The organism is Streptococcus sp. A22 (assembly GCF_043674215.1).
In the GTDB taxonomy this organism is placed as follows: Bacteria; Bacillota; Bacilli; order Lactobacillales; family Streptococcaceae; genus Streptococcus; species Streptococcus suis_V.
This window is the reverse complement of record NZ_JBIMJQ010000009.1, coordinates 1-93,865: the sequence shown is the minus strand read 5'-3', so window position 1 is coordinate 93,865 and position 93,865 is coordinate 1. Positions and strand designations below refer to the sequence as shown.

General features: G+C 41.2%; 93 protein-coding genes, 3 pseudogenes and 1 other annotated feature. Of the genes and pseudogenes, 24 read left to right on the top strand and 72 right to left on the bottom strand.

Translation table 11 applies throughout. The annotated features are described in order from the left end of the window. Positions 1 to 106: 106 nt before the first annotated feature. The 5 genes from ACHBHN_RS05590 to ACHBHN_RS05570 form a co-directional block, all read right to left on the bottom strand. Positions 107 to 1,855 carry an AAA family ATPase gene (locus tag ACHBHN_RS05590; protein WP_394733768.1) on the bottom strand — a complete coding sequence of 583 codons (1,749 nt, stop codon included), beginning with the start codon at positions 1,853 to 1,855 and terminating at the stop codon, positions 107 to 109. 5 nt (positions 1,856 to 1,860) lie between these two features. Continuing rightward, on the bottom strand, positions 1,861 to 2,967 hold the full coding sequence (locus ACHBHN_RS05585; protein WP_172051125.1) for a DNA cytosine methyltransferase: 1,107 nt from the start codon (positions 2,965 to 2,967) through the stop codon (positions 1,861 to 1,863). Next, positions 2,951 to 4,579 (bottom strand): Eco57I restriction-modification methylase domain-containing protein, encoded by a 1,629-nt coding sequence (locus tag ACHBHN_RS05580; RefSeq protein ID WP_238708488.1) that lies wholly within the window; start codon positions 4,577 to 4,579, stop codon positions 2,951 to 2,953. The genes ACHBHN_RS05585 and ACHBHN_RS05580 overlap by 17 nt, the downstream gene beginning before the upstream one ends. Before the next feature lie 29 nt (positions 4,580 to 4,608). Beyond that, entirely contained in the window at positions 4,609 to 4,794 is a 186-nt protein-coding gene (locus tag ACHBHN_RS05575) for a helix-turn-helix domain-containing protein (protein WP_172051123.1), read from the bottom strand. A gap of 197 nt (positions 4,795 to 4,991) precedes the next feature. Next, positions 4,992 to 5,630 (bottom strand): hypothetical protein, encoded by a 639-nt coding sequence (locus tag ACHBHN_RS05570; RefSeq protein WP_172051122.1) that lies wholly within the window; start codon positions 5,628 to 5,630, stop codon positions 4,992 to 4,994. A gap of 221 nt (positions 5,631 to 5,851) precedes the next feature. On the opposite strand from ACHBHN_RS05570, the gene ACHBHN_RS05565 reads away from it, so the two are divergent. From ACHBHN_RS05565 to ACHBHN_RS05540, 6 genes are read left to right on the top strand one after another with little or no spacing between them, the layout of a single operon-like run. Continuing rightward, positions 5,852 to 6,541: a helix-turn-helix transcriptional regulator gene (locus ACHBHN_RS05565; RefSeq protein WP_394733767.1), complete on the top strand. Its 690-nt coding sequence runs from the start codon at positions 5,852 to 5,854 to the stop codon at positions 6,539 to 6,541. 2 nt (positions 6,542 to 6,543) lie between these two features. Beyond that, a complete protein-coding gene (locus ACHBHN_RS05560) occupies positions 6,544 to 6,771 on the top strand; it encodes a hypothetical protein (RefSeq protein WP_024418919.1) in 228 nt (75 codons plus the stop codon). Continuing rightward, on the top strand, positions 6,761 to 6,889 hold the full coding sequence (locus ACHBHN_RS05555; RefSeq protein ID WP_014636309.1) for a hypothetical protein: 129 nt from the start codon (positions 6,761 to 6,763) through the stop codon (positions 6,887 to 6,889). Before ACHBHN_RS05560 ends, ACHBHN_RS05555 begins: the two co-directional genes overlap by 11 nt. Positions 6,890 to 6,893: 4 nt before the next feature. After that, positions 6,894 to 8,309: a Y-family DNA polymerase gene (locus ACHBHN_RS05550; protein WP_394733766.1), complete on the top strand. Its 1,416-nt coding sequence runs from the start codon at positions 6,894 to 6,896 to the stop codon at positions 8,307 to 8,309. Then, entirely contained in the window at positions 8,306 to 8,674 is a 369-nt protein-coding gene (locus ACHBHN_RS05545) for a hypothetical protein (protein ID WP_024052924.1), read from the top strand. The genes ACHBHN_RS05550 and ACHBHN_RS05545 overlap by 4 nt, the downstream gene beginning before the upstream one ends. Further along, positions 8,661 to 8,960, top strand: a complete 300-nt coding sequence (locus ACHBHN_RS05540) for a DUF5960 family protein (protein ID WP_105155500.1) — start codon at positions 8,661 to 8,663, stop codon at positions 8,958 to 8,960. Before ACHBHN_RS05545 ends, ACHBHN_RS05540 begins: the two co-directional genes overlap by 14 nt. A gap of 84 nt (positions 8,961 to 9,044) precedes the next feature. Here the strand turns inward: ACHBHN_RS05540 and lacD are convergent, their stop codons facing one another. The 4 genes from lacD to pfkB all read right to left on the bottom strand — a co-directional run bounded on the left by lacD (position 9,045) and on the right by pfkB (position 12,849). Continuing rightward, complete coding sequence (gene lacD, locus ACHBHN_RS05535) at positions 9,045 to 10,004, bottom strand: tagatose-bisphosphate aldolase (protein ID WP_105155501.1); 960 nt, start codon at positions 10,002 to 10,004, stop codon at positions 9,045 to 9,047. Positions 10,005 to 10,069: 65 nt separating this feature from the next. Further along, complete coding sequence (locus ACHBHN_RS05530; RefSeq protein WP_105155502.1) at positions 10,070 to 10,513, bottom strand: PTS sugar transporter subunit IIA; 444 nt, start codon at positions 10,511 to 10,513, stop codon at positions 10,070 to 10,072. 11 nt (positions 10,514 to 10,524) lie between these two features. Then, positions 10,525 to 11,913, bottom strand: coding sequence for a PTS fructose transporter subunit IIC (locus ACHBHN_RS05525; protein WP_172099402.1), 1,389 nt, complete (start codon positions 11,911 to 11,913; stop codon positions 10,525 to 10,527). After that, positions 11,914 to 12,849 carry a 1-phosphofructokinase gene (gene pfkB, locus ACHBHN_RS05520; RefSeq protein ID WP_238711301.1) on the bottom strand — a complete coding sequence of 312 codons (936 nt, stop codon included), beginning with the start codon at positions 12,847 to 12,849 and terminating at the stop codon, positions 11,914 to 11,916. It abuts the gene before it with no gap. Between the two features lie 282 nt (positions 12,850 to 13,131). Between pfkB and ACHBHN_RS05515 the strand changes: the two genes are divergently transcribed. Next, positions 13,132 to 13,881, top strand: a complete 750-nt coding sequence (locus tag ACHBHN_RS05515) for a MurR/RpiR family transcriptional regulator (RefSeq protein WP_222311037.1) — start codon at positions 13,132 to 13,134, stop codon at positions 13,879 to 13,881. Positions 13,882 to 13,985: 104 nt separating this feature from the next. On the opposite strand, the gene ACHBHN_RS05510 is transcribed toward ACHBHN_RS05515, so the two are convergent. The 17 genes and pseudogenes from ACHBHN_RS05510 to ybeY form a co-directional block, all read right to left on the bottom strand. Beyond that, positions 13,986 to 14,621, bottom strand: coding sequence for a CpXC domain-containing protein (locus tag ACHBHN_RS05510; RefSeq protein WP_105155506.1), 636 nt, complete (start codon positions 14,619 to 14,621; stop codon positions 13,986 to 13,988). A gap of 151 nt (positions 14,622 to 14,772) precedes the next feature. Continuing rightward, a pseudogene (locus ACHBHN_RS05505) lies at positions 14,773 to 16,443 on the bottom strand (ComEC/Rec2 family competence protein); the annotation flags it as partial. Further along, positions 16,430 to 17,098, bottom strand: coding sequence for a helix-hairpin-helix domain-containing protein (locus ACHBHN_RS05500; RefSeq protein WP_105161158.1), 669 nt, complete (start codon positions 17,096 to 17,098; stop codon positions 16,430 to 16,432). The gene ACHBHN_RS05500 and the pseudogene ACHBHN_RS05505, both read right to left, overlap by 14 nt. 73 nt (positions 17,099 to 17,171) lie before the next feature. Continuing rightward, positions 17,172 to 17,918 (bottom strand): lysophospholipid acyltransferase family protein, encoded by a 747-nt coding sequence (locus ACHBHN_RS05495; RefSeq protein WP_394733765.1) that lies wholly within the window; start codon positions 17,916 to 17,918, stop codon positions 17,172 to 17,174. Positions 17,919 to 18,010: 92 nt separating this feature from the next. Next, positions 18,011 to 18,871: an SAM-dependent methyltransferase TehB gene (gene tehB, locus ACHBHN_RS05490; RefSeq protein WP_105161156.1), complete on the bottom strand. Its 861-nt coding sequence runs from the start codon at positions 18,869 to 18,871 to the stop codon at positions 18,011 to 18,013. A gap of 326 nt (positions 18,872 to 19,197) precedes the next feature. Continuing rightward, complete coding sequence (locus ACHBHN_RS05485) at positions 19,198 to 20,829, bottom strand: ABC transporter ATP-binding protein (protein WP_105161155.1); 1,632 nt, start codon at positions 20,827 to 20,829, stop codon at positions 19,198 to 19,200. A 589-nt stretch (positions 20,830 to 21,418) separates the two neighbouring features. After that, positions 21,419 to 21,886, bottom strand: a complete 468-nt coding sequence (smpB, locus tag ACHBHN_RS05480; protein WP_105161154.1) for an SsrA-binding protein SmpB — start codon at positions 21,884 to 21,886, stop codon at positions 21,419 to 21,421. A gap of 2 nt (positions 21,887 to 21,888) precedes the next feature. After that, positions 21,889 to 24,258, bottom strand: a complete 2,370-nt coding sequence (rnr, locus tag ACHBHN_RS05475) for a ribonuclease R (protein WP_394733764.1) — start codon at positions 24,256 to 24,258, stop codon at positions 21,889 to 21,891. 279 nt (positions 24,259 to 24,537) lie between these two features. Then, complete coding sequence (secG, locus tag ACHBHN_RS05470) at positions 24,538 to 24,771, bottom strand: preprotein translocase subunit SecG (protein WP_105110659.1); 234 nt, start codon at positions 24,769 to 24,771, stop codon at positions 24,538 to 24,540. Between the two features lie 46 nt (positions 24,772 to 24,817). Further along, entirely contained in the window at positions 24,818 to 24,967 is a 150-nt protein-coding gene (rpmG, locus tag ACHBHN_RS05465; RefSeq protein ID WP_105122613.1) for a 50S ribosomal protein L33, read from the bottom strand. Next, complete coding sequence (locus tag ACHBHN_RS05460) at positions 24,967 to 26,172, bottom strand: multidrug efflux MFS transporter (protein ID WP_394733075.1); 1,206 nt, start codon at positions 26,170 to 26,172, stop codon at positions 24,967 to 24,969. The genes rpmG and ACHBHN_RS05460 overlap by 1 nt, the downstream gene beginning before the upstream one ends. Then, entirely contained in the window at positions 26,159 to 26,761 is a 603-nt protein-coding gene (gene coaE, locus ACHBHN_RS05455; protein ID WP_172059318.1) for a dephospho-CoA kinase, read from the bottom strand. The genes ACHBHN_RS05460 and coaE overlap by 14 nt, the downstream gene beginning before the upstream one ends. Next, on the bottom strand, positions 26,754 to 27,581 hold the full coding sequence (gene mutM, locus ACHBHN_RS05450; RefSeq protein WP_105110655.1) for a DNA-formamidopyrimidine glycosylase: 828 nt from the start codon (positions 27,579 to 27,581) through the stop codon (positions 26,754 to 26,756). The genes coaE and mutM overlap by 8 nt, the downstream gene beginning before the upstream one ends. A 1-nt stretch (position 27,582) precedes the next feature. Beyond that, positions 27,583 to 28,020 carry a GNAT family N-acetyltransferase gene (locus ACHBHN_RS05445; RefSeq protein WP_105110654.1) on the bottom strand — a complete coding sequence of 146 codons (438 nt, stop codon included), beginning with the start codon at positions 28,018 to 28,020 and terminating at the stop codon, positions 27,583 to 27,585. Positions 28,021 to 28,498: 478 nt separating this feature from the next. Then, on the bottom strand, positions 28,499 to 29,398 hold the full coding sequence (era, locus tag ACHBHN_RS05440) for a GTPase Era (protein WP_105110653.1): 900 nt from the start codon (positions 29,396 to 29,398) through the stop codon (positions 28,499 to 28,501). A 16-nt stretch (positions 29,399 to 29,414) separates the two neighbouring features. Beyond that, on the bottom strand, positions 29,415 to 29,816 hold the full coding sequence (locus ACHBHN_RS05435; RefSeq protein WP_394733077.1) for a diacylglycerol kinase family protein: 402 nt from the start codon (positions 29,814 to 29,816) through the stop codon (positions 29,415 to 29,417). Further along, positions 29,797 to 30,294: an rRNA maturation RNase YbeY gene (ybeY, locus tag ACHBHN_RS05430; RefSeq protein WP_105110662.1), complete on the bottom strand. Its 498-nt coding sequence runs from the start codon at positions 30,292 to 30,294 to the stop codon at positions 29,797 to 29,799. The genes ACHBHN_RS05435 and ybeY overlap by 20 nt, the downstream gene beginning before the upstream one ends. 102 nt (positions 30,295 to 30,396) lie before the next feature. Between ybeY and ACHBHN_RS05425 the strand changes: the two genes are divergently transcribed. Next, positions 30,397 to 31,206, top strand: coding sequence for a MurR/RpiR family transcriptional regulator (locus ACHBHN_RS05425; RefSeq protein WP_105161151.1), 810 nt, complete (start codon positions 30,397 to 30,399; stop codon positions 31,204 to 31,206). A gap of 60 nt (positions 31,207 to 31,266) precedes the next feature. Beyond that, positions 31,267 to 32,964 (top strand): M3 family oligoendopeptidase, encoded by a 1,698-nt coding sequence (locus ACHBHN_RS05420; protein ID WP_394733763.1) that lies wholly within the window; start codon positions 31,267 to 31,269, stop codon positions 32,962 to 32,964. 28 nt (positions 32,965 to 32,992) lie between these two features. Here ACHBHN_RS05420 and ACHBHN_RS05415 read toward each other — a convergent pair whose 3' ends face one another. Continuing rightward, positions 32,993 to 33,340 carry a helix-turn-helix domain-containing protein gene (locus tag ACHBHN_RS05415; RefSeq protein WP_044758877.1) on the bottom strand — a complete coding sequence of 116 codons (348 nt, stop codon included), beginning with the start codon at positions 33,338 to 33,340 and terminating at the stop codon, positions 32,993 to 32,995. Between the two features lie 155 nt (positions 33,341 to 33,495). Between ACHBHN_RS05415 and ACHBHN_RS05410 the strand changes: the two genes are divergently transcribed. The 4 genes from ACHBHN_RS05410 (at position 33,496) to ACHBHN_RS05395 (ending at position 36,175) form a co-directional block, all read left to right on the top strand. Next, on the top strand, positions 33,496 to 34,035 hold the full coding sequence (locus ACHBHN_RS05410; RefSeq protein WP_394733762.1) for an NADPH-dependent FMN reductase: 540 nt from the start codon (positions 33,496 to 33,498) through the stop codon (positions 34,033 to 34,035). A gap of 167 nt (positions 34,036 to 34,202) precedes the next feature. Beyond that, positions 34,203 to 34,823 carry a thioredoxin gene (locus ACHBHN_RS05405; protein ID WP_208562574.1) on the top strand — a complete coding sequence of 207 codons (621 nt, stop codon included), beginning with the start codon at positions 34,203 to 34,205 and terminating at the stop codon, positions 34,821 to 34,823. Between the two features lie 14 nt (positions 34,824 to 34,837). Then, entirely contained in the window at positions 34,838 to 35,239 is a 402-nt protein-coding gene (locus ACHBHN_RS05400; protein WP_394733761.1) for a nuclear transport factor 2 family protein, read from the top strand. Between the two features lie 87 nt (positions 35,240 to 35,326). Beyond that, positions 35,327 to 36,175 (top strand): VOC family protein, encoded by an 849-nt coding sequence (locus ACHBHN_RS05395; RefSeq protein WP_394733760.1) that lies wholly within the window; start codon positions 35,327 to 35,329, stop codon positions 36,173 to 36,175. 26 nt (positions 36,176 to 36,201) lie between these two features. On the opposite strand, the gene ACHBHN_RS05390 is transcribed toward ACHBHN_RS05395, so the two are convergent. Both ACHBHN_RS05390 and pflA read right to left on the bottom strand, forming a co-directional pair. After that, positions 36,202 to 37,269 carry a glycoside hydrolase family 3 N-terminal domain-containing protein gene (locus ACHBHN_RS05390; RefSeq protein WP_394733759.1) on the bottom strand — a complete coding sequence of 356 codons (1,068 nt, stop codon included), beginning with the start codon at positions 37,267 to 37,269 and terminating at the stop codon, positions 36,202 to 36,204. A 68-nt stretch (positions 37,270 to 37,337) separates the two neighbouring features. Further along, positions 37,338 to 38,126: a pyruvate formate-lyase-activating protein gene (pflA, locus tag ACHBHN_RS05385; RefSeq protein ID WP_105110643.1), complete on the bottom strand. Its 789-nt coding sequence runs from the start codon at positions 38,124 to 38,126 to the stop codon at positions 37,338 to 37,340. Positions 38,127 to 38,439: 313 nt separating this feature from the next. Here pflA and ACHBHN_RS05380 point away from each other — a divergent pair. Next, positions 38,440 to 39,087: pseudogene (locus ACHBHN_RS05380) on the top strand (ISL3 family transposase); the annotation flags it as partial. 4 nt (positions 39,088 to 39,091) lie between these two features. Here ACHBHN_RS05380 and ACHBHN_RS05375 read toward each other — a convergent pair. From ACHBHN_RS05375 to ACHBHN_RS05340, 8 genes and pseudogenes are all read right to left on the bottom strand, one after another. Then, positions 39,092 to 39,435: pseudogene (locus ACHBHN_RS05375) on the bottom strand (transposase); the annotation flags it as partial. A gap of 500 nt (positions 39,436 to 39,935) precedes the next feature. Next, positions 39,936 to 41,087 carry an A/G-specific adenine glycosylase gene (gene mutY, locus ACHBHN_RS05370; RefSeq protein WP_394733758.1) on the bottom strand — a complete coding sequence of 384 codons (1,152 nt, stop codon included), beginning with the start codon at positions 41,085 to 41,087 and terminating at the stop codon, positions 39,936 to 39,938. Positions 41,088 to 41,160: 73 nt separating this feature from the next. Continuing rightward, positions 41,161 to 42,909, bottom strand: a complete 1,749-nt coding sequence (locus ACHBHN_RS05365) for an ABC transporter ATP-binding protein (protein WP_394733757.1) — start codon at positions 42,907 to 42,909, stop codon at positions 41,161 to 41,163. Further along, positions 42,878 to 44,614 carry an ABC transporter ATP-binding protein gene (locus ACHBHN_RS05360; protein WP_394733756.1) on the bottom strand — a complete coding sequence of 579 codons (1,737 nt, stop codon included), beginning with the start codon at positions 44,612 to 44,614 and terminating at the stop codon, positions 42,878 to 42,880. Before ACHBHN_RS05360 ends, ACHBHN_RS05365 begins: the two co-directional genes overlap by 32 nt. Positions 44,615 to 44,618: 4 nt before the next feature. Then, complete coding sequence (gene pta, locus ACHBHN_RS05355; RefSeq protein ID WP_170238547.1) at positions 44,619 to 45,605, bottom strand: phosphate acetyltransferase; 987 nt, start codon at positions 45,603 to 45,605, stop codon at positions 44,619 to 44,621. A 20-nt stretch (positions 45,606 to 45,625) separates the two neighbouring features. Then, a complete protein-coding gene (locus tag ACHBHN_RS05350) occupies positions 45,626 to 46,519 on the bottom strand; it encodes an RluA family pseudouridine synthase (protein ID WP_105161141.1) in 894 nt (297 codons plus the stop codon). Further along, positions 46,519 to 47,337, bottom strand: coding sequence for an NAD kinase (locus tag ACHBHN_RS05345; RefSeq protein ID WP_105110661.1), 819 nt, complete (start codon positions 47,335 to 47,337; stop codon positions 46,519 to 46,521). The genes ACHBHN_RS05350 and ACHBHN_RS05345 overlap by 1 nt, the downstream gene beginning before the upstream one ends. Then, a complete protein-coding gene (locus ACHBHN_RS05340) occupies positions 47,321 to 47,992 on the bottom strand; it encodes a GTP pyrophosphokinase family protein (protein WP_105110636.1) in 672 nt (223 codons plus the stop codon). Before ACHBHN_RS05340 ends, ACHBHN_RS05345 begins: the two co-directional genes overlap by 17 nt. 81 nt (positions 47,993 to 48,073) lie before the next feature. On the opposite strand from ACHBHN_RS05340, the gene ACHBHN_RS05335 reads away from it, so the two are divergent. The 6 genes from ACHBHN_RS05335 (at position 48,074) to ACHBHN_RS05310 (ending at position 52,265) form a co-directional block, all read left to right on the top strand. Then, complete coding sequence (locus ACHBHN_RS05335; protein WP_394731506.1) at positions 48,074 to 48,649, top strand: CYTH domain-containing protein; 576 nt, start codon at positions 48,074 to 48,076, stop codon at positions 48,647 to 48,649. Positions 48,650 to 48,761: 112 nt separating this feature from the next. Beyond that, positions 48,762 to 49,733: a ribose-phosphate diphosphokinase gene (locus tag ACHBHN_RS05330; RefSeq protein WP_172059332.1), complete on the top strand. Its 972-nt coding sequence runs from the start codon at positions 48,762 to 48,764 to the stop codon at positions 49,731 to 49,733. Positions 49,734 to 49,748: 15 nt separating this feature from the next. Further along, positions 49,749 to 50,864 carry a cysteine desulfurase family protein gene (locus ACHBHN_RS05325; protein ID WP_394733755.1) on the top strand — a complete coding sequence of 372 codons (1,116 nt, stop codon included), beginning with the start codon at positions 49,749 to 49,751 and terminating at the stop codon, positions 50,862 to 50,864. A 1-nt stretch (position 50,865) separates the two neighbouring features. Then, positions 50,866 to 51,210: a DUF1831 domain-containing protein gene (locus ACHBHN_RS05320; RefSeq protein ID WP_105110632.1), complete on the top strand. Its 345-nt coding sequence runs from the start codon at positions 50,866 to 50,868 to the stop codon at positions 51,208 to 51,210. A 1-nt stretch (position 51,211) separates the two neighbouring features. Then, entirely contained in the window at positions 51,212 to 51,412 is a 201-nt protein-coding gene (locus tag ACHBHN_RS05315; RefSeq protein ID WP_105110631.1) for a DUF4649 family protein, read from the top strand. Positions 51,413 to 51,623: 211 nt separating this feature from the next. Next, on the top strand, positions 51,624 to 52,265 hold the full coding sequence (locus ACHBHN_RS05310) for a redox-sensing transcriptional repressor Rex (RefSeq protein WP_172009996.1): 642 nt from the start codon (positions 51,624 to 51,626) through the stop codon (positions 52,263 to 52,265). Positions 52,266 to 52,309: 44 nt separating this feature from the next. Here the strand turns inward: ACHBHN_RS05310 and radC are convergent, their stop codons facing one another. From radC to gyrA, 3 genes are all read right to left on the bottom strand, one after another. Further along, positions 52,310 to 52,990 carry a DNA repair protein RadC gene (gene radC, locus ACHBHN_RS05305; protein ID WP_172059334.1) on the bottom strand — a complete coding sequence of 227 codons (681 nt, stop codon included), beginning with the start codon at positions 52,988 to 52,990 and terminating at the stop codon, positions 52,310 to 52,312. 75 nt (positions 52,991 to 53,065) lie between these two features. Continuing rightward, positions 53,066 to 53,809, bottom strand: a complete 744-nt coding sequence (locus tag ACHBHN_RS05300) for a class A sortase (RefSeq protein WP_167785651.1) — start codon at positions 53,807 to 53,809, stop codon at positions 53,066 to 53,068. Further along, positions 53,809 to 56,265: a DNA gyrase subunit A gene (gene gyrA, locus ACHBHN_RS05295; protein WP_394733754.1), complete on the bottom strand. Its 2,457-nt coding sequence runs from the start codon at positions 56,263 to 56,265 to the stop codon at positions 53,809 to 53,811. The genes ACHBHN_RS05300 and gyrA overlap by 1 nt, the downstream gene beginning before the upstream one ends. A gap of 192 nt (positions 56,266 to 56,457) precedes the next feature. Between gyrA and ACHBHN_RS05290 the strand changes: the two genes are divergently transcribed. Further along, positions 56,458 to 57,441: an L-lactate dehydrogenase gene (locus ACHBHN_RS05290; protein ID WP_105110897.1), complete on the top strand. Its 984-nt coding sequence runs from the start codon at positions 56,458 to 56,460 to the stop codon at positions 57,439 to 57,441. Between the two features lie 32 nt (positions 57,442 to 57,473). Here the strand turns inward: ACHBHN_RS05290 and ACHBHN_RS05285 are convergent, their stop codons facing one another. From ACHBHN_RS05285 to ACHBHN_RS05245, 9 genes are all read right to left on the bottom strand, one after another. Next, positions 57,474 to 58,007 carry a dihydrofolate reductase family protein gene (locus ACHBHN_RS05285; protein WP_125265830.1) on the bottom strand — a complete coding sequence of 178 codons (534 nt, stop codon included), beginning with the start codon at positions 58,005 to 58,007 and terminating at the stop codon, positions 57,474 to 57,476. 57 nt (positions 58,008 to 58,064) lie between these two features. Then, positions 58,065 to 59,018, bottom strand: a complete 954-nt coding sequence (locus ACHBHN_RS05280) for an ABC transporter permease (RefSeq protein WP_105122587.1) — start codon at positions 59,016 to 59,018, stop codon at positions 58,065 to 58,067. 1 nt (position 59,019) lies between these two features. Continuing rightward, positions 59,020 to 60,081: an ABC transporter permease gene (locus ACHBHN_RS05275; protein WP_105110900.1), complete on the bottom strand. Its 1,062-nt coding sequence runs from the start codon at positions 60,079 to 60,081 to the stop codon at positions 59,020 to 59,022. Further along, on the bottom strand, positions 60,074 to 61,609 hold the full coding sequence (locus ACHBHN_RS05270) for an ABC transporter ATP-binding protein (protein ID WP_394733753.1): 1,536 nt from the start codon (positions 61,607 to 61,609) through the stop codon (positions 60,074 to 60,076). Before ACHBHN_RS05270 ends, ACHBHN_RS05275 begins: the two co-directional genes overlap by 8 nt. A gap of 173 nt (positions 61,610 to 61,782) precedes the next feature. Continuing rightward, entirely contained in the window at positions 61,783 to 62,853 is a 1,071-nt protein-coding gene (locus tag ACHBHN_RS05265; protein WP_105110902.1) for a BMP family protein, read from the bottom strand. A gap of 78 nt (positions 62,854 to 62,931) precedes the next feature. Next, a complete protein-coding gene (locus ACHBHN_RS05260) occupies positions 62,932 to 63,321 on the bottom strand; it encodes a cytidine deaminase (protein ID WP_105122586.1) in 390 nt (129 codons plus the stop codon). Then, a complete protein-coding gene (deoC, locus tag ACHBHN_RS05255; RefSeq protein ID WP_105110904.1) occupies positions 63,308 to 63,970 on the bottom strand; it encodes a deoxyribose-phosphate aldolase in 663 nt (220 codons plus the stop codon). Before deoC ends, ACHBHN_RS05260 begins: the two co-directional genes overlap by 14 nt. A 16-nt stretch (positions 63,971 to 63,986) precedes the next feature. Further along, positions 63,987 to 65,264: a pyrimidine-nucleoside phosphorylase gene (locus ACHBHN_RS05250; RefSeq protein ID WP_257117886.1), complete on the bottom strand. Its 1,278-nt coding sequence runs from the start codon at positions 65,262 to 65,264 to the stop codon at positions 63,987 to 63,989. Then, on the bottom strand, positions 65,261 to 65,851 hold the full coding sequence (locus ACHBHN_RS05245) for a class I SAM-dependent methyltransferase (RefSeq protein ID WP_394733752.1): 591 nt from the start codon (positions 65,849 to 65,851) through the stop codon (positions 65,261 to 65,263). Before ACHBHN_RS05245 ends, ACHBHN_RS05250 begins: the two co-directional genes overlap by 4 nt. Before the next feature lie 108 nt (positions 65,852 to 65,959). Here ACHBHN_RS05245 and coaA point away from each other — a divergent pair, with 108 nt between their 5' ends. Next, positions 65,960 to 66,880, top strand: coding sequence for a type I pantothenate kinase (coaA, locus tag ACHBHN_RS05240; protein ID WP_172063177.1), 921 nt, complete (start codon positions 65,960 to 65,962; stop codon positions 66,878 to 66,880). Positions 66,881 to 66,938: 58 nt separating this feature from the next. Continuing rightward, a complete protein-coding gene (gene rpsT / locus ACHBHN_RS05235) occupies positions 66,939 to 67,187 on the top strand; it encodes a 30S ribosomal protein S20 (protein ID WP_170239180.1) in 249 nt (82 codons plus the stop codon). 61 nt (positions 67,188 to 67,248) lie between these two features. On the opposite strand, the gene ACHBHN_RS05230 is transcribed toward rpsT, so the two are convergent. From ACHBHN_RS05230 to ACHBHN_RS05200, 7 genes are all read right to left on the bottom strand, one after another. Beyond that, positions 67,249 to 68,607: a sensor histidine kinase gene (locus tag ACHBHN_RS05230; RefSeq protein ID WP_394733751.1), complete on the bottom strand. Its 1,359-nt coding sequence runs from the start codon at positions 68,605 to 68,607 to the stop codon at positions 67,249 to 67,251. After that, positions 68,597 to 69,271 (bottom strand): response regulator transcription factor, encoded by a 675-nt coding sequence (locus ACHBHN_RS05225; RefSeq protein WP_105110909.1) that lies wholly within the window; start codon positions 69,269 to 69,271, stop codon positions 68,597 to 68,599. Before ACHBHN_RS05225 ends, ACHBHN_RS05230 begins: the two co-directional genes overlap by 11 nt. A 525-nt stretch (positions 69,272 to 69,796) precedes the next feature. Then, positions 69,797 to 70,156, bottom strand: coding sequence for a 50S ribosomal protein L20 (rplT, locus tag ACHBHN_RS05220; RefSeq protein WP_105110910.1), 360 nt, complete (start codon positions 70,154 to 70,156; stop codon positions 69,797 to 69,799). A gap of 52 nt (positions 70,157 to 70,208) precedes the next feature. Continuing rightward, positions 70,209 to 70,409, bottom strand: a complete 201-nt coding sequence (gene rpmI, locus ACHBHN_RS05215) for a 50S ribosomal protein L35 (protein WP_024375714.1) — start codon at positions 70,407 to 70,409, stop codon at positions 70,209 to 70,211. A 27-nt stretch (positions 70,410 to 70,436) separates the two neighbouring features. Then, positions 70,437 to 70,943 carry a translation initiation factor IF-3 gene (infC, locus tag ACHBHN_RS05210; RefSeq protein ID WP_105110911.1) on the bottom strand — a complete coding sequence of 169 codons (507 nt, stop codon included), beginning with the start codon at positions 70,941 to 70,943 and terminating at the stop codon, positions 70,437 to 70,439. A 40-nt stretch (positions 70,944 to 70,983) separates the two neighbouring features. Further along, positions 70,984 to 71,112, bottom strand: a sequence feature (ribosomal protein L20 leader region). 26 nt (positions 71,113 to 71,138) lie between these two features. Then, positions 71,139 to 71,816, bottom strand: a complete 678-nt coding sequence (gene cmk, locus ACHBHN_RS05205; protein WP_394733750.1) for a (d)CMP kinase — start codon at positions 71,814 to 71,816, stop codon at positions 71,139 to 71,141. Positions 71,817 to 71,824: 8 nt separating this feature from the next. Further along, positions 71,825 to 72,355, bottom strand: coding sequence for an SAG1386/EF1546 family surface-associated protein (locus tag ACHBHN_RS05200; protein WP_394733749.1), 531 nt, complete (start codon positions 72,353 to 72,355; stop codon positions 71,825 to 71,827). Between the two features lie 48 nt (positions 72,356 to 72,403). Between ACHBHN_RS05200 and ACHBHN_RS05195 the strand changes: the two genes are divergently transcribed. After that, positions 72,404 to 72,598, top strand: coding sequence for a ferredoxin (locus tag ACHBHN_RS05195; RefSeq protein ID WP_105110914.1), 195 nt, complete (start codon positions 72,404 to 72,406; stop codon positions 72,596 to 72,598). Here the strand turns inward: ACHBHN_RS05195 and ACHBHN_RS05190 are convergent. The 16 genes from ACHBHN_RS05190 to ACHBHN_RS05115 all read right to left on the bottom strand — a co-directional run bounded on the left by ACHBHN_RS05190 (position 72,566) and on the right by ACHBHN_RS05115 (position 93,492). Further along, on the bottom strand, positions 72,566 to 73,075 hold the full coding sequence (locus ACHBHN_RS05190) for an EbsA family protein (RefSeq protein WP_125265819.1): 510 nt from the start codon (positions 73,073 to 73,075) through the stop codon (positions 72,566 to 72,568). The genes ACHBHN_RS05195 and ACHBHN_RS05190 overlap by 33 nt on opposite strands. A 146-nt stretch (positions 73,076 to 73,221) precedes the next feature. Continuing rightward, the gene (locus tag ACHBHN_RS05185) at positions 73,222 to 73,476 is read right to left on the bottom strand and encodes a hypothetical protein (protein WP_394733748.1); all 255 of its coding nucleotides are present in this window, start codon (positions 73,474 to 73,476) and stop codon (positions 73,222 to 73,224) included. Positions 73,477 to 73,504: 28 nt separating this feature from the next. Beyond that, complete coding sequence (locus ACHBHN_RS05180) at positions 73,505 to 74,446, bottom strand: Rpn family recombination-promoting nuclease/putative transposase (protein ID WP_105161123.1); 942 nt, start codon at positions 74,444 to 74,446, stop codon at positions 73,505 to 73,507. Between the two features lie 186 nt (positions 74,447 to 74,632). Next, positions 74,633 to 75,562 (bottom strand): glycosyltransferase family 2 protein, encoded by a 930-nt coding sequence (locus ACHBHN_RS05175; protein WP_394733747.1) that lies wholly within the window; start codon positions 75,560 to 75,562, stop codon positions 74,633 to 74,635. 37 nt (positions 75,563 to 75,599) lie between these two features. Further along, positions 75,600 to 77,978, bottom strand: coding sequence for an alkaline phosphatase family protein (locus tag ACHBHN_RS05170; RefSeq protein ID WP_170242596.1), 2,379 nt, complete (start codon positions 77,976 to 77,978; stop codon positions 75,600 to 75,602). Further along, positions 77,950 to 79,464 (bottom strand): hypothetical protein, encoded by a 1,515-nt coding sequence (locus ACHBHN_RS05165; RefSeq protein WP_394733746.1) that lies wholly within the window; start codon positions 79,462 to 79,464, stop codon positions 77,950 to 77,952. The genes ACHBHN_RS05170 and ACHBHN_RS05165 overlap by 29 nt, the downstream gene beginning before the upstream one ends. Before the next feature lie 29 nt (positions 79,465 to 79,493). After that, the gene (locus ACHBHN_RS05160) at positions 79,494 to 80,741 is read right to left on the bottom strand and encodes a glycosyltransferase family 4 protein (protein ID WP_394733745.1); all 1,248 of its coding nucleotides are present in this window, start codon (positions 80,739 to 80,741) and stop codon (positions 79,494 to 79,496) included. A 17-nt stretch (positions 80,742 to 80,758) separates the two neighbouring features. Further along, a complete protein-coding gene (locus ACHBHN_RS05155; protein WP_170238843.1) occupies positions 80,759 to 82,750 on the bottom strand; it encodes a rhamnan synthesis F family protein in 1,992 nt (663 codons plus the stop codon). 19 nt (positions 82,751 to 82,769) lie between these two features. Beyond that, a complete protein-coding gene (locus tag ACHBHN_RS05150; protein WP_170238842.1) occupies positions 82,770 to 84,434 on the bottom strand; it encodes a rhamnan synthesis F family protein in 1,665 nt (554 codons plus the stop codon). Between the two features lie 2 nt (positions 84,435 to 84,436). Continuing rightward, entirely contained in the window at positions 84,437 to 85,516 is a 1,080-nt protein-coding gene (locus ACHBHN_RS05145; protein WP_170238841.1) for a glycosyltransferase family 2 protein, read from the bottom strand. Next, positions 85,491 to 86,702, bottom strand: coding sequence for an ABC transporter ATP-binding protein (locus ACHBHN_RS05140; protein ID WP_170238840.1), 1,212 nt, complete (start codon positions 86,700 to 86,702; stop codon positions 85,491 to 85,493). The genes ACHBHN_RS05145 and ACHBHN_RS05140 overlap by 26 nt, the downstream gene beginning before the upstream one ends. Continuing rightward, positions 86,702 to 87,508 carry an ABC transporter permease gene (locus ACHBHN_RS05135; RefSeq protein ID WP_105161116.1) on the bottom strand — a complete coding sequence of 269 codons (807 nt, stop codon included), beginning with the start codon at positions 87,506 to 87,508 and terminating at the stop codon, positions 86,702 to 86,704. Before ACHBHN_RS05135 ends, ACHBHN_RS05140 begins: the two co-directional genes overlap by 1 nt. Continuing rightward, on the bottom strand, positions 87,505 to 88,440 hold the full coding sequence (locus tag ACHBHN_RS05130; RefSeq protein ID WP_394733744.1) for a glycosyltransferase family 2 protein: 936 nt from the start codon (positions 88,438 to 88,440) through the stop codon (positions 87,505 to 87,507). The genes ACHBHN_RS05135 and ACHBHN_RS05130 overlap by 4 nt, the downstream gene beginning before the upstream one ends. Beyond that, positions 88,430 to 89,584, bottom strand: a complete 1,155-nt coding sequence (gene cps2T, locus ACHBHN_RS05125) for a beta 1-4 rhamnosyltransferase Cps2T (RefSeq protein WP_394733743.1) — start codon at positions 89,582 to 89,584, stop codon at positions 88,430 to 88,432. The genes ACHBHN_RS05130 and cps2T overlap by 11 nt, the downstream gene beginning before the upstream one ends. Positions 89,585 to 89,707: 123 nt before the next feature. Then, positions 89,708 to 90,253, bottom strand: a complete 546-nt coding sequence (locus ACHBHN_RS05120; protein WP_257104284.1) for a glycoside hydrolase family 73 protein — start codon at positions 90,251 to 90,253, stop codon at positions 89,708 to 89,710. After that, the gene (locus tag ACHBHN_RS05115) at positions 90,226 to 93,492 is read right to left on the bottom strand and encodes an N-acetylmuramoyl-L-alanine amidase (RefSeq protein WP_394733742.1); all 3,267 of its coding nucleotides are present in this window, start codon (positions 93,490 to 93,492) and stop codon (positions 90,226 to 90,228) included. Before ACHBHN_RS05115 ends, ACHBHN_RS05120 begins: the two co-directional genes overlap by 28 nt. Between the last annotated feature and the right edge of the window lie 373 nt (positions 93,493 to 93,865).

Here is a 93,865-nt window from a genome sequence, read left to right as displayed (position 1 = left end):
ATGAGTTTCTGGTAGAATGAGTGTTGGACATGTTCATCTGCTTTCTATACTGAGTTGGGGAATTCTAGTATATCAGACGAACATGTCTTTTTTGTTGCACTTCATTTTACAACGCGGGAAAAATAATAAATCGCTCATCAGCTTTCTTAGATAAAAATCCAACAATAATATCTTCCAGACTTTTATATGACGTTGTATTAAATAACTTGTCTCTTGAAAACTTAAATGCATCATCCCATAGATATTTTACCACCTTCTCAGAAAATCTCTTTTCTACATCGTCTCTACTTAAATCACTTGGTGAAATGAAATATGCACCTAATCTCTTGTCCTCAGATGAAAGCATACTTGTATTACTGCTAATGATTAATTCATTAATAACTTTATTAAATAGTCCCCAAGTAACAGATGTATCTGATATTTTTACATTTTTATGTTCCGCTTTATTGATATCATTTAATATCATTTTCATAGTCCATCGACGTTGAAAAGCAGTATCTAAAGTAAAAACATTCTGATCTGATGTGTTCATGGTAGCAAGGATTGTCAAATTGGACGGAATCTTTATTGGAATGTTTTCATTATCAAAAATAGCCTTAGATATATCGTAATTTACAACTGAGTATTTACTTTCACCACTATCAGTTCTATCAAGTAATTGAAAAATTTCTCCAAAAATAGCTGGAGCATTCCCTCGGTTAATTTCTTCAATGATAAGATAATACATATTCACTGAATCTTCGTAAGCCTTCCTCATTACCTTTGTGAATGGCCCAGGTTTAAATTCATATGAAATAGTTTCATCTTCTTTAATTGTTGGCAAGATTTGACCAATAAAATCCGTATTCATATAATCAGGATGGAAAACAACTCGATACATCCGCTCCTTTCCATACTTACTATCTATAGCATGACTTTTTCCAGAGCCGGGAACTCCATAGAATAGGATATTTTCCCCACCTACTTTTCGGTTGTTTGTTTTTGTTATTTCATCATTTTGATTCTCTGGATTGAATTCACTCTCAAGTAACGATTGTGTTGAAGCTAAAAAACCTAAATATTTCTCATCTGAAACAGATTCAACATTTAATTTTTCAAATTGGTAGACCTTATTTTTTACATTTTCAATTTGATATACAGGAATTGATATTTTTTCATTATCAATAACAAGTGTCTGAAGTTGTTTTAATGCTTGGATTAGACGATTATCGAATTTCATTCTATATTTTTCTAACACAGAATTCACAGTAATATCTTCACGCGAAAGCATTATCAAAATTAATGTGTTTAAATAGTCCTCATATTTTTTTGATGTGGCAACTAAATATCTATACTCGTTAATTGAAATAGAGTAATCACCTGTGGCTTTACCTAATTCAATCAAAATCTTATAAAGAAACATTACTGGAAATAGTCTAAAATCTTTACGAATTCCTTTATACTCTTCATCAATACTTGAACTAATGAACATTTTCTCGATTTGTCTTTGAACGATATCTTTATATAATCCTATTTTTTCAAAATTTCCATCACAAAGTTCCTTTATTTCGTAAAATGTTGGAGAAATTTGTGCAGTATTATAGCTATTTGATGTCATAGTAATCAAACCAAAAAATGCAGCCACTCTAAGTGCTCTATGAGTCTCAGAAATCGTAACGCCATTTTTTTCGCTCTTTATCTGAGATACTCTCTTCTTTATAAAACTTTCTAGGTTTAAGCCTTTAGAATCTTCTTGAAACTGACGTAAAAATTCTACTTGATAGCATAAACTTACAAACGAAGTATCTTGTTTCACGAGATACCAACATTCATAATTTTGAGCTGCCTCTAGTTCATTAATCTTTTGTTCTAACATTCTATTCATATATTCCCTTTCTTCAATATGTTTTCTACAAGTTTAGATAAGAAATAAGAAATTTTTGGTGGTACAGCATTACCTATTTGTTTGTTTATAGATGTTTTATTACCATAAAATACGAAATCATCAGGAAAACTTTGAATCCTTGCAGCTTCTCTAGGAGTTAGAGTACGATTTTCAATAGGATGAATAAAACGACCACCAGAAGGAGTATCAAATCGTGTCGTTATTGTCGGTGCTGGTTCATCCCAACTAAGCCTTCCATAAGAACCACTATGCACAGAATTTATTCTTTCATTCAGTACCGTAAAATTCTCACCTGATTTTACCTTTTTCATTCTCTCAACAGCAACAGTCGAGTGGTTTGTCTTTGAATGATTTGTTAATGTTGAGTTTCGTGATTCTAAATACATTTGATAATCCGTCATTGATCTTGTACTTGTGACTACGCCTGAATCTGTAGGTTCACACAAATTTGAAATGGCATCACGGACAGTTACTGAATCAAAAAAAGTTGGTATTTCTCTTCTAATTTGTATAATTGTATCTTCCCAAATATCCATATAATTAATATTAGGTACTGTGGTCCCAATAATTATCATCCTCTCTCGTTTTTGAGGGATTCCAAAGTCAGTTGCTTTTACTACTTTATAAAATAATTGATACGGTTCTCCACCAAGTAATTCAGCATCGGAAAATATACGAAGAATCTCAGCAAAAATTTCTCCATTCTGCATCGTTTGAATCCCTTTTACATTTTCCATAATGAATACTTTAGGTTTTACAGATTTTACAATATTAAAATAATGTTTAAATAGATAGTTACGAGGGTCATCCATGAAACCATTCCTAATTCTAGCTCCTGCCATTGAAAAGCCTTGACATGGTGGACCGCCAACTATCACGTCTGCATCACCTTCTTTAAAAATCCCTGCATTATCTATGTTTGCTATATCATCAATAATAACATCTACCCCGGGATGATTTAATATGTAGGAGTTTGCAATGGTTTTATCGTATTCAACTGCCTTTTTTACTTTATTTCCATTCTGAATGAATCCGAGTGAAAGACCTCCAACACCAGAAAATAAATCAATTATTTTTAACATTTCGTCCTCCACTTATCCGATATTTATAAGCAAAACTCTTTATATAGTCACTTTCAGCTTCGCTTAATCCAAAAAGCTGATTAATATAATCATCTATTTTATGGATTTCTTCTACACATAGTCTATGTTTATACTCAAACTCTGTCTGTTTTGTACCTACATAAAGTTTGGTTTCCTCTAATTTCATTTCCAAATTATTTGCTAATTCTTTAACTATTTTAGTATCGAAATTAATTGGAATTCTAAATCCATTTAACTCTTTTTGAGTTATGTGCCAACAATCAGATATACAAATCCAAAACCACCAAAATAAAGATGAATTAAACAGACACATAGCATAGTTAATATTATCGACATTACTTGAAGAAAATATCTTATACTCTGAACCTTTATGTTTATTCAAAAATGCTTTAATCCAAAATGCTGCACGCATATTTAGATATATTGATTTATCTCCTCCATCAAACAAAGAGTTTAGTGCATTCGCTTGAGATTTTATATTTTTGTAAATTGAAACATCGAAGTTATTTCCTAGTTTTGGAATAAATTTCTCTTCAATAAAATTATTTTCAATTACTTCTGAACTTTGAAAAAGAAAATCTCTTTCATTTTTATACCAATAAGTATAGTTCCCTGTAAAAATTGATACAGTAGAATTGGTATTCCTCCCAAAAATTATAGTCAATTTTTGATGCACAGATGTAAAAAGACAATCAGGCCGATCAGAAAAATTCAAAATTACCTGAGTTGGAATTAGTTTATAAAGTGTCTCCCTAATAGATTTCATACGTGGTGTTGACACATAAGAAAGTGGAATAATAAATCCTATTACACCATTTTGTTTCAATTGTGTTGAGGATTTCTCTAAAACATGAGCATAAATATTCCCATAATTTCTTTCTAGTTCTAAACCGCTTTTAGATTGTTCCACATATGGTGGATTGCCTAAAATAACATCAAATCTTCGTTCACAAAGAGATTCTTTACTTACAGTAAGTTGTTGTAAATAATCTTGTACTGTAAAGTTTTGACTTAATATTTTTGATATTCCGATAATTGAATCTATCCCATATCTTTCCAAAATATATAGAAAAATCCTCAATTTTGTAATATTGATAGAGTCAGGATTAATATCATTACCAAATATTGTTTGTAATACCGCATGTACTTCTGCAATACTGGGATTAGCGATACTTCTTTCTAGTAAATTATACTTATAATCCAAAGTCTCAATTAGAAACTCACCCGCCCCACAAGTTGGATCAAATACAGTTTTACTAAAGCAAATCTCCATAAAATTTACTTCAAAATTTATGGAGTTATCCAATTTGAAATAATCGACATTTTGTGACAAAATCTTGAAACTATTTGTAACTATAAAACTTACTACGTCATTTGGCGTATAATAAACACCTTTAGTTTTTCGTATCGATTCTCTCTCATTTAATGTTGATAATAAATCTTGTATTTCAAAAAAATTATCATAATATTCATCACTTTTATATTCAGAATAATATATTCTATTCAATTCGCTTCTCAAAACCAAAAGTTCTGAATGAGAATACTTTTGTGCTAAAAAGTTATTTACAATATTAAATGCTCTATTTAGCATATTTACGTACACCACACTCCTTTAAAAAATTAATCCATTGTGCTTTTTCCGCTTTTTACCCAATTATCAAGCTCAGAACACTTAAAAGCCCATTTTCTTCCTATTTTATGAGCTGGCATATCCATATTATGCTTTATCCAATTTCTAATAGTCACTGGTTTCACACTTAGATAAGTTGCTGCTTCTTCTATACTTATCCACTTCTCTTTCTCCATAATCTATACCTTTCACTGCTATTTTTTCTTTCCCTATAATAGCACTTTAATTAGTTATTAGCAATTTTTTGACAATAGACATCTTTATGTTATTTTTTTTGATATTTTTTGATATTTATTTATATTTAACAACATTAAATGATATTATAAAAATTTTTTAAAAAAAGCGGTGCTATTAGTAACACCGTAAATTCACACTATTTAAACCGACTAATTAACTTATCAATGCCTAAAAGTCTATTATAGGGGATAAATTTTGCATCTCCTTCACCAAAATTTTTTATATCACACTTTTCATTTAAAAAATCAAATTCAACAAAACCTAAAATATCCGCATGTGTCACACTGAACCAATCGACTAATTTTGTATCAATATTAGTATCAGTTGCATTCAATCTAACTGCGACATAAAAATTTTTAGGTTTACTGTTAAATTGCTCCAAATTAACTAAAAGTCGGCTATGATTGTATCGAAACCCCGTTTTCACATCAACACTTTCTGAAAAATCTGTAATAAAATCATAACTATCAGTTTTTCTTTGTCCTTCATATATAGTAAACATTCCGCTGGTATCAACCACTTTGTTTTTATCTTTCAGTAACTTCAAAAAAGCAATCTCACCAAGTTTTCCCATATATGTTCGCTGAATTTCAATTTTATTCTTAAGTTCAATATCATTACTTAGAAATACATCTTCAGGTAGTAATCTGGAATATTGATTATCAGACAGAATAATTTTTTTTGCAAAATCTAACGCTTTATCACGCATTTCATCAGTCAAATCATATCTGTAACATTTTACTTGATAACTTCCTCGTTTTTCGTAAAAATACATTACCTTGCTCTCCTACTAATTTTTTAGCCAATAAATTAGACAAATTCCTAACAGATTCGTATTAATTTCTGTACATAAAATTACTTCTTATATTGTATCACGATTGAAACAAAATTAACATACCACATTGACTTATTCCAAAAAGGGATACTACTTACTTATTGCTTTTCTATCCAAATTTGTTATAATTTTGTTAAGATATAATTTAACAAGGAGACATTATGTTTTCAAAAGAACGACTTAAGCATCGAAGAAATGAAAAAATGTTATCACAATCCGAAATTGCTTCAATAATAGGAGTTAATAGAACAGCTTTTCATAACTGGGAAAAGGGAAAAAGCATACCTAACCAAAAAAACCTCACTGCCCTCGCCAAAATCCTAGACGTCCCAGTCACTTATTTTGAATCTGAATACAATATTGTCAATAACTATCTTCAATTATCTCCTGATAATCAGATAAAGGCAGAAGACTTTGTAGAGGAGCTTCTTCTTTCCCAACAAACCTCTAAAGTAACTCCACTCTTCTCAGTCCAAGTGCTATCGGATATCCAACTCTCAGCTGGTCTCGGAGAAGGATTCTTTGACGAGTTTGAAACTGAAACAGTCTACTCAGATGAGGAACAATACGGTTACGACATTGCAGCTTGGATTGAGGGAGACTCTATGGAGCCCGTTTATAAGAGCGGTGAAGTCGCACTAATTCGTTCAAACGGATTCGACTATGATGGAGCTGTCTATGCATTATCATGGAATGACTTTATCTATATCAAAAAACTCTACCGTGATGAGGATGGATTTAGAATGGTTTCCCTGAATAAGGACTATCCAGAGAAGTTCATCCCTTATGAGGATGAACCAAGAATTGTCGGTCTAGTTGTGGGTCACTTTATGCCTGTAGAGGGGGTATAATCATGAAGCTAAAGGATATTTTAGAACTTGGAACATATGGTTTCAACCCTGATTGTAAAGTTGAAATATTCAATATGGACAACTTTGAAGAGCGACTAGAGAATGAAGGATTCGATGAAATTCTTATTCCTCAAAATGAGGATGCTAAAATCTATCCTTACGCTTTTTTGATAGAAGATTCTATTTTAATTGCTATGACCGAGGAGGATGACAATACCAATGAATGTTAAAGAAATGATTTACATCAAAGACGAACGTATTATCTTCACCCCTGACAAATTTGAATACGACATCACAGATTACATCGGTGAACTTATCGAAGAGCTAGAAAAACTTAAAAGGAGATAATCCTATGGGCTATATCGACTATTCTTTTGAACCTCAAAGTGACATAGCCTTCCTCGATATGAAGTCCTTCTACGCTTCGGTAGAATGTGTGGATAGAGGTTTGCATCCGCTCTACACATCACTGTGTGTCATGAGCCGTGCAGACAACTCGGCAGGATTGATTCTCGCTTCTTCTCCTATGTTTAAGAAAGTCTTCGGTAAAGCAAATGTAGGTCGTTCCTACGACTTGCCATTTGATATCAACACTCGAAAATTCAGCTATCAAAATGCATGGAAGCAGGGAATTGAGGTAACACCAAAGTATAAATCGTTTATTGAACACTGGGCAAAACGTACACTCATCGTTCCTCCTCGAATGGACAGATATATTGAGAAGAATCTAGAGATTCAGCATATCTTCCAAGACTATGCTGCTCCAGATGACATTCTCCCCTATTCAATCGATGAAGGATTTATTGACCTCACAAGCTCACTTTCTTACTTCATTCCTGATAAGTCAATGTCTAGAAAAGATATGTTAGATAATGTTTCTGCCATGATCCAACGAGATATTTACCGTAAAACAGGTATTATCTCAACTGTAGGCATGAGCAATTCCAACCCCCTGCTAGCTAAACTAGCTCTAGATAATGAAGCTAAGAAAACTGCTACAATGAGGGCTAACTGGTCATACCAAGATGTAGAAACCAAAGTATGGTCCATACCAAAATTATCAGACTTTTGGGGGATTGGCAGTAAAACAGAGATTCATTTACAAAAACTTGGTATTCATTCAATCAAAGAACTGGCCAATTTCAATCCCGATATTCTCAAAAAAGAATTCGGTAAAGTCGGAGTTCAGCTTTGGTTTCACGCAAATGGAGTTGACGAGAGCAACGTCCATGACCCCTATAAACCAAAATCACGAGGATTGGGTAATTCTCAAGTACTTCCTAGAGATTACAGAACCCAAAGAGAAATTGAAATCGTATTAGCTGAAATGGCTGACCAAGTTGCTAACCGTCTTCGCTCGGCACATAAAAAAGCTACTGTCGTTTCTATTCATATTGGCTATTCTAGAACTGAGATGAAAAAATCTATAAATGCACAGAAAAAAATTGAACCCACAAATCTTCCAAAAACAATGGTTGGTCATGTACTTGAATTATTCCGAAAGAAATACACCTCTGGTGCAGTGAGGCAAATCGGTGTGTCTTATGGTGGCTTTGTAGATGAAAACTTTACTCTACTGTCACTTTTTGATGATGTAGAACAAATTGAAAAAGAAAATAGACTTCAGACAGCAATTGATGTTGTCAGAGAACAGTTTGGCTTTTTAGCTATTCAAAAAGGAACCGTCCTAACCGAAGGTTCCAGAAATATTGAACGTAGTAAACTTATCGGCGGTCATTCCGCTGGTGGATTGGAGGGATTAAAATGATTGATCGTTCATACTTGCCATTTCAGTCAGCAAGGGAGTACCAGGATACTAAGATGCAAAAATGGATGGGATTTTTCCTATCTGAGCATACATCTGCTCTTTCTGATGATGCAAACAAAGTAACGTATATGTCTGATTTATCACTAGAGAAGAAATTATTACTCCTCAGTCAAGTGTACACTGGGCAATTGCACACACGCATTCATGTCGTTGAAAAAAACAAGCGAGTTTCCTACACTGGGACAATACCAAGTCTGAACAAAGATTTCATTTTGATAAAAACTACAACAGGTCACATCAATTTGAAATTGAACGACATAATTAGTATTGAACTTGTAGAGGAGGTGCTCTATGAATCAGCTTGAGTTTCAGCGTAATCACCTTCAAATGGACTATTACAGCGAGAGCTACCAAGATTTTGAACGTGACTTCTACCGCTACTCCAATATGAATATTCCATTGACCTTCCTGACTGATGATATCATCAAAACAATGGCGACTTCTCGTAAGAATTACTTTGTCCTAAATAAGGAAAAGGCAAGAGATAACCGTGATCACTTCTTCATATTTGAGGTAAGTACCGTAGATGAGAATCCGCTAATCTACCGCTATTCTTACAAGAGTACAACAACTTACTTATCACAAAAATAGGAGCTCATAAACTGCTCCTATTTTCTTTAGACATGGATTCTAGTTTTTTAAAATACTAAGAAATTTTTCCTAGAATAGTTCTATCTATCCCTCCGCACAAGAACTAGCAGTAAGAGATAATACTCTGTCTAAGCTCTCAATATTTTCACGACCAACAGTTCGTAACCATTCTCGTGCTGCTTCTTCACCTTGCTCAATATAAACAGGCACAACTCCAGCCCATGTTGCACGACCGCATAATACACCATTAAATTTAGCTCCTGAATCATGAGCAAACACTAGTGTATCTTGGAAGAGTTTTGCAGAAACACCTGCGCTTAGATAAATGTATGGCAAATGAGTTGATGCTTCTTGTTGACGGAAATATTCGGCTGCTTCTTCTTTTGTATAAACGACTTCCCCTGTTCCAAAGCCTTCTACAAAATTCATGTTCACAGGTACTTCTACCTTGAGAACATCTACTCCAAAGCGTTCGTCCGAAAATACTCTCATGGCTTCATTTACTTTTCTAGGTTTTGCTTTCGCAAACTCAACACTAGCATTGTCTTCAATCGTTTCATCATAGCTCAAAATCTCCAAGAAGAATGGCAAACCTTCTGCCTGACATTCTGAACCTAAACGTTCAATATAGGCATGTTTTTGAAGATTAACGTATGGATCACCATCAACGTCATAGTAGAGTAGAAACTTAATGGCATCTGCCCCCACTTCTTTTAGTCGTTTTACAGACCATTCTACTAGGCAATCTGGCAAACGATTGGTAGAGCTGGTGTCATAGCCAGTTTTTTCATAGGCCAAAAGTAAGCCACATTGTTCATCACGGGCGTGTGAAGCTGGTAAGCCAAATTCAGGATCTAAAAGAATAGAAGAAGAAAACTGTGTTAACTCTTCAGATACTAGAGTTTTCAACTTTTCCATTTGCTCTACGGTTGGAGTTTCTGTCTGATGTTTTGCGATCATCTTTTTCAAGGCGCCACGTTGGTCAAAAGCAAGAGCTGATATAATGCCATTCTTTGTCATTAACTTAGATAGATTTTTTACCATTTTTATTCCTTCCTTAATAAAGAAATCTCCTGACATCTACTCTATACGTCAGGAGATAATGATGATTACACTAAGTGTTTCTTCAATAGCTCAACAATTTCATCTACACTATTAGCATTTGTAAAAGATATTTTGAACTCTGTCTTCATGAGTAAACGAGCAATCTTTGATAAAAATTTTAAGTGAGTGGTACCTGCTTCCGTTTCCGGAATAAATAGTGCAATAACTGAAGTGATAGGTTGACCATCCATTGACTGCCATTCAACACCATTAGCCAATTTCAATACAGCTACGCCAGGTTTTGTGATTGCAGAAGATTTAGCATGTGGAATGGCAAAACCATCCATCATTCCGGTAGTACCTTCATCTTCCCTTGCAAGAAGTGCTTCTTTAACTAAGGCAATGTCTGTTGCATATCCATGTTCAAAAACCAGTTGTGATAAACAATCAAACACACTCTCCTTTGATGAAGCAGACACATCAACTTGTACTAATTTCTTATCTATCATTAATGTACCTCTTATACCTTTTCAATTTTAGTTTTTTGAATATATCCTAGAAGTAATCCTGAAATAATAGCTCCAATTGCAATTGCTAACACCCAAAGTCCAGCATTTGTTACTACAGGAAGGACTAAGAATCCACCATGTGGAGCAGGAACTTTTACACCCCAAAGATAAGTTAACACTGCACCAATTGATGACCCAAGCATCAATGTTGGTAGATTACGGAGTGGATCTTTCGCAGCGAAGGGGATAGCACCTTCAGTAATATGTGTAGAACCTAATATTAAATTTGCAAGACCTGCATTGCAATCTTCATCAGAGTAATATTTACGGAATACTGTTGTAGCAACAAAAGTTGTCAATGGTGGGACAATACATGCTGCAGAAACACCTGCCATAAAGCTAGTATTTCCTTGTGCTAGAAGGGCTGTACCTGTTACATACGCTGCTTTATTTACTGGACCACCCATATCAAAAGCAGACATGCAACCAATAATAATTCCAAGAATTATAGGATTGGCATTTTCAAATCCTGCGAGCCAAGCCATCATAGATTCATTTACCCATGTCATTGGAGAGTTCACTGCCACCATAAATAATCCAGTAACAAATACACCGAACAATGGATATAGGAAAATAGCTTTCAAACCATCTAGTGATTTTGGCAATCCCTTAAATAGTTTCATTAGAGCCAAAACAATATAACCAGCAGCGAAACCACCAACGATACCACCTAAGAATCCTGATCCTCCATTTGCGGCCATCAAACCAGCGACAAGACCTGATACAAATCCAGGACGCTTAGCAATAGATTCGGCAATATAAGCTGATAAAACAGGAACCATCATACCCATTGCTACACCACCAATGTCATTTTTCAACATAGCAGCAAAAGGATTATATTGTTCACTATTTGGGTCAAATGAAAAAATACCAAATAGGAATGAAATGGCAATCAAAACTCCTCCTGCAACTACAAATGGAAGCATGTGAGACACACCGTTCATTAGATGTTTATAGATTTGACGTCCAAAACTCTCATTACCTGCTGATGAAGATTCTTGCTTAATAGCTTCACCTGCTTTTACAACACCTTTACCAGATAGAGCATCATCAATCAATTTAGAAGCATTTTTAATACCTTCCCCAACTGAAGTCTCAATGACACGTTTCCCTGCAAAGCGTTCTGCGTTTACATCCTTGTCAGCTGCAATAATAACCGCATCTGCTGCAGCAATTTCTTCAGCTGTCAACTCGTTCTCAATACCAATTTGACCATGAGTTTCTACCTTGATAGAAACGTTACGCTCTTTTGCTGCTTGCTCAAGTGCTTCTTGAGCCATGAATGTATGTGCTATACCAGTTGGACAACCAGTAGCTGCAATCAATTTATAAGTAGCCATCTACTTTACCTCCATTTTTTTTAGTAATATTTGTTTACTTAATTCATCGACATCTGAAAAATCCGTTAGTCCACTTCTAAATGCTGTCGAAGAGCCTGCAGCAACCGCTTTGATTAAGGATTTCTCAGTTGATAGACCCAAGATTTTTGATCCTAAAAAAGTACCAAGAGTAGTATCTCCCGCACAAGCAGTATTTACCACTTCTCCTTTCGGAGCGTTGCAAGTAAATATTTCTCCACTGTCCGTAAACATTACTGCTCCCTTACCACCTAAAGATATCAGTACATTTCTTGCACCTTTGTCTTGAAGCGTTTTTCCATATACTAAAATGGCATCTTCTGAAATTTCGGTCACTCCAAACCACTGTGCAATCTCTTCATCATTTGGCTTAATCAGATATGGCTTATACTTTAGGCAAGTGAGAATAACTGGATCACTAATATCTAAAATTAAAGATACTTTATTTTCATCGGTTATCTCAGCTATCTTAACTAAATAACTGGAATCAATTCCTCTAGGAAGACTTCCTGAAATAACTAAATAATCATCTGAACCTAGCAATCGAATTTTTTCTAATAGAGTATCTTGAGCAGAAGGAGAAATTTCTGGGCCTTTATTTACCAATTTATACTCCTCTGATGTTTCTAGAACCTGTGTGAACACATTAATTCTAGTTATTCCTTCAACGTCAATAAACTCTTCGGTAATCCCTTTAGCAAGTAACTCATCCTTTATGAACTGTCCCGTAAAACCAGCACTAAACCCAAATGCTGTATTTGGAATATCTAGCATCTTTAGTATAAACGAGACATTAACACCTTTTCCGTTTGGTTGCAGTTCATCGTATAAAGTTCGATTAACGATGTTATTTTTTAGCTGGTTTGTTTTGATAAACATATCGATAGCCGGATTCATTGTTAAAGTATAGATACCCACACCTTATTCTCCTTTCATTCTTTTTTTGTTATAATAATAATAACATTTTTATAATGTAAGTGTTTTCTAATATTCTAATGTTTTTGTAACATTTTACTCTACAGGCCATCCGAAAATTCAAAAAAGGCAAACTGAAAATCATAGATAATAATGAGCATAAATTATCAGTTAAGATAGCTACATCATCTAATTTTGTGTGTTGCAGTTTCTTTAATGATGATTACATTTTAAAATACTCTTCCCTTTATAACACTAAAAATTCATAAAGCATAAGGAATTATTATGGCAATTAATAAACATTTGACTGAAACTGAAAAACACACTTGGACACATCTTAATAACAAATTTAAAGAGATTTCGACTCTTAGCATTTCGGAAGCTAGTGAATTATTAAATGTTTCAACTGCAACTATTACTAGAACACTACAAAAAAAAGGTTATACTGGATTTTCTGATTTTAAGCACGATGTAAAAGACAGAAAACAGGATAGCTTATCCATCCTCAAAGATAAAAAAATTACCGACGAAATCAAAGTTTCTGTACTAAAGAGTTATCAGGAAGTTACAAAAACACTTAATGATCTTGACCTAGAAACATTAGAAATGGCAATCTCAGAACTACAAAGTGCAAAGAAAATTACTATTTTTGCTAGAGGATTTTCTGAATTACTTGCTACAGAGATGCAAACAAAATTTCTCTTACTGGGATATTATACAGAACTTCATACAGACCCAAACATTATCCGTACTGTAAGTGCCAGATTGGATGCAAATGATTGTGTGGTATTTATATCCTTAAATGGAGAAACGATTGAATTACAAGATGCTGCAAAAATTTGTCAACAAAACGATACCACTACTATACTTCTAAGTGCTAACCCTTCAGGTAGCCTATCAAATTATACTCAGATTAAGCTTTTTGGATTTAAAACAGAGTTAACATACTTCCCAGATGTAGAAGTACATTCTCGACTTCCACTTTACATTATTGGACGTTTATTATTAGATACTTTAGCTGCTAATCAAAAATAGACCTCTAGCTAAACAAAATATTAAAACTACCATTTTTGCAATCTGTAAATGAAAAATGACCTGACTAACAATCAGGTCTTTTTCATGTAAATTATAAAAAGGTTTTAAGCCAAACTGGTACGACAGAATGATTCCGCCCATCTAGAATCTATGTAATATGTATTAGTTTCTAGGTCTTCAACATCAGCAAGGTAGTACTCATATTGTTCTTGAGAAAAGTCGAGAGATGCTACTGCAATCTGGTTATCAATAAACATAAATTGATAACTTTCCAGTCCAACCTCAGTGAAAACCATGTGCTCATAGTTAAACTGAATATCACCATCCTCCAGAGGACTATTCATGAACTTCATAAGCTCAATTGCTCTATCATCATACCCTGCTGAAACAATCTGTACCTTCTCAACAAAAGACTCTATATCCGAAACAACTCGTATTTTATACTCACTGATATTAACACCCTCAGTAATCAAAGAGCAAATTTGCATAGAAAGCACATCAACATTACCATCTGCACAATACTGAATAATTGTTTTTTGTTCTTCATCTACTACGACTGTTGGGTAATCAATTAGCACCATATGTTTACAGTTATGGCAGGTAAACTTAAAGAAATCCCAGTCTAAAATAGCAGAAATAATATCGGGTGTCTTCACCGTATAAACCCTATCAAATCGTTCAAATGTACTTTGTTTTCCACAATTAGTGCAGTTAGTTTTTGTTAAAAATATTGTTGTCATTCTACTTTTCCTCTTCATCATTAATAAGTAAGCAATTTGCTTTCACTTATTATATTCGCAAGAAAAAGTAAAATTTGCGAATTTTTTCAAAAAAATAATAAACTTCATTTAAAACCGTTACGTGTTATTGTATCAATTTCAGAACTCACACTTCGGTATGGGTCAAGACCAAACTGTCAATCCTGCCCACACCTCGACTATGAAGGTAAGGAATCAAGGTCTGCTCTGCATTGGCCTTGCGCGACCGCTCCTGCCAGGCCTCCTTGGCTGCAAAATCCACGCGCCCACCCACATCAATGAGCACCGTCCGCCCCCGCCAATCCCGCAGGAAAAGGCTATCTCCCTGCCCCACGTCCACCATGGTCACCTCATTTTCCAGGGGATGTTTTGTCATGAAAAATAGCAGAGCGAGGACCAGGCTGAGACCAATCAGCCATTTTTTCCGCCTGTGAAAATCATAGAGCAAGAAAAGACCGACCAGCAAAACCAGCAAGACCAGAGGTGATGGCTTGCCAAAAATCCACGGACGCAACCCCAAATCCGCCACCCAGACAATGATTTTCTCCAAGAGGACAAAAAATCCATTGACCCAAGTAATTTTGACCAAGGGCGATAGCAGGAAAATCGAGGACAGACCTGGTAGGAGCAAGACATCGAATACAAAGGAAAAAGTAAAGGTCAGCAGAATGGACAGGGGCTGGAAAGAATAAAAATAGCCGATTAGAATAGGTAAAATCCCAGCCGAAATAGCCAAACTTTCCACCACAATTTTCTTAAACCAGCCCAAGTCCTCGAAGTCAAAAACTGTCAGCAAGAAAGCGTAGGTAAAGGTCAGGACACCGCCTGCTGTCAGTAAAAAGCGTGGCATAATGAGCAGGCAGACAAAGACCGTCACCGCAAAGTTATCCAACTTCCGCAACCCCAGATTGCCCAGAATTTTCTGTACTAAAGACCGGACGACAGAAACCGACCAGCCTGTCAGACCAGCATAAACAAGTGAAAAGAGAATTTGAACCTTGTCCACCGTCTCCTTGGTCAGACCCAGCCGCAGGAGAATCCAACGAAATTTGTCCACAAAAAAGCCAACCTGCATACCAGACAGGGCAAAGAGGTGGATAATGCCCAGACTGGAGTAGAGCTCACTCATCTGGTCAAAATCGCTATCCAACTCCCCAAACAAAAGCCCCGTCATATAATGGCTCATGGGAGCAGGGAAATTGGTTTTCACATAGACCAGAGCCTTTCTTCGCAGGCTAGATAGCCAGTCCAGAGGATGCCAGCTCACAACCTTGTCAACCTTATAAATAGCCACAACCTTGACCGTCCGATAAATGCCCTGGGTCCGCAAATAGGCAGCATAATCAAAACCATTGAAATTACGCTGACCGGCTGGCCGGCTCACCTCAGCCTCTACCGTCAGCTCAACCAGGTCCGACAGATTTTGAAAAGCTTCCTGCTCCTCTTGACTTGTCAATTTGTAGAAGGCTTGGTAAACTCGCCCGTCAGCCCGACCGCGAAAGGACAGGCTGTCTCCGTTGATGTCAATGGTATCTGGAATGACCAGTAGGGTCGTCACTTGCTCAGGGGCTGACTGGTCTGCCCTGGTCCATTGATACAACTGAAATCCGAAGAAGAGACCACATAGGCCTAAAAGCGCCAGCAGTCTGACTAAAGCCTTCTGCCCCTGCTGCAAGCAGAAGACCACCAAGAGAAAACTGAGTAGGCCTATTGCCAAAAGCGAAAAGCGATGGACCACAAAATATAGGGATACGACTAAAAGGGCCAGGTGGATAGGCTGGCAGGGGAGCTTAAACCGTGACATAAGGCCGGATGTTCTCCAGGGTCTTGTCGCCGATACCCGACACATTATTGAGGTCGTCGACGCTCTTGAAGCCACCATTGGCCTCCCGATAGGCGATAATGTCCGCCGCCCGTTTGGCCCCGACGCCTGAAATAGTCTGCAGCTCCGCCTCGGTCGCCGTATTGAGATTAACTAGACCTTGCTTGTCGTCTTGGTTTTGGGACATAGCAGAGCTGGGATTGCTGCTTGCCACCACCGAGATATTTTCACCTTTACTAGCCACATAGACCACCGCTTCGTCGCTCAGCTTCTGAGCCAGATTGACTGACTTCTGATCTGCCTCCTGGGAAAATCCACCAGCAGCCAGCAGGGCATCGTTGACCCGGCTACCATGTTCAAGGGTATAGAGCCCCGGCTTTTTCACCGCTCCCTTGACATCGACCACCAACTGGCTGCTCACTTCAGTTGAGCTAGATGCTGTTTTCGTTTGGTCCTCAGATGATGCAGAGCTTGTCTGCTCTGTCCTGGTTAAGTCAGCTAGACCTGTTTGGTCAACGGATTTGGCGGGTTGGCTAAAGAGCAGAAAGCTGGTCAAAATGACCCCTGCCGCAGCCGGCAGACCAATCTGCCACTTATAGTTTTTCAATATTTCGATATAAGAATGGATATTGTTCATTTTACTACCTCCAACTAGTAAGTGCGTAAAAGAACAGAAAAAACTCACAAAATTTGCGAGTTTTTTTATCACCTTATTTCTTGTCCAATTCAACCGATGGATTCCAGACGAAACTAGCCAGGTAGCTAAATATATAGGTCAGTCCCAAAATCAAGGCCACCAGCAAAAGTATCGGAATACGGTAGATATAGGTCAAGACATTTGGTTTTTTCTTGGTTTGGAAGGAGCCAGCGTAGTCGTCCAGACGCTTGAACTCCTTTTCAATACGGCCTGTTACCTCAGCTGTTCCTGCATCGTCCATGCGCTTGATGTCTAAAATATCAATTGGATTGCCAAAAGCCACATCAATCCGCTCACCAGCCAACAAGCCCTTGAGGGTCAGAGGACCGACATAGGTAGCAGGCATAAGCTTGACCTTGGCAGACTTGGCAATGACCGCCACACCACCTTTGAGCTCAGATGAATGTCGGCTACCAGACGGGAACATGACCAGGGAGCGGTCGCTTTTTTTCAACATGTTAACTGGATACTTGATGGCTGCCATACCAGGATTTTCACGGTCAATAGGAAAGGCACCACACTTGCGAATCCACCAACCAAAGCCACGGTCCTTGAAGAGTTCCTTTTTGGCCATAAAGATAAATTGCTTTGGTGCCGCCGCATAGCCCATGAAAACAGGGTCCCAGAAGGTCTTGTGAGGAGCAATCAGAATATAATTCTCTTCCTTGGGCAGGATATTATCCTTGTCATGGTAGTGAATATTGCCATTGACAGCCCAGAGTAAAAATGATAGTAATGTTCGTAAATAAGCGTAAAACATAGATTCTCCTTTTTATCCCTTCTATTATAGCATAGTTTGAAAAATGGTGCTGCCTTTTCTCTGGTAAACTTGGTTCTAATCAAAATATGATATCAGCACTTTTTTCTTGCCAACATGGTCGCAAACCGCATTTTGAGGAAGTTACCATTTTCATCACGCTTGTGGAGCTGTCCAAAGTCTTCGTTGTACTTGACCAAGTCCCAGTCACGGTAGTATTCCTTCAATTCACCTGAACCAAAGGTAAAGGAGAAATTCATAGGACAGGGTGCATCTTCCGTATCCATGGCTGCTACAATCAAGTTGTAACCACCTGGTCTTGTTCGTTCCTGCATATTTTGGATAATGGCGGGTACACGGTCACGCTCCAAAAACATGAAGACCACTGTTGAGATAATCCAATCATAGTCCTGCTCCAAACTAGCTGAGTTAATATCATAAGTCCCAGCCTGTAAATCCAAATCCTCCGCTTCCTTAACCTGCAAGAGCGTCTGAATGCTCGGCACATGCTTATCAACTGCCGTCACCTCAAAACCCTGCTGGGCCAAATAAAGACTGTTCCTACCATGACCACAGCCCAGGTCCAAGACCTTACATGGCTCGATGATCTTCAATGCCTCCAAGACCTCCGAATGCGTCCGCGTGTAGTCGTACTTTTTAGCAAAATAATCCTCTGGCTGACAGAAAAATTCCAAGAAAAACTCCGTATCCTCTGTCAACAAGGTCACCCGATGCCAAGCCTGTGGCTCAACAAAAGGAATCTCATCTGTCGGACCATAGACAAAACTAGACAAAATCTCATTGTCATCTGAAATCGGCTCAAATTTGAGCTGACCCTTCAAAACCTTGATTTTAGCCCAAGTACCCACCTTGGTATTATGCTTAGTCAAAAAATGCTGGGGAACTGTCTTCTGATTCCAAATGGGCATGCGTTTGTAAGGAACTAAAACAGTCATCATCTCTCCTTTTCGTCTACAAATCTTTAAAGATGTTTCTAGTCTACCACAAAGAAATCTTTCCTTCAAATCTATATTTTTACTTGACTTGGAGTTGACTCCAAGGTGTATAATATTCCATATCATTTAGAAAGACTATTTACTGCGAAGTAAATATGGGATAAATATAAAAACAGCTAGAGTTCTATCTGCTCTTGGAGAAACAAAGACGTTCGCCTATCTCCAAAGTTTCGGGGAACCTTTGGAGGTAGGTGAATTCTGATTTTAATTAAGTAAAATACAAAAAGAAACCTCCAGAAATCCTAGTACTCCTGGAGGTTCTTATTTTATATACTACTCAACTGCCAACTCCCCCCACCAGTCAACTCTAATTGCTGATTACAAATCTCTAAAATTTTCTTTCGATGTGTAATAGCAATAAAAATAGCAGGGTTTTCATCTAGGTAGGATGCAATCGTGGCAACGACCGAGTCTTCAGTTGCTTGGTCCAAGGCTGAGGTCGGTTCATCGTAAATCAGTACATCAACTGATCGATTTAAACTTCTAGCGATTCCAATACGCTGTCTTTCTCCACCTGATAGAGAGTGTTTGCTGTCAACTTCTCGCCCCAACAAATCTTCCAGATGCAAGCCTGCAATGACTTGTTCTGAGAGTTCCCATCCGTGATCAAACTGGATATTCTCGCGTACCCCAGCCGCAAATAAAAAGACATCTTGAGGTAAATAGGATATACGAACCAATAAATCTTCTGTCTCAAAATCGAATAGATTTTGTCCATTCACTAAAATATGACCACTAGTTGGATGAAGAATTCCTAGCAACAATTTTGACAAGGTTGACTTACCACTTCCTGTCTGTCCAACAACTGCCAAACGACTACCGACTTCTAACCTCAAATCTAACTCTTGAATCATACTCTGATTGGACTCATAAGCAAAGCAAACTTTCTGAAGTTCCAAGGTCTGAATTCTGCTTAATTCCTGCTTCAATACAGGCCTTTCTACTGACTCCTCATGCTTAAAAAATTCCTGCAATCGTGGCAAAGCGACATCAGCTTGTTGTTTTAACCGATTCAGCGTTGCGATGCTAAAAACAGGATCTAAAATCCAATGTGTATAGGACTGCAAGGTAAATAAACTACCTAGAGTCAACTTCCCTTGTAATACTAGATAGACACCAACTCCTAGAATCGTGATGGGAATAATGGAATAAAAGAAATTCATAAATGCACTATCTAAGGACGACACTCGCAATACTTGTGTTTTTGAAACCAGATAGCGATTTAAAGAATCTTGAAAACGTCTCTTAAAAAATGTATCTTTCAGACCGAGTTTAATAGTTTCTCGACCTTGCAATAATTCGACTGTATCCTCCATTACCTTAGAATAAGATTCGCTTTCAGTCTGAATTCTGGGCTTAATACTCTTATTGAGAGCTAAATAGATACAAGTATAAGATACAAAAATACCAAAGATAATGACTGTCAGTTCAAAACTAGTTACAAAGAAAATACTATAGATGATCAGCAGGCGCGTCGTAAAAATAATGATCTCTGGAATCAAATAGACCAAGTATTTTGCATAAGTCTCACTATCATTCAGAATTTTATTGAGTTTATCACCATTTTCCTGATGACTGAAGGAAGATAGAGGCTCTCCCAAAGCAGCTGACATGACATGATAACGCATAAGCATAATCCCTTTTGCCAGAGTCTGTTGAAAGCAGAAATCTTTTATATAATAAATTAGTAAATCTAAGATAGAAACTAGTACTAGTAGAAAGATTGTATGATAGATGGCATCCATTCTCCCCCCTTGATTGATTTGACTAATTTGGTCAATCAAGTAGCCAATCAAGACAGGTTGGCTAAGGGAAAAGAGAATCGATAGTAATTGAAAGAAGAAGGTTACCAATCTCTGTATCCGAATCGGCTTTAATGTCTGTTTAAAAGTAGTCATCGCTTCCTCCTTTTGGCTCTCTAACTTAATATATCACAATTCACTCTACATTTCTACCCGATTACTCCATGAAAAAATACTGAGATTTCTCCCAGTCTTAGCGACTATTGATGGCGGCAGTTGGGCATGACTTAGCTCACTCTGTTTTGCGCTGGCGGAATCAACTCTGGGCTTTATCCCGCTCTATTTACCTATAGATTGCCCTTAACAAGAAAAATAGTTGTCCAAATAGATAAAAAATAAACAGGATCACCCCAATCCAAAAAATCCATAGCAAGACGACTAAATTGAACAAAAAAGGCTGGAGGATGAAGTTTAGAATGAGAACAAGTCCCCAGCGTTGCCCCCATGTTAGCTTTCTTTGAATAAACCATTCTAAAAAGTCTTATCTGGGATGACTTCTTGTTTCAACATAATCATTTTTTATACTTAGAAAGAATCCTTTCAAGAGTCCACTTCCTTTCCCTTTATATAGAAGTCCTCAATTTAAGTTCTATTCGTTTTTTACTACGATACCATACCAAACCTAAAATATCAAAGCGTTCTGTATTTTCTGAGAAATATCAAAAAGACCAGGATTTCTCCCAGTCTACCGACTATTGATAGCCTTCATGGTCCGTTTGATGTCACGGTCTTGCTCACGGCGTTTGATAGACTCTCGCTTGTCGTAATCGTGCTTCCCTTTGGCAAGCCCAATCAAGACCTTGGCAAAGCCGTCCTTGATATAGACCTTGAGCGGCACCAGGGTCATCCCTGTTCCCTTGACCTCATTACCCAAGGACTCGATTTGCTTCTTCCGCAAGAGGAGCTTGCGGGTCCGCGTTGGCTCCTGGTTCCAGATATTGCCCTCATCGTAGGGAGCGATATGAACATTAACCAACCAAGCCTCACCATTCTTTATTTGGGCAAAACCATCTTTAAGGTTGATCCGCCCCGCACGAATGGACTTAATCTCTGTCCCCGTCAGGACCATCCCCGCCTCCACTGTATCAACAATGGTATAGTCGTGGCGGGCTTTTTTATTCTGTGCAATCACATTGCCCTCACCCTTGGCCATGCCTATCTCCTTTTCTTCTTGTTCTTTTTAGCCACTTCTTTGTAAAATGGTTTCTTTTTCTTGTCTTTTTTGCCGCTTTTTGATTTGTGGTCTTTCCCAGACTTGTGACGTCCACTGTCGCGACCAGCAGCTTCTTGTTTGTGGTGCTTACCTCGTCCTCGCCCTGACCGATCATCACGATCTCGGTTGGAGTGACTAGCCGTTCTCCGCTTGGCTTTCAAGGCCTTTTCGACAATATCCAGCTCGGACGGCACGTGGGCAAAATCGATTTCCCCTGTCATCTTGTCCGCCCGCGTTAGTTTGATACGGATTGGCTGACCGACACGGAAGACCCGACCAGATTTCTCACCCTGCAAGGTCAGAGTCCGCTCGTGGAACTGGTAGTACTCGTTGAGATTGGTGATGTGGATCAGGCCTTCAACCGTGTTTGGTAACTCGACAAAGAGACCAAACTTGACCACGCTAGACACGACACCATCAAACTCTTGCCCAACAAATTCTTGCATGAACTCTGCCTTCTTCATGGCTTCGACTTCCCGCTCTGCCTCAATGGCACGGCGTTCTAAACTGGACGAAGACTTGGCAAGCTCAGGAATAACCTGCTCAAAATGCTCTGCTTTTTCCGCAGGATTGTGACCATATTCCCGCACCATACGGTGAACCAGCAGGTCGGGATAACGGCGGATGGGACTGGTGAAGTGGGTGTAGAACTCCGCACCCAGACCGTAGTGGCCGTGGTTGTGCTCCGAGTAGCGTGCTTGCTGCATGGAACGCAGCAACATCATGTTGAGGACATCCGCATAGGGTTCATCCTTGACCCGCTCCATGAGGTCCTGCAGGGCGTCCTGGCTGATAGAGCTAGCTGTTCCATAGACCGTCAGACCAAAGCTGGTCGCATAGTCAATGAACTTCTGCAGCTTGTCCGACTTGGGCTCCTCGTGGATCCGATAGATGAAAGGAAGATCCAACTTGGCAAAATGCTCGGCAACGCACTCATTGGCCGCCAACATGAAGGACTCAATCATCCGCTCGGCAATGCCTCGCTGGCGCAGTTGAATATCGACTGGCAGACCGTCCTTGTTGACGATGATTTTGGCTTCAGCTGTATCAAAGTTGAGGGCACCGCGTTTGTACCGCATAGCTTCAAGGGTTTCATGGAGTTTGACCATGAGCTCAACACTTGGCACGATTGCCTTGTATTTGTCCAGCTTTTCCTTGTTACCTGCAATCATGTCATTGACATCGGAATAGGTCATGCGGAAGGTGGTTTTGATAACCGTTTGCCCAATCCAGTGCTTGACAACCTTGCCCTTGCGGTCAATTTCCATAATAGCCGACTGGGTCAGGCGTTCCACGTTTGGATTAAGAGAGCAGATGCCGTTTGACAGGCGTTCTGGCAGCATTGGTACCACACGGTCGGTCACATAGACAGAGGTCCCACGCTTGACAGCTTCCTGGTCCAAGGCAGAGCCTTCCGTCACATAGTAGCTGACATCAGCGATATGAACACCCAGCTCCAGATTGCCATTCTTGAGTTGCTTGATATGGACCGCATCGTCCAAGTCCTTGGCATCTGCACCGTCGATAGTGAAGATGATTTCATCCCGCAGATCCAAGCGTCCTTCAAAGTCCTTCTCAGACAGACTTTCTGGTACTCGGTTGGCCTCCGCCAAAACTTCATCAGGGAATTCCGACACGATGTCCATGGATTCCAAGACTTCCAAGACATCGATTCCCACATCATCCTTGTGGCCCACCACATCCCGAATGGTCGCAACAAAGTGATCCCGTTTCTTGTTTGGATAAGCCTCGATATCAACTTTTAGGATTTCCGTTCCGGTCAATACCAAAGGTGACTTTTTGATGTAAATCTTCTGAGCGATTTTCTGGTTTTTAGACTTGATGTAGCCTGCATACTCTGGCTTATCTTCGTCAAAAACAATCAAGCCCACCGCTGTTTTCAGGCTATGTGCCAAAATATCAATGACTTCCGCTTCCGCAGCTGTCCCCTTGAGCCTGTCCGCTACTTTCTTGATAGCCACTTCGACTCGGTCGCCCTCGATAGCGAAGTTGACATCGTCACGGCTGACAAAGAGGTCATCTTCCTCTTCATCAATAGTCACAAAGCCAAAACCAGACTTGTGGGCACGAAAAATACCCTGTAAGGTTACCTTGTTTTTAGAAATTTTTGGAACTGGCATAGCAATCCGACCCGCATTGTCAAAGACAAGCTGACGGCTACCTTCCATGCTCGAAACCAGCTTGACCAAGTCAGTAAACGCCTTGGCTGAACTAGCCTGCAAGTGGTCCGCTAGTTGGTCCATGGTCACAGGACCTGCTTCTGTAATATAGTTTAAAATATCTTTTTTCATTTATCTTTACCAAAGTGCTAGGAATATCCCTAGCTCTACTTTTCTAAATTTGCGTCATCATTTCAGCGCAGTGGTTGATTGGAAATTTTGTTCGCATTTTATGCTCCAAAATTTCCTAATCAACTGTACAGGATGTGAGTAAAATGATCTGGGAATAGACCGTTTTAGCCTGAACCTAGAAACACGAGAGTTCAGTTGAACTTCTTTTGATTAGTTAAGTTCTGTCCCACTCCTAAAAAAATAGACCAAGAGCATTGCCCCAGTCTACATTTGATTCTATTAATTACTTGAAATGATAACCAGAACCAGCGCATTGAGCAACCAAAGGGCAACTAGAATGGCTGTAAAACGCTGCATCACTGCCTCAAACCCACGCGCCTTTGTCCGCTCAAAAAGAGCACCACTAGAAGCATCAAAGACATTACTTGATTGGTTTTTAGCTGGCTGAATAAAAATCACCGCCACAAGAATAACAGATAAAATCAACAGAATGGTTAATAATACTTGATACATACTTTTTTCACTTTCTTAAATAACTCCTGCTATTATACCACAGAATCTATTTCGTTTCAAGGTGGAGGGTTACTTTTCTCTCCTTGGGGCAGTATTTCAAGACCTGGATTTTATCCGGATGGGTCTTGGCATTCTTGCTAGTCAAATAATTCTTACTGCCACATTCAGAACATTGCAAATTGATTTTTACTCTCACTAGACTTCCCTTACTTTCAAGTAGTTTCTAAAATTCACCAAGGACCAAATCAGATTAAACAAAACCAGAGCGCTAGACACATAAAACACCCAATCATAGCCTAGATGAGCAGCAGTCGTTGACCCAATCATGGGTCCCACAACCGAACCTAGATTATTAAAAATCTGATTGTAGGAGAAAATGCGCGAAATCCCTTCTTTGGGCGTTAACTTGGTCAAGAGGGAATTAACCGACGGCAATAGAGCTCCCGTACCAAAACCATAGAGAAAGCGCAGTACACCTAGCTGGAAAGGACTTTGGGCAAAGACGCAGAGGACATTGATCAAGAGACTGTAGGCCAAGGCCATGAGCAGCAACCTGTGATTGCCAATTCGGTCCCCCAATTTCCCCAAAGGACCTGAAGTCACCAGCGAGGCCATGCCCGGCAGGGAAATAATAAATCCAGCTACAAAAAGCAGATTGTCCGTCTGACCCAGATGCCGCACATAAAGAGTCAAAATCGGCACGACAGCCTGAGCCGCCGCAATGATAATCATGGAAGTGATAAACAGCCCCACCATCATCTGCTTGTCCTTGATTTGATGAAAGAGCTCTGCAATCATCATCTGCTGCCCCTTTTCCATCGGCTTGAAATCTTCACGAATATATAAAACTGTCAAAACCGCCACCAAGAGATAGAGCAAACCGACCAGCAGAAAGACATTGTGAATCCCCACTATTTCCGCCAAAAAACCACCCAGAGTCGGGCCAATCAAGTTACCCGCCACAGCCCCTGTTGACAAGGTTCCCAGAGCATAGCCTGTCTTGTCCTTGGGCACCTGACTGGCCACTAGAGCCGTCGCATTGGGAATATAGCCGGTAAAAATCCCATTCAACACACGCAGGACAATCAGCCAAAAAACATTTGGCACAAAAGCCATCCCACCCATGGTGAAAATCATAGCAAAAGCCGCCCGCACCATCATGGGCTTGCGACCATAACGGTCCGCCAAACTCCCCCAAATCGGCGCCATAATAGCTGCTGCCAGGGCATTGGTCGACACAGCCAGACCAGCAAAATACTCCACCTGGCTGCCAGTCACTCCCAACTCCTCCACAAAGACCGAGATAAAAGGCATGACCAAGGTAAAACTAACCCCCGTCAAAAAATTCCCAATCCAGGCCACCTTCAAATTCGGCTTCCAGTAACTACTACCCTCGTCCATTTCCAATCTCCTCTACCAAAGACGCCACCTGCGCCAAGGTCGCCTCCCGCGACCCACTGTTATCAATCACCTTATCTGCCCGTTCTTTTTTCTTTTCTAAAGAAAGCTGCGCTGCCAAGCGATTCTCCGCCTCCTGCAGGCTATAGCCGTTGCGAGCCATGAGCCGTGCCAACTGCTGGCGCTCATCGACATAGACCAGCCAGACCTCATCGACCTCCCCGCTATAATCCAACTCGTAGAGCAGGGGAATATCCATGAAAACCACTTCTTCTGTCTGTGCTAGCAAATCCCGTCGTGCCAACAGTTCTTGCCGAATAATCTGGTCCTGCAGTTCGGATAAGCGGGCCCGCAACTGGCTATCCGCAAAAACCTGCTGGCCCAATTTTACTCGGTCCAATTGACCATCAGCTGCTAGAATTGCCGGACCAAACTCCTCCAGCAAGACCTGATAGAGCCGTCCGCCCTTTTTCTGCAAGTCATGAACCACCCCGTCTGCATCGATGACCTGATAGCCCTTCTCTCGTAAAAAAGCTGTCACTGTTGACTTACCCGACGCGATACCGCCTGTTAATCCGATTACCTTAGCCATTTTTCACCTGACACTTGGGACAGAAATGTGTACCCCGCCCGCTCAACTGGATTTTGATAATCTCTGTCTGGCAACGGGGACAGGCCTGTCCTGTCTTTCCATAAACTTGTAAATAATCCTGCATGGTCCCGTCCATGCCCAAGGCATTCTTATAGGTCCGAATGGTTGAGCCACCTTTTTCGATACCCAGTTGCAGGACTTCAATGGTGGCTTGACGGAGGTCTGCCACCTGCTCTGCCGACAGCAGATTACTTGTTTGAGCAGGATGAACTTGTGCCTTGAATAAAACCTCATCGACATAGATATTGCCCAAACCAGCCACCAAAGACTGGTCCAAAAGATGTGCCTTAATGGGCTTTCTCGACTTAGCTAACTTGAGTGCAAATTCTTCTAGGACAAAATCTTCCTCCGTCGGCTCAGGACCAATTTTTCGACTGATAAAATAGGCATCCACATCTGCCTTGCCCAGCAGTTCCATTGTCCCAAACTTGCGGACATCTTGATAGACCAAGGTTGAGCCGTCTGTGAAGGTAAAAAAGGCATGGAAATGCTTGTTTATAGGCACCACATCATGGAAGAGATTGTACTTGCCCTCCATACGCAGATGGGAAATCAGCACAAAATCTGTCAGATAGAGGAGCAAATATTTACCCCGACGGTCCACCTCCATGATGGTTTGACCAACCAACTGCTCACGAAAGCTGTCCGCACCAGTCACAATCATACGAGGATAGTCCACCCGGACACGTTCAATTTTCTTACCTTTGACAAGACGATTGAGCCCACGACGAACCGTCTCAACCTCTGGAAGTTCGGGCATACTATTCCACCTCAACCTTTCTGACATAATGTATATTTCTACTTACTTCTCTGAAACCATTCTTGGTATGAAAAGCCTGACTGTGGCTATTTTTAAAATCCGTATCAGATGCCAGTTCCCGTGCTCCATGAGATTTAGCCCACGAATCTGCAAAATCGAGTAATTCGGCAGCAATCCCTTGTCCACGATAATCAGGATGAACAAAAATTCCTTCTACATAGGCAACTGGACTAAACTGACAGCCTTCCACATAATCATGGCGGAGTGACAAACTTATCCATGCAACCGCTATACCTGACGAAGAATAATAAAGAAACTCAAATGGAAACTTACCCTCAGCAAATTCTTCCATCAAAACTTGTTTATCTGTCTGCCATACCGAACTTGCAAATGAACCCCAAACAGAAACTATTTCTTCCGTAACAGATTTTATTGACATACTTTCTCTCCTTTGCGACGTAAAACACCACTAACGTGGTGTCTAAATGTTTCTTTATATGTTTTTACCTAAAAGATGTAGCAACATGGCATTATTGCGGCACTTTCGGATTTCTGGGATCGGAATATTAGAGACTATCCATAGGCTCACAGCCGTCTTCTTACTTCAAGGCTAGCGGGCTATTGAGGTCACTCCCTGACTGCCTCGCTCTACAATTTTAAAGCTCGGGTTCAATTTGCCAAAGTTGAATGCATTAAAACGCTACTCAACTAATGGCAATTCTCTGCGGAATTGCCTAGGCGACCTACTAGTTTCTAAAATCATTAAAATCGAATGATTTTAGAAACGTCGATCATGTCCTCTGGACGTTCCTCGCTCTCCAATTTCTTGGCTCGGGTTTTCACATGGTCACTTTCGCATTTTTAGGTGACCAGCTGAAACAGTCTATTCCCAGACTGTTTCACTCCCCCGGACGTTTTTAATACTCTTTCTCATTATAACCAAAGTCTGCCAGATCGAGTTTTTTGTCACGCCAGTTTTTCTTGACTTTGACCCAGGTTTCCAGGAAGACCTTGTCCCCCAGCATGAGTTCAATATCGCGTCGGGCCATGGAGCCGATTTTCTTGAGCATGGCTCCTTGTTTGCCAATGATAATGCCTTTTTGGCTATCGCGTTCGACCATGATGGTCGCGCGGATATGAACCTTGTCTGTAAATTCATCCCGTTTCATGGACTCGATAACCACTGCCACCGAATGCGGAATTTCCTCGCGAGTTAGGTGCAAGACCTTCTCGCGAATCATCTCGGACACCAAGAAGCGCTCTGGATGATCGGTAATCTGGTCTGCTGGGAAATATTGGAAACCTTCATCCAGATTTTCCTTGAGAATTTCCATCAAGCGATTGACATTATTGCCTTGGGTTGCAGAAATAGGCACAATTTCCTTGAAATCCATCTGCTGGCGGAAATCATCAATCTGCTCCAATAGCTGGTCCGGATGGACCTTGTCAATCTTGTTGACCACCAAAATAACCGGTACCTTGGCCTGACGCAGACGCTCCATAATCATATCATCACCCTTGCCCCGTTTTTCATCGGCAGGCACCATGAAGATGACCGTATCCACCTCACGCAAGGTGCTGTAAGCAGACTCAACCATGAAGTCTCCCAAGGCCGTCTTTGGCTTGTGAATACCTGGCGTGTCGATAAAGACAATTTGTTCCTCGTCCGTTGTGTAAATCCCCATAATCTTGTTACGGGTTGTCTGAGCCTTGTCGCTCATGATGGCAATCTTTTGCCCCATTACATAGTTGAGAAAGGTTGATTTCCCAACGTTTGGACGACCTAAAATCGCCACAAATCCTGACTTAAATGTCATGTATTCTCCTTATATCTTAAAAAATCAAGGCCCAAATCTTCGGCACAAAAATAATCAATCCTGTCAAAAGGGCAAAGCCTGAGACAAAAAGGACCGCTCCTGCCGCCATATCCTTGGCATTCTTGGCCAAAATGTGAAAATGATAGTCCGAGGCCAAATCCACCACGCTTTCAATAGCCGAATTCAGGATTTCGAAGGCAATCACCAGGCTAATGCTGAGCAGGAGAAAGAGCCATTCTGTAGCCGATACCTGAAAAATCAAGCCAGCCAAGACCACCAAAAAGGCCGTTGCCGCATGCTTTTTCATATTGCGCTCTTCCTTAAAGGCCGTTATCAAGCCGGAAACCGCAAAATCCATACTGGCTACCAGGTTCTGATTCTTCCAGCGTTTCTTTGAATTATTCTCTCGTAAGTCCATAAGCCGTCAAAATCTCTTCTTGCAAACCAAACATCTCCGCCTCTTCCTCAGGCGTGTAGTGATCATAGCCGTTGATATGGAGGAAGCCGTGCACAGCCAAAAAGCCCATTTCGCGGTCAAAACTATGGCCGTAGTCCTCTGCCTGCTCACGCGCCTTGTCAATGGAAATAAAGAGCTCACCGATGTAGGCATCAAAATCTTCCATCATCTCAGCCAATTCAGGATTATCCAGCAAATCTTCCTCATCAAAGACAATCTCCTGCTCCGGCTTGTACTCTAGGCTGACTACATCCGTCGGACGGTCAATTCCCCGGTACTCTAAATTCACTTCATGGACACGCGCATTGTCCACAAAGGTCACAGCCATTTCCTTGTTTTGCTTACCGATTTTCTCCGCCGCAAATTGGAGCAAGTCTGTAATCTGCTCTTGCATCTGAGCAGAAACCTGCCCTGTTTCATCAATCATTTCAATATACATGGTCATACATTCCCTTTACTATTTAACATTATATCACAAATGGCAGAAAGATTCTTTTTTATGGTATAATAGAAATACACTATATTATTACAGGGAACTACTATGAAAGCTGAACAGAATATCATTGCCATCATCGACAGCAATCTGGAACAGATGACCAAGCTGGAAAGGGAAATTGCGGCCTACTTTACAAGCCTGGACTCCAAGACCATGGATTTGAGCTTGGAAATCGTCACCCAGGAACTGCATATTTCTCCTTCTGCCCTGACCCGCTTTGCTAAGAAATGCGGATTTTCAGGCTATCGGGAATTTGTCTTTGCCTTTCAAAACCAGCAACAACAGCTAGACAAACAATTTAAACATGTCCAAAACAACCTGACCAAGAAGGTCCTGGTGGATTACGACGAAATTCTAACTGCGACCAGCCAGCTGGTGGACGAGGAAAAACTGCAAGAAATCGCCCACCTGATTGACCAAAGCAAGCGGGTTTATTTCTACGGCACCGGCAGTTCAGGTCTTGTTGCCATGGAGATTAAGTCCCGTTTCATGCGCCTGGGAGTTGTCTGTGACGCCATTACCGACCGCAATAACCTGATCTGGACCACCAATATCCTGGATCCCAACTGCCTAGTGATTGGGCTCTCCCTGTCTGGCTATACTGAGGATATCATCGACCACCTGACTCTGGCAGCCGAGCGAGGTATTCAGACAGCCCTCTTGACAACCAGGGAATTTGATACAACTCCTATTGACACCCTTATCCCTGTTGCCTCTGTTCGTAATTTAAATTATGGCAATCGTATTTCACCACAGATCCCGCTATTGATCATGTTAGATATTCTCTACGCATACTTTCATGCTATAGACCAAGAGAAAAAAGAAAGCATATTTAAACAAACAATCGTTGACTAAATTTGCCAAACGTTTTCAAAAAGAGTAAGATAGAAGGTAGCAATACAAAAGGAGAAACATATGAAATTTTCAGACTATACCTATGTCCGTCCAGATTATGAAACTATCAAGGCTCAATTTTCTGACTTGACAGACCAGTTGGCTCAGGCAAGTGACCTGGAAACAACTCGTACACTTGTGGCAGCCGTTACCAAATTACTCAACTTGGTCGATACCCAGTACAACCTCTGGATGATTCGTCATACTATCGACATGAACGATGAGTTTTACAATGAAGAAACCAAGTTTTGGAATGAATATTCGCCACTTTTTGAAGAATTGACCACCAACTACTACCGTGTCATAGTCCAGACCCCTTACAAGGAAGAGTTGTCTGACATCTTGCCAGAAACTTTCTTCATGCAGGCCGAGAACAAGCTCAAGACCTTCTCATCAGACGTCATTCCATTACTGCAAAAAGAAAATGAATTATCTGATGAATACAGTAAACTGATCGCTGGTGCAGAGATTGATTTCCAAGGTCAGACCTACAACCTGGCACAAATGGGGCCATTCGGTCAATCAACCGACCGTGAAGTCCGCAAGGCTGCTTCTGCTGCTACAACTGCCTTCTTTGAAAGCAAGGAAGCCGACTTTGACCGTGTGTACGATGAATTAGTAAAGGTCCGCACGGAAATCGCCCACAAACTCGGCTTCAAGGACTATGTAGAATACGGCTACCTCAAGATGAACCGTTTCGATTACAATCGTGACATGGTCAAGGTGTACCGTGAAGAAATTCTCAAGCATATCGTACCGATTGTGCAAAATCTGCGTCAACGCCAAGCCAAACGCTTGCAAGTACCAAGCCTGAAACACTACGACCTCAATCTTGAGTTCTTAGACGGCAATGCGGTCCCACAAGGTGACCCCGACTTTATCGTCAGCCAAGCCCAAGACATGTACCGTGAATTGTCAGCAGAAACAGGCGAGTTCTTCGATTTCATGATTGAGCATGAACTCTTGGACTTGGTTGCAAAACCAGGCAAAAACAGCGGTGGTTACTGTACCTATATCCCTGACTTCAAGAGCCCATTCATCTTCTCCAACTTCAATGGAACCAGCGGTGATATTGATGTCTTGACCCACGAAGCAGGTCACGCCTTCCAAGTCTATCGTTCGCGTTGGATTCAAAGTCCAGAAGTTGTTTGGCCAACCTATGAAACCTGTGAAATCCACTCCATGTCTATGGAATTTATGACCTGGCCTTGGATGGACCGTTTCTTCAAGGAACAAGTCGATAAATATAAATTTACTCACTTGGCAAGTGCCCTTCTCTTCTTGCCTTACGGTGTCTTGGTGGATCACTTCCAGCACGAAGTCTATGAACACCCAGAGATGACTCCAGCTGAACGAAAGGCGACTTGGAAAAAACTCCAAGACCTCTACTTGCCAGACCGTGATTATTCTGAATCAGAAGCCCTCAACCGTGGTATCTTCTGGTACCGTCAGGGGCATATCTTTGCCAGCCCATTCTACTACATCGACTACACCTTGGCTCAAGTCTGTGCCCTCCAATTCTGGAAACGCACGCAGGTGGACCATGATGAAACTGCTTGGGAAGACTACATCCGCATCTGTGATTTGGGCGGCACCAAGTCCTTCTTGCAAGTGGTTGAAGCCGCAAACCTCCAATCACCATTCAAGGAAGGTGCCCTTGAAAGTACAGCCAAGGCTGCTGCTAGTTGGTTAGATGCTGTTAAGGATAGCGACTTATAACATACAAAAATCTGAATGAGATATGAACTCATTCAGATTTTTTTGCTTTGACAAAGTCGATGTACTTATCCCCAAAAACTTCAATTTGCTCCAAAACCAACTTAAATTCCTGACCAATCTCGCTCAGTTCATATTCCACTTTTGGCGGAACCTGTGCATAAACCTTCCGAGTGATTAAACCATCATCTTCCAGCTGACGTAACTGCTTGGTCAAGGTTGCTTGGGAAATCCCTGTCAATCGTCGATGCAATTCATTAAACCGAATGGGACCTTCTTCGATATGATGTAGTAATAAGATACTCCATTTGCCAGATAAGACACACTGAGTGGTCACATAAGGACACTCCGGAACTGTATGGTGTGTGAAAGTCGCCATAATTTCTCCTTTATTTTCTCTTGATACTATATATTACTTCACAAAAAGATAGTGACTATTCAAAAAAATCGTACTTGTTTTATTTTTAGTACCTGTTACAATAATACCATAAACTGCGAGAGCAGGGAAGAAAAAATTGTTAGAGGTATAACATCATGAAAAACATTCTATTTATCGTCGGTTCATTACGTGAAGGTTCATTCAACCACCAAATGGCAAAGCAAGCTGAAAGCATCTTAAAAGGTCAAGCAACTGTATCTTATCTTAACTATAAAGAAATCCCGCTTATGAACCAAGATCTTGAAACACCAGTCTTGCCAGCTGTCCAAGCTGCACGCAATGCGATTATGGCTGCAGATGCTATCTGGATTTTCTCACCGGTTTACAACTTTGCAATCCCTGGGACTGTGAAGAACTTGATTGACTGGCTCAGCCGTTCCCTAGACTTATCAGAAACACGTGGCCCATCTGCCCTACAAGACAAAATCGTTACTGTATCATCTGTTGCCAATGCTGGACACGACCAAATGTTTGCTAGCTACCATGCACTCCTACCGTTTGTTCGTATGCAAGTCGTTGGTGAGTTTACAGGTACAACTGTCAATCCAGAAGCATGGGGAACTGGACAGTTGGTATTGTCAGAGGAAGCCATCGCCGGTCTGCAAGCGCAAGCTCAAGCTTTGTTAGAAGCTTAGATTCTACAGATCAATAAACATCCTTCTATGACCTTTATCGAGTTGAAGTTGATAAAATTGCAGAACTCTGGGATCTTGTTGTGCCAATCGAAGAAGATTCCAAAACTTCCAATAGCAATGGTAAATTCTAATCAAAAACCAAGAAAATAAGATGAAAGAAAATTAAAATGAAACTATATTACATTATCGATGCTTATTGTGGTTGGACCTACGGCTTTAACCACATTTTCACAAAATTCATGCAAGACCATCCTGACATAGAAATAGAGGTCATTAACGGAGGCTTGTTTGTCGGAGATAACAAAAAGAAAATGGCTGATTTCCAGCAGGCACAGACCATCAACAAACAAATCGAAAGCTATTACCAAATGTCTTTTGGCGATAACTACAATCAATTGTTTAAGGATAAGGACTTTACCATGGACTCCCTCGGTCCGGCTAGAGCCTACTCAGTCTTGAAAAACTATGTTGAGACACCTAACCATGCTCAGCTAACATTAGACATTCAAGCCTTATTTTTTGAAGAAGGGTTAGATCTCAGTCAAGCAGACAGTTACACCAGCCTAATCGGTAGCTATCAGTTACCCACAAAGGCTATGGAAGAACTATCAAGCATCTTGAATCAACCAGAAAGTCTACACCCTGACTTTATCAAGGCTTATGAAATGGGGGTAACCTCTTTCCCAACCTTGTTACTTGAAAAAGACGGAAACTTCTTTAATCTTATCAATAAAGTTCGCACAGTAGACGATTTGGAAAAAAATTTCCAAGAGGCAGTTGCTCAATAGAAAAGAAAATACCTATGTCAAAAAATCAATTATATAAAAATATTTTAGAAGAGACTTATCTAGCTACTGCTCAAGGTCGAATAGAAGATTTCAAAAGCCATTTGGCTGCTGATGTCTCTTGGACAGAAGCTGCAGGCTTTCCCTATGCTGGTAACTATATCGGTCCAGATGCAGTGATTGAAAACGTCCATGCAAGACTAGGTTCTGAATGGACCAATTATAGTGCCACACCTGTTGATTACGCCTTTTCAGGAAACCGTGTCATGGTTTACGGCTACTACAAGGGGACCTACAACCTTACTGAGAAATCCTTTCAAGCAGATTTTGTCCATATTTACGATTTTAATGCTGAAAATAGAATTACACACTTTATCCAAATCGTAGATAGCGCACTTGTTGAGAAAGCTATGAGATAAAAATCAATTTTCTAAAGTCTATTCGTCACACATTAACTAAGTAACTCGAAAATTCCTATAAATTGTATCAGAAAGCTAGGTATTCCCATGTACAATTCCCAATTTGAACTGGGCCATGTCGCCCTCAACGTCCGCAATCTGGAACTCCAAAGCCTGTTTTACCAACAAGTCTTAGGTCTCCAAGTTCTCTCCCAAATTCCTAACCAGATTGACCTAGGCGTTGGAAAAAACATCCTTATTCGACTTATTCAAACAGAGCAGAAAGGCGAAGTTAGCCACAACTACGGACTCTACCACTTGGCCATTGTCCTACCTAGCCGTGAGGACTTAGGCACCATTTTCCGCCACTTTATCGACAATAAGATTCCCCTCCAAGGTGCCAGCGACCACGGTTACAGCGAAGCCATTTACCTAGCCGACACCGAAGGCAACGGAATCGAGATTTACCGCGACCTCCCGCAAGACTCTTGGGATGTCCGACCAGATGGACGAATTGTTGGCATCACTGAGCCTATGGATGCTGAAACGATCTATACTTTAGGAAAAAAAGCAGACGCAGCCTATCAGATGCCCCTTGGCAGTCGCATGGGTCATGTCCATCTATCTGTCCGAGAAAGCGCTGCTTCTAGCCGTTTTTACCAAGAGGTCCTAGCTGTCGAGGATAAATTCTCCGTCCCATCTGCAGCCTGGTTAGCTACTGGCGACTACCATCACCACCTAGCAGTCAACGAATGGGGAGGAAAAAATCTGAAAACTAGACAAGAAGGCATGCCAGGACTTGCCTACTACACTCTAGTCTATACAGACATTCAAGCCTTCCAAGCCACCATTAAACGTGCCCAGACCGCAGGACTTGACCTGCACCTTGCCACCCAAGAAGTCGCCTTTGTCGATGTGGACGGCATCAGGACCCGATTGGTCTACCAAACGAAATAAGAGGTTAGACAGATACCTAACCTCTTTTATTTTATCAAACCTAAATCGTATTTCATCCCCAAAATCCGTTCCACTGATTGCTCAATGCGGTCCTCGCTTAGTCTTCCTCTTTTTACCTGGTCCAAAAGATAGGGAATCTGACTCGTAAAGTTGGAAGACAAAATCATATCCGCCCCCGCCTCGATTGCCTGAAGGGCTGCTTCATTTTGATCAAGAAATTCTGACAAACTCAATTTATCAAAATCATCTGTCAAAATAACCCCTTCAAAGCCCAGCTCCTGACGTAAAATAGCCATCACTTCAGGTGATATAGAGGACGGTTGGTCCGAAACAGCAGTCAGAATAATGTGACTGACCATGACTGAGTCCGCTCCTGCTTCAATCCCTGCCTCAAACGGTAAGAAATCCTGCTTTCTCAATTCATCTACAGGACGGTCATCATAGACCAGCCCCGTAATCGCATCACCCGTCTCACTCGAACCAGGGAAATGCTTCAAGGTAGATAGAAAATTTTCTTCCTTGAGCAATGTGACGACCTCACGAACGTAGTCAGATGTTGTCATGGCATCCTGGCCTAGTGTCCGTTCATAAATGGGTGAACTGGGATTGGTTACAACATCAGCAATCGGGAAAAAGCCCGCTGAAATACCTAAATCCTTTAGAACCGAAACCTTGGATTTTGCTCCCTCCAGGACAGCATCCAAACCTCCCTCATCATACAATTCCATCGGTGATGCAAAAGGTTCTTTCAAGATTGGACTAATTTGACTAACAGCTCCTCCCTCCTCATTGGAAGCCAAAAGCAAGGGGATATTGGAGGCTTTTTGATAGCTTGCCAAGTCTTTTTTTAGCTGACTCAGCGACTTACCTTCTACATCTTTGGATTCCAGCATATAACCTCCTAGATAATAGGCCCCAACAATCTGTTCAGCCTCTTGCTCAGGAATATGCCCTAAAAATAATTGACCAATCTTATCCTCTATAGTCATACCTTCCATCATTTGATTGATAGTCCTCTGCTTCTGTGTCAGACCACTATCAACAGCTGGGGATTCCATCTTATCAAAAACAATCCAACCACTCAGCAAGGTCATCAAAAGAAGGCTAACCACAGAAAATATAGCGAAGTTTTCTTTGTTCTGAATAAATCTATCTTTCTCAATCATCCTCTAATCCGATTCAAATAATCCTGATAAGACTCCGTCTCCATCAAGGTCTTTGCATTTTCCACACGCGCCCTAGTCGGCGGCTTTGTCCCCTCCAGCGGGTAAGGTCTCCCCAACTCTCTCCACTTAAATTCACCTAAATTGTGATAAGGCAGAACTTCAAAGCGCTCGACATTGTTCAAGGTTTTGACAAATTTGCCCAACTCAACCAGGTCCTCATCTCGGTCTGTCAATCCTGGAACCAAGACATGTCGAATCCAAACAGGCTTGCCAATATCCGATAGGTAACGAGCACACTCTAAAATAGTTTTATTACTATGACCTGTAACAATACGATGCTGGTCAGGATTGATTTCCTTGATATCTAAGAGCACCAAGTCGGTCACTTCCATGAGACGGTTGTATTTTTCCAAATAACGCTCAGTCGAACGGAAGGTCAGGGCACAGGTATCTAAAGTCGTATGGATGCCTTTTTCTTTTGCCAGGGTAAAGAGAGCAATCAAGAAATCAATCTGAATGGTCGCTTCACCACCAGACACCGTAATCCCACCTTCCTTGCCCCAGAACATCCGAAAACGCAGAGCTTCTTTTAGGACATCCTCAGCAGTACGCTCGGTTGCTGCCGGGTTAACCAAATCCCAGGTATCAGGATTGTGACAATACTGGCAACGCATGTGACAGCCTTGCATGAAGACCACAAAGCGAACACCAGGTCCATCAACTGAACCAAAACTTTCGGTAGAATGAACTAGACCGGTAACTTTTCCATAATCAATCTCTGTCATTGGCTTTTCCTCACTTTTTACTATGATTATTATATCACAAAAAATGAAAACGCTCTATATTTTCTGAATGAATAAATTGACATCCCGTCACTACACACCAAAAAACCACCCACAAAACTAGGCTCTATAAGACTGTAGTGGGTAAATCCCCTCTGGAGATTATGGAGCCTTTTTGAGTGTAGAAAAAAAGTCCCATATGACCTATAATGAAAAGCGTCTAAATCATCATTAGAAAGGAATCATATGGAATAGATAAACAGTCAGGGAAGTGACTGTTTATCCCCGAGCCCAGAAATAATAAAGCGAGGATAGTATCACAAACTTACTGGGAACGAAAGACCCCAACATCACTATTTTGGACTATGAGGACTGCACTTATCACAAGGAAATTCTTGCCAAACTGGATTATTTAGCTCCTAAATACCACTCTTGTCATGATCAAATGACTAAATACGATTTCCAGAAAACCTCTAAAATTCCTTACTTAGAGTGTGCTGGTTACCGAATTCTCATTCGCCTGAAAAAGCACCGTTTCCGCTGTAAAAATTGCGGAAAAATGGCTGTCGCAGAAACCTCTCTGATCTAGGAAAACCACCAAATCTCAACCATTGTTCACCAGAAAATAGCTCAACCTCTCATTGAAAAACAGTCTATGACCGACATCACTAAGCGTCTTGCCATCTCTCTACCTCAACTGTCATTCGCAAGCTAAATGAGTTCCAATTTAAAACCGACTGGAATTGGTTGCCTGAAAATATGAGCTGGGAGTCAAACAGTCTGGGGATAGACTGTTTGAGCTAGTTTCAAGAAAGGAAAAATGAGTTTCATCGCTCAGAATTTTGACTCGCTAAAAGTCATTACAATCCTTGACGGACGCACACAAGCCACAATCAGAAATCACTTCCTGCGCTATTCCAGACAAGCTAGAAATCGTGTTAAAGTCATCACTATGGACATATTTATACTCAACTAAAATCAAAAATAGCCAAACTCCAATCTCTACGTACAATTGATTTGAGTTGAGAAGGAGATAGGTTTTGAATAACCTCTTGAAGTTTATCAATAACCTCATTCAAGCTTCTAAATATCTTATTCTTGAAACCACGTTTGCGGATTTCGGCCCAGACTTGCTCAATAGGGTTCATCTCTGGTGTGTAAGGTGGAATAAAGGTAAATTCTATATTCTCAGGGATATTCAATGTCTGAGATTTATGCCAGATGGCATTGTCCATGACTAGAATAATGTAGTCATCTGATAAGCTTCTGACAATTGGTGCAGAAATTCATTCATCCAATCACTATCACAACCGCTTCTGCTCGGTCACTAACCCAATCAATGACTTGTGGTTGGAAGAACCTATAAACTCAAAAACCGAGCTTCGTTTGAAACTCGGTTAGTGGTTATTATCAGGAAGGTCCGACTCCAGAAGTTAATGATTAAAAACTAATATGCTTCGATTGCTACCCATTTTCTATTAATTTTCAATTGTCTAAAGTGTGGAGATTGCTTTATTTTTTACAGTGTTCTAAATATAATATCCGAAAATCAATCAATGACTGACGATCTTCTCTGGAAATACCAGGTCGGTATTTCCCAAGTTTGAACGGGCAGCAAGCCAATGAAAATAAGGTTGTGAATAAAGAATATCATAAATAGATGGGTGGAACTGAAGCAGACCTTCCTCTAGTTACTGCCTTAGGGGGCAATAGCTAGTTTGCGAAAGAATAAATGAGAACATCTTTCTATCTACAATGTTAATATAACACTTTTTCAAAATAAATTCAAATAATTGTGTGCAAAAAACAAACTTATTTTTTAAAATTTTTGTTAAACTCATCCCACATTTTCTGCTGTGGCTTGGCAAAGGGATAGGTATGGAAATCTTCAACCGAAACCCATTTTAATTCACGATTAGCTGGTAAATCCGACTGACTTGCCACTCCTTCTATCAACTCAATCTGCCATTTGCGGTGGCTGAAAATATGCTGAACGGTCTCAAATTCTTGCTCCTGCCAGTCAATAGTCAGACCATATTCTTCTGTAAAGCGCAGCTTCATATCAGGCTGCTCCGGCTCTTCTGCCACTTCAAACAAGGAAACTTGTTTGGCTAGGATAGCCCCTTTTTCCAAAAGCGGAAAAGACCAAAATCCTGATAAGAGTCCAGCGTCGGTATTTTTCTCAAGGAGAAATTGATTATCCTGATTGCGAATGAGAAAGCCTTGATAGGCGACTGGGACAGGCTTTCTCTTGGGTACCTTGATAGGATATTTGTCCATTGTGCCATTGAGATAGGCTGCACTAAAGTCCTTCACGGGACTTTCTTCTGGCCGTGGATTGGCAGGCGCCTCAATATCTGAACCCAAATCCATCAGGGCTTGGTTAAAGTCTCCCGGTCTAGCTGGGTCAATCAAGATGTCCATCATGGCTTGAAAAATCTTGCGATTCGCAGGGAGACCAATGTCATAATCCACTTCAAACAAACGGCTGAGCACGCGCATGACGTTGCCGTCTACCGCAGGCTCCGGCAAACCGAAGGCAATACTAGAAATAGCACCAGCTGTGTAGGGACCAATGCCTTTTAGACTGGAAATTTCTGCGTGTGTCTTGGGAAAGGAACCATCGAACCGTTCAACCATATCTTGGGCCGCTTTTTGCATATTGCGGACACGAGAATAATAGCCCAACCCTTCCCACAATTTGAGAATGACTTCTTCCGGTGCCTCTGCCAAGTCTCTGATAGTCGGCAGATGGTGGAGAAAGCGCTCATAGTAAGGAATGACCGTATCCACACGCGTCTGTTGCAACATAATCTCCGACACCCAAATGGCGTAGGGATCCGATGTTCGTCGCCAAGGCAGGTCTCGTTTGTGCTCATCATACCAATCAAGAAGAGCCTTGCGAAAGGCGACAATCTTCTCTTCTGACCACATGTCAATTCCATATTCTTTCAAATCTAACATAATTCTAGTATAGCACAAAGAAAGGGAGCTAGCTGTGACTAACTCCCTGTCTGTAGTATGAAATGTTGCTTACCTACTGTTCAGCAGCCTGCTGGCTCATCTGCATCTGGTAATAAAAACCTTGCGCATCCATCAATTCCCTATGATTGCCTTGTTCGACAATTTTTCCATCTACCATGACCAAAATCAAGTCAGCTGATTGGATGGTTGATAGGCGATGGGCAATGATAAAGCTGGTCCGTCCTTGCATCAATTTGGCAAAGGCTTCTTGAACCAATAACTCCGTCCGTGTGTCAATCGACGAGGTCGCCTCATCCAAAATTAAGATTTTAGGGATTTTGACAAAAACGCGCGCAATCGACAGCAATTGCCGTTGACCCTGCGATAGAGAGGCGCCGCCATCTGTCAGGACAGTATCATATCCTTGGGGCAATTGACGAATAAAGAAATCCGCATTGGCTGCCTTGGCCACCTCGATAACCCATTCCCTAGTCGCATGAGGATATCCATAGGCAATATTTTCATGGATAGTTCCTGATTTTATCCAGGTTTCTTGGAGAACCATGCCAATCTGCCGCCGCAAATCCTCTCGGCTGTATTGGGAAATAGGCACACCGTCCAGGACAATCTGACCAGCATTGACATCGTAAAAACGCATGAGCAGATTAATCATGGTCGATTTCCCTGCGCCAGTCGGACCAACAATAGCCACCTTTTGACCAGAGGTAACATCAATCGTCAGGTCCTCAATGAGCGATTTTTCAGGCTGATAAGAGAAAGATACATTTTCAAAGGAAATAGCCCCCTGCAACTGATCCGAGTCAATTGTCCGCTCTGCCCTATCCTCTTCGCTAGCTAGATTAACAAGGGCAAAGAGCCTGTCTGCACAAGCTAAAGCGCTCTGCAATTCCGATAGGACAGAAGAAATATCGTTAAAAGGCTTGCTGTACTGGCTGGCATAGTTGAGAAAGGTAGTCAGAGAGCCGACTGTAAAGGTCCCCTGCATGATGCGAAGTGCTCCAAGACCTGTCAAAAGCGCATAAATCAGGGCATTGACAAATCGGGTAGTCGGATTAACCGTAGACGAAGCAAATATTGCCTTCTGCAAATAATGAGCGTAGTCGCCATTGACCTGCTGGAACTGCTTCTTAAACTGGTCTTGGGCATTGAAGGCCTGCACCAGACTGAGCTGGCTAATGGTCTCCTCTAAGAGCTGAGCTTGCTGCCCACGCGCCTGGGTCTGGCGACTGTAGTAAGTATAGCTCTTCTTTGCAATAAAACGCGCCACAAAAAGAGACAGTGGGGTCAAGGCAACAACCAAAAGCATCATGACAAGATCCAAACCTGCCATGGTAAAAATGGTCAAGAGAATGGTCAAAATTCCAGCGAAAAACTGGTTGAAGACCATCAAAAGACCGTTAGTCAGCTGTTCACTATCACTGGAAAATCGTGCAACCAAGTCCCCCGTTGACTGCCTATCCAGATAGGAAAGGGGCAACTGGTGCAATTTGACATAGACCTGCTCCCGCAAGTCTGCCACCATATCATAGACCAGGCGATTGGTGACCAAGGGCAGATACCACTGGACCAGGCCATTGGCCAGAATGACGACAAACATCTGCAGCAGAATCTCCAGCAAGACCTGGCTATCTGCTACCAAGACCGCGTCGACTGCCCGACCGATAAGGATAGGAAGATAGACGGTCAGAAGGACCTGAGCCAGTGTCGCCAGCAAGAGCAGAGTCAGACGAATGGGCTGTTTTAGGACCAGTCCCGTCAATTGATGCAGACTAGTTTTCTTCATGGCTGCTCTCCTCTCCATGCTGGGATTGGTCAATTTCACGGTAAATAGCAGAGCTTTCTAGCAAGTCTTGATGACGACCTAGCCCCACCTGCTGTCCCTGGTCCAGCACCAAAATTTGATCCGCCGTCTTCAGGCTATTGGTCCGTTGAGACACCATAATCAAGGTTTGGTCAGGCAATTCCTCCTTGATAGCCTGCAAGAGACGGCTCTCTGTCAGATAGTCCAGGGCCGACGTCGCATCATCCAAAATCAAAACAGGTGCTTCTTTCAAGAGAGCACGCGCAATGGTCAACCGTTGCCGTTGTCCACCGGAAAAATTCTTCCCAAAGGCTGCTACAGGACTATCCAAACCGCCCTTTTCTGCCACAAATCCATCCGCCTGAGCAATCTTCAGGGCCCACCAAATGCGTTCTTCGGAACTATCAGCCAGTCCCAAGGTAAGATTTGAGCGGACAGTTCCAGCAAAGAGCTGAGCCTGCTGGGCAACGGTGGCACAATTAGCCCGCCAGGTTTTGAGATTCACAGGACTCTTTCCATCAATAAAGTACATCAATTGATTAGCTGGCATCGGATAAAAGGCCTGTAAGAGATTGACCAAGGTCGTCTTACCAGCACCCGTACCACCGATGATGCCGATAAACTGACCTTTCTTTATCTGAATAGAAATTCCTGACAGGGCCTGTTCAGCAGCATTGGGATAGGCAAAATCCAGCTTGTATAGTGCAAAAACATCAGCTGGGTCATTGGCTTGCAGGACTGGCAGAGTGCCTTCCAGGTCTTCGGATTCTTGCTTGAAAATTTCCTGAATCCGTTGACCAGCGATATAAGACTGGTTGATAGATGAGACAACCATGACCATCTTGACTAGCTCCGCCAAGATTTGCAGGAGATAATTGATTAGGGCAATCAGCATCCCTTGCTCTAGCAGATTGTTAGAAATGGCTAGATTTCCTTGCCAAATCAAAATCATCAAGGTCGCATTAACCACCAGAAAAGTCAGTGGCGACAGCAGGCTAGACCAGTAACCAGCCTGTAACTGTCTATTTTTATAGGCCAGATTGAGGGCTTGAAAATGAGCAACTTCTCTCGCTACCTGGCCAAAGGCACGAATGACTCGCCAGCCCGTAACCGTTTCACGCACCTGCCCTACCAAGCTGTCCAAATCTCTACGAATCGATAAGAGATAGCGGCTGACAGCCGCCGTAATACCTGCCACAATCACCAGCAAAACAGCAATCATCCCCAGAAAATAGAGAGAAAGGCTAGGACTGATATAGAAGGCCATGAAGAGAGCACCAAAGACCACAATCGGAGCCCGTAGAAACAGGCGCAAGAAAATATTGATTCCTGCTTGAATCTGCAAGGTATCACTGGTCAAGCGCGTCAAAATTGATGAGCGGGACAAAGTATCCTGACTAGCATGCGGCAAAGATAAGACTTTTTCAAACAGGTCCTCTGTCAACTGCTTGGTCACCCCAACTGCTGCCTTGGCTGAATAATATTGCCCTAAAATAGATACTAGAACTCCCACAATTGCCAATCCTGTCAGGAGTAAAAGCATAGCAACCAGGTCTCCCTGATTGCCATGTGGAATAATAGTATCAACGATATGGGCAATAGCCAAGGGAACAAGGAGTTCAAAGCAGGCCTCCAATAGTTTGAATAGAGGAGCTAGTGTAACTTCTTTCAGGTAATCCCTGACATATCGTAGAATAAATGTCATAAGCTTACAAAGCGTCTACAGCCTGAGCTGCTGTGATAATACCAAGTTTGTAGACGTCTTCTGAACTACAACCACGAGAAAGGTCGTTGACAGGCTTGTTCAAACCTTGCAAAACTGGACCAACTGCTTCATAACCACCAAGACGCTCCACTACCTTATAAGTAATATTCCCTGCTTCAATAGCCGGGAAGACAAAGACATTGGCTTGACCTGCTACTGGACTTCCAGGTGCTTTCAAACGAGCTGTATCTGGAACCAGGGCAGCATCCATCTGCAATTCTCCATCAATCAATAGATCTGGACGAAGTTCCTGAGCCAAGCGAGTTGCTTCCACTACCTTATCAACACGTGGACCTGAACCTGACCCTTTTGTTGAGTATGAAATCATAGCCACTTTTGGATCGATTCCAAATGTCTTAGCAGTTTCTGCTGATTGGATGGCAATCTCAGCCAAGGTTTCTGCGTCTGGTTCAATGTTAATTGCACAGTCTCCAAAGACAAACTTGTGCTGGTCTTTAACCATCAAGAAGACACCTGAAGTACGTTTTACACCTGGTTTTGTCTTAATAATTTGAAGGGCAGGACGTACAGTATCTGCTGTTGAGTGGATCGCACCAGAAACCATCCCTTCTGCTAACCCCATTTGCACCAACATCACACCAAAGTAGTTGACATCACGCAAAATTTCATCAGCTTGCGCTTCATCAACCTTGCCTTTACGAAGTGTTACAAATTCATGTTTCATAGCATCAAAGTTGGCATAATTATTTGGGTCAATAACCGTAATACCAGGGTTTGAGAAACCAAAGTCTGTCAACAAAGTATGAACATCTTCCGGCACACCAAGGATGATAGGCTCTACCAAACCTTCAAATTTCAAACGAGCTGCTGCACGCACGACGCGCTCATCTGTACCTTCTGGGAAAACAATACGTAGTTTTTTACCTACGATTTTTTGCTTCATTTCACCAAATAAATTCCGAATTTCCATTTAAATTCTCCTTTTAAATATTATTTATTAGTTAACGATGTAATAACAGCCTGAAAATCGTCTGGAAGTGGAGCTTCCAAGTAAATCCTTTGGGCTGAGAAAGGATTGTCAAAAGCCAAATTGTGACAATGCAAGGCCTGACGTTGAATACCACATTCTAAACTGCCACCATACATATCATCCCCTAGCAAAGGAAATCCAATGTGGGAAAAATGAACACGAATCTGGTGGGTTCGACCAGTGTGCAACTGAATGTCCACCAGGTGAATGTCTCCCCAGGACTGGACCACCTTATAGGAAGTGTGGGCATATTTACCCGTCTTAGTCACACAACGGGTAATAATACTATCTTCCGGTCGACCAATCGGAGCAATAATATCCCCTTCCTGTTCCAAAACACCTCCCCCCTTAACTAGGGCATAATAGCGTTTGTGAATCAGCTTGGCCTGCAACTGCTTGTCTAGGCGGGCATGGGCATAGCCGTGCTTAGCAAAGAGCATGACCCCAGACGTATCCCTATCCAGACGAGTCACTATGTGGACCTGCTTGTTTTCATAGTCCTGCTCGACCAAGTAACCCTTGACAAAGTTGGCAATGGTCGACGAATGAAGACTGCTAGGAATGGAGGCATAGCCAACCGGCTTATTGATAGCTAAAAAATGGTCATCCTCATAGACAATGTCCAGGGGAAAGGAAATAGGTTCCAAACTACCTGTCAAATCCGCTTCAGCTGGTATATCAATTGTAACTCTATCGCCAATATCAAGCAAGTAAGTAGCATTCTGTGGCTGGTCGTTAACCAAAATAGCTCCACCAGTGTACTTGATTTTAGCCAGCAATCCCTTGGACACCCCGTGTTTCTTCAGGAAGGTCTTGATTTTGGTGTGCTGGTCGGCTATAAATTCAAACCGCATTACTCCACCTCGCCGATAAAGGCATCTTTGACCCGATTCCAAAAGCTAGTATGGCTGGGCGATGCGACAAAATGGATTTTACTATTGTCAATCTGGTATTCAATGCTCTTAATATTGTCGTAGACATAGGTCTTATTGTCCACTGCAATAGAATAGCGGTCATCATGCTGGGGCTCGATAACAATCTTGTCCTTTTTCGGTACTACGACTGATGACCCCAGCGTCCGGTAGACCCGATTGTTCAGACTGGCCACTTCTGCAATCTGCAGAGCCTCAATAGTCGGATGAAGGACAGCGCCCCCCAGCGACTTATTGTAGGCCGTTGAACCAGTCGGTGTCGATACCGATATGCCATCCCCACGAAAACGCTCGAAGGGAACATGGTTGATGATAATATCAGCCACCATGGTCTTGGTCAGGCGCTTGATAGTCGCCTCATTGAGGGCACGCGCCGTGATTACCCGGCCATCATTGAGTTTGACCTTGACATTAAGAATGGGATAGGAAACACGAGCTCCCCTGTCCAACTTCAAATTCTCTACTAGCTTGTCCACTTCAAAATCCCGATAATCCGTGTAAAAACCCAGATGCCCCGTATGAATACCGACAAAGCGGACCCTATCGATGAGTTTCTCATACTTATGAAAGGCCGATAGGAGCATGCCATCTCCACCAATGGAAATGACAATATCTGGATTCTTGGGTGTGAGGATAAAATTCGCCTCTTTGAGCTTGGTCCAAAGTTCCTTAGACACCGCCTCACTCTTGGGATTTCGGCTGGCGAGCAGAGCGATTTTTTTTCTATCTGTATTCTTCATCTGAATCATCACTATTTCCGACACCGTCATTCAGCTTGCGGTGGGCAGGGTCAAAAAGAGCCTGAGCCTCCTGAATGTCGTTGCGGATTTTACGCATCTCCTCGTCTAGTTCGTAGGCAATCTTGGCTGTAATTTCCAGCCGTTTCTTGATTTCCTCAGGGAAATTTCCCTTATACTTGTAATTAAGCGAATGTTCAATAGTCGCCCAAAAGTTCATAGAAAGTGTTCGAATCTGGATTTCTGCTAGGACGGTCTTGCTGCCATTGATCGTATCCACCGGATACTCAACGACCACATGATAGGAACGATAGCCCGATGCTTTCATGTACTTGATATAGTCCCGCTCATGGACAATCTGCATGTCCTTGCGCTTGCGCAAAATAGCCAAGACCTCCTCAATGTCATCCACAAACTGGACCATGATCCTCAGACCGGCAATATCCTGCATGTCCTGGGCCAGATTTTCTAGCTTGATATGCCGCAGAGCCATCTTTTCCTGAATAGACTCGATAGGCTTGACCCGCCCCGTCACAAATTCAATGGGAGAATGGCGGTTAAACTTGCGGTACTGCTTTCGAATACCACGCAGCTTAATTTTCAACTCCCCGACAGTCTGAATATAGGGGTCTAAAAATTCTTCCCAATTAAACTCCATACGGCTCCTTTCTTGTCAAATCCTATAAATTGTATTAGAATAACACAAAGATTATTATACCATATGAAAGGGGTTTACAGTATGAAAAACCATCTGGAAATTGAGTACAAAACATTATTAACCAAATCTGAATATCTTCGACTGCTACCCGATTTCGCAGATGTCCAGCCTGTCATGCAGACCAATCATTACATAGACACGCCGGATTTAGATATGAAAAGCAACCGATTTTCCCTCCGTATTCGGACCTTTGAGGACATGGCAGAGCTGACCCTAAAAATTCCCCAGGAGATTGGCAATCAGGAATACAATCAAGCTCTAGACATCGATACTGCACGACAATTGCTGACCAATTTTCAACTGCCAAAAGGACAGATTACTGACATCATTTCAGCCACCGATGTCCCTCTTGATAACCTAGCCGTCTGGGGTAGCTTGACCACCAAACGCTATGAAAAAGAGACCTCTATCGGTCTCATGGCCCTGGATGAAAATGACTATGCCGGCTTTCTTGATTATGAACTAGAGGTTGAAGTAGCCGATGCCGAAGAAGGCAAAATCCTCTTTGACGACTACCTAAAAAAACAATCCATCCAATTCAAATACGCCAGCAGCAAGGTCGCCCGCACCGCAGCCCAGATAAAATCAGCCCAATAAGGCTGATTTTTGACTTTACTACTGAAAATTGTCCGTTTTTTTGGTAAAATAAATCTATCTATGTTTCATTGCTTTTATGAAAAAGTAGGGTTATAAAAAGGAGTTAGTCAAAATGGTACAACCACTTGGTGAACATAACATTAAATTATTCTCTCTCAACAGTAACCGTGATATCGCTGAAAAAATTGCAGAATCAGCCGGTATTCCTCTTGGAAAAATGTCTTCACGTCAATTTTCTGACGGTGAAATCCAGATTAACATTGAGGAATCAGTCCGTGGTGTTGATGTCTATATCATCCAATCAACTAGCTACCCAGTAAACAATCACTTGTGGGAACTCTTGATTATGATTGACGCTTGTAAGCGTGCCTCTGCCAACACCATTACCGCTGTCATGCCGTATTTTGGCTACGCTCGTCAAGACCGCACAGCCTCTCCACGCGAACCAATCACTGCTAAACTAGTAGCAAATATGTTGGTAAAAGCCGGTGTCGACCGCGTTCTAACCCTGGACCTCCACGCATCACAGATTCAAGGTTTCTTTGATATTCCAGTGGATAATCTCCTGACAGAGCCACTCTTTGCGTCCTACTACATGGAAAAAGGCCTCTGCAACGACGATGTGGTCATCGTTAGTCCCAAAAATTCAGGAATCAAGCGCGCTCGTAATATCGCAGAATTTTTGAATGCACCGATTGCTATCATTGACTACGCCCAAGACGATTCGGAACGTGCCGAAGGCTATATCATCGGTGATGTTGCTGGGAAGAAAGCCATCCTGGTCGACGATATTCTAAATACAGGCCGCACTTTCTCTCAAGCATCCAAAATTGTTCAAGACGGTGGTGCAACTGAAATTTACGCCGTTGCCAGTCATGGACTTTTCGCTGGGACTGCTGCGGAACTCTTGGACAACTCTCCTATCAAGGAAATTTTGGTCACAGACTCTGTTGCCAGCAAGGAACAACATCCTAATAATATTGCTTTCATCACGGCTAGCAACTTGATTGCTGACGCTATCCACCGCATTCAAGAACACCAGCCATTGAGCCCACTTTTCAAATTTAACAGCCCACTTAAATAAAACTAGGAGTTACACTTGATTTATTTAGATAATGCAGCTACGACTGCCCTGTCACCGGCTGCCCTAGAACGGATGACGGAAGTCGCTGCAGACATCTATGGCAATCCGTCTAGCATCCACGGTGCTGGTCGCAAGGCTAATCAGGTTCTCAGACAGGCACGACAGGATATAGCTGATATCTTGTCGGTCCGTCCTGATAACTTAATCTTCACATCTGGAGGCTCTGAGGCCAATAATTTAGCCATTCAAGGCTATGCTCTGGCCCATCAGGACAAGGGCAAACACCTTATCACTACTGCCATTGAACACCATGCAGTCCTCCATACCATGCAGTATCTGGAGGAACGCTTTGGCTTTGAAGTGACCTATATCCAGCCAATCGACCAAATCATCACAGCCCAGCAGATCAAAGATGCACTTAGACCAGACACCATTCTGGTTAGCAGCATGTTTGCCAATAATGAAACTGGCCAACTGCTCCCTATCCAAGAAATTGGACAGTTACTAGCAGACCACCAGGCAGTTTTCCATGTTGATGCAGTGCAGGTCATGGGAAAATTGCCTGTTCAGCCTGAAAAACTAGGAATTGATTTCCTATCTGCTGCTGCCCATAAATTTCATGGCCCAAAAGGTATTGGTTTCCTCTATTCAAGATTGCCTAAATTTGATGCACTCATACATGGCGGTAAGCAAGAAAATCAACATCGTGCAGGAACAGAAAACCTCCCTGCCATTGCAGCGATGGCCACAGCCCTCAAAGAGCAAACTGCTAAAAGGGACCAAGATCTTCAATACATCACTTCCCTAAAAGAACACCTCATCTACCACCTGGCCGACACCGACTACTACATCAATCAAACTGGCGACCACCTTCCTCATATCATCAATCTTGGCTTTCCTGGTCAACTCAATGAGCAGGTGCTCATGCGCCTAGATCTAGCCGGAATCGCAGTTTCAAGTGGTTCTGCCTGCACAGCAGGTGTTGTACAAAACAGTCATGTCCTTGAGGCTATGTATGGAAAAGATTCTCCACGACTGAAAGAATCCATCCGCATCAGTTTCTCAGAAAGCAATACGACTACTGATATTGATGCACTCATCACTGAATTACACAAGATAATAGGAGGATAAAATGGCATTTGAAAAAACTGTACGCTTAAAAGATTGTAACTTTACCTATCATATCAGCTCGGGTATCAAAAAATACACCCTGCGTGACAATACCTTTGAGCAAACCAAGGCTGGCCACTATCAGCTGGAACGCCTACTAGAAGAAGTTCCCAATTCTGGGCAAGGTTTCCTATTAAAAATTATCATCAACCAAGATTTGACTGGTTTCAAAATCAACATCACAGACAAGTCTGGTCTTCGTTTGATTAACATTTTCAAACCAGGCAGCAATCCAGTTATTCAGGAAAAATTCTACTTCCTCATGGATAGCCTGGTCGACCGAGATATATTTACAAAAGAGGCCTAAGATGATTGAAATCTACTACACTGATGCCTACAAACTAGAACGGGTTCAACAATTTGATAATCTGGATGAGGCTAAATTGGCCTTTGCAGGCTGTGTCACCCTACCAGATTATTACCCTGTTACCCGCATTCTCAAGGACGGACAAGCTCTTGACTTCCAAGGCACCGTCGGAGACCTCTATCGCTATTTTCAAACCCTATAGAAAGACCGAGTTGTTTGGTCTTTTTTTCAAATCAATCTGTTGATTTTTTCACAAACATAGACTAAAATAGAAGAAAGAAGTGAATTAACAAACAAGCTGATAGTGATGTTATCGGTTTTGCAATCCCTTGCAAATTTTTGATACGATTTACAAAAGATTGTGAAATCTATCTGACCAGTAACCGGTGTCCTACAGCTAGAAGGAGAAAAGAGTGAAGAACATAAAAAACGCTGACATCCCCCGGGCCACGGCCAAGCGACTTTCCTTATATTACCGCATTTTCAAGCGATTCCACGCTAGCAATATTGACAAGGCCAGCTCAAAAGATATTGCAGAAGCTATCGGAATTGATTCTGCAACTGTCCGCCGTGATTTTTCTTATTTCGGTGAACTAGGTCGCCGTGGTTTTGGCTATGACGTCCAAAAATTGATGGAATTTTTTGCTGAAATTTTAAATGACAATTCCATCACCAACGTTATGCTCATAGGGGTTGGTAACATGGGACGTGCCCTACTCCACTATAAGTTCCACGAGCGAAATAAAATGAAGATTGTTATGGCTTTTGAAGCAGATGATAATCCAGCTGTGGGCACAGTTGATGAATCTATTCCAATCTATGCCATTTCTGAATTGAAGGAACGGATTGCCGAGGCTGATTCACAAACTGCCATATTGACCGTCCCAAGTGTTAAAGCCCAGGAAGTAGCTGATGTGCTCGTTGAGTCCGGTGTCAAAGGAATCCTCAGCTTCTCACCAGTTAACCTCTCTGTACCAAAAGATGTGGTTGTCCAATATGTGGATTTGACCAGCGAACTGCAAACACTCCTTTATTTTATGAGAAAAGGCGAATAAGAGAGCAAAACAGAGTTAGTTTCGACTAACCCTGTTTTTTGATACTAAAATAATTCACTCTCTTCCCTGAAAGAATAATAGTCCTTCTGCCCGACAATGAGATGATCCAAGAGAACCAGACCCAAAGTCTCACAAGAATCCTTTAAATTTTTGGTAAAGAGCAAATCGTTTTTACTCGGCTGTACAGAGCCTGACGGATGATTGTGAACGATGATAATCGAGGTCGCCATACACTTGACTGCATAGTGCAAAATCTCCCTGGGCTCTGCAATACTGCGATTGACACTGCCGATAAAGACTGTTTTTTGGTGGATGACCTGATTCTGAGTGTTGAGATAGAGGGCGACCAGATGCTCCTGCTTCTGCTGTCCAATCTCCTGAATCATTTTACGCCCCAGTTTTTCACTACCCAAAATACGATCGTTGAGCAAAATCTCAGACTGATTGATGCGCTTACCAAGCTCAATCATGGCCTTTATCTCAATCGCCTTGACCCGACCAATCCCAGTCAAACTCTGCAATTCCTCAATAGACAAATCCCTTAGAGCCGCCAGATTTTCCAGCTGATTGTGTAGATTGTTGGACAAGATAGAAACCGGCTCCTTTTTTGTACCCGTACGGATGAAAATAGCCAGGAGTTCCTGGTTACTCAGGCGTTCCGGCCCCAATTCTAACAAGCGTTCACGGGGCATCAGTGCTTCTTCCTTAAAATCAATTTGATACATAAAATCCTCCTCACCTATCTGTTCGTAAAAAAAATTGAAAAAAGGATAGAAATTCTACCCTTTTGACAAATCAATTTATAGTTGAACCTGATTATATGTTTGTTCAAAGTATTTGAGTGTTTCGCCATCAGCCTGGTCATAAGGAATCACTTCTTCTAAGTCGCCCTTAACAATGGTCCGCATGGTGGCAGCCAAGTCTTCACAGGTAACCAGCGTAATCTCATTTTGCCCTTCAACATCATCGATGACATAGACACTATCAGGCGTCACTGACTGAACACTTTTCACGTTATAAACGTAGATGTTTTCCTTGTCAGTCAAATAAATCTTCATCCCCTCTTTGGCATTTTCAAGAGGAGAAAAGAGAGTTTCACTGGCTCCAGCCATACCAAAAATATGGTGGCTGGCTAGCGAATAGTTGCCTTTACCCATTTCTTGCGTTTCTTTCATGGTGCCCGCTCCATACATGAGGGCAACGTTTGAAAGACCTTTGAAAATTGGCAAGTTAATCTTCAAATCTGGGATAGCAATCCCTCCAATAACTGGCAGCTGCTGCGCTTCCCACTGGGCCTTCATAACAGCTTCCGTAGAGATAGATTCTACTTGAGCAAAATCAAATGTAGTGTCCACCTCTTTATTGCTAGCAATTTCTTCCTTGGATACTTTGGTTACCTGATACTTATTACTGTTCCAGGCAATCATCATATTGCGGATCGATGTGTTGAAAATCAAGGCTAGCGAGATGAGCATTAGGAGACCTATTGCAAGATTTCTCAACCATGACCCCAGTCTTGCTTTCCTTTTCTTATCCTTTGTCATTACTTATCCTCTTCTTCCGTATTTTCTTCGTCTTCTGCAGCATCAACCAGTGCAAAGGTCATGATTTTCGCTTCCTGATCCAGTCTCATTACCTTGACACCCATAGTCGAACGACCTGTTTGCGAAATATTGGCAACGCTGGTCCGAATAATGACACCTGTATCTGTAATCACCATGATGTCCTCAGTGCCTGACACCGTAATCAATCCAGCCAATGGACCATTCTTTTCTGCCACTTTCATGGTGATAATTCCCTTACCACCGCGACCTTTTGTCGGATACTCACTCGCAGGCGTCCGTTTGCCAAAGCCCTTCTCGGATAGCACCAGAACTTCCTGGTCATCGGAAATCATGGTCGCTCCGACCACCTGGTCACCGTCTCGCAGGGTAATCCCTTTGACACCCGTTGCAATACGGCTCATACCGCGGACAGCTGTCTCCGTAAAGCGTACAGTATAGCCAAACTTGGTTCCCATAATGACATCTGCCTGACCATCTGTCAAGAAAACATTGATGAGTTCATCATCTTCTTTCAAATTCAGAGCCTTGAGACCATTTTGGCGGATATTGCCAAATTCGGACACGCTGGTACGTTTGACAATCCCCTGACGGGTCGCAAAGAAGAGATAATGGCCATCTTCCTGCTCCTTGGTCACATTGATAATGGTCTGGATGGACTCATTTTCCTCCAGTTTGAGGAGATTGACCACTGGCAAGCCCTTGGCGGTCCGACCGTATTCAGGAATTTCGTAACCTTTCAGACGGTAAACACGGCCTTTGTTGGTAAAGAAGAGCAGACGGTCATGGGTGCTGGTTGACACCAGTTCACGGACAAAGTCGTCGTCCTTGACACCTGTCCCCTGAACACCGCGTCCACCACGTTTCTGAGCGTGGAATTCATCCTGGGCCAAACGCTTGATATAGCCCTGGTTTGACAAGGTAATCAAGACATCTGCCTCTTCAATCAAGTCCTCGTCTTCTAGTGACAAGACCTCACCGACCATCAATTCTGTCCGACGTTCATCCGCATACTTGCGCTTCACTTCGTCCAGCTCTTCCTTGATGATGAGAATCACACGCTCTGGCTTGGCCAAAATATCCGCCAAATCAGCAATCAAAGCTATCAATTCATCATATTCAGACTGAATCTTATCACGTTCCAATCCTGTCAGACGACGGAGACGCATATCCAGAATAGCCTGGCTCTGACGCTCTGAAAGATTGAATTTGGCCATCAATTCTGCTTGGGCAATAGCATCCGTTTCCGAATTGCGGATGATACGAATAACCTCGTCAATATGATCCAGCGCAATCAGCAAGCCTTCTAAAATATGGGCACGTGCCTCAGCCTTCTCCTTGTCAAACTGGGTCCGACGGGTTACTACTTCTTTTTGATGCTCGATATAGGATTCCAAAATCTGACGAACAGAAAGGATTTTCGGAACACCATTTTGAATAGCCAACATGTTGAAACTAAAGTTGGTTTGGAGCTGGGTCTGCTTGAAGAGATTGTTCAAAATCACGTTGGCAGAGGCATCACGACGCACCTCAATGACGAAACGAACACCCTCACGGTTGGACTCATCACGGACCGCGGTAATACCGTCAATCCGTTTTTCCTGCACCAAGCGAACGATATGTTCTTGAACCTTGGATTTGTTGACCATGTAAGGAAATTCCGTTACAACAATCCGCTCACGGCCATTGCCATATTCTTCAATCTCCGTGCGCGAGCGCAGGGTAATCGATCCCTTACCAGTCTCGTAAGCACGGTGAATACCTGATTTACCCATAACCAGGGCTCCCGTTGGAAAGTCAGGCCCCGGTAAAACCTCCATAATTTCACGAGTGGTGACTTCTGGATTGTCCATAACCAGCTTGACCGCATCAATGGTTTCACCCAGATTATGCGGCGGAATATTGGTTGCCATACCAACGGCGATACCTGTCGTCCCGTTGACCAAAAGGTTGGGGAATCGTGCTGGCAATACCTCTGGCTCACGCTCGCTGGAATCATAGTTGTCCGCGAAATTAACGGTATTTTTGTTAATATCACGCAACATTTCTAACGCAATCTTGCTCATCCGAGCTTCAGTGTAACGCTGGGCAGCGGCACCGTCCCCGTCCATGGAACCAAAGTTCCCGTGACCATCAACTAACATGTGGCGATAAGACCACCACTGGGCCATACGGACCATGGCCTCATAGATGGCAAAATCCCCATGCGGATGGTATTTACCCATAACATCACCCGTGATACGGGCAGATTTCTTATGGGGCTTGTCGGGAGTGATTCCCAATTCGTTCATTCCATACAAAATACGGCGATGAACCGGCTTAAGACCGTCACGCACATCTGGCAGTGCACGAGAAACAATGACACTCATCGCATAGTCAATGAATGAGCTTTTCATTTCGTTGGTCAGATTCACCGTCACTAAGTTTTTATCTTGCATTCTATGCCTCATTTCAACTGCATTCTTACTACTATTATACCATATTCTGGGGCTCTTTTCTGACTTGGGAATTGCTATGTAAACATTTTCAAGTCCCTATTTCCAAGTGACAAACCACAGGAAAAGTGCTAGAATGGAATGTGGTCAGGGGACAACATGCCCCCTAAATAAAACTAAGGAGATGTTTAGAAGATGACTGCAACTAAACAACACAAAAAAGTGATCCTTGTCGGTGATGGTGCCGTAGGTTCAGCTTATGCTTATGCCCTTGTCAACCAAGGTATTGGCCAAGAATTGGGTATCATTGATATCAATAAGGACCGTACACAAGGTGACGCAGAAGATTTGAGCCACGCTTTGGCCTTCACTTCACCAAAGAAAATTTATTCTGCTGAGTACTCTGATGCTCACGATGCTGACCTTGTTGTATTGACAGCAGGTTTGCCACAAAAACCAGGTGAAACTCGCCTTGAATTGGTAGAGAAAAACCTCCGTATCAACCAACAAATCGTTTCTGAAATCGTTAAGTCTGGTTTCGACGGTATCTTCCTCGTCGCTGCTAACCCAGTTGATATCTTGACTTACTCAACTTGGAAATTCTCAGGCTTCCCTAAAGAGCGCGTTATCGGTTCAGGTACTTCACTTGACTCAGCTCGTTTCCGTCAAGCCTTGGCTGATAAGATTGGTATCGACGCACGTTCAGTTCATGCCTACATCATGGGTGAGCACGGTGACTCTGAGTTTGCTGTATGGTCACACGCTAACGTTGCTGGTGTGAAATTGTACGACTGGTTGCAAGACAACCGCGATATCGATGAGCAAGGTCTTGTTGACTTGTTTGTATCCGTTCGTGATGCTGCTTACTCAATCATCAATAAAAAAGGTGCTACTTACTACGGTATCGGTGTTGCCCTTGCCCGTATCACTAAAGCAATCTTTGATGATGAAAATGCTGTACTTCCATTGTCAGTTTACCAAGCTGGTCAATACGAAGGTGTTGAAGATGTCTTCATCGGTCAACCAGCTATCATCGGCGCACATGGTATCGTTCGTCCAGTAAACATCCCATTGAACGAAGCTGAATTGCAAAAAATGCAAGCTTCTGCAAAACAGTTGAAAGATATCATGGACGACGCATTTGCTAACCCTGAAATCGCAGCTGCAATCAAAAACTAAGATAAAAAAGATGAGTTGATTTAGCTCATCTTTTATTTATCTCGCACGTCATAACGCAACATGGCAATCCCGTCTGTAACCGTTGACTCCACCAAGGTCAGCTTCTGCTCCTCTGGCAGTTTGTCAAAAAGGGAAATCCCTTCTCCCAGGATTGTCGGAATAATCCCGATAATAAAATGATCAATCAATCTTTCCTTAAGACAAATTTGAACGAGTTGAGCGCCACCAAACAACCAGATATCTGAACCATCTTCTCCTTTCAACTTTTTGATTACATCAACAATATTTGAAACAAAGCGGACATTGTCATAGCTGGGCTGTTGATGGCGACTAGCAATGATAAACTCCTTCTCCTCATATCCGGCAATCATTTCCAGAGGACAATCTTCTAGTGATTTTCTGCCCATGATAACCGTATCACACGATTTGAAAAAAGCTTCATTATCAAACTGCAGGCTCGTATCATATTCAGTTGTTCCATGCCCTTGTATCCAATCGTAAGAACCATCCGTTCTGGCGATGTGGCCGTCTAAACTCATGGCAATATTTAGTACTAACCGACGCATAAATCTCCTTTCAAAAGGCAGAACCCTCAACAAATGATGAGGGTTCTTGTTGTATAGCTATTTTGATTTGATATAGTTGATACCGTCGGCTTTTGGTGCCACAGCTTTACCAAAGAAGGCAGACAGGGCAATAACGGTAATCAAGTAAGGTGCAATTTGCAGGTAAACGGTCGGAATATCTTTCAAGCCTGGCAACTGGCTACCGATAACCGCCAAACTTTGTGACAAACCAAAGAAGAGACTGGCTAACATAGCACCAAGCGGATTCCATTTACCAAAGATAACAGCGGCCAGGGCAATGAAACCTGAACCAACAATGGTTGTCGCTGAAAAGTTGATGTTTACCGATTGAGCACTTACTGCTCCTCCAACACCGCCAAGGAAACCGGCAATCAATACACCAGCGTAACGCATAGCATAAACGTTAATACCCAGTGTATCAGCCGCTTGTGGGTGCTCACCAACTGAACGGAGACGCAAACCGAATTTCGTTTTATACAGGACAAACCAAGATAGGAAGGCTGTTGCAATCGCGACATAGCCCATCAAACTGGTGTTCTTGAAGAAGAGGTCCCCCAAGACCGGAATATCTGCCAACACTGGGAAAGAGAATTTACCAAATGATTGACGAATACTATCTGTCTGACCTTTATTGTAAATAACCTTAACCAGGAAGACACCGAGAGCTGGTGCTAAGAGGTTGAGTACCGTACCTGACACGACGTGGTCCGCGCGGAAGTTAATGGTCGCCATGGCATGGATTGCTGCAAAGACAACTCCAGCCAAACCACCAACAATCACTGCTAATAGTGGGGTAGCTTTACCAAAGGTCTCAGCAAATTCAATATTGAAGACAACTCCAGCAAAGGCACCAATAACCATGATCCCTTCCAGACCGACGTTGACAATACCACCACGCTCAGAGAACACACCACCTAGACTGGTGAAAATCAATGGCGCTGAATAAATCAGCATTTGCGAAATGAGTAGCGTTAAAATAGTCAAGTTCATCTTATTTTACCCCTTTCGCTTTCTTTTTTGAGTTGAGTAACTGCTCAAAGATAAATTTCACACCGATGAAGAAGATGATAGACGCTGTTACAACGTTGATCAATTCTGGTGGAATCTGAGCACGAACCATACCTGGAGCACCTACAGATAGGGCACCGAAGAGGAAGGCCGCAAATGGAATACCAAGCGGTGAGTTAGTTGCTAGAAGAGCAACAGACATACCGTTGAAACCAATATCCAGGTTACCACTTTGAATATAGACATTCTGGAAGGTACCCAAACCTTGGATAGCTCCACCCAGGCCAGCAAGTGCTCCTGAAATAATCATAGACAAGATGATAGTCCGTTTTGCCGACATACCTGCATAATCAGACGCTGTCGGGTTGATACCAACCGAACGGATTTCAAAACCAAGTGTCGTCTTGGTCAAGAGGAACCAGATAACAATAACAGCGATAATGGCAAAGAAGATACCGATATTCATACGCGAATTGTCTGTCAAAGCCCGCAACCACTCTGTTTGATAGGAAGCATTGGCCGAAACGTTGATAGACGAGTCCGTATTTTTCATCAAATCATCTGAGAAAATATCACGGATAATGTAGTTCCCAGAATAGAGTAAGATGTAGTTCATCATGATGGTCACGATGACCTCACTGGTTCCCAGATAGGCACGGAGAACACCAGGAATGGCTCCAGCAATACCACCAGCTAACATAGCAATGATTACCGTTGCCAAAATCAAGACTGGACGAGGTAAATCTGGATTAGCCAAGGCAAACCACCCTGCAAAAATCCAGCCTACATAAGCTTGACCTGACAAACCGACGTTGAAGAAACCAGCACGACTCGCCACCGCAAAACCAAGGGCAGTGAAAATCAGCGGTGCCATAGCGCGGAAAATTTCACCGACAGACTTGATAGTACCGAAGGCTGAGTAGAACAATTCCTCATAGCCCCAGATTGGGTCATAGCCAAAAATCAACATGACAATTGATCCCAATACAAGACCGCTCACAACAGCAAGTAAAGGAAGGATCAGATTTTGATATTTCTTAAGCATGTTCTTCTCCTTTCTCAATGTGACCACCTGCCATCAACACACCGAGCTCTTGCTTGTTGGTCTTAGCAGGGTCAACGATACCATGGATGACACCATCATGGATAACTGCAATACGGTCTGAAACATCCAAGATTTCATCCAATTCAAAGCTGACAACCAAAACAGCTTTCCCTTTATCACGCTCGGCAATGAGACGCTTACGGATGTATTCAATGGCACCAACGTCCAAACCACGGGTCGGTTGGCTAACAATCAAGAGATCGGGATTACGGTCCACTTCACGAGCGATAATAGCTTTCTGCTGGTTACCACCAGAAAGTGCCTTGGCAGGAACCAATTCACTGGCACCGCGAACATCGAATTCTTGCATCAATTGACGGGCTTTTTCATTGATAACGTTGTAGTTCAAAATACCATTCTTAGAAACTGGTTCTTTGTAGTAGGTCTGTAGAGAAATATTTTCGGCTACCGTCATTGGAAGGACCAAACCATCGCGGTGACGGTCTTCTGGTACGTGGCTGACCTGCATCTCTGTAATCTTACGAGGGGTCTTACCAACCACTTCTTCACCCTTAATCTTGATAGAACCAGATTTGACCTTACGGAGACCTGAAATGGCCTGAATGAGCTCACTCTGACCATTTCCATCGATACCTGCGATACCGACGACTTCGCCAGCACGGACTTCCAAATTCAAGCCCTTAACAGCTGGAATTCCACGGTTTTCATTAACAACCAAATCCTTAATAGACAAAATGACTTCTTTTGGATTGGCAGGAATTTTCTCTGTTTTAAAGGAAACAGAACGGCCTACCATCCACTCAGCTAAGTCTTGGTTGGTTGCATCTCCGACAGGAACTGTCTCGATTGATTTACCACGACGGATAACCGTTACCGTATCAGCAACCGCACGAATCTCATCCAGCTTATGGGTAATCAAGATGATGGATTTGCCTTCTGAAACCAGGGTCTTCATAATCTTCAAGAGCTCTGCAATTTCCGCGGGAGTCAAAACAGCCGTAGGTTCGTCGAAAATGAGCAAGTCAGCTCCGCGATAGAGAGTTTTCAAGATTTCAACACGCTGTTGAGCACCGACCGAAATATCCGCAACCTTGGCAGTTGGGTCAACTTCCAAACCATATTTCTGGGAAAGCTCTTTAATCTCAACAATAGCCTTCTTGAGGTCAATCACACCGCCCTTGGTTGTCTCACTACCGAGGATAATATTTTCCGCAACTGTAAAGGCATCCACCAACATAAAGTGCTGGTGAACCATCCCGATACCCAAGTGGGCTGCCCTAGAAGGTGAATCAATGTTAACTGGTTGACCATTGATAACAATTTCACCGCTAGTCGGTTCCAAGAGACCAGCCAGCATGTTCATCAATGTTGATTTACCGGCACCATTCTCACCGAGCAGGGCATGGATTTCACCACGTCTGACATTCAAATTGATGTGGTCATTCGCAACAAACTCACCAAAAATTTTGGTGATTTCACGCATCTCAATGACATAATCCTTAGTCATAATCTATTTCCTTTCTGACTACAATCGCTAAACGAAAAATCGTTTTCACATAACTATTGTACCATTTTTGTCAGTAAAACCTACCACCATTTGATAGGCTTTACTGAGAAAAATCTCAGCTCCGAAAAGGGCGACCGATAGGCCGCCACTTCGGAAAACTAATGTTATTCAGCTTATTTTTCTGGTGTTTCTGGAACTTCAACTTTACCATCCAAGATTGCTTGTTTAGCGTCTGCGACAGCTTTAGAAGCATCTTCAGAAAGGTTTGTTTCAGCCAATTCTACACCTTTGTCAGCAAGTGAGAATTGAACAACTGTACCACCAGGGAATTCACCTTTAACTGCTTTTTCAGTGATGTCTTTAACTGAAGTACCAACTTCTTTGATGGTTGATGCCAATACGAAGTTAGATTCTTTACCGTCTTTAGAAGTGTAAACACCTTCAGCAGATTGGTCACGGTCAACACCGATTACCCAAACTTTATCTGCTTCATCACGAGTTTCGTTTTCAGCTTTAGCAGCAGCAAATACACCATTACCAGTACCACCAGATGCGTGGAAGATAATGTCTGCACCTGCAGCGTATTGAGCAGCAGCGATTGTTTGACCTTTTGCAGCATCACCGAATGAACCTGCATAATCGATTGTGATTTTGATGTCTGGGTTTACAGACTTAGCACCAGCTACGAAACCAGCTTCAAAGCGGTCGATAACGACACCTTCCATACCACCGATGAAACCAACGTGGTTTGTTTTAGTAGATTTAGCAGCTGCAACACCTGCCAAGTAAGAAGCTTGGTGGTCTGCAAATCCAACGCTGACTACGTTCTCTTGATCTGGAACAACTGAGTCAACGATTACAAAGTGAGTTTCTGGGTTATTTGGAGCCGCTTCAGCAATCGCAGTTTCCAAGGCGAAACCAATACCGAATACAAGGTTGTAACCACCAGCAACAGCTGAGTCAAGGTTTGTTACGTAGTCTGATTCACTTTGTGATTGAATATAGTCATAGCCGCTACCTTTTGACAAACCATTTTCGTCACCCCAAGCAGTCAAACCTTCCCAAGCTGACTGGTTAAATGAACGGTCATCAACACCACCGATGTCTGTTACGATCATTGGCTTAACTGATACTTCTGATGAGTCTGTTGATGCTGCTTCTTTGTTTGCAGTACGGCTTCCACAGGCAGCCAATGTAAGAGCTGCAACAGTAGCTAGACCAAATCCGACAAGTTTCTTGTTCATTTCTGAACCCTCCTAAAAAATTCTTTTTGCAACTTTCGTTGCGGCGATAATACTACAGTCTAACGACTGTCTTACAGACTAGTTTAGGTCTGTAAAAGAATATGGAAGTAATTCCCCGACTGTCATCTCGACTGTCGATAGATCTTTGGCAACAAGTGTCACCTTTAAATCCTTATCAAAAAATTCAGCCATGACCTGGCGACAAGCACCGCATGGTGAAACTGGTTTCTCTGTCTGACCATAAACAATCAGCTCAGAAAAATCCAAGACGCCCTCTGAAACAGCTTTGAAAATAGCTGTTCGTTCGCCACAGTTTGTCAAGCCAAAGCTGGCGTTTTCAATGTTAACACCCGTAAAGACTTGCCCATCCTTAGCAACCAAGACAGCTCCAATTGGAAAATGAGAATAGGGAACGTAGGCTTTCTTACTCACTTCCTCAGATAATTTTATCAACTCAGTAGTCGCCATCTGCTACAGCTCCGTTCATAATCGCTACACCTGAAGATGCACCAATACGGGTTGCACCAGCTTCGATAAAGGCAAGGGCATCCTCATAGGTACGCGCACCACCAGATGCTTTGACACCCATATCTGGTCCTACTGTTTGGCGCATCAAGGTAACATCAACCACTGTCGCACCACCTGTAGAAAATCCAGTAGAAGTCTTAACAAAATCAGCACCGGCCTCTTGAGACAATTGACAAGCCTTCACCTTTTCCTCATCGGTCAAAAGACAGGTTTCGATGATGACTTTAACCAATTTATCGCCACTGGCTTCCACAACCGCCTGTATATCTTCCAATACTAGGTCATAGTTCTGAGATTTGAGGGCACCAATATTGATGACCATATCAATCTCGTCTGCACCATTTGCAATCGCATCCTTGGTCTCAAAAGCCTTGACAGCTGGCGTGTTAGCTCCCAGAGGAAAACCAATCACTGTACAAACCTTGACCTCTGTTCCAGCTAACCCCTTTGCAGCGTAGGCAACCCAAGTTGGATTAACACAGACGCTAGCAAAGTCGTATTCTTTTGCCTCTTCAATAATCTTTGCAACCTGTTGCTCAGTTGATTCCGGTTTCAAAATGGTATGGTCGATATATTTATTTAATTTCATAAGTTTTCTCCGTACATTAAGAAATGATTTCAATGATTTCCTTCGTATTTACACTTACATCATCTATTTTAACATTTTTTTGGAAATTTGTAAGCATATTTTCCGAAATATTTTCATTTGCATAGATGGTTGCAATCGGCTGACCTTTTTCGACTGCATCCCCCACTTTTTTGTGGAAAACAATACCAGTCTCATAGTCCAGTTCATCTGTTTTTACCGCTCGACCTGCTCCTAGTTTCATGGCAAATAGACCAAATTCTAGAGCTGGCAAACCAACAATATAGCCATCTCGCTCTGCCAATACGTCCACCTTGTGGGAAACATCTGCCGGACGGTAGAGGTCTTCCAAATCGCCTCCTTGAGCCTGAACCATTTCCTCAAATTTCTTAAGGGCAGCTCCATTTTCAATATGCTGACGAACTTCCGCAACCGTCTTTTCAACATCAGCAAGTCCCAACATGATTTGAGCCAACTCACAGATAAACTCTGTCACGTCTTCCCTACCCTTGCCTTGTAAAATTTCCAAGGCCTCAAGGATTTCCAGGCGATTACCAATGCTGGTTCCCACCGGCTGAGACATATTTGTCAAAACTGCAATAGTCTTACGTCCGACAGCCTTACCAAGGTCCACCATGGTCTGAGCCAGCACACGCGCCTCTTCTACTGTCTTCATGAAGGCACCTTCGCCCACCGTGACATCAAGGAGAATGGCATCTGCACCAGCCGCAATCTTTTTAGACATAACCGAGCTTGCAATCAAGGGAATAATGTCCACCGTCGCTGTCACATCGCGCAGAGCATAGAGCAACTTATCAGCCTTGACCAAATTATCTGATTGGCCAATAACCGCAACTCCCGTCTCCTGAACCTGCTTGATAAAGTCTTCCTGAGTCACCTCAATCTGATACCCTTTAATGGACTCCAATTTGTCCAGAGTGCCACCTGTGTGACCCAAACCGCGTCCGCTCATCTTGGCAACTGGCACTTCAAAACTAGCTACCAAAGGAGCTAGAATCAAGGTTACCTTGTCACCCACACCACCAGTCGAGTGCTTGTCTACCTTGATACCAGGAATAGCAGATAAGTCAATCTGGTCACCTGATGCCACCATATTCATAGTTAAATCAGAAATCTCTCGCGTTGACATGCCTTTAAAGTAAATGGCCATCGCCAGGGCTGACATTTGGTAGTCAGGCACTGTTCCAGCCACGTAGCCCTCAATCAACCATTTAATTTCCTCAGAAGACAATTCCAAACCATCTCGTTTTTTCTGAATTAAATCAACTGCTCTCATTCTTTCACACTTTCGAGGATATAGTATCCTTTGTCTTTTTTGATAATCTCACAATTGCCATAGGTTTCTTCCATTATTGCTTTGGCACTTGGTGCGCCCTGTTTCTTTTGAATCACAATGGTCAAGGTTCCACCGTCCACTAAGTATGCATGGGCACCTGAAATGACTTCGTGCACCACCTCCTTGCCAGCACGGATAGGTGGGTTGGAGATAATATAATCAAAATTTCCGCTGACATTTTCATAGATATTGGACTGGAAGATAGTTGCTGGAACACCGTTTTTCTCAGCATTTTTTTCAGCCAACTCAAGCGCTCTGCTATTGATATCAATCAAGGTCACATCAACATTAAAGACCTTTGCCAAGGTTAATCCAAGTGGACCATAGCCACAGCCAACATCCAAGAGGGTCTTCCCAGTTTCTAATTCCAGGGATTGTAAAAGCACCTGACTTCCATAATCAACCATTTTCTTACTAAATACACCTGCATCTGTCAAGAATGTCATGTAGGTATCTAATAAACGGACACGGAGTTCATGAATATCATGTGCTGTACTGGGATTTTTTTCGTAATACATCTCTGACATGTCTTTATTATAACATTTCCTAAAAACGTTTTCAAGAGGTTTTACTTACCTGAAAAGATATGTTAAAATAAATAACAAGAAATAATTACTAGATATGGAAAACAAAAAATGAAACATGAATTTTTAAATTTTGAAGAAATCGATCGCTCCACCTGGCAGCAACTTCACCGTAAAACCACCATCCCCTTGACTCAGAGTGAACTCAATTCCATCAAAAGTTTCAATGATAAGATCCAACTTCATGAGGTATCAGACGTCTACCTCCCCTTGGTCAACCTCATTCACATCTATCGCAAGGCCAGAAAAGATTTAACCTTTACAAAGAGTCTCTTCCTCCAGAAATCCATCAAGTCTCAACCATTTATCATCGGTATTTCCGGAAGTGTTGCTGTTGGTAAATCCACTACCAGTCGCTTGCTCCAGATTTTGATTGCCCGCACTTTCAAGCATTCAACTGTAGAACTGGTTACTACCGACGGTTTTCTTTACCCCAATGCTACCCTAGAGGAAATGAATCTATTGGACAAAAAAGGCTTTCCTGAGTCTTATGATATGGAAAAACTGATTGGATTCTTAGACAATATCAAAAATGGTATCAATTGTGAAATTCCTGTCTATTCTCACGAAACCTACGATATTGTCCCTGATAAAAGTCAAAAAATTCAGGTCCCTGATTTTCTAATTGTCGAGGGAATCAATGTCTTCCAGAACCCTCAAAACCAGCGACTCTATGTCAGCGATTATTTTGATGTGTCTATCTATGTGGATGCCGAGGTGGAGAATATCGAAACCTGGTACTTAGAACGCTTCCAAAAATTGCTGAAGCTTGCAAAAAATGACTCTAGCAACTACTACCATCGCTACACCCGGCTCACCTATCCAGAAATCATCGCAGTCGCTCAAAATACTTGGAAAAATATCAACCTTGCCAACCTCGAAAAATACATCGAGCCGACGCGCAATCGGGCGGATATTATCTTGCACAAGGCTGAAAACCATGAAATTGATAAAATTTATCTAAAAAAATAAATAACACTTGTCAAAACCAGTCTTTTCAGATATAATGGTATGGTTAGTACAAGAAAGGGTGGAGGTGAAACCATTGGCAAACATTAAGTCAGCTATCAAACGCGCTGAATTGAACGTTAAACAAAACGCTAAAAACTCAGCACAAAAATCAGCTATGCGTACTGCAATCAAAGCATTTGAAGCTAACCCATCTGAAGAGCTTTACCGCGCTGCTAGCTCAGCAATCGATAAGGCAGAAACTAAAGGTTTGATTCACAAAAACAAAGCAAGCCGCGACAAAGCACGTCTTGCAGCAAAACTTGCGTAATAAAATCGAAGTCGTCAAGACTTCTTTTTTTATTTTAAAAATAGGACTGGCGCTGCCAATCCTATCTCGGTATCTTGATTTCAAAAATAGTTCCTGTTGGCTGGTTATCACGAATTGAAATTTCCCCCTTCAAGGAATCACTAATCTGTTTAGCCAAGGACAAGCCGAGTCCAAAACCACCTTTTTGTCGCGTTCTAGCCTTATCTACCCGATAAAAACGATCGAAGACCTTGGTCTTATCATCCTGACTAATTCCTATTCCATTGTCCGCAACTGTAAAGTACGCAAATTTATCCTTTACTCTTGCCTGAATGCTAATTTGTCCATCGTCTCCTGTATATTTCAAGGCATTATCAAAAATAATAGTCAGGAGTTGTTTTAGCAGGGCCTTATCTGTCCGAATAGGCTGCTTAATATGATTCGTAACAAGTAAATCCTTGCCACTCTCTTCAGCGATAATGTTAAAATTGTCAAAGATTTCCTCGAGATATTGTGGATCCAAATCATCCATCACAATCTGGAAACCATCATCTCGCCGAGCCAGATTCAGCAAATTACTGGTTAAAATCCGCATGTTCCGCACTTCAGCAAGACTGGAGGCAATGCTTTCACTGGATTCAATGATGGTCGCATTGGGATGACGGAAGAGCCCCTCTAGGCGATTCTGTAGGACAGTCAGTGGTGTCCTGAGCTCATGACTAGCATTCTCCACAAAATCCTTCTGCTTTTGATAGCTTAACAAAATTGGCCGCATACTGAGTTGAGCTAAATAAAGACTGGCAAACAGCGAAATAAACCAGAAGGAGACCATGACAATTGCCACTGTTCGCTCATAGGTCTGAATAGACATTTTAATCTGACTGACATTGACACAGATAGTCGCGTATTTCAAGTCTAGCGACGAATATTTTTCCGTTACCTCACTCGGCAACTCCAGGGTGGTATAACGGAAATCATCATCACCAAATGGCCCTTCGACGCTGACTTCCTTTACATTTTTCAAACTTTCCTTATCAAAAGCCAATTCAGACAAACCACTGAAGACATCAGAATTGACTAGCTCACCCACAGAATTATACAAGAGTACGTGGAAATTGGTTCCCAAACGAATGGGCTCACCGGGACCACCATCAGTATCATCTGGGAGAGTATTTGCACTCGCATTACCTTGATTGCTCTCGTGCTGAAGAATAATTTCCGAATCTGGATTCAGCATCCTAGCTGCCGCAAAATTCAAAACCAAGTCAGGATGTTGCTTGATTTTGTCAAACTTGATATCTGTACTACGATACATGGTAGACCGCATCAGTTGAAAAATAATGGCCGTCATGAATATGAAAATCAGCGTAAATACGGCAAAATAGCGGATAAAGTAGGAAAAATTGTCCGACTTGGTGAGCTTTCTCATCTTATTGATCATTTTTCAAAATATACCCTACACTTCTCAAGGTCTGTAAGCGGTCTGCGAAAACCGTTCCCTTTAATTTCTTTCGGACTTTTGAAACATAGACCTCTACTACTGAGATGGTCGTATCGCTGTCAAAGCCCCAAATACGGTCAAAAATTTGAGTTTTAGGAAGAATAACGTTCTGGTTTTGCAAGAAATACACCAGTAAATCAAATTCTTTTCCTAGTAACTCAATTTCACTGCCGTCCACATAGGTCATATTGGTAGACAAATCAACAGTCACATTGCCAAATTCTAGCTGATTATCATTGAATTTACCAGCTCGCTTCAAAAGCGCCTGAATACGCATCTTCAACTCCTCTAGATAAAATGGCTTGGTCAGGTAATCATCCGCCCCCAATTCAAAACCGTGACCCTTATCATCCAAGCTTTCTTTAGCCGTCGTAATCAGGACCGGAGTAGAAATTCCTTTTTCGCGGATTTCTTTTAAGACCTGAAATCCATCCTTCTCTGGCAACATCAGATCTAAGAGAATCAGATCATAGACACCTGATTCTGCCTCATAGAGGCCCTCATCGCCATCAAAAACCTGCATAACATCAGCAAAATCATCTAGAAAGTCGAACACCGAATTAGATAGGCTTACATCGTCTTCAACAAGCAATATTTTAATCATATCTGTCTCCTTTTTTTACTCATTATAACATCTTCACATTCATATTTCTATTTAGAAAAAGCCAAACTAGCAACAATTCCTACTATTAAATGCAGCAGGTGCACGAATAGATGTTAGAACCTGTAGTCACAAGTGCGATACATTTCGATAAGGGATAGTTTCTTGCTAATAAAGGCTGCTTGAGATGGAATACTGACTGTATTTCGAGAAAAACTAGAACCTATAGTCGCAAAGGGGAAGTTTTCAGATTTGCTCTGATTTTTGTAGCAATCTAGGCAGAAATTTTTACAATACTCTAGTATTGCAAAAATTTCTAACGACGACTGAGCTAAAATCAGAGCTAAGATGAGAATTTAACCTGTGACTGTAGGTTCTACCAATGAGTGGCAGAAAAATATCCTTAGCTCAGGTTCTGAGCTGTGAAGGCAGGTTCTTATACTCCTAGCTTGACCTCTCTAGTATAAACGATGTAACTTAAAAGAAACTAAAACACAAAAAGACTTCCAAAAGGAAGCCTCCTGATAATTACTTACCAAGTTTTGCTTTTGCAGCGTCTGCAAGAGCTGTGAAACCTGCTGCATCGTTTACTGCGATATCTGCAAGCATTTTACGGTTCACTTCGATTTCAGCCAATTTCAAACCGTGCATCAATTGTGAGTATGATAAACCGTTCATACGAGCTGCCGCATTGATACGAGTGATCCACAATTTACGGAAATCACGTTTTTTCTGACGGCGGTCACGGTATGCATAGTAGTAAGAGTTCATTACTTGTTCTTTCGCAGTGCGGAACAAGAGGTGCTTAGCACCGTAGTAACCTTTAGCTAATTTTAAAATACGTTTACGGCGTTTACGAGAAACAACGCCACCTTTAACACGTGCCATTTAATTTTCCTCCAAATAATTCAAATAGTAATTATGCAATACTGATGCGAGATTAGCGCATTTGTGTAAGCATTGACTTGATACGCTTAAAGTCACCAGCATGTACCATACCTGCTTTACGAAGGTGACGACGTTGTTTTTTAGTTTTACCGTGGAAACGGTGTGAAGTATAAGCGCGGAAGCGTTTCAATCCACCAGAACCTGTACGTTTAAAACGTTTAGCTGATGCGCGGTGAGTTTTTTGTTTTGGCATTTTAATTCTCCTTTTAGCGTAAAAAGCTTATTTTTTATCTGAAGCTGGGGCCAACTGCATAAACATTTGACGACCGTCCATCTTAGCGCGTTGTTCGATAATGGCAATATCTTGAGTTGCTTCGGCGAACTCAGCTAATACTTTCGCGCCAACTTCTTTGTGGGTAATCATACGACCCTTGAAACGGATCGAAACCTTGACCTTATTTCCTTTTTCAAGGAATTTACGGGCATTACGAAGTTTCGTCTCGAAATCCCCTTTGTCAATAACTGGACTTAGACGCACTTCTTTGACAGTGACAACACTTTGTTTCTTGCGTTGTTCTTTCTGTTTCTTCTGATACTCAAATTTGAACTTACCGTAGTCCATAATTTTAGCAACTGGCGGTTTAGCTTGCGGTTGAATCAATACTAAATCCACATTTGCCTGATCAGCGATGGCCTGAGCCTCATTGAGCGGTTTGATTCCCAACTGTTCACCCTCAAGACCGATAAGACGAACTTCACGCACTCGAATTTCATCATTGATGAACAAATCTTGCTTTGCTATGGCTTTTCACCTCATTTTATTTTTTTCGAGAAAAACGAAACGGACTTGCTACACAAGTCCGCACTACACCATTATTCTTTCCGAAGAAATCTTAATCCGTAGGGCCAGACAACGTTAGTCGCAAGGCGAGAAGCTCTCACTTCTGCTTTTCTCAATACGACCATTCTATCATGTCCTACACTACTTGTCAAGGATTTCTTTCGCTTTTTCTGAAATAAATTGCACAACACCTTCAATAGAAACACCAGTTGTATCAAAGGTAATGGCATCTTCTGCTGCTTTTAGTGGTGAAACTGCTCGTGTACTATCTTTCAAGTCACGGGCCGCAATCTCCTCTTTCAAGGTTTCCAAATCCGTCTCAATGCCACGCGCCTTATTTTCCTTAAAACGGCGAAGGGCCCGCTCTTCAACAGAAGCAATCAGAAAAATTTTCAACTCTGCCTGAGGCAAAACAACTGTGCCAATATCACGACCATCCATGACAATGCCACCTGCCTGGGCAATTTCTTGCTGGAGTTCGACCAATCTTTCACGAATAGGAGCCAATGCTGCCACCCAAGAAACATTGTTGGTCACGTCGTTATCACGAATGGCTAGACTGACATCCCGTAGACCGAGGAACACCAGTTGCTGGCCGTCTTCCGAACGGCCGAATGAAATCGGATGCTGAGCCAAGAGAGCTAAAATATCGTCAACCTTGTCAGCTGTCAGTTTATTTTCCAGGGCTAACAGTGTAACGGCACGATACATAGCTCCAGTGTCCAAATAGGTATAGCCAAAATTTTTCGCAATAATTTTTGCCACAGTCGACTTTCCGCTCGAAGCAGGTCCGTCGATGGCGATTTGAATTGATTTCATAATTCCTCTTATCTAATACGTACTACATCTCCTGGGTTGGCCCACCAAGTACCACCAGGTCCCACCATTTTTTCTGGATTCAAGCGTTCCAACTCAGCCATAGAAATCCCTGCTCGGTTGGCAATACTTGCAAGACCTTCGCCAGGTTGGACAGTTGTGGTTGTACCATCTCCACGATCTACCAAATCGGCAGCGGAGCTTGCCTCTGTTGATGATTCCTCAGTGGCTGCTTCTGTAGTCTCAGTCGTTTCAGTTGCGTTTGCATCTTGCTCAGATGAACTCGAAGCTGCAACCTGGGCATTCTCAGCATTATAAAAACCTTCTGTCGAGTCAGTATTACTGCCACCTGTAGACAGGTAAATAGCCAAAATGATAATGGCCAAAAGGAAGAAAACAAAGATTGATGCTAAAATAGTAAACAAGCGACTACTCGCCATCATACCTACTTTTCGATTTCTACGACTTACTGACACTTGCTCATCCTCAACTTCTTCCAATTCTTCTTCAAAAAGTTCATCATTCCATGGTTCTTGTGACATTGATAGCTTCTCCTTGTATTTTTTTCCTATTATGTTTACAATTATTCTATGAATATTAGACTGATTCCTGAAAAATGTATCGCCTGTGGTCTATGTCAGACCTACTCGCCCTTGTTTGACTATGATGATGACGGTATCGTTATTTTTAGCCATACTGAGGCTTTAGAAACAAGCATTCCAGCTGATAATCAGGCTCTCCTGGCTGCAAAATCATGCCCCACCAAGGCTATTCTTGCGGAGTGATTTCGCTTCATCTGAATAGTAGACTTCAAAATAATCCTGCTTGACCAAATGGTCGACAAGCTCTATTTCGCCTTGAAATTTGGGATGAAGGGCTAAGGCATTGATGAAGTATTTCTTAGGCCACTTCCTCATGCAGAATGTTAGCTCCTCGGCTTCATTTCTCCTACAGATACTGATAGATAAATAATTGACCTTGACCTTGCTGATGGAAGCAATGTCAATTTTTTTATTCTTAAATAGATTTGCTGATGCGATATATAGATTTTCATCTTCAATGAGAAAGTACCGATGACTGCCTAAAATCGCTAAGACAATCGTCGCAAACAGCAAGAGAAAAATGATAAATACCTGGCGACTTCTCTCCAAAATGAGGGATAGCCCTAGAAAGAGAGGAACCAAGGACAGGGACCAATAAATCATCGAGGTCGCAAAATCCGGTTGCCAATGGTATCTTAATTTTCCAAATAGTCGGATCATTTTATACCTCCTTTTTCTATTTTAGCACAAAAATGAGGATTTTCCTATGGAAAATCCTTAAATTGTGTGAAATTATTACAAAGAGATTGCGATTGTGTTACAGAACGGATGACGTTGTCTAGAGAAACACACCTGTCCAGCACAGATTAACTGTGACTCGTCGCCAAGTTCAAAATATCGGCAATGGACAGACCTGTTCCTTGAGACATCTGGTCAACTGGGACTCCCATAGATAAAAGGTTTTGTTCAATCTCCATATTACGGATGATAACTCCCTGTTCGATTCCTTGCTCAATCCCCTCCTGCAAAGCCTTTTCACGCACAGCCTCCTCATGGCGGGTGATACCTGAATGAATTTCCCAAAAATGGTTGGATGCGTTGCGGCTCCACTGGTCTATCATGTCTACTTCCTCCTTGGTCATGGTAATCTCAAGACAGCTGTTGAGTAAGTTTTTGAACCAAACTCAAGTCCAAACCAACGAAGTCAGCTATCTGCATAGGACTACGACCTTGCTGTAACATACGACCGATCATACTCAATTGCCCTTGTTCGATTCCTTGTTCAATTCCTTGCTCAATACCAAGTTCAATCCCCTCTTTCAAGGCTTTCTCACGAACAGCCTCTTCATGGCGGGTAATACCGGAATGAATTTCCCAAAAATGGTTAGATGCATTGCGATTCCATTGGTCTATCATGTCTATTTCCTCCTTGGTCATTGCATTTCTGTCGAGCAACTGCTCGGCCTTATCTATAATAGGTGTCGGTCGTTGGCTAAAGCCTCGGTTAGAGAAAAACTCCAGCCAGAGTCGTTGTTTGTCGTCCAGCATGCTGTCACGGAACTTTTTCAGCTCGATAATCACCATTTCAAACGGTTTCTTGTACTGTCCAGTTTCACCGAAGGGCTGTTCCAGTACTTCGCCCGTCTGACTGTCCGTAATGATAAAAGAATGAATGGGACGATTGTCATCAAAATAACGGCTGGCAACAAGCGCTATCGAATAGACCGGCATGATTTTTTCATACATATCGTGGGTCTTGTAAACCTTCTTGCGAACATTGGGCAAATCCTTAACCAAATGCTGGCAAGAATAGGTCCAGAGCCGCTTGATGAAGTTCTTCTGGTAGGCCACCTGAATCTCGATAATGACCTGGGTCTGGTCCTCCATGAGAGCCAGAATATCCACTGTGGTGCTGAAAAATCCCTTCCGTTCGCGCTTGAGGTCTGCGATAGTACCATTCAAAATCTCAACAGACTGGGGGCGAAAGCCCAGAAAAGTTTCGATAAAATCAATGGTAATCTCATGGTCGCTAAAAATTTTCTTAGCAACAATATCAGCTAAGGGATTAATCTTGTGGCGGCGTTTTGACAAATGAGTATCCTCCGAATTTAGTTCTACTACTTACATAATTCGAAAAATACTGGCAGTTTCTAAAATTATTTTATCATAAATGGAAGAAAATGTAAAAAATGAGAAAGTAAATAATAATAGTTCTTTCTCATTACATATACTTTGAAATTACCTAAGAGAGCTAGTTTTTGACAGGTACAACAAATACTATAAATTTTGTTCCTTGATAATATATATGGGACGTTTTTTAGTTTCTAAAAATATTTTTGCAATATATTTTCCTATTATCCCAATAGCTAACAGTTGAATTCCACCAATAAATAATATAATTGAAACGGTGCTTGCCCAACCTGTGATACTGCCACCAATAGTGACTTTGCGAACGACAACAAATAAAATACCCAAAATCGACATTAAGAACGATGATATTCCAGCCCAGACTGATAAATTTAAAGGTGCCTCCGAAAAATTAATGAATCCCTCCAAAGAATAATTTAATAAACTCCAAAAACTCCATGACGTTTCACCAGCGATTCTTTCCCTGTTCTCATAACTGATATAGTCTACTTCAAACCCTACCCAGGAAAATAATCCTTTTGAAAAACGGTTGACCTCTTGAAGTTCTAAGATACTATCAACTACCTGTCTTGTCATCAGACGAAAGTCTCTGGCTCCATCGATCATCTCTGTATCCGAAACTTTATTAATTAATTTATAGAATAATTTCGAGAAAAAGGAGCGAATCGGTGGTTCACCTGAGCGATCTGCACGACGAGTTCCCACAACGTCACAACCACCCTTTATTTTCTCATACATTTGGATGAGTAATTCTGGCGGATCTTGTAAGTCCACATCCATCACCGTAATGAAATCTCCCTTGGCGTGTTCTAAGCCAGCCAAAAGGCCTGCTTCTTTCCCAAAATTTCGCGAAAAGGAGAGATAGTGCACATTATCGAAGTCCTGTGCAACCTCTCTGAGGATCTTTAGAGTCGCGTCCTTAGAACCATCATTAACAAATAAATATTCAAAAACAAGTTCATTAGACAACTCTTTTTCAACTTCTTTGGTTGCAGCTAAAAATGGACTGATAGTTTCTTCCTCGTTGTAACAAGGAATGATGATTGATAGTATTTGCATAAAAATATTCCGTTAAAATTATTAGTGATGTAGAAAGTTATGGTATTTCAAAGAAATTCTCATTCAATATGTAGCCATCACCCAAGCTCAAATCATATTGAATCATTTGGAGATCTAGCGAAATTTGCTCTCCTTCTTTAGTATTCTCGTATTTTTGACCCGAATTTGTATCAAGATATTCTGTCATTAGGGCATAATAAGGAGAAACTTTTGAGTTTGTTTGTTTAAATAGTAAGGCGCTAAAATCACTAGAATTTACCAACGGATAGTTCAACTTTGGTGTTTCAAAATTGCTCCAAATAAAATATTCTGTTCTAAATTGGCTATCCGGATTGTCCAAAAACGCTTCTGATGGATACAAACCGGGCAAATGATCCCCATAAAAAACTACTGTTATCTTTTTTTCAATTTTCTGCAACGAATTTAGAAACTCACGTGTAGCAGTGTCTGTGTTTGATAATAATCGTGTATAGGCTAGCAAGTCATTGTTTTGACTTTCTGTAAAACCTTTACCTTCAGCAGTAATTGGTGAGTCAATTAATCCCCACGGCAAATGACCTTGCATAGTGATTACGGAAAAAAATTGACTCTGTGTTGTAGAAATGCGTTCCAGCACGTTATTGTAGACTGTCTCATCCCCAATGTTATTACCGACATAGGCAATATTATCAAATTTTTCAGCTGTTCCCGTTTGAAAAACTTGATGCTTAAAGTTTAATTCAGTATATACTTTGTCACGTTGATAGTTTTCTGCATTTAATGGATGCAAAACATACCGCATAGTTGGATCGAATGAATCGCTGATAGACGGCAAGTAATGTAATAGAGGTACAACTTCTAAATTAATCACTGAAACAGCTGGAGAGTAATTATAATAAGGTAGGCTAGTTAATGTTTGAATCTCCATATTAGCTGTACCACCACCATAGTGATCCGAATGCATTTGCCCCGAAGTATATTCTTGCTGGATTTTCCTGATTTCAGGAATCGGATCTTCAGAAATTGACAACATAGGTAATTTTGTTGGATCCGAGAAACTCTCGTTTAAAACATAAATTACAGTCTGGTCAGAAATTTGATTTGTCCGTTCTAAATTCATATTTCTTGCGACATTCTCATATTTCTTAGCTATTTCTGCAATCGCTTCTTTACTGTAACCAGCGGGTTCATCCATCACTTTCTTTGTCCATTGTTTAGTCCAAACATACATCAAAGATTTATATCTGGCATTGGTTGAAAAACCGAACCATGTGATATTTGCCCAATTGTTTAAGGTCGATACTACAGGAATTCCGTTTACGATTTGGGAATTATGCTCATTACTAAAAACGTATGAGATTCCACTAAAGAATAATAATGGAATAATAGCCAATCCGACTCTATATTTCAAATTTTTTAAAATTTTTCCAGGCAATATCCACTTTCTTAACAATGAATACAACGCCATTAGACAAAAAATGGCAGTTATAGCGGTTAAAAGAACACGAAAATTTAAAAAACTTACTAAAAATTTGACTTCTGTTACCCAGACAAAATCTGTAATCAGAAGTGGTTCACTGCGCATTTGCTCTTTTAGAAAATTGACAACAGATATAGTTGAACCTATGATGACAATGATGAAGGATGGAATCAAAAATCTATTAAAAATAAAATAGATTAACGTGAAAAATAAGAATAATACTAGAATCTGATAAAGCGTAGCTCCCGGAAAAATATATTTTTCCAGCAGTATCGCTTCATCCTTAATCCCATATTGAATTGTACCATTGAAAAAAATTGCAAACAGGAGTGCAGCCGAATAAATCAATTGAACCGACGGTTTATTAACCAACAAATCCCTATATCCAATAATGAAAGTATAAGAAATAAAAACAAATATAGCATAAATAACCAAAATGGTTATTAACTTCAATTCTGCTATTTCATTCATACTACTTCTAATTCCTGAATATTCCATCATAATACAAGCCAACATAATAGAATTGAATAAAGCAGTTGAAATATGAGGGACTGTTTTTATATTATTACAGAAAAATTTTCGACAAGTAACGATAGTTAAAATACTAATAATAAGATTGGGAAAATATCTCAATTGTAGCAACTGATTTTCTCTGAAAGAATAGAAATCAAAGGTGGGATTATTTAATTCTCTAGTAGCTACTATGTAATAACCTGTTACAGTTATCAATAGAAATCCCCAAATTATTTCCATCAAGGACGCCCTATCAAAAGACTTCGAGACCAAGACACCAAGAACTATGGAACAAAAGATTGCAAAAATATGGAAAATAGCTATTTTATCGGTAAAATCGCTAAAGGTTAATTCTATTAGCGAAGGAGAAATTGACATTACTCCTATGACAATAGCAAATATATTCTGAACTATTTTATATTCTTCTATTCTGTTTTTTAACATTTTTTATTGTCCGTAACACCCTTTCATATCCTATTGAGGAATTCCAAAGAATAGCAGGTAAAAATTGTATCAGGTACCTGCTCCTTCCACCCTCAAAAATCATCAAAAAAAGTATCCCTCCAAAAATGGTTATTTGGACCCATAAATTTAAGGAATTTTTAAAATCTGGGAAGAAGATACTGTAGATAACCATGCCCAAAATGATAACTATCCAAAGTATTTGAAAAACAACAGAATAAGGGGAAAAATCAGAAAAGTTTACTAAAATTAAGCGCCGTAATTTCTGAGCTATGCCCGTATTGGAGAACCTATTTGGAATCATGTTTTCTTCAAGTAATACATTCTCTACTTGCCAGCCCATTAATCCTTCGGCAGTGATATAGTATAGTTTTTTATCCAGATGATGTTTCCAATCAGACAAATCCATTTTTGCTACTCTTTGTTTGATTGATTGTATAAATATTTGATTACGTTCAGGGCCAGCCGCATTCACTACTTCTTCAGATAATTCAGCATGCGCTGCACCAGTAGAAGTCAAACCTAAATCTACAAAGTAGAACATTGTCCGACTTTTCCCCTCTTCAAAAGGAACTACATACTCTTGATGTAAAGTAAATTGACTGAGAGAGTTTATTGTCATAAAACTTAAAATAGTCAGTCCGGCTAAAGCAAAATTCTTGGCAAAGCTATGGTTTTTTATCTGTAATAATTGATAAACTAGAACAATGACCCCTGAAATCGCATATATAAGCAATGGAGCCCTGAGCCCATAACTTAAGCCCAAAATGATTCCCAATGCAATCGAAAGTAACAGTTTGATTGTGTAACTTTTTGCTGTTACTAATTGGTAACCAACGTAGAAAATTAATGTACCAAAGAAAAATGCAGGGCTATCAGTATAGGCCTGAAGAAATTGAGGTGAAAAGCCAACAAATACTACCAATAAATAAAATAAAAGATTACTGCTGTTTGGTAACAGGCGCTTGCGTAGATTATCCAATAAGAGTATTGCAATATCAATAAATGCTATATTGAACAGAATAAGTCCATGGATCAAATATCGTTTACCAAATAAGTAAAGCAAACATTTTTCCCATATTAACAACATATAATTGTTCGGATTTACAGAAATATAATTCAATAGTTCTGCCCCAGTCTCCCCAATTGCGATACGATAAATCGTTCCGGGGTCTGCAATCGGGACTATTGGCATAGAGACGAGTAACAAACATTGCCAAAGCAACATGAGACAGAATACGAAGGCTTTAATATGTTTTAAAATGGCTATATTCTCTAATGTCTTATTTCGACTAATCAAACAATATGTCAAGAAAATTAGCAATGCCAAAACAAAGAAAATGATTTTATGTTCAATAGTAATATGTTCATAAAAGACATTTGTAAAATAAAACTTTACACTATTAACAAGCATCAAGATGACAACTATTCCAAAGATAACATTCCCAAATTTTAATAATCGTATCATTTAAAACCTTTTCTACACTTTGAGAGGACTCATTCCATTCTTTGACGAATTCTTGTCAAAAAATGACTTAATTTTCTACCCAAAATCTCTAGTTTTGTTTTTCTAGTTAATCCAGTAAGCAAAAATTCTATTGCTTGCATGCTTTGATTTGCTTGACTATCTCCGTGTTCTATTTGAGCTACTATATTTTGATAAGCAACTTCTGGGACATAGCGTTTTAAGACGTGCGATTGATAAGCAATAGCTTCTACTTTTTTTTCTTCAAAGACTTCAAGACTATCCTCTATTTGTTGCTTCAATTGCGTAATTTCTGTAGCAGGGTACAATGTTGGGAGTTCAAACAATTGTTGCACGGTCTTGTGACCTAAATTATCCGAGGCAATTACAGGTATGCCATTTAAAACGGCTTCAATATAGACCAAACCAAAGGTTTCTGTCTTTGATGGAAAGACACAAATATCTTTATCTGTAACCAAATCCCAAGGATTATTTTGGTAACCTAGAAACTGTACATTCGTCAAGCTATTCTTTTGGATGTATTCGTCACATAAATTCTTGTATTCATCATCCCAAGGACCAATAAAACACAGTTCAATATCCTGTCTGTCTAATTGATGATATGCCTTTAATAAGGCTAACTGATTTTTTCTCTCATTTATTCTCCCAATGGATACTAATCGAGTTTTTTCTCCTTGAGAAAGCTTTTTTTTAGGAGTGACCCTTGTATAAGGAATAAAACCTTGGATTTCCTTGTCAGGAACAAGTTTCTGCCATACTTCCTTTAGATTACCATCCACCGTGAAAATAGCATTGGACATCTCCACTACAAACGGAATTTTTTCTTTATAGTAAGAAAATTCATCTTCGGGAAATTCATGGATCAACCAATAATGAGGTGTGTTGGTGAGACTGGCTGCAATTGCACCTAGAAAAACATTTACAGTATTGGAAATAACCAAGTCAATCTTCTCTTCATGGATAATATCTTTAATTCTAAAAATGGCATTTTGATACTCTAAGGTTGCTGTTTCCATATCATTAATGATACCACCAGGTGCTTCTGGCCACCACCATTTTGCAAGTGAGATGCTATATAAAGTGATCCCTCTACTTGACATCTCCTTTTCATAATCACTTCTAAACTGTGAAGCTCCGTCTTGAACGACATTGATAATACGATACCCTTTTTCTTGGAGGAGCGCCATCAATTGAATAATTGATAGTTCTGCTCCATTATCCAAGGTACCCGTAGGAGAAATAAATAATATATTTTTCATCAAATGGCCCCTTATTTTCAAATTTCCGCACGAACTGTTGAAGTTGTACAATTTGCTAAAACAAATTGATAAGCCTGCTCAGCCATTTGATTTCTATACTGTTCATTCACTACCAATTCTTCTAATTTATTGTACCACTGCTCAGGTAAAGCTAGAACTCCTGTTTCTCCATCTTTTATCATTTCCTTAAAGGAACCAATATTACTTGCAACTGTAACAACCTTAACTGCTGCTGCTTCTAGCCATTTAATTTCTGATTTTGCCTCATTAAACAACGTTTGTTTTAACGGTGCCAGATTAATATCCATTTGTCCAATCAAATCAGGAAGTTCTTCCCAATCTACATACGGATGAACTACAATCTGATTTCCAAATTTTTCAATATCTGCAGGAATATCTAAATGTCCAGCCAAATGAAGTTCAACATTTTTGAAATTTTCCAGTATTTTGATGAGAGCTGGCTTTATCATTTCAAAATTTTCATTGTGAGTAATCGAACCAGAAAAATAAGCTATTTTAATAGTCTCATCTGTAATTTTTTTGCTAATGGCCTTATTGCTCAAATGTATCAATTTCTCTGAGAGTACATTACGATGGATAATAACTTCTGATTTTTTCTTCTCTAATTCTGTCTTCAAATGCTCGGTCGAGGTAATCACTGCGTCACATCTCCCTAGCATATCACCATATTGCTGGACAGCAGCATCATAACTTGCTTTTTCTTTTTTGGAAAGGGATTGTGTGTATTCTAATTGATCTGTGTACTTTGTATCAAAAACCAAATCATCAATATCGTAATAAACCTTCCGCCCAAGTTTTTTCATGATAGAAATCAGCTTTAATAATTTTTCAGATTTTGTAGCACGATAAATAATAACAATATTTGCATGTTTAGCATCAGGAATGATGAATGACGAATGGTTTACAACTTTTACATCATATCCTTGCTGTTTCAATTGCTCGGCCTTATTCAATACACGATACCGTGTACATTGAGGAATAATATTTTCAACCCCGTCAATAATAAGAATTTGATTTTTAGTTTTTGATGATGTCTTGTATTTTTCTATAATATCTTCCAAAATATGAACTGGAAAATCCGTCTCCTCTTCTATATATTTGAGAAGTTCTGGAATTTCCGACTGCCTTTCCAACTCTTGCCATAAAAATTGATGATCATCAAAATTTGCTAGTGCAGAATATTTTACAAGTGGCATGCCATCGCGAATTGCTCTCAAAGGATGAATATAGATTGGGCTATCCGTTCCATCTTTTACAACCGCATCATAGACATACCCACGATTTGAAAAATATCGTGTAAATACCGTTTCATGTCGCCCAATAGCTGCATTGCGTGAACTTGTATCTGGTAAATTTTGCCAATAATGATAAAACAATTTATCACTTAAAAGACTATGTTCAATAACTAAGAAATAGCTTTGCAAGTGTTCAGGAATAAATCCATAAGGGTTCATACCTGTAAAATCGGGTTGTACCTCACCAAATGACATACCCCAGAAATCCAATTTTTTGGAATCCATTCGTTTGAACACCTCTGCTAAATCAGATAGGGGACCAATATTTGTATCATTTACTAAGAGAAGTTGGTCAAATTGTTGAAGTTCTTGATAAGAAAGAGATAAAATCCCAAATTGAAAAGCTCCTGCGTCGTAGCCTTTATTTTCTCTCTGTTGCACATTGCCATATTTTGCCAAACGTTTCAAATCATTTTCGGGCAGTGTTCCATTGACAACAATTTCAACCCTATCCGCCAAAGGTAAAAGACCTTCCAGAAATAAAACTTTATACTCTTGCAATTGTTTCTCAGATTCAAATATGGTATAAATTAATAATCTTTTTGGAAACTCATAGTTATTATCTCTTACTATATTCCTAAAACAACGAATAATAGATGCCCTGATTTTTGAAATAAGGCGAATAGTTTTTCTTTTTAAAATCATTGGAATTTTTTTCACTTTTATTAAAAGTGCTCGAGCGCTCGAGGCCATATTTTTATAAAACTCCTTATTATCTATGGTAAATTTGATAAAATCTCAATATTATTTTTTTCAATTCGTATTTTATAAGTGTTCTCATTGGTGAAAATAAATAGTCACACTTATTCCAAAAATTCATCCTATCAAATTCTTTTGGCTGATGTTCTGAACTATATTTTTCTCCCGCATGTCGAAAGATTGCAGGTAGATATTGGCTATTCGCCACGATAGCATAGTCCATATCTATTCCCCACAGGATATACACTGCAAACCTACAATTCATTTTACAGTTTGCTAACTGACTTAAACTTTCTGTTCTCAACCAAAAAGATTTGTGAGGTGGTTCAATGAATTCTGTTTCTTCTGCAATCACTAAGTTTTTCTGTTGCTTTGCTGCTTGCCACTCCTCGTGTAGTTCATTAAGTAGTTCTTTATTCGAAAGAGGATATTTCAGTTGCTGATCCATCGGCAAATCGGCAAATACTAAGCCTAATCGGAGATTTTTTCTAAAGTTTGTTGCAACAACATCAATATTTGCCAAGAGACTATTATGAACTTCTTCAATACTACGCTGCTCATAAAAACCATTACTACTATCTATGGTAAATACACCCACAAAATCAGTCTCTTTTAAATCATCAACTAATTGCCAAAGTAATCTGTTCTTGAAAAATTGCACACTTTCAAAGCGGTTAAAATCTACAGTTGAAAACTGTTCAGCAGCTACATTATCATTTGTTATAATGAATAAATCCGTACAGTATGAAATTTCGTCTAGTTTCTTAATTATATTATCAAATACTTCATTCCTATCGGAAGAAATAAAAATTACGATAGCAATTCGTTCATCTCTGACTTTTTCTGGATTTCCTTGCAAAAGCTTGGTCCTTCCTAGGTAAGCCGGAGTGGGTAATAAACTATTGGATAGATGATTGGTAATTAAATCTGTTGGATAGGCGGAAATCATTTTTATCTTGTCTAATAAATAAGGCGCCTGGGCAAAGTTATTTGGAAAAGCTTTAACTTTAATCAAGGGAACTTTATTATCTAATAGGATTTCTGGGCTAACAATCGTCAAATTAAAAGTATACTTATTCTGTTGTACATTATTTTCGATAAGGCTACTATATTTAAAACCTTTTTCTTTAAAATAAGTAGTTAAGTAAATCTCACCAAATTCTATCGCCTCTTGGACCGTCGTAAAATTCCTTATTTTCTCCCAAAATTCTACAAAGTACTGGGAGCTTATTAAACTTTTCTTAAATACAATAAAATATGATTGTAAATGTTTAGGGATAAAATTCCTGTCTGGTAGCATAGCTGGGTGGCTTGTCATCCCCCAAAAATCAATATCCTGCTCATCGTAATACTCATAATGTGGCAACAAGTCCCAAAGTGGTCCGTAGCAAGTGTCGTTCATAATAGTAACCGAATTGTAACTGGAGACTGTTTCAAAGCCAAGTAGAATCAAGCCGTCCTTCCAGCCAGCAAAATCAAATCCCTCATTTTTACGTTGTAAAAAGTAGTCGATTTGGACCGCTTTAGTCAACTCCTCATAATCAGATGATAAAATTTGACTATTACTAATGAAAATCAGCGTGTCATATATGTGCCTTATCTGTTTTAATTGGTAAACAACATGATCATCTACTTTATTGTGTTGATTATAATGAACATACAGTAGTAAACGTTCCACTATTATCTCCTAAACAAACTTAAAATCTTACTAATCCATTTCCATCTTTTTGAATTGAGTATCATAGTCAATTCTGTACTAACCTTTGAAAGCTCATCGTTAATAGACTTGTTCTTACCAATTAACTCATTGATTTCCGTTTCAAGTTGTGTTTTTTCACTACTTATCGTTGCTAATTGCTCACCTAAACTTCGGATGTGATTTTTCAATTCATTTTCAGTAAGTTTTTGCTGATGCACAATCACTTCTCTGGAATAAACTTCTTGAAACAAGTATTCTGAAAGTTTATGTATATTGGCATCTTGATATTTAGCAAGGAATTTTAACTGCGTCTTTAGTAGGTTTTGATGACGATGAATGAATCTTTCTAAGTCGACCGGATGCGAATCACTTTCATAACCCAAACGATAGACTGTGGTGCTATCATTGAGTGTAATTAGTTGAGTTTTTTGAAACAACTCTAGCTGTAAATTAAAGGTATCATCGCTTGTTTCTAAGTCTAATGTTTCATTGATAGATAACATCAATTTAGTTTCTATCAACCATGTGGAAGACATCGTGAAACCTTTGTAAGCTAGCATCTTTTCATAGGAATCCATTCGAACAACTTGCTCATTTTGAAAAGCACTCTCAAATACAAGCTCACCATCAGGTTTAATAATATCAAAATCAGTATTACACCACAAAGAGACATTGCTTTGTTCAAGTGCATCATATTGCTTTTGTAACTTTAGTGAATCCGTCCAGTAATCATCTCCATCACATCTAGCAATATATCTCCCACTAGCTTTATTACATGCATCAACCCAAGTTTTTGCTATGCCTTGATTTTCTTCATGAAAGAAAGCCTTTATCAAATATGGGTAGTTATTGGCATACTCGCTAATAATTTCTTTTGAAATATCGGTAGAACAATCATCAACTAGTATGATTTCAAAGTCCTTACTAAATTCCTGCATTAGAAAACCTTCAATAGTTTCTCTAATCCACTGACCTTTATTAAAATTTGTACAAACGATTGATATTTCCATTGTTGTCCCTAATTTTTCTGAGTTTCTAGTTTTGTCTTGTCCATGAACCATTGCGTTTTAATAATCCTGTTGATGAATCCAAAGATGATTTATCATTAATGTCTAAGTCATCGCGGTTCAGCATAATAACTGGAATTTTTTCCCTGTCAATATATGCCAAAAGCTGACCATCCTCATCTCTTACCGTCAATTCCAGTTTCATTTTCAAGTCATTTAAATTATCCATATAACATTCATAAACAAAGGATTTGAAACCAGTCCCTTGAGTTAAATCATCCATTGTATTATCGTTATATATCCAAACGCCTCTATCTATATCTGTAAAAGAAATAGCTACATAGGTTGGAATATCTTTCAAAACAGTATATGAAACCTTAAACCTCACTTTGCCTGCTTGTGAAATTCGATATTCAGATAAAAATTCCAACTCTAAATTATCGATATAGACATTCTCAGTTTCAGTATCAGTTGACACTTCATCAGCATCAATGACTTCGGTATTGTCAAAGCTATACTGATTGGCGACATTGAACGGATCGCCGTACGCCTTCACCTCACCGTCTTCAATCAATACTGCACGGTTACAATACTTCTTGACTGCCCCCATATCATGGGTTACCAATATCGTAGTTTTACCGCTTTTCTTACGTTCTAAGAAATAATCATTACACTTCCGCTGAAAGGCTTCATCTCCAACTGCTAAAACTTCATCCAAAATGAGGATATCACCCTGTGCCTTGATGGCTACAGAAAATGCCAAGCGAACCTGCATACCGCTGGAATAGTTTTTGAGTTTCTGATTCATAAACTCTTCTAACTCTGCAAAATCTACAATATCATTATACATTGCATCAATTTCCTCAGTGGTAAAACCGAGCATAGCACCATTCAGATAGACATTTTCCTTACCTGTTAGCTCTGGGTTAAAGCCGACACCGAGTTCGATGAAGGAAACCAATTTCCCATTGACCGTTACCTTACCTGTCTCTGGAACATAAATCTGAGAAATAATCTTCAGAAGGGTTGATTTGCCAGAACCATTGCGGCCAACAATCCCAAAGAAATCACCTTCTTCTACTTCAAAGGTAATATCTTTGAGGACATGTTGCTCCTTGTAACCCTTAATTCCCTTAAATCGATTAACCAGTGCTGTACGCAAGCTCTGTGTGCTTTCTGTCGGGAGCTTAAAGTATTTCCCAACATGCTCCACCTTTACAGCTATTTTTTTATCAGTCATTATAAAATCTCCGCAAAACGCTTAGCATTTTTAGTAAAAATCGCATAACCAAGTATAAACACCACTATTGGAAGGACATATGGAATAGCTACAATCGCTGGATTGGCAACCAAATCACGAATGGTCATACTACCAGAATAGATAATATAGTGACGCAAATCTTGGATAATTTGTGCGATTGGATTGAGCATCATAAACTTGGCAACTGTTTCTTGACCACGCTGGATGATGAAAGTAAGCGAGTAAATGATTGGTGTCGCATACATACCAGCCTGCAAAAAGACTTCCCAGATGGGACCGATGTCTCTATATTTTACAAATAATGTAGATAAAATAAAGGCAACTCCTGTCGCAAGCAAGACCAGCTCAAAAAATAGGGGAATAATCACCAAGATAGACCAAGAAAATGGAACTCCGCTGATGAGGGCAAAGGTCAAGACTACCAAGAGGTTGATAGCGTAGTTGATAGACGCTCCCGCAACAGATGAAAAAACAATAATTTCCTTAGAGAAATTTAATTTTCTCAGCAAATCCCCACGAGAAACAATTGACATCATACCCATACTAGTCGCTTCTGTAAAGAAATTCCAGGTCACCATTCCCAGCAAAATACTAACCGCATAGTGGGGTGTTCCATCATCAAATCGAAGAAAACGGACAAAGACCAAGTACATAATCGCAAACAAGAGCAAGGGCTTCAATATTGACCACAAATGCCCAATCAAGGATCCCTGGTATCTTAATTTAAAGTCTGTCTTGACCATTTCCCGCAGGAGAATTTGGTTTTCTTTGTTGAATAAATTCATGTTCTTTCCTTATAAGCAAATTTTGTTAGGATGAGGCTGGTAAATACCAGTGTGTGAAAGGCTTTGTTTTTCCTCAATCCATATGTTTTTAATATTCGGTAGCGTTCTGGCGTAGGCTTATCCATTATAGTCACAAAGGCCTCGACCAGATTTCTATCGGTTGGCGCCAAAGGCAGAGCCAGCAGATGACTTGCTTGCTTTTGACTATTGCGAATCAAATCCCAGTAAACGGAGAAAAGTACATGAGGCCGAATCCATTTTTTAAATCGCTTGGACAGGGTTCTAGCTCCCAAGACATTTTCAGCATGCTGGCGGTACAATTCCGTCGGCTGGTCAACGTAGACTAATTTTCCAAAAGCTGTGGCCAGCAAGGCCAGATACCAGTCGTGCATGAGAATGTCGTCTGTCACCGTCCACAGTTCAGCCAGAGCGTGGTTAATCATGCTAGTTCCGCCTGTCACTGTATTTTCAGTCAATTCTTGAACCAGCTCGGTATTGGCATGATGAGACTGGCTGCGAATCATACTTTCATTCATGACCTGCAAGTCTTGGTTAACCACCTTTAAGTCTGTGTAAACCATGAGTGGCTGGTCTGCTGGATAGGCTTGAGCCGTCTCCAAAGTCACCTGTAGTTTATCTGGTAACCAGACATCATCCTGATCACTGAAAAAATACACATCAGCCCTCTGGTATTGCACCAAGGCGTGAAAACTTTTGATGACGCCTAGATTTTCGGTGCTGTCGGGATTGATTAAGTGAATCCGGCTATCCTGCTGGGCAAAATCAGCGATAATTTCACGTGTCCTATCCCTAGAGCCATCGTCTCGTATCAAGAGCACCCAGTCCGTAAAGGTCTGCGCCTGAATAGAGCGGATTTGCTCTGCTAAAAACTCCTGACCATTGTAGGTCGACATGAGTATGTTAACGTTCATGTAAAAATAATTCCTCATATTGTTGGACAATCTTCTCCCAAGTATAGTCCATTCGCATGTGCTCTTTGGCAATCTGCCCTAGCTCCACTGCTTCTGCTTGTCCATCAATTTGGTTGATTAGTTGGGTCAGATTTCCACTTTCCTTGGTCCAATAGCGAGCGCCATTTTGTGCGACTTTACGATTGAAATCCACACCTAAAACAAGATTTTCATTAGTTTGAGCTAGCGCCTCTAAAAGACTTGGATTGGTTCCACCCACTTCATGCCCATGAATATAAGCTCGACATTCCTGCCGCAGATACTTGAGTAAATCCTGATCATAGACCGTCCCGATGAACTTGATTCGCGCATCTCTCTCAAAGCCCGTTTCTTCCTTTAGCTTTTGGAAATAGGCAGAGCCTTCATGATTGGCTACGATAACCAAATCACGCTGGGTGCTCGACTTCATGAACTCCTTGATAGCTGTCGCGTAATTATTTTCAGGAACAAAACGCCCAATAATCAAATAATAATCCTTTTCGCGGATGGACCAGTTAGCAAAAGCCTGTCGTACTTGCTCTGATTGGCTTGTCAGACTGGTCTGACTCAAATCAGTCCCGTAAGCGATAAATTTGGTCTTAGTCCCCGGATAGGCTGATTGAATATAGTCCTCTATGCCTTCATTATCTGCAATGATGAGATTGGCCTGCTTGGCCATCGCTTTCTCAGCATGTTTCAGATAAGCCTGCACAGGCTTAGGCCATTTGGCACGTTTCCATTCTAAACCATCCGGATTGACAAATAAAATACCGCCAACATCCTTAATTTTCTTGGCAAACGGAGCTATGAAACCACCTATGGTATTTCCCAAAATATAAAAAATCGGGGACTGCATCTGCTGGTCCTTGACCAAGCGCAAAGCGTAGGAAATGGCCATCATGTCATAGGCTATGACACGAGCCGGACCTAATTTAGGAGGATTGATGGTAAAACAATCCGCCCCCAAATAAGCCGAATGCTCCTGATGACTGGTATCGGACAGACAAGCCACATGGTATTGTATATTTTTTGATTCTTGGTGACTGACCAGTTGCTGGACGAAGGTCTCAAAGCCACCATACTTTGCAGGCAAGCCACGGCTACCTATAATAAAAACGTGTTGCATAAACCTCTCCATTTAACTGCAGTTCTTTCTATTATAGCATTTTTTCAGGTAATCCGCTATTTTGACATTAGGCAACACAGAAAAAGCCATCAAAAATGATGACTTATCCTACGGGTAAAATCCTTAGTTATCAAACTTGTTCAATCCATATCTTTGAATCAAGGACAGCAATTTTTCTCCATATTTTGGGTCTGTTGCATAGCCTGATTTTTGCAAAGCAGCAATTGCCGTTTGATAATCTTTGGCCTGGGTATAGGCTCTGTAATTTTGTGTTCTCCAAGGTGATGACGTAAAGAATTTACTGTAATCTTGGATACTTTCTGATACGGTGTTATAGGCTCTAAAATGTGCCGTTTCCTGGACTGCTTTTCCATTACGGAACTCTGTCGTTTGTTTTGATACCGTCTTACCTTTCCAAGAGGCGTCTGCCTTGATTCCAAAAAGGTTGTTCCCTTGGGTAGCCAATTGAGATGTGCCCCATGCTGACTCAAGAATAGCCTGGGCCATTACCACACTCGGAACTAGACCCGTGGTTTTAGCAGCTGATACAAGACTATTGATAAATAATTGTTGATTTTTTGATGTCTGAACAAGAGTGTCATTAGATGACTGACGGTGATTTGCGCCTTGTTCAGAAACAACTACTTTCCCCCAACTGCACCATACCATTCATTGATTCCTTGCGCTAAAGCTTTTGCCAATCGAACATGATAAGAATCTTGTTTGATTTTTTGAAGCTCTGTTGGATTATCCATGAAGCCCATCTCAACAAGAACAGCAGGAATTGCTGTCTCGCGAAGTACAGCAAATGTATTTCGTTTTACACCTCGGTTTACCGCACCAGTCTCGCGAACCAGGTTGGCTTGAACCTTATTAGCAAGAACCTGACTCTCTGCTAATCGTGTTGGATCATTATGCTTGGCTTGATTGATTTTTGGTTGGTACTCAGGATAAGCTTGATACCAGTAGGTCTCAATACCACTTGCATTAGTAATTCCCGCACCAGTGGCATTGAAGTGCAAGCTAACAAACAAGTCCGCATTACTTTGATTTGCACGACGAGAACGTTCTGTAACAAAGTCAACATAAGCATCACCTGTACGCGACATCAAAACGTTGTATCCCATTTGCAATAGATTATTTTTCAACTTGTTTGCAACTGACATAACAAGATTTTTCTCATATACTCCGCCATAAGACGCCCCTGAATCTCGACCACCATGACCTGGATCAATAAAGATTGTCTTTGAACGAGCAGTCGTTGTCGTTTGAGGAGTTGTTATTGCAGGTGTCGTTGCAGGCGTAGAAGGTTGGGACGGTTTGGCTAGTTGCGATGCTTGCGAGGTCGTTGATTTGACATCATGTTTGGTAGTTAGAAGTGTGTCTAGCTTCCTAGTCTGGCTATTCTGTCCATAGACAATCATATTGTAAGTGCCAGTGTCGTTTTTATGATCCTTAGTCGCCACTGCAAAAGTGTATTGACCGTTTGACTGACGGCTAGCACGGTAGACCTTCATATCATCCTGACCACCATTAGCTGACCATACTGGAACTACAACACTGGAAACTGTTGATGGAACATTAGAAAGTGCCACGTTGAAACCTGTTGCTGTATTGGTAACACTAGCCGATACCTTACCTGCGATAACAGTTGCTTTTGGCGTTTCGGCCGGCTTGGTTACTGCAGGTGTCGTGGCCGGTTTAGAAGTTTCGACTGGTTTGGCTACTGTTGGTGTAGAGACCGGTTTAGAAGCTTCGGCTGGTTTAGATACGGCTGGAGCAGTCGATGATTGACTGGTAGCTGAATAGTTATGACTGCCACTGAGGAGGGTATCCAGCTTCCTAGTCTGAACATTTTGTCCGTAAACAATCATATTGTAAGTGCCAGTGTCGTTTTTATGATCCTTAGTCGCCACTGCAAAAGTGTATTGACCGTTTGACTGACGGTTAGCACGGTAGACCTTCATATCATCCTGACCACCATTAGCTGACCATACTGGAACTACAACACTGGAAACTGTTGATGGAACATTAGAAAGTGCCACGTTGAAACCTGTTGCTGTATTGGTAACACTAGCCGACACCTTACCTGCGATAACAGTTGCTTTTGGCGTTTCGGCTGGCTTGGCTACTGCAGGTGTTGTTGCCGGTTTAGAAGTTTCGGCTGGTTTGGCTACTGTTGGTGTAGAGACAGGTTTAGAAGCTTCGGCTGGTTTAGATACGGCTGGAGCAGTCGATGATTGACTGGTAGCTGAATAGTTATGACTGCCACTGAGGAGGGTATCCAGCTTCCTAGTCTGAACATTTTGTCCGTAAACAATCATATTGTAAGTGCCAGTGTCGTTTTTATGATCCTTAGTCGCCACTGCAAAAGTGTATTGACCGTTTGACTGACGGTTAGCACGGTAGACCTTCATATCATCCTGACCACCATTAGCTGACCATACTGGAACTACAACACTGGAAACTGTTGATGGAACATTAGAAAGTGCCACGTTGAAACCTGTTGCTGTATTGGTAACACTAGCCGATACCTTACCTGCGATAACAGTTGCTTTTGGCGTTTCGGCCGGCTTGGCTACTGCAGGTGTTGTTGCCGGTTTAGAAGTTTCGGCTGGTTTTGGCGCTGGGGTTGTTGCTGGCAGACCTGCATGTTTCTTATAATAGTCAGAAATTCCTTTGACAATTCCATCAACCAATTTTTCCTGATAAGCTGCGGACGAGATTTTTGCTGACTCTGCACTATTGGACATATAGCCCAACTCTAGCAAGACCGCGGGAGCAGTCGTCTCACGCAAGACCTGGAAAGTTCTCCGCATCACTCCACCGTTTCGAGCACCAGTATTGGTAATTAGATTAGATTGGATGCTGTTTGCCAAACTTGCACTCAAATTTATGCGCTGAGCATCATTGTGATACTGGCTATTGATTCGCGCAGGATACTCTGGAAAATACTGATAATAGTAAGTCTCAATCCCATTAGCAGAAGGAGACGTCGAAGCATTAAAATGAATACTTACAAAAATATCTGAAGAAGTTCGATTGGCTTTTTCAGAACGCGGCAATAAACCAACAGAGCTATCTGCCGTTCGAGTCAATTCCACTCGGAAACCTTGCGCTTCAAGCTTTGATTTTACACGATTCTGAATCTGTAGGTTCAAATCCTTTTCATTTTTACCAAAATAAACAGCACCGGGATCACTACCACCATGTCCTGCATCTAAGTAGACAACTTTATTGAAGACATTGTACTGCCCTTGAGATGCTGAACCACCGGATACTGATGTCGTAGATGCGGATGGCTGAACAGGAGTATTTACGGGCGTTGTCGGCGCAACCGTTCCTACAGAAACATAGCGTCGATTTCCGCCATAAGAAATGTAACTTAACCATTTATGCTGGTCCGCAGTTACCACACTGTCATAATTAACCGTTTGCCCCTTTTCATAGCGTGCCAAATCTGGACTTGAAATCTTTGGCTCACTCTTAACACCTGTAGCCTGAGTAAAGACATAACTACCTGAAGGTGCTACATTTGGGGCTACTGGTTCTGTTGATGCTACAGTTGGCGTCGTTTGGCTTGCTTGATTTGAAACAGCTTGGGTGTTCCCTGACTGTGGCATCGATCTCAAAGAGGTCGTTCCTGTCGTGTCAGTTGGTTGAGTCACTGCTTCCGCTGTCGCTTCTGTGGTTACCGTAGTTTCTGTGGCAGCAATAGGATCAACTGAAGGAGCAGTCGCTACCGTTGATGTTGAAGGCGTAATCACTGGACTAACATCCGACGAAACCGGCACTTCTTCAGCAGATGCTGTTTGAGTGGCCATAAAGGACACGCTTGCCAATAAAACAGAAGCAGCACCAAATGAATACTTCCGAATCGAAAAACGTTGTTTTTGATCAAATTTCATATAAATCTCCTATGTGTACAAACATATCTATCAACAATCACAAGCTAAATCTGGTCCCAAAACGTCCATATCAATTCGACACCACATTTTGTTGTGAGCACAAAAACTTCTGCCAACATTCTACCATATATAGAAAAAACTTGCAATGATAAACAACTATTCTGTAACTATTATTTCGTTTAAACATTCTACTACAAAATTTGCTGCCTACAGAACCTCTTTTTTTAAAAATCAACGAGAACCTCAGTTTGGTAAAGGGCTATTTTTTACATAAAAAATAGCCTGAATACAGGCTACAGATTGAAGACAAACACTTAAGAGGCGTTTGTCTTTTTCTGTTTATTGGTCTGATAGTCGGTCTTTTTGCCAGAAT

What these genes read in the sequence shown, in the direction of transcription:
- ACHBHN_RS05590 (WP_394733768.1), bottom strand. Translation starts at nt 1,855, where the DNA reads ATGTTAGAACAAAAGATTAATGAACTAGAGGCAGCTCAAAATTATGAA.
- ACHBHN_RS05585 (WP_172051125.1), bottom strand. Translation starts at nt 2,967, where the DNA reads ATGTTAAAAATAATTGATTTATTTTCTGGTGTTGGAGGTCTTTCACTC.
- ACHBHN_RS05580 (WP_238708488.1), bottom strand. Translation starts at nt 4,579, where the DNA reads ATGCTAAATAGAGCATTTAATATTGTAAATAACTTTTTAGCACAAAAG.
- ACHBHN_RS05575 (WP_172051123.1), bottom strand. Translation starts at nt 4,794, where the DNA reads ATGGAGAAAGAGAAGTGGATAAGTATAGAAGAAGCAGCAACTTATCTA.
- ACHBHN_RS05570 (WP_172051122.1), bottom strand. Translation starts at nt 5,630, where the DNA reads ATGTATTTTTACGAAAAACGAGGAAGTTATCAAGTAAAATGTTACAGA.
- ACHBHN_RS05565 (WP_394733767.1), top strand. Translation starts at nt 5,852, where the DNA reads ATGTTTTCAAAAGAACGACTTAAGCATCGAAGAAATGAAAAAATGTTA.
- ACHBHN_RS05560 (WP_024418919.1), top strand. Translation starts at nt 6,544, where the DNA reads ATGAAGCTAAAGGATATTTTAGAACTTGGAACATATGGTTTCAACCCT.
- ACHBHN_RS05555 (WP_014636309.1), top strand. Translation starts at nt 6,761, where the DNA reads ATGAATGTTAAAGAAATGATTTACATCAAAGACGAACGTATTATCTTC.
- ACHBHN_RS05550 (WP_394733766.1), top strand. Translation starts at nt 6,894, where the DNA reads ATGGGCTATATCGACTATTCTTTTGAACCTCAAAGTGACATAGCCTTC.
- ACHBHN_RS05545 (WP_024052924.1), top strand. Translation starts at nt 8,306, where the DNA reads ATGATTGATCGTTCATACTTGCCATTTCAGTCAGCAAGGGAGTACCAG.
- ACHBHN_RS05540 (WP_105155500.1), top strand. Translation starts at nt 8,661, where the DNA reads ATGAATCAGCTTGAGTTTCAGCGTAATCACCTTCAAATGGACTATTAC.
- lacD (WP_105155501.1), bottom strand. Translation starts at nt 10,004, where the DNA reads ATGGTAAAAAATCTATCTAAGTTAATGACAAAGAATGGCATTATATCA.
- ACHBHN_RS05530 (WP_105155502.1), bottom strand. Translation starts at nt 10,513, where the DNA reads ATGATAGATAAGAAATTAGTACAAGTTGATGTGTCTGCTTCATCAAAG.
- ACHBHN_RS05525 (WP_172099402.1), bottom strand. Translation starts at nt 11,913, where the DNA reads ATGGCTACTTATAAATTGATTGCAGCTACTGGTTGTCCAACTGGTATA.
- ACHBHN_RS05515 (WP_222311037.1), top strand. Translation starts at nt 13,132, where the DNA reads ATGGCAATTAATAAACATTTGACTGAAACTGAAAAACACACTTGGACA.
- ACHBHN_RS05510 (WP_105155506.1), bottom strand. Translation starts at nt 14,621, where the DNA reads ATGACAACAATATTTTTAACAAAAACTAACTGCACTAATTGTGGAAAA.
- ACHBHN_RS05500 (WP_105161158.1), bottom strand. Translation starts at nt 17,098, where the DNA reads ATGAACAATATCCATTCTTATATCGAAATATTGAAAAACTATAAGTGG.
- ACHBHN_RS05495 (WP_394733765.1), bottom strand. Translation starts at nt 17,918, where the DNA reads ATGTTTTACGCTTATTTACGAACATTACTATCATTTTTACTCTGGGCT.
- tehB (WP_105161156.1), bottom strand. Translation starts at nt 18,871, where the DNA reads ATGACTGTTTTAGTTCCTTACAAACGCATGCCCATTTGGAATCAGAAG.
- ACHBHN_RS05485 (WP_105161155.1), bottom strand. Translation starts at nt 20,829, where the DNA reads ATGACTACTTTTAAACAGACATTAAAGCCGATTCGGATACAGAGATTG.
- smpB (WP_105161154.1), bottom strand. Translation starts at nt 21,886, where the DNA reads ATGGCCAAGGGTGAGGGCAATGTGATTGCACAGAATAAAAAAGCCCGC.
- rnr (WP_394733764.1), bottom strand. Translation starts at nt 24,258, where the DNA reads ATGAAAAAAGATATTTTAAACTATATTACAGAAGCAGGTCCTGTGACC.
- secG (WP_105110659.1), bottom strand. Translation starts at nt 24,771, where the DNA reads ATGTATCAAGTATTATTAACCATTCTGTTGATTTTATCTGTTATTCTT.
- ACHBHN_RS05460 (WP_394733075.1), bottom strand. Translation starts at nt 26,172, where the DNA reads ATGGACGAGGGTAGTAGTTACTGGAAGCCGAATTTGAAGGTGGCCTGG.
- coaE (WP_172059318.1), bottom strand. Translation starts at nt 26,761, where the DNA reads ATGGCTAAGGTAATCGGATTAACAGGCGGTATCGCGTCGGGTAAGTCA.
- mutM (WP_105110655.1), bottom strand. Translation starts at nt 27,581, where the DNA reads ATGCCCGAACTTCCAGAGGTTGAGACGGTTCGTCGTGGGCTCAATCGT.
- ACHBHN_RS05445 (WP_105110654.1), bottom strand. Translation starts at nt 28,020, where the DNA reads ATGTCAATAAAATCTGTTACGGAAGAAATAGTTTCTGTTTGGGGTTCA.
- era (WP_105110653.1), bottom strand. Translation starts at nt 29,398, where the DNA reads ATGACATTTAAGTCAGGATTTGTGGCGATTTTAGGTCGTCCAAACGTT.
- ACHBHN_RS05435 (WP_394733077.1), bottom strand. Translation starts at nt 29,816, where the DNA reads ATGGACTTACGAGAGAATAATTCAAAGAAACGCTGGAAGAATCAGAAC.
- ybeY (WP_105110662.1), bottom strand. Translation starts at nt 30,294, where the DNA reads ATGTATATTGAAATGATTGATGAAACAGGGCAGGTTTCTGCTCAGATG.
- ACHBHN_RS05425 (WP_105161151.1), top strand. Translation starts at nt 30,397, where the DNA reads ATGAAAGCTGAACAGAATATCATTGCCATCATCGACAGCAATCTGGAA.
- ACHBHN_RS05420 (WP_394733763.1), top strand. Translation starts at nt 31,267, where the DNA reads ATGAAATTTTCAGACTATACCTATGTCCGTCCAGATTATGAAACTATC.
- ACHBHN_RS05415 (WP_044758877.1), bottom strand. Translation starts at nt 33,340, where the DNA reads ATGGCGACTTTCACACACCATACAGTTCCGGAGTGTCCTTATGTGACC.
- ACHBHN_RS05410 (WP_394733762.1), top strand. Translation starts at nt 33,496, where the DNA reads ATGAAAAACATTCTATTTATCGTCGGTTCATTACGTGAAGGTTCATTC.
- ACHBHN_RS05405 (WP_208562574.1), top strand. Translation starts at nt 34,203, where the DNA reads ATGAAACTATATTACATTATCGATGCTTATTGTGGTTGGACCTACGGC.
- ACHBHN_RS05400 (WP_394733761.1), top strand. Translation starts at nt 34,838, where the DNA reads ATGTCAAAAAATCAATTATATAAAAATATTTTAGAAGAGACTTATCTA.
- ACHBHN_RS05395 (WP_394733760.1), top strand. Translation starts at nt 35,327, where the DNA reads ATGTACAATTCCCAATTTGAACTGGGCCATGTCGCCCTCAACGTCCGC.
- ACHBHN_RS05390 (WP_394733759.1), bottom strand. Translation starts at nt 37,269, where the DNA reads ATGACCTTGCTGAGTGGTTGGATTGTTTTTGATAAGATGGAATCCCCA.
- pflA (WP_105110643.1), bottom strand. Translation starts at nt 38,126, where the DNA reads ATGACAGAGATTGATTATGGAAAAGTTACCGGTCTAGTTCATTCTACC.
- mutY (WP_394733758.1), bottom strand. Translation starts at nt 41,087, where the DNA reads ATGTTAGATTTGAAAGAATATGGAATTGACATGTGGTCAGAAGAGAAG.
- ACHBHN_RS05365 (WP_394733757.1), bottom strand. Translation starts at nt 42,909, where the DNA reads ATGGAGAGGAGAGCAGCCATGAAGAAAACTAGTCTGCATCAATTGACG.
- ACHBHN_RS05360 (WP_394733756.1), bottom strand. Translation starts at nt 44,614, where the DNA reads ATGACATTTATTCTACGATATGTCAGGGATTACCTGAAAGAAGTTACA.
- pta (WP_170238547.1), bottom strand. Translation starts at nt 45,605, where the DNA reads ATGGAAATTCGGAATTTATTTGGTGAAATGAAGCAAAAAATCGTAGGT.
- ACHBHN_RS05350 (WP_105161141.1), bottom strand. Translation starts at nt 46,519, where the DNA reads ATGCGGTTTGAATTTATAGCCGACCAGCACACCAAAATCAAGACCTTC.
- ACHBHN_RS05345 (WP_105110661.1), bottom strand. Translation starts at nt 47,337, where the DNA reads ATGAAGAATACAGATAGAAAAAAAATCGCTCTGCTCGCCAGCCGAAAT.
- ACHBHN_RS05340 (WP_105110636.1), bottom strand. Translation starts at nt 47,992, where the DNA reads ATGGAGTTTAATTGGGAAGAATTTTTAGACCCCTATATTCAGACTGTC.
- ACHBHN_RS05335 (WP_394731506.1), top strand. Translation starts at nt 48,074, where the DNA reads ATGAAAAACCATCTGGAAATTGAGTACAAAACATTATTAACCAAATCT.
- ACHBHN_RS05330 (WP_172059332.1), top strand. Translation starts at nt 48,762, where the DNA reads ATGGTACAACCACTTGGTGAACATAACATTAAATTATTCTCTCTCAAC.
- ACHBHN_RS05320 (WP_105110632.1), top strand. Translation starts at nt 50,866, where the DNA reads ATGGCATTTGAAAAAACTGTACGCTTAAAAGATTGTAACTTTACCTAT.
- ACHBHN_RS05315 (WP_105110631.1), top strand. Translation starts at nt 51,212, where the DNA reads ATGATTGAAATCTACTACACTGATGCCTACAAACTAGAACGGGTTCAA.
- radC (WP_172059334.1), bottom strand. Translation starts at nt 52,990, where the DNA reads ATGTATCAAATTGATTTTAAGGAAGAAGCACTGATGCCCCGTGAACGC.
- ACHBHN_RS05300 (WP_167785651.1), bottom strand. Translation starts at nt 53,809, where the DNA reads ATGACAAAGGATAAGAAAAGGAAAGCAAGACTGGGGTCATGGTTGAGA.
- gyrA (WP_394733754.1), bottom strand. Translation starts at nt 56,265, where the DNA reads ATGCAAGATAAAAACTTAGTGACGGTGAATCTGACCAACGAAATGAAA.
- ACHBHN_RS05290 (WP_105110897.1), top strand. Translation starts at nt 56,458, where the DNA reads ATGACTGCAACTAAACAACACAAAAAAGTGATCCTTGTCGGTGATGGT.
- ACHBHN_RS05285 (WP_125265830.1), bottom strand. Translation starts at nt 58,007, where the DNA reads ATGCGTCGGTTAGTACTAAATATTGCCATGAGTTTAGACGGCCACATC.
- ACHBHN_RS05280 (WP_105122587.1), bottom strand. Translation starts at nt 59,018, where the DNA reads ATGAACTTGACTATTTTAACGCTACTCATTTCGCAAATGCTGATTTAT.
- ACHBHN_RS05275 (WP_105110900.1), bottom strand. Translation starts at nt 60,081, where the DNA reads ATGCTTAAGAAATATCAAAATCTGATCCTTCCTTTACTTGCTGTTGTG.
- ACHBHN_RS05270 (WP_394733753.1), bottom strand. Translation starts at nt 61,609, where the DNA reads ATGACTAAGGATTATGTCATTGAGATGCGTGAAATCACCAAAATTTTT.
- ACHBHN_RS05265 (WP_105110902.1), bottom strand. Translation starts at nt 62,853, where the DNA reads ATGAACAAGAAACTTGTCGGATTTGGTCTAGCTACTGTTGCAGCTCTT.
- ACHBHN_RS05260 (WP_105122586.1), bottom strand. Translation starts at nt 63,321, where the DNA reads ATGGCGACTACTGAGTTGATAAAATTATCTGAGGAAGTGAGTAAGAAA.
- deoC (WP_105110904.1), bottom strand. Translation starts at nt 63,970, where the DNA reads ATGAAATTAAATAAATATATCGACCATACCATTTTGAAACCGGAATCA.
- ACHBHN_RS05250 (WP_257117886.1), bottom strand. Translation starts at nt 65,264, where the DNA reads ATGAGAGCAGTTGATTTAATTCAGAAAAAACGAGATGGTTTGGAATTG.
- ACHBHN_RS05245 (WP_394733752.1), bottom strand. Translation starts at nt 65,851, where the DNA reads ATGTCAGAGATGTATTACGAAAAAAATCCCAGTACAGCACATGATATT.
- coaA (WP_172063177.1), top strand. Translation starts at nt 65,960, where the DNA reads ATGAAACATGAATTTTTAAATTTTGAAGAAATCGATCGCTCCACCTGG.
- ACHBHN_RS05230 (WP_394733751.1), bottom strand. Translation starts at nt 68,607, where the DNA reads ATGATCAATAAGATGAGAAAGCTCACCAAGTCGGACAATTTTTCCTAC.
- ACHBHN_RS05225 (WP_105110909.1), bottom strand. Translation starts at nt 69,271, where the DNA reads ATGATTAAAATATTGCTTGTTGAAGACGATGTAAGCCTATCTAATTCG.
- rplT (WP_105110910.1), bottom strand. Translation starts at nt 70,156, where the DNA reads ATGGCACGTGTTAAAGGTGGCGTTGTTTCTCGTAAACGCCGTAAACGT.
- rpmI (WP_024375714.1), bottom strand. Translation starts at nt 70,409, where the DNA reads ATGCCAAAACAAAAAACTCACCGCGCATCAGCTAAACGTTTTAAACGT.
- cmk (WP_394733750.1), bottom strand. Translation starts at nt 71,816, where the DNA reads ATGAAATCAATTCAAATCGCCATCGACGGACCTGCTTCGAGCGGAAAG.
- ACHBHN_RS05200 (WP_394733749.1), bottom strand. Translation starts at nt 72,355, where the DNA reads ATGTCACAAGAACCATGGAATGATGAACTTTTTGAAGAAGAATTGGAA.
- ACHBHN_RS05195 (WP_105110914.1), top strand. Translation starts at nt 72,404, where the DNA reads ATGAATATTAGACTGATTCCTGAAAAATGTATCGCCTGTGGTCTATGT.
- ACHBHN_RS05190 (WP_125265819.1), bottom strand. Translation starts at nt 73,075, where the DNA reads ATGATCCGACTATTTGGAAAATTAAGATACCATTGGCAACCGGATTTT.
- ACHBHN_RS05185 (WP_394733748.1), bottom strand. Translation starts at nt 73,476, where the DNA reads ATGATAGACCAGTGGAGCCGCAACGCATCCAACCATTTTTGGGAAATT.
- ACHBHN_RS05175 (WP_394733747.1), bottom strand. Translation starts at nt 75,562, where the DNA reads ATGCAAATACTATCAATCATCATTCCTTGTTACAACGAGGAAGAAACT.
- ACHBHN_RS05170 (WP_170242596.1), bottom strand. Translation starts at nt 77,978, where the DNA reads ATGTTAAAAAACAGAATAGAAGAATATAAAATAGTTCAGAATATATTT.
- ACHBHN_RS05165 (WP_394733746.1), bottom strand. Translation starts at nt 79,464, where the DNA reads ATGATACGATTATTAAAATTTGGGAATGTTATCTTTGGAATAGTTGTC.
- ACHBHN_RS05160 (WP_394733745.1), bottom strand. Translation starts at nt 80,741, where the DNA reads ATGAAAAATATATTATTTATTTCTCCTACGGGTACCTTGGATAATGGA.
- ACHBHN_RS05155 (WP_170238843.1), bottom strand. Translation starts at nt 82,750, where the DNA reads ATGGCCTCGAGCGCTCGAGCACTTTTAATAAAAGTGAAAAAAATTCCA.
- ACHBHN_RS05145 (WP_170238841.1), bottom strand. Translation starts at nt 85,516, where the DNA reads ATGGTTCATGGACAAGACAAAACTAGAAACTCAGAAAAATTAGGGACA.
- ACHBHN_RS05140 (WP_170238840.1), bottom strand. Translation starts at nt 86,702, where the DNA reads ATGACTGATAAAAAAATAGCTGTAAAGGTGGAGCATGTTGGGAAATAC.
- ACHBHN_RS05135 (WP_105161116.1), bottom strand. Translation starts at nt 87,508, where the DNA reads ATGAATTTATTCAACAAAGAAAACCAAATTCTCCTGCGGGAAATGGTC.
- ACHBHN_RS05130 (WP_394733744.1), bottom strand. Translation starts at nt 88,440, where the DNA reads ATGAACGTTAACATACTCATGTCGACCTACAATGGTCAGGAGTTTTTA.
- cps2T (WP_394733743.1), bottom strand. Translation starts at nt 89,584, where the DNA reads ATGCAACACGTTTTTATTATAGGTAGCCGTGGCTTGCCTGCAAAGTAT.
- ACHBHN_RS05120 (WP_257104284.1), bottom strand. Translation starts at nt 90,253, where the DNA reads ATGGTATGGTGCAGTTGGGGGAAAGTAGTTGTTTCTGAACAAGGCGCA.
- ACHBHN_RS05115 (WP_394733742.1), bottom strand. Translation starts at nt 93,492, where the DNA reads ATGAAATTTGATCAAAAACAACGTTTTTCGATTCGGAAGTATTCATTT.